The 104,168-nt window shown below is 63.7% G+C and carries 94 protein-coding genes, 1 pseudogene and 1 riboswitch; of the genes and pseudogenes, 65 read left to right on the forward strand and 30 right to left on the reverse strand.

Annotated elements, in window-relative coordinates; translation table 11 throughout:
* The first annotated feature begins 121 nt into the window (after positions 1–121).
* A complete protein-coding gene (locus BVH01_RS13480) occupies positions 122–559 on the forward strand; it encodes a hemerythrin domain-containing protein (protein ID WP_075930778.1) in 438 nt (145 codons plus the stop codon).
* Positions 560–580: 21 nt separating this feature from the next.
* Here BVH01_RS13480 and BVH01_RS13485 read toward each other — a convergent pair whose 3' ends face one another.
* The gene (locus BVH01_RS13485) at positions 581–3,400 is read right to left on the reverse strand and encodes a PAS domain-containing protein (RefSeq protein WP_256562760.1); all 2,820 of its coding nucleotides are present in this window, start codon (positions 3,398–3,400) and stop codon (positions 581–583) included.
* 194 nt (positions 3,401–3,594) lie between these two features.
* Here BVH01_RS13485 and BVH01_RS13490 point away from each other — a divergent pair, with 194 nt between their 5' ends.
* The 3 genes from BVH01_RS13490 to BVH01_RS13500 all read left to right on the forward strand — a co-directional run bounded on the left by BVH01_RS13490 (position 3,595) and on the right by BVH01_RS13500 (position 6,228).
* Positions 3,595–5,199, forward strand: a complete 1,605-nt coding sequence (locus tag BVH01_RS13490; protein ID WP_075930779.1) for a histidine kinase famiy protein — start codon at positions 3,595–3,597, stop codon at positions 5,197–5,199.
* A gap of 99 nt (positions 5,200–5,298) precedes the next feature.
* Complete coding sequence (locus tag BVH01_RS13495; protein ID WP_075930780.1) at positions 5,299–5,577, forward strand: hypothetical protein; 279 nt, start codon at positions 5,299–5,301, stop codon at positions 5,575–5,577.
* A gap of 111 nt (positions 5,578–5,688) precedes the next feature.
* A complete protein-coding gene (locus BVH01_RS13500; RefSeq protein ID WP_075930781.1) occupies positions 5,689–6,228 on the forward strand; it encodes an acyl-CoA thioesterase in 540 nt (179 codons plus the stop codon).
* A gap of 67 nt (positions 6,229–6,295) precedes the next feature.
* Here BVH01_RS13500 and BVH01_RS13505 read toward each other — a convergent pair whose 3' ends face one another.
* Positions 6,296–7,399: an NADH:flavin oxidoreductase gene (locus BVH01_RS13505; RefSeq protein ID WP_075930782.1), complete on the reverse strand. Its 1,104-nt coding sequence runs from the start codon at positions 7,397–7,399 to the stop codon at positions 6,296–6,298.
* A 311-nt stretch (positions 7,400–7,710) separates the two neighbouring features.
* Between BVH01_RS13505 and BVH01_RS13510 the strand changes: the two genes are divergently transcribed.
* The 4 genes from BVH01_RS13510 to BVH01_RS13525 all read left to right on the forward strand — a co-directional run bounded on the left by BVH01_RS13510 (position 7,711) and on the right by BVH01_RS13525 (position 11,015).
* On the forward strand, positions 7,711–8,268 hold the full coding sequence (locus BVH01_RS13510) for a TetR/AcrR family transcriptional regulator (protein ID WP_075930783.1): 558 nt from the start codon (positions 7,711–7,713) through the stop codon (positions 8,266–8,268).
* A 45-nt stretch (positions 8,269–8,313) separates the two neighbouring features.
* Positions 8,314–8,763, forward strand: coding sequence for a MaoC family dehydratase (locus BVH01_RS13515; RefSeq protein WP_075930784.1), 450 nt, complete (start codon positions 8,314–8,316; stop codon positions 8,761–8,763).
* Between the two features lie 174 nt (positions 8,764–8,937).
* Positions 8,938–9,924 (forward strand): hypothetical protein, encoded by a 987-nt coding sequence (locus tag BVH01_RS13520; RefSeq protein WP_075930785.1) that lies wholly within the window; start codon positions 8,938–8,940, stop codon positions 9,922–9,924.
* Positions 9,921–11,015 carry a hypothetical protein gene (locus tag BVH01_RS13525; RefSeq protein ID WP_075930786.1) on the forward strand — a complete coding sequence of 365 codons (1,095 nt, stop codon included), beginning with the start codon at positions 9,921–9,923 and terminating at the stop codon, positions 11,013–11,015. Before BVH01_RS13520 ends, BVH01_RS13525 begins: the two co-directional genes overlap by 4 nt.
* 238 nt (positions 11,016–11,253) lie before the next feature.
* On the opposite strand, the gene BVH01_RS13530 is transcribed toward BVH01_RS13525, so the two are convergent.
* Positions 11,254–11,472, reverse strand: a complete 219-nt coding sequence (locus tag BVH01_RS13530; protein WP_139315684.1) for a hypothetical protein — start codon at positions 11,470–11,472, stop codon at positions 11,254–11,256.
* Between the two features lie 315 nt (positions 11,473–11,787).
* Here BVH01_RS13530 and BVH01_RS13535 point away from each other — a divergent pair, with 315 nt between their 5' ends.
* Positions 11,788–13,368 carry a YdgA family protein gene (locus tag BVH01_RS13535; protein ID WP_075930788.1) on the forward strand — a complete coding sequence of 527 codons (1,581 nt, stop codon included), beginning with the start codon at positions 11,788–11,790 and terminating at the stop codon, positions 13,366–13,368.
* Positions 13,369–13,432: 64 nt separating this feature from the next.
* Here BVH01_RS13535 and BVH01_RS13540 read toward each other — a convergent pair whose 3' ends face one another.
* The gene (locus BVH01_RS13540) at positions 13,433–15,613 is read right to left on the reverse strand and encodes a TonB-dependent siderophore receptor (RefSeq protein ID WP_075930789.1); all 2,181 of its coding nucleotides are present in this window, start codon (positions 15,611–15,613) and stop codon (positions 13,433–13,435) included.
* Between the two features lie 158 nt (positions 15,614–15,771).
* On the opposite strand from BVH01_RS13540, the gene BVH01_RS13545 reads away from it, so the two are divergent.
* The gene (locus BVH01_RS13545) at positions 15,772–16,248 is read left to right on the forward strand and encodes a GNAT family N-acetyltransferase (RefSeq protein ID WP_075931034.1); all 477 of its coding nucleotides are present in this window, start codon (positions 15,772–15,774) and stop codon (positions 16,246–16,248) included.
* On the opposite strand, the gene BVH01_RS13550 is transcribed toward BVH01_RS13545, so the two are convergent.
* Complete coding sequence (locus BVH01_RS13550) at positions 16,245–17,504, reverse strand: MFS transporter (protein ID WP_075930790.1); 1,260 nt, start codon at positions 17,502–17,504, stop codon at positions 16,245–16,247. The two genes, BVH01_RS13545 and BVH01_RS13550, sit on opposite strands and share 4 nt — an antisense overlap.
* A 243-nt stretch (positions 17,505–17,747) precedes the next feature.
* Between BVH01_RS13550 and BVH01_RS13555 the strand changes: the two genes are divergently transcribed.
* Positions 17,748–18,101: a hypothetical protein gene (locus BVH01_RS13555; RefSeq protein WP_075930791.1), complete on the forward strand. Its 354-nt coding sequence runs from the start codon at positions 17,748–17,750 to the stop codon at positions 18,099–18,101.
* 156 nt (positions 18,102–18,257) lie between these two features.
* A complete protein-coding gene (locus BVH01_RS13560; RefSeq protein WP_075930792.1) occupies positions 18,258–19,805 on the forward strand; it encodes a diguanylate cyclase in 1,548 nt (515 codons plus the stop codon).
* A 1-nt stretch (position 19,806) separates the two neighbouring features.
* On the opposite strand, the gene BVH01_RS13565 is transcribed toward BVH01_RS13560, so the two are convergent.
* Positions 19,807–20,709, reverse strand: a complete 903-nt coding sequence (locus tag BVH01_RS13565; protein WP_075930793.1) for a LysR family transcriptional regulator — start codon at positions 20,707–20,709, stop codon at positions 19,807–19,809.
* A gap of 93 nt (positions 20,710–20,802) precedes the next feature.
* On the opposite strand from BVH01_RS13565, the gene BVH01_RS13570 reads away from it, so the two are divergent.
* The 4 genes from BVH01_RS13570 (at position 20,803) to BVH01_RS13585 (ending at position 25,261) form a co-directional block, all read left to right on the forward strand.
* Positions 20,803–21,579: an SDR family NAD(P)-dependent oxidoreductase gene (locus BVH01_RS13570; RefSeq protein WP_075930794.1), complete on the forward strand. Its 777-nt coding sequence runs from the start codon at positions 20,803–20,805 to the stop codon at positions 21,577–21,579.
* A 59-nt stretch (positions 21,580–21,638) separates the two neighbouring features.
* Positions 21,639–22,394 (forward strand): SDR family NAD(P)-dependent oxidoreductase, encoded by a 756-nt coding sequence (locus BVH01_RS13575; RefSeq protein ID WP_075930795.1) that lies wholly within the window; start codon positions 21,639–21,641, stop codon positions 22,392–22,394.
* 41 nt (positions 22,395–22,435) lie between these two features.
* Positions 22,436–23,827 (forward strand): aspartate aminotransferase family protein, encoded by a 1,392-nt coding sequence (locus BVH01_RS13580; RefSeq protein WP_075930796.1) that lies wholly within the window; start codon positions 22,436–22,438, stop codon positions 23,825–23,827.
* A gap of 66 nt (positions 23,828–23,893) precedes the next feature.
* Positions 23,894–25,261 (forward strand): glutamine synthetase family protein, encoded by a 1,368-nt coding sequence (locus BVH01_RS13585; RefSeq protein ID WP_075930797.1) that lies wholly within the window; start codon positions 23,894–23,896, stop codon positions 25,259–25,261.
* 126 nt (positions 25,262–25,387) lie between these two features.
* Here BVH01_RS13585 and BVH01_RS13590 read toward each other — a convergent pair whose 3' ends face one another.
* The gene (locus tag BVH01_RS13590) at positions 25,388–25,918 is read right to left on the reverse strand and encodes a hypothetical protein (protein WP_075930798.1); all 531 of its coding nucleotides are present in this window, start codon (positions 25,916–25,918) and stop codon (positions 25,388–25,390) included.
* 196 nt (positions 25,919–26,114) lie between these two features.
* Between BVH01_RS13590 and BVH01_RS13595 the strand changes: the two genes are divergently transcribed.
* A complete protein-coding gene (locus tag BVH01_RS13595; RefSeq protein WP_139317831.1) occupies positions 26,115–26,771 on the forward strand; it encodes a hypothetical protein in 657 nt (218 codons plus the stop codon).
* A gap of 264 nt (positions 26,772–27,035) precedes the next feature.
* Here BVH01_RS13595 and BVH01_RS13600 read toward each other — a convergent pair whose 3' ends face one another.
* Positions 27,036–28,001 carry a LysR family transcriptional regulator gene (locus BVH01_RS13600; RefSeq protein ID WP_075930800.1) on the reverse strand — a complete coding sequence of 322 codons (966 nt, stop codon included), beginning with the start codon at positions 27,999–28,001 and terminating at the stop codon, positions 27,036–27,038.
* Positions 28,002–28,166: 165 nt separating this feature from the next.
* On the opposite strand from BVH01_RS13600, the gene BVH01_RS13605 reads away from it, so the two are divergent.
* The 7 genes from BVH01_RS13605 to BVH01_RS13635 all read left to right on the forward strand — a co-directional run bounded on the left by BVH01_RS13605 (position 28,167) and on the right by BVH01_RS13635 (position 34,835).
* A complete protein-coding gene (locus BVH01_RS13605; protein ID WP_075930801.1) occupies positions 28,167–29,480 on the forward strand; it encodes an MFS transporter in 1,314 nt (437 codons plus the stop codon).
* The gene (locus tag BVH01_RS13610; protein ID WP_075930802.1) at positions 29,477–30,232 is read left to right on the forward strand and encodes a class II aldolase/adducin family protein; all 756 of its coding nucleotides are present in this window, start codon (positions 29,477–29,479) and stop codon (positions 30,230–30,232) included. The genes BVH01_RS13605 and BVH01_RS13610 overlap by 4 nt, the downstream gene beginning before the upstream one ends.
* Positions 30,216–31,169, forward strand: a complete 954-nt coding sequence (locus tag BVH01_RS13615) for a glyoxylate/hydroxypyruvate reductase A (RefSeq protein WP_075930803.1) — start codon at positions 30,216–30,218, stop codon at positions 31,167–31,169. The genes BVH01_RS13610 and BVH01_RS13615 overlap by 17 nt, the downstream gene beginning before the upstream one ends.
* Positions 31,170–31,228: 59 nt before the next feature.
* Positions 31,229–32,245, forward strand: a complete 1,017-nt coding sequence (locus tag BVH01_RS13620) for a histone deacetylase family protein (RefSeq protein WP_075930804.1) — start codon at positions 31,229–31,231, stop codon at positions 32,243–32,245.
* Positions 32,246–32,438: 193 nt separating this feature from the next.
* Entirely contained in the window at positions 32,439–32,867 is a 429-nt protein-coding gene (locus tag BVH01_RS13625; RefSeq protein ID WP_013790323.1) for a DUF2231 domain-containing protein, read from the forward strand.
* The gene (locus tag BVH01_RS13630; RefSeq protein WP_075930805.1) at positions 32,864–34,156 is read left to right on the forward strand and encodes a sorbosone dehydrogenase family protein; all 1,293 of its coding nucleotides are present in this window, start codon (positions 32,864–32,866) and stop codon (positions 34,154–34,156) included. The genes BVH01_RS13625 and BVH01_RS13630 overlap by 4 nt, the downstream gene beginning before the upstream one ends.
* Before the next feature lie 196 nt (positions 34,157–34,352).
* Positions 34,353–34,835, forward strand: a complete 483-nt coding sequence (locus BVH01_RS13635) for an OsmC family protein (protein ID WP_075930806.1) — start codon at positions 34,353–34,355, stop codon at positions 34,833–34,835.
* 38 nt (positions 34,836–34,873) lie between these two features.
* Here BVH01_RS13635 and BVH01_RS13640 read toward each other — a convergent pair whose 3' ends face one another.
* Both BVH01_RS13640 and BVH01_RS13645 read right to left on the reverse strand, forming a co-directional pair.
* The gene (locus BVH01_RS13640; protein WP_083659469.1) at positions 34,874–35,113 is read right to left on the reverse strand and encodes an Atu4866 domain-containing protein; all 240 of its coding nucleotides are present in this window, start codon (positions 35,111–35,113) and stop codon (positions 34,874–34,876) included.
* Between the two features lie 125 nt (positions 35,114–35,238).
* A complete protein-coding gene (locus BVH01_RS13645; protein ID WP_075930808.1) occupies positions 35,239–35,748 on the reverse strand; it encodes a nuclear transport factor 2 family protein in 510 nt (169 codons plus the stop codon).
* A gap of 289 nt (positions 35,749–36,037) precedes the next feature.
* Between BVH01_RS13645 and BVH01_RS13650 the strand changes: the two genes are divergently transcribed.
* The 3 genes from BVH01_RS13650 to BVH01_RS13660 all read left to right on the forward strand — a co-directional run bounded on the left by BVH01_RS13650 (position 36,038) and on the right by BVH01_RS13660 (position 38,531).
* On the forward strand, positions 36,038–36,961 hold the full coding sequence (locus BVH01_RS13650; RefSeq protein ID WP_075930809.1) for an AraC family transcriptional regulator: 924 nt from the start codon (positions 36,038–36,040) through the stop codon (positions 36,959–36,961).
* A 207-nt stretch (positions 36,962–37,168) separates the two neighbouring features.
* Positions 37,169–38,173, forward strand: a complete 1,005-nt coding sequence (locus BVH01_RS13655; RefSeq protein WP_075930810.1) for a TerC family protein — start codon at positions 37,169–37,171, stop codon at positions 38,171–38,173.
* A 46-nt stretch (positions 38,174–38,219) separates the two neighbouring features.
* Positions 38,220–38,531, forward strand: a complete 312-nt coding sequence (locus BVH01_RS13660; RefSeq protein ID WP_075930811.1) for a hypothetical protein — start codon at positions 38,220–38,222, stop codon at positions 38,529–38,531.
* A gap of 40 nt (positions 38,532–38,571) precedes the next feature.
* Here the strand turns inward: BVH01_RS13660 and BVH01_RS13665 are convergent, their stop codons facing one another.
* Together BVH01_RS13665 and BVH01_RS13670 are read right to left on the reverse strand one after the other, a co-directional pair.
* Positions 38,572–39,018: a GNAT family N-acetyltransferase gene (locus BVH01_RS13665; protein WP_075930812.1), complete on the reverse strand. Its 447-nt coding sequence runs from the start codon at positions 39,016–39,018 to the stop codon at positions 38,572–38,574.
* Between the two features lie 14 nt (positions 39,019–39,032).
* Entirely contained in the window at positions 39,033–39,935 is a 903-nt protein-coding gene (locus BVH01_RS13670) for an NUDIX domain-containing protein (RefSeq protein WP_075930813.1), read from the reverse strand.
* Between the two features lie 121 nt (positions 39,936–40,056).
* On the opposite strand from BVH01_RS13670, the gene BVH01_RS13675 reads away from it, so the two are divergent.
* Entirely contained in the window at positions 40,057–41,082 is a 1,026-nt protein-coding gene (locus BVH01_RS13675) for a GlxA family transcriptional regulator (RefSeq protein ID WP_075930814.1), read from the forward strand.
* Between the two features lie 25 nt (positions 41,083–41,107).
* On the opposite strand, the gene BVH01_RS13680 is transcribed toward BVH01_RS13675, so the two are convergent.
* Positions 41,108–42,022, reverse strand: a complete 915-nt coding sequence (locus BVH01_RS13680) for a LysR family transcriptional regulator (RefSeq protein ID WP_075930815.1) — start codon at positions 42,020–42,022, stop codon at positions 41,108–41,110.
* A gap of 92 nt (positions 42,023–42,114) precedes the next feature.
* Between BVH01_RS13680 and BVH01_RS13685 the strand changes: the two genes are divergently transcribed.
* The 6 genes from BVH01_RS13685 to aroQ all read left to right on the forward strand — a co-directional run bounded on the left by BVH01_RS13685 (position 42,115) and on the right by aroQ (position 46,621).
* Positions 42,115–43,065, forward strand: a complete 951-nt coding sequence (locus BVH01_RS13685; protein ID WP_075930816.1) for a ketopantoate reductase family protein — start codon at positions 42,115–42,117, stop codon at positions 43,063–43,065.
* Entirely contained in the window at positions 43,062–43,463 is a 402-nt protein-coding gene (locus BVH01_RS13690) for a VOC family protein (RefSeq protein WP_075930817.1), read from the forward strand. The genes BVH01_RS13685 and BVH01_RS13690 overlap by 4 nt, the downstream gene beginning before the upstream one ends.
* A complete protein-coding gene (locus tag BVH01_RS13695; RefSeq protein ID WP_075930818.1) occupies positions 43,460–43,918 on the forward strand; it encodes a MaoC family dehydratase in 459 nt (152 codons plus the stop codon). Before BVH01_RS13690 ends, BVH01_RS13695 begins: the two co-directional genes overlap by 4 nt.
* Positions 43,915–45,147 carry a CaiB/BaiF CoA-transferase family protein gene (locus tag BVH01_RS13700; RefSeq protein ID WP_075930819.1) on the forward strand — a complete coding sequence of 411 codons (1,233 nt, stop codon included), beginning with the start codon at positions 43,915–43,917 and terminating at the stop codon, positions 45,145–45,147. Before BVH01_RS13695 ends, BVH01_RS13700 begins: the two co-directional genes overlap by 4 nt.
* Positions 45,144–45,962, forward strand: coding sequence for a shikimate dehydrogenase (gene aroE, locus BVH01_RS13705; RefSeq protein ID WP_075930820.1), 819 nt, complete (start codon positions 45,144–45,146; stop codon positions 45,960–45,962). Before BVH01_RS13700 ends, aroE begins: the two co-directional genes overlap by 4 nt.
* Positions 45,963–46,168: 206 nt before the next feature.
* Positions 46,169–46,621, forward strand: coding sequence for a type II 3-dehydroquinate dehydratase (gene aroQ / locus BVH01_RS13710; RefSeq protein ID WP_218189107.1), 453 nt, complete (start codon positions 46,169–46,171; stop codon positions 46,619–46,621).
* A gap of 268 nt (positions 46,622–46,889) precedes the next feature.
* Here aroQ and BVH01_RS13715 read toward each other — a convergent pair whose 3' ends face one another.
* The gene (locus tag BVH01_RS13715) at positions 46,890–47,813 is read right to left on the reverse strand and encodes a LysR family transcriptional regulator (RefSeq protein WP_075930822.1); all 924 of its coding nucleotides are present in this window, start codon (positions 47,811–47,813) and stop codon (positions 46,890–46,892) included.
* A 104-nt stretch (positions 47,814–47,917) separates the two neighbouring features.
* Here BVH01_RS13715 and BVH01_RS13720 point away from each other — a divergent pair, with 104 nt between their 5' ends.
* Complete coding sequence (locus tag BVH01_RS13720) at positions 47,918–49,108, forward strand: aspartate aminotransferase family protein (protein ID WP_075930823.1); 1,191 nt, start codon at positions 47,918–47,920, stop codon at positions 49,106–49,108.
* A gap of 5 nt (positions 49,109–49,113) precedes the next feature.
* Here BVH01_RS13720 and BVH01_RS13725 read toward each other — a convergent pair whose 3' ends face one another.
* Positions 49,114–49,860 (reverse strand): sulfite exporter TauE/SafE family protein, encoded by a 747-nt coding sequence (locus BVH01_RS13725; protein ID WP_075930824.1) that lies wholly within the window; start codon positions 49,858–49,860, stop codon positions 49,114–49,116.
* Positions 49,861–49,968: 108 nt separating this feature from the next.
* Here BVH01_RS13725 and BVH01_RS13730 point away from each other — a divergent pair, with 108 nt between their 5' ends.
* The 3 genes from BVH01_RS13730 (at position 49,969) to BVH01_RS13740 (ending at position 54,500) form a co-directional block, all read left to right on the forward strand.
* Entirely contained in the window at positions 49,969–50,871 is a 903-nt protein-coding gene (locus BVH01_RS13730) for a LysR family transcriptional regulator (protein ID WP_075930825.1), read from the forward strand.
* A 274-nt stretch (positions 50,872–51,145) separates the two neighbouring features.
* A complete protein-coding gene (aspT, locus tag BVH01_RS13735) occupies positions 51,146–52,843 on the forward strand; it encodes an aspartate-alanine antiporter (protein WP_075930826.1) in 1,698 nt (565 codons plus the stop codon).
* 16 nt (positions 52,844–52,859) lie between these two features.
* A complete protein-coding gene (locus BVH01_RS13740) occupies positions 52,860–54,500 on the forward strand; it encodes a bifunctional aspartate transaminase/aspartate 4-decarboxylase (RefSeq protein WP_075930827.1) in 1,641 nt (546 codons plus the stop codon).
* 259 nt (positions 54,501–54,759) lie between these two features.
* On the opposite strand, the pseudogene BVH01_RS13745 reads toward BVH01_RS13740, so the two are convergent.
* A pseudogene (locus BVH01_RS13745) lies at positions 54,760–54,927 on the reverse strand (MFS transporter); the annotation flags it as partial.
* A 149-nt stretch (positions 54,928–55,076) separates the two neighbouring features.
* Between BVH01_RS13745 and BVH01_RS13750 the strand changes: the two are divergent.
* From BVH01_RS13750 to BVH01_RS13805, 12 genes are all read left to right on the forward strand, one after another.
* Positions 55,077–55,166: a potassium-transporting ATPase subunit F gene (locus BVH01_RS13750; protein ID WP_070885670.1), complete on the forward strand. Its 90-nt coding sequence runs from the start codon at positions 55,077–55,079 to the stop codon at positions 55,164–55,166.
* 5 nt (positions 55,167–55,171) lie between these two features.
* Positions 55,172–56,866 (forward strand): potassium-transporting ATPase subunit KdpA, encoded by a 1,695-nt coding sequence (kdpA, locus tag BVH01_RS13755; protein ID WP_075930829.1) that lies wholly within the window; start codon positions 55,172–55,174, stop codon positions 56,864–56,866.
* 12 nt (positions 56,867–56,878) lie between these two features.
* A complete protein-coding gene (gene kdpB / locus BVH01_RS13760) occupies positions 56,879–58,924 on the forward strand; it encodes a potassium-transporting ATPase subunit KdpB (RefSeq protein WP_075930830.1) in 2,046 nt (681 codons plus the stop codon).
* Between the two features lie 4 nt (positions 58,925–58,928).
* On the forward strand, positions 58,929–59,525 hold the full coding sequence (gene kdpC, locus BVH01_RS13765) for a potassium-transporting ATPase subunit KdpC (protein ID WP_256562761.1): 597 nt from the start codon (positions 58,929–58,931) through the stop codon (positions 59,523–59,525).
* Positions 59,522–62,167, forward strand: a complete 2,646-nt coding sequence (locus BVH01_RS13770) for a sensor histidine kinase KdpD (RefSeq protein WP_075930831.1) — start codon at positions 59,522–59,524, stop codon at positions 62,165–62,167. Before kdpC ends, BVH01_RS13770 begins: the two co-directional genes overlap by 4 nt.
* Positions 62,160–62,855: a response regulator transcription factor gene (locus BVH01_RS13775; protein WP_075930832.1), complete on the forward strand. Its 696-nt coding sequence runs from the start codon at positions 62,160–62,162 to the stop codon at positions 62,853–62,855. Before BVH01_RS13770 ends, BVH01_RS13775 begins: the two co-directional genes overlap by 8 nt.
* The gene (locus BVH01_RS13780) at positions 62,856–63,464 is read left to right on the forward strand and encodes a recombinase family protein (protein ID WP_083659470.1); all 609 of its coding nucleotides are present in this window, start codon (positions 62,856–62,858) and stop codon (positions 63,462–63,464) included.
* Positions 63,465–63,673: 209 nt separating this feature from the next.
* Positions 63,674–63,835 (forward strand): DUF1348 family protein, encoded by a 162-nt coding sequence (locus tag BVH01_RS13785; RefSeq protein ID WP_083652062.1) that lies wholly within the window; start codon positions 63,674–63,676, stop codon positions 63,833–63,835.
* 156 nt (positions 63,836–63,991) lie between these two features.
* Positions 63,992–64,197: riboswitch (cobalamin riboswitch) on the forward strand.
* Between the two features lie 107 nt (positions 64,198–64,304).
* Complete coding sequence (locus tag BVH01_RS13790) at positions 64,305–66,443, forward strand: TonB-dependent siderophore receptor (RefSeq protein ID WP_075930833.1); 2,139 nt, start codon at positions 64,305–64,307, stop codon at positions 66,441–66,443.
* A 45-nt stretch (positions 66,444–66,488) separates the two neighbouring features.
* Positions 66,489–67,274, forward strand: a complete 786-nt coding sequence (locus BVH01_RS13795; RefSeq protein WP_075930834.1) for an ABC transporter ATP-binding protein — start codon at positions 66,489–66,491, stop codon at positions 67,272–67,274.
* Positions 67,271–68,239: an ABC transporter substrate-binding protein gene (locus tag BVH01_RS13800; RefSeq protein WP_139317832.1), complete on the forward strand. Its 969-nt coding sequence runs from the start codon at positions 67,271–67,273 to the stop codon at positions 68,237–68,239. Before BVH01_RS13795 ends, BVH01_RS13800 begins: the two co-directional genes overlap by 4 nt.
* Positions 68,239–69,261: an iron ABC transporter permease gene (locus BVH01_RS13805; protein ID WP_075930836.1), complete on the forward strand. Its 1,023-nt coding sequence runs from the start codon at positions 68,239–68,241 to the stop codon at positions 69,259–69,261. The genes BVH01_RS13800 and BVH01_RS13805 overlap by 1 nt, the downstream gene beginning before the upstream one ends.
* A 125-nt stretch (positions 69,262–69,386) precedes the next feature.
* Here BVH01_RS13805 and BVH01_RS13810 read toward each other — a convergent pair whose 3' ends face one another.
* Complete coding sequence (locus BVH01_RS13810; RefSeq protein ID WP_075930837.1) at positions 69,387–71,447, reverse strand: TonB-dependent receptor; 2,061 nt, start codon at positions 71,445–71,447, stop codon at positions 69,387–69,389.
* Positions 71,448–71,932: 485 nt separating this feature from the next.
* On the opposite strand from BVH01_RS13810, the gene BVH01_RS13815 reads away from it, so the two are divergent.
* The gene (locus BVH01_RS13815) at positions 71,933–72,586 is read left to right on the forward strand and encodes a TetR family transcriptional regulator (protein WP_075930838.1); all 654 of its coding nucleotides are present in this window, start codon (positions 71,933–71,935) and stop codon (positions 72,584–72,586) included.
* Between the two features lie 15 nt (positions 72,587–72,601).
* On the opposite strand, the gene BVH01_RS13820 is transcribed toward BVH01_RS13815, so the two are convergent.
* The 4 genes from BVH01_RS13820 to BVH01_RS13835 form a co-directional block, all read right to left on the reverse strand.
* Positions 72,602–76,147 (reverse strand): molybdopterin cofactor-binding domain-containing protein, encoded by a 3,546-nt coding sequence (locus BVH01_RS13820; protein WP_075930839.1) that lies wholly within the window; start codon positions 76,145–76,147, stop codon positions 72,602–72,604.
* Positions 76,138–76,632, reverse strand: a complete 495-nt coding sequence (locus BVH01_RS13825; RefSeq protein ID WP_075930840.1) for a (2Fe-2S)-binding protein — start codon at positions 76,630–76,632, stop codon at positions 76,138–76,140. Before BVH01_RS13825 ends, BVH01_RS13820 begins: the two co-directional genes overlap by 10 nt.
* Positions 76,633–76,963: 331 nt before the next feature.
* The gene (locus BVH01_RS13830) at positions 76,964–77,413 is read right to left on the reverse strand and encodes a MarR family winged helix-turn-helix transcriptional regulator (protein ID WP_075930841.1); all 450 of its coding nucleotides are present in this window, start codon (positions 77,411–77,413) and stop codon (positions 76,964–76,966) included.
* Between the two features lie 116 nt (positions 77,414–77,529).
* The gene (locus BVH01_RS13835) at positions 77,530–78,582 is read right to left on the reverse strand and encodes a 2,5-dihydroxypyridine 5,6-dioxygenase (RefSeq protein WP_075930842.1); all 1,053 of its coding nucleotides are present in this window, start codon (positions 78,580–78,582) and stop codon (positions 77,530–77,532) included.
* A 317-nt stretch (positions 78,583–78,899) separates the two neighbouring features.
* Here BVH01_RS13835 and BVH01_RS13840 point away from each other — a divergent pair, with 317 nt between their 5' ends.
* The 6 genes from BVH01_RS13840 (at position 78,900) to BVH01_RS13865 (ending at position 85,147) form a co-directional block, all read left to right on the forward strand.
* Positions 78,900–80,048, forward strand: coding sequence for an FAD-dependent monooxygenase (locus BVH01_RS13840; protein ID WP_075930843.1), 1,149 nt, complete (start codon positions 78,900–78,902; stop codon positions 80,046–80,048).
* Positions 80,045–80,866 (forward strand): alpha/beta fold hydrolase, encoded by an 822-nt coding sequence (locus tag BVH01_RS13845; protein ID WP_075930844.1) that lies wholly within the window; start codon positions 80,045–80,047, stop codon positions 80,864–80,866. The genes BVH01_RS13840 and BVH01_RS13845 overlap by 4 nt, the downstream gene beginning before the upstream one ends.
* A complete protein-coding gene (locus BVH01_RS13850) occupies positions 80,863–81,615 on the forward strand; it encodes an Asp/Glu racemase (RefSeq protein WP_075930845.1) in 753 nt (250 codons plus the stop codon). Before BVH01_RS13845 ends, BVH01_RS13850 begins: the two co-directional genes overlap by 4 nt.
* Positions 81,616–81,625: 10 nt before the next feature.
* Positions 81,626–82,264 carry an N-carbamoylsarcosine amidohydrolase gene (locus BVH01_RS13855; protein ID WP_075930846.1) on the forward strand — a complete coding sequence of 213 codons (639 nt, stop codon included), beginning with the start codon at positions 81,626–81,628 and terminating at the stop codon, positions 82,262–82,264.
* A 173-nt stretch (positions 82,265–82,437) separates the two neighbouring features.
* Entirely contained in the window at positions 82,438–83,754 is a 1,317-nt protein-coding gene (locus tag BVH01_RS13860; RefSeq protein ID WP_075930847.1) for an MFS transporter, read from the forward strand.
* A gap of 127 nt (positions 83,755–83,881) precedes the next feature.
* Positions 83,882–85,147 (forward strand): OprD family porin, encoded by a 1,266-nt coding sequence (locus tag BVH01_RS13865; RefSeq protein ID WP_075930848.1) that lies wholly within the window; start codon positions 83,882–83,884, stop codon positions 85,145–85,147.
* Between the two features lie 164 nt (positions 85,148–85,311).
* Here the strand turns inward: BVH01_RS13865 and BVH01_RS13870 are convergent, their stop codons facing one another.
* The 3 genes from BVH01_RS13870 to BVH01_RS13880 form a co-directional block, all read right to left on the reverse strand.
* Positions 85,312–87,375 (reverse strand): TonB-dependent receptor, encoded by a 2,064-nt coding sequence (locus BVH01_RS13870; RefSeq protein WP_218189100.1) that lies wholly within the window; start codon positions 87,373–87,375, stop codon positions 85,312–85,314.
* Between the two features lie 262 nt (positions 87,376–87,637).
* Complete coding sequence (gene nhaA / locus BVH01_RS13875; protein WP_083659471.1) at positions 87,638–88,537, reverse strand: Na+/H+ antiporter NhaA; 900 nt, start codon at positions 88,535–88,537, stop codon at positions 87,638–87,640.
* A gap of 319 nt (positions 88,538–88,856) precedes the next feature.
* Entirely contained in the window at positions 88,857–89,285 is a 429-nt protein-coding gene (locus tag BVH01_RS13880; protein ID WP_083659472.1) for a hypothetical protein, read from the reverse strand.
* A 275-nt stretch (positions 89,286–89,560) separates the two neighbouring features.
* Here BVH01_RS13880 and mntP point away from each other — a divergent pair, with 275 nt between their 5' ends.
* Together mntP and BVH01_RS13890 are read left to right on the forward strand one after the other, a co-directional pair.
* The gene (mntP, locus tag BVH01_RS13885) at positions 89,561–90,127 is read left to right on the forward strand and encodes a manganese efflux pump MntP (protein ID WP_075930849.1); all 567 of its coding nucleotides are present in this window, start codon (positions 89,561–89,563) and stop codon (positions 90,125–90,127) included.
* Between the two features lie 3 nt (positions 90,128–90,130).
* Positions 90,131–91,033, forward strand: a complete 903-nt coding sequence (locus BVH01_RS13890; RefSeq protein WP_371915595.1) for a hypothetical protein — start codon at positions 90,131–90,133, stop codon at positions 91,031–91,033.
* Positions 91,034–91,059: 26 nt separating this feature from the next.
* Here BVH01_RS13890 and BVH01_RS13895 read toward each other — a convergent pair whose 3' ends face one another.
* Complete coding sequence (locus tag BVH01_RS13895; RefSeq protein WP_075930850.1) at positions 91,060–91,494, reverse strand: GNAT family N-acetyltransferase; 435 nt, start codon at positions 91,492–91,494, stop codon at positions 91,060–91,062.
* Positions 91,495–91,754: 260 nt separating this feature from the next.
* Here BVH01_RS13895 and BVH01_RS13900 point away from each other — a divergent pair, with 260 nt between their 5' ends.
* Positions 91,755–94,340 (forward strand): ATP-binding protein, encoded by a 2,586-nt coding sequence (locus BVH01_RS13900; protein ID WP_256562762.1) that lies wholly within the window; start codon positions 91,755–91,757, stop codon positions 94,338–94,340.
* Between the two features lie 37 nt (positions 94,341–94,377).
* On the opposite strand, the gene BVH01_RS13905 is transcribed toward BVH01_RS13900, so the two are convergent.
* A complete protein-coding gene (locus BVH01_RS13905; protein WP_371915596.1) occupies positions 94,378–95,481 on the reverse strand; it encodes an AbrB family transcriptional regulator in 1,104 nt (367 codons plus the stop codon).
* 104 nt (positions 95,482–95,585) lie between these two features.
* Here BVH01_RS13905 and BVH01_RS13910 point away from each other — a divergent pair, with 104 nt between their 5' ends.
* The 3 genes from BVH01_RS13910 to BVH01_RS13920 all read left to right on the forward strand — a co-directional run bounded on the left by BVH01_RS13910 (position 95,586) and on the right by BVH01_RS13920 (position 97,723).
* Entirely contained in the window at positions 95,586–96,488 is a 903-nt protein-coding gene (locus tag BVH01_RS13910) for a LysR family transcriptional regulator (RefSeq protein ID WP_075931041.1), read from the forward strand.
* Positions 96,489–96,618: 130 nt separating this feature from the next.
* Positions 96,619–97,185, forward strand: coding sequence for a TetR/AcrR family transcriptional regulator (locus BVH01_RS13915; protein ID WP_075930852.1), 567 nt, complete (start codon positions 96,619–96,621; stop codon positions 97,183–97,185).
* 61 nt (positions 97,186–97,246) lie between these two features.
* Positions 97,247–97,723 carry a nuclear transport factor 2 family protein gene (locus BVH01_RS13920; RefSeq protein WP_075930853.1) on the forward strand — a complete coding sequence of 159 codons (477 nt, stop codon included), beginning with the start codon at positions 97,247–97,249 and terminating at the stop codon, positions 97,721–97,723.
* Between the two features lie 130 nt (positions 97,724–97,853).
* On the opposite strand, the gene BVH01_RS13925 is transcribed toward BVH01_RS13920, so the two are convergent.
* Together BVH01_RS13925 and BVH01_RS13930 are read right to left on the reverse strand one after the other, a co-directional pair.
* On the reverse strand, positions 97,854–98,558 hold the full coding sequence (locus BVH01_RS13925; protein ID WP_075930854.1) for an SDR family oxidoreductase: 705 nt from the start codon (positions 98,556–98,558) through the stop codon (positions 97,854–97,856).
* 100 nt (positions 98,559–98,658) lie between these two features.
* Positions 98,659–99,552 (reverse strand): LysR substrate-binding domain-containing protein, encoded by an 894-nt coding sequence (locus BVH01_RS13930; RefSeq protein WP_075930855.1) that lies wholly within the window; start codon positions 99,550–99,552, stop codon positions 98,659–98,661.
* A gap of 159 nt (positions 99,553–99,711) precedes the next feature.
* Between BVH01_RS13930 and BVH01_RS13935 the strand changes: the two genes are divergently transcribed.
* Complete coding sequence (locus BVH01_RS13935; RefSeq protein WP_075930856.1) at positions 99,712–100,617, forward strand: DMT family transporter; 906 nt, start codon at positions 99,712–99,714, stop codon at positions 100,615–100,617.
* Positions 100,618–100,818: 201 nt separating this feature from the next.
* Here the strand turns inward: BVH01_RS13935 and BVH01_RS13940 are convergent, their stop codons facing one another.
* Together BVH01_RS13940 and BVH01_RS13945 are read right to left on the reverse strand one after the other, a co-directional pair.
* A complete protein-coding gene (locus tag BVH01_RS13940) occupies positions 100,819–101,292 on the reverse strand; it encodes a DMT family transporter (protein ID WP_075930857.1) in 474 nt (157 codons plus the stop codon).
* Positions 101,293–101,302: 10 nt separating this feature from the next.
* Complete coding sequence (locus BVH01_RS13945; RefSeq protein ID WP_075930858.1) at positions 101,303–102,703, reverse strand: amidohydrolase family protein; 1,401 nt, start codon at positions 102,701–102,703, stop codon at positions 101,303–101,305.
* Positions 102,704–102,846: 143 nt separating this feature from the next.
* On the opposite strand from BVH01_RS13945, the gene BVH01_RS13950 reads away from it, so the two are divergent.
* Positions 102,847–103,746: a LysR family transcriptional regulator gene (locus BVH01_RS13950; protein WP_075930859.1), complete on the forward strand. Its 900-nt coding sequence runs from the start codon at positions 102,847–102,849 to the stop codon at positions 103,744–103,746.
* The last annotated feature ends 422 nt before the right edge of the window (positions 103,747–104,168 follow it).

Below are 104,168 nucleotides of genomic sequence, written 5' to 3' on the forward strand. Positions count from 1 at the left end.
CAGACCCTAGCTGCCGGAAGTCCTGCGCTTGAAAGTGTGAACCCGCTTTTCACCCCTTCGGTCACAACCTGCAGATGGCCCCGAAAGGCCGCGAACAGTCGTTAGCCGATGAGGTGATTGCATGCAGATATTCCAAGCGTTGCGTGAGAGCCATGACCGTCAGCGGGCGATGGCCGAGGCGTTGCTCGCCACCACGGGCGATTCCCCCGAGCGGGCCCAGCGTTACAGTGAGCTGAAGGACGAATTGCTGGCCCATGCCCGGGCCGAGGAGCGGTTCTTCTATTCGCCACTTATGAAGCACGACGCGGGCGTGGACCTGTCTCGCCATGGCGTGGCCGAGCACCATGAGATGGACGAGTTGCTGGAAACCCTGGAAGACACTGACCCGTCCAGCCCATCGTGGATCGCCACGGCGCGCAAGCTCAAGGACAAGATCTTCCATCACCTGGAGGACGAAGAGCACACCTTTTTCCAGCAGGCCGGCAAGATGCTCACCGACCAGCAGAAGACCACCCTGGCCAACCAGTATGTGAAAGATTACGAGCAGGCGCTGGACTGACCGGCGTTTGCCCCGGGCTCGTCACTCGGCGAGCAGTTCACGCACCCGCGAGGCCAGCGCGTCGAGGCTGAACGGCTTGGTCAGTACGGTGATGCCGGGTGCCAGTTGCCCGTCGGTCAGCAGCGAATTCTCTGCATAACCGGTGATCAACAGCACCGGCATGGCCGGCCTGACCAGCCTTCCGGCGTCGGCCATCTGCCGGCCGTTCATGCCGCCGGGCAGGCCGACGTCACTTATCAGCAGGTCGATGACGGCGTCCGAGTGCAGCAGGCTGATGCCCGCTGCGCTGTCGCTGGCCTCGATGACCTTCAGGCCCAGCTCTTCCAGCACGTCCGTCACCAGCAGGCGAATGGTCGGCTCGTCATCGACCACCAGTACGGTCTTGCCTTGCCGCTCCGTCACGGGCTCGAGTGCGGCCATGGTGTCCGGCTCGGCCTCGCTTTGTGGGTTGCCGCTGTGGCGGGGCAGGTACAGAGTCACTACCGTGCCTTCGCCGACCACCGAGACGATGCGCATCTGCCCGCCGGATTGCTTGGCGAACCCATAGGCCATGGAAAGCCCCAGGCCGGTGCCTTCGCCGATCGGCTTGGTGGTGAAGAAGGGCTCCACCGCCCGGGCGACTACCTGCGGCGGCATGCCCACGCCTTCGTCGCTGACCGCCAGGCTCAGGTACGGCCCCTCGGGCAGGTTGAGCGCTGCGGCTTGGGGCGCGTCGATGTGCAGATTGCGGGTGGTGCTCTTGATCACGCCGCCGCTCGGCATGGCGTCCCGGGCGTTGATGCACAGGTTGAGCAGGGTGTTCTCCAACTGCGAGGCATCCACCAGTGCCGTCCACAGGTCGGCCTGCAGATCGCTTTCCAGGCGGATGCCCGGGCCGACAGTGCGCTGGATCATTTCCAACATGCCGGCGATCAGCGCGTTGGCGTCGGTGGGCTTGGGCAGCAGCGTCTGCCTGCGCGAAAAGGCCAGCAGGCGGTGGGTCAGGGCGGCGGCGCGGCGGGTGGCGGTTTCCGCGGCGCCCATGTACCGCCCGAGCTCGTGGAAGCGGCCCTGTTCGATACGCAGGTGCATCAGCTCCAATGCGCCGGAAATGCCCGCCAGCAAGTTGTTGAAGTCGTGGGCCAGGCCGCCGGTCAACTGGCCGATGGCTTCCATTTTCTGCGACTGGCGCAGCGACTCCTCGGCCATGTGCTGGGCGGTGACGTCGCGGCCGACGAAATGGAAGATTCGCCCTGATGGATCCGGCGCGGCGGTCCACATGAACGAGCGTGTCTCGCCGCTGTTGCTGCGCAAACGGCTGGTGAAGCCGCTAACCTTTTCGCCCTTGCCCAGGCGCTCCATGAGGTCGAGTACGTCGGCCCAGTCGTCCTCGACCACCACGTCGAGAAAAGGGATGCTCAGAAGCTTTTCCGCGTCCCAACCGAGCAACTGGGTCCAGGCCGGGTTGATGGTCTTGAAATAGCCGTCTAGTCCCGCCGAGCCCATCAGGTCATTGGTGCTTTCCCACAAGCGGTCGCGCTCGGCGGTGCGCTTGCGCAGTTCGGCGCGGTTGAGCTTCTCGCGGGTGATGTCGCGTGCCGAGCAGTAGGTCTTGCGGCCATCGGGCACGGCCACCCAGGACAACCAGCGCCATTCGCCGTTGCGGCAGCGGAAGCGATGTTCCAGACCCAACGCCGGCTCGCCGGCCTCCTTGAACTTGCGCCACACGTTTTGCGTGCCGGCCTGATCCTTGGGGTGGACGAATTCGAGGAAGTGCACGCTGGCCAGCTCTTCCTCGGACCAGCCCAAGGTGACCTGCCATGCCGGGTTAGTGGCTTCGAAGTAGCCGTCGTGGTTGAGCACGCCGAGCAGGTCGGGAGTGATCTGCCACGTACGGCCGCGTTCGAAGGTCTGGGCGATGACCTTCTGCTCCAGCTCGGCATTGAGCGCCATGACCCGGGCGATGGCCCGGTCACGTTCGCCTTCGATGGCGCGCCGCTCTTCGACGTTGATCAGCACGCCGGGAAAGCTCAGGCCCGTGCCATCGGCTGCCAATTCGACGCGGCCGTTGGCTTCCAGCCAGTAATAACGGCCATCGGCGCGGCGCACGCGGTACTGATGAGCGTAGGGGCCACCGCGGGCGATGGCCTGGCTGATCGCTTCGTGCAGGCTGTCGATGTCGTCGGGGTGAACCGTGGCGACCACCTGCTGCAGGCTTAGGCCGCTGCGGCCCATCGCCGGGTCGAGGCCGAAGCTGCGGGCGAACGCTTCGTCGACGGTGAATCGGTTGGTAGGCAAATCCCAGAACCAGGTGCCGATGATCGCTCCGGCGGCCAGCGCCAGTTGCACCCGTTCGGCGTTGGCAACGGCTGGCTGTTCGATGGTGACCACCTGAGTGGTTTCGATGGCCACGTTCAAAAAGCCGGCCACGGCTCCGCTCGCGTCGGTCAGTGGGCTGTAGGAAAAGGTCCAGTAGGTATCTTCGGGGTAGCCGTTGCGGTAGAGCACCAGCGGCATGTTCTCGTCATGCACGGGTTCTCCGCGAAGCACTCGTTCCACCAATGGACCAAGAGTCGGCCACACCTGGGCCCAGGCCGTCTCGATAGGCTGACCCAGTGCGCCAGGGTGCTGCTCGCCGAGAAGCGCTGCGTAGCAATCGTTGTAGAGAAAGGTTCGCTCGCGACCCCAGACTGCGCACATCGCAAAGCTGCTGTTGCGCATGATCGCGCAGGTTGTGCGCAGCTCGGTTGGCCAGTTGTGCTGAGCGCCCAGCGGAGTGGCGGCCCAATCGAAATCGTCGAAGATGTAAGGCACGGTGCGAACCTTGCGCTGGTAATGCGAGTCAGGCTGCAAGTGTGCCATTGGTAGGCACGCGGTAAACAGCAGCATCTGCGCTGATTTTCAGCGATTGACGATAATTCTGGCAGTGAAGCGGCGAGGTGTTGGGAAAGGCTTGTACAGCACGTATTCGATGTAGAACTTCTTGCCGGCCCGCCGCTCGAACTCAGGACAGGGGCGCTACATCCGGCCTCGCCAGCAGCGTGATAGGTAAGCCGATGCCGACAGGTGGCAAGCAGGACTTCCGGGTTGATAACGCCTCTTCAGGCGACATTTCCGGCTCGGGCAAGAACATCTTCTTCGCAGCGGTGGAAACCACCCGCATGCCGATGATCGTCACCGACCCCAATCGGCCCGACAACCCGATCATCTTCGCCAACCACGCCTTTCTGGAGATGACCGGATACGACGTGGAGGACATCGTCGGCCAGAACTGCCGATTCCTGCAGGGCCCGGAAACCGATCGCTCGGTGGTGACCCAGGTACGCGAGGCCATCCATGCGCGCCGGGAAATCTCGGTGGAATTGATCAACTACCGCAAGGACGGCTCCACGTTCTGGAATGCGCTGTTCATCTCGCCGGTCTACAACGATGCCGGCGAGCTGATCTACTTCTTTGCCTCGCAGCTGGACATCAGCCGCCGTCGCGATGCCGAGGAGGGCCTGCGCCAGGCGCAGAAGATGGAAGCGCTGGGCCAGCTGACCGGCGGCATCGCTCACGATTTCAACAACCTGCTGCAGGTGATGATCGGCTATCTGGAAGTGCTCGAGCGCTCGGCCAGCAAGCCCGAATACGATCAGGATCGTATCCTGCGTTGCGTCAACAACGCCCGCAACGCCGCCGACCGCGCTGCCACGCTGACCCAGCAACTGCTGGCGTTCTCGCGCAAGCAGAAGCTCGAAGGCCGGGTGCTCAACCTCAACGGCCTGATCAGCGGCTTTCAGGAGCTCGGCGAACGTACCCTGGGGCATGCCAATCTGCGCCTGACCCTCGACAGGACCCTGTGGAATTGCCGCATCGACCCGACCCAGGCCGAGGTGGCGTTCCTCAATATCCTGATCAACGCCCGCGACGCGCTGGAAGGGCGCGAGCAGCCCGTGGTGCATATCGAAACCAAGAACGTGACGGTCGAAGAACTGGGCAGCATGTCCTACGACGGGCTGATGCCCGGGCGTTACGTCAGCGTGGCGATCACCGACAACGGCATGGGTATGTCCGACAGCGTGAGCAGCCGGGTGATGGACCCGTTCTTTACCACCAAGGATGAAGGCAAGGGCTCCGGGCTCGGCCTGTCGATGGTCTATGGCTTCGTCAAGCAATCCGGTGGCACCGTGCGCATCTACTCCGAGGAGGGCGTGGGCACCACATTGCGCCTGTACTTCCCGGCCGACGACAGCCAGGTGATCCACAGCCCGGCCAAGGAACGCACCAACGAGCGCAACGGCACCGAGCGCGTACTGGTGGTCGAGGACCGCCCTGACGTGGCCGACCTTGCCCGCATGGTGCTGGAGGACTACGGATACGTCGCCGACATCGCCCTCAATGCGCGCGAAGCGCTGCTGCGTTTGGACGTGGCCGACTACGACCTGCTGTTCACCGATCTGATCATGCCCGGCGGCATGAACGGCGTGATGCTGGCGCGCGAAGCGCGGCGTCGCAAGCCGGGCCTCAAGGTGTTGCTGACCACCGGCTATGCGGAGAACTCGCTGGAACGCACCGATGCCGGCGGCAGCGAGTACGACGTGATCTCCAAGCCGTACGTGCCAAACGAGCTGGCGCGCAAGGTACGCCAGGTGATCGACGGGCCCACCGGCGTGGGTTGAAGCAGGGTAGCCGCAGGCGCCGCAATGGCGCGCTGCGGCGCCGGACGAGTGGTCGCAAGACTATACGAACTGTTCTGCATGTATCCGCCTCACACAGGTATGGACAAATACATCAGCAGATTCAAGACGGAAACCGGCTGCCAGCTCGAACTTGAACGATGCCCTACCGGCATCTGCTTCAAGGCGATGTCCGCCGACGGGCAATGCCTAGGCCAACGGCACTTGAGTACGTCGCAACTGGGCAACGGCGCCCTCGTGCAAGCGGTGATGCTGGACTTCATTGCCCAGGTCAAGCGCTTGCAGGAACTCGACGGCATAACCGCTTCGATACCAACCGATCATTTCATTCAGGATGCCGACTCCGCTCCCAACCGCTGACTTCGGTTGCGGCATGCACAAATCCCCTCGCAAACGGCTGTTTCGCAGCTACCGTGCCTGAAGACGCGCTGTATAAAGTGGAGCCCTTTCGCTGGTACAGGCCGTCGCCCCATGAATCTCTGGTTTCGTCTTTTCCTGATGCTGTTGCGCCGGCCCTGGCGCAAACCCATTTCGGCGTTCGATACCACCGTGGTGCGCATGCGCGTTTGGCCGCTGGATCTCGACCTGAATCGTCACGTCACCAACGGTCGCTACTTCACCCTCGCCGATATCGGGCGCATGGACTACGTGCTGCGCAGCGGCGCGTTCCGGGTGGCGCTGCGCCAGCGCGCGCTGCCCATCGTCGGTGACGTATGGGGCAAGTTTCGCCGAGAGTTGCGGTTGTTCGAGCGCTTCGAAATCCACACCCGCATGCTGGGTTGGGACGACAAGTGGAGCTTCATGGAGCACCGCTTCGTCAAGGATGGCCGAGTGGCTGGCGTGGTGATCATGCGCGGCCTGTTTCGCGGCCGGCACGGCAACGTCCCGCCGGCCGACTTCGCCGTCGAGCTCGGCCTGCCAGAGCAATCGCCAGCGCTGGCGGACTGGCTCAGTGAATGGTCTGTCAGTTGCGACGGGTTGAGCGCCCAGCTGCGGGGTGAGGAACAATAGGGGCGGGCGATTGCGTCAGGTGAGAAAACGCGGGCCGCCTGGCCCGTGTTTTTTTGCAGCCTGGCCGTCAGGCCAGCGTCGCGAGGTCGGCGGCGTTGAAGCCTGGCAGCGGCTCGCCATTGCGCACCTTGTTGGCCCAGCCGGCATCGGAAATCAGCACGCGGCCTACGGCAATCAGGTCGAACTCCTCACGCTCCATGCGCAGGTGCAGGTTGTCCAGCACCGCAGCGCCGGAGCCCTTGCCGCCGAAGGCGCCGAAGAAGTCGCCGTCGAGCCCCACCGAGCCGACGCTGATGGTCGCCGCACCGGTGAGCTTCTTCGCCCAACCGGCGAAGTTCAGGCCCTCGGCGCCGTCCAGTTCCGGAAACTCCGGTTCCCAGAAACGTCGCTGCGAGCAGTGCAGTACATCCACGCCGGCCTCGACCAGCGGTGCCAGCCATTCGCTCATCTGTTCCGGCGTAGTGGCCAGGCGCGCGGCGTAGTCCTGCTGCTTCCACTGGCTGACACGCAGGATCAGCGGGAAGTCCTCGCCCACTGCGGCTCGTACCGCGCGAACCGCCTCGGCGGCGAAGCGCGAGCGCTCGGCGATCGTGGCACCGCCAAAGGCGTCGGTGCGGGTGTTGGTACCGGGCCAGAAGAACTGGTCGATCAGGTAACCGTGGGCGCCGTGCAGCTCCACGGTATCGAAGCCAAGGCGCTTGGCATCGGCAGCGGCCTTGGCGAAGGCGGCCACCGTGTCGGCGATGTCTTCCAGGCTCATTTCCGTGCCGCGCGGATCATTCGGCCCCACCAGCCCGCTTGGGCTCTCTACCGGTGCTTCAGGCTCCCAGCCGCCCTGGCCACGGGTCGAGCCGGTGTGCCAGATCTGCGGCCCGATAAGCCCGCCAGCGGCATGCACGGCCTTCGCTACTTCACCCCAGCCGGCCAGCGCCGCGTCGCCGTGGAAGAAGGGGATGCCCGGCATGTTGCGCGAGGCCGGGCGGTCGATCACCGTGCCCTCGGTGAGAATCAGGCCGACACCGCCTTCGGCGCGGCGGCGGTAGTACTCGGCATGTGCCTCGGCTGGAATACCTTTTGGCGCCATGGCGCGGGTCATCGGCGCCATGACGATACGGTTGGGGAGTGCCAGGCTTTTCAGCTTGAAAGGGCTGAACAGAACGTCATCGGACATGGAGACCTCATCTCGTTTGAATGGCCGCTGCGCTCAGCGGCTTGCTGCTTGCAAATAAAGTAAGGCTGGACTGGCGCGCGAGGCCGGCCGCAATCGACAGCGAAGCGCCGCCATATGCCCATGACCTTTATCGTGTTGCAAGCGTCGGCGCGCCGCTGATACGTACGCCATTCATGGCGCGAATACCGAGACAGGTTGCCGTCGATGATTAAGATTATGTTCATAATCTTTTTTGTCAATTCTTTTTGATTATGATCGACATCTATGTATAGTGAAGTCACTGAATCGAGCATCAATGCAGAGGCGGCGATATGCGCGTGAGCAAAGCCCAGGCCCAGGCGAACCGGGCGTTGATCGTGGAAACGGCATCGCAGCTGTTCCGTGAGCGGGGTTTCGACGGCGTGGGCGTAGCGGAGCTGATGGCTGCTGCTGGCTTTACCCATGGCGGCTTCTACAAGCACTTCGCTTCCAAGGCGGACCTGATGGCGGAGTCCGCGGCCTGCGGCATCGCGCAAACCCTGGAGCGCAGCCAGGAGCTGAATGCGCAGCGGTTCTTCGATCTCTATCTGACGCGCAAGCACCGCGATACCCGCGACCACGGCTGCACGCTTTCCGCCCTTGGCGGCGATGCGGCGCGCCAGCCCGAAGCGCTGAAGACCATCTTCGCCGACGCCATCGAGGCCCTGCTCACCAGCTTGGCGCGCAATGGCGAGCAGGAAGCGGACGAACAGCAGCGGGCCAGGCTCATTGGCCAGCTCTCCCAGGCCGTCGGCGCCATCGTGCTGTCACGCGCCTGCCCGGATGACTCGCCCCTGGCCGATGAAATCCTCAGCGCCTGCCGCGCGCCGCAGCCCGACGGTACACGCTGACACGCCGTTCACCGATGCGCATTCGCCACGTACAGGGAGACCGCCATGACCCTTCACTACCTCGATGACCTCACCCCCGGGCAGCGTTTCACCGGCGCCACCCGGGCGCGCGTCGACGAAGACGCCATCAAGGCTTTTGCCCGTGAGTTCGACCCGCAGCCTTTTCATCTCGATAACGAAGCAGCGCGACAGTCGCTGTTCGGCTCGCTGGCGGCCAGTGGCTGGCACACTGCGGCACTGACCATGCGCTTGCTGGTGGACTGCGAGCCGAAGCTGGCCGGCGGCATCATCGGCGCCGGTTTCGACGAACTGCGCTGGCCGCTGCCGGTGCGGCCCGGCGACGAGCTACGGGTCGAGCTCGAGGTGCTGGAGGTGCGGCCGTCCAGGAGCAAACCTACCCAGGGCCTGGTCAAGCTACGCACCACCACCCTGAATCAGCACGATCAGGTCGTACAGGTTTCCGTGGGCAATCTGGTGGTGCAGCGGCGTAGTTGAGCGACATACCTGACTCGCTGGCGTTCCAATGCACTGCCAGCGAGGCAGGCTGCTGGCACTGTTCGGATAGTTGCTGAAGCACGCTGATCGAGCCAAATCTCTCTCCAGGCAGTATGATGGCGTATAGCTATGTCGTGCCGCAGCATAGGACGCTTCGTACCGCCGGGAGAGGGCATGGATTCGCTGAGCAAACCGCAACTCAAGGAGCTGGTGCGACGGGTGATCGTCGCCCAGGGTAATGCCTTCATCAAGGAGCTGCTGCGCAGCACCACGGCCAGAATCGGCGCGACCAAGGAGGACTTCGCTGCCAACCTGGATGCCGCCATCGATGCCGACGAGCTGACCCAGGAAAAGCTCGAAGCCTGGCTGGCGGAAGTCGAGGGTTGGGGCGACCAGCACCTTTATCTGATCGCGCCGCCCGAGGTGGATGGGGCGCGGCTGGCCGCCGGTATCGCCGCGAGCCCTCATGCCGAAGCGCTCGGCGCCAGCGCCAGCCTGGATTTCCCGGAGGCCCTGACGCTCACCCATATCGCGTTGTCCGACACTAGCCTGTCGCTGCTCTGGCATCAGGGCAAGGCCGGCTGGAATCGCTTCAAACCCAAAGATTTCACCCTTGAAGAAGGGCTGGAGCACTACCGCTTCGACGCCTACCGGCAGCGCCTGGATCGCAGCGTGGTGCGCTTCGAATGGCGCTTTGCCGATTCTTACTGCCTGGTACTGATTCACCGCAACCCCGAGATCGATCACAAGGCGGTCTTTCAGGACATCCGCCGCACGCTGGCCACCATCGGTTGCCCGGACGCCCCGGCGAAACCCATTCCCCTCGACCAGGCCGTCAAGGTGGCGGCGAGCAAGGGCAAGGGCGTGCATTCGACCCGCTTCGAACTCGATGGCGGCTATGTGGAGATGGCCTCGACCCTGGCCGACGGCGGCATCGACGCCGTGGAACCGGTGCGTGTGGTGCTGCAGGCGGTGGACACCGGCCAGTTCGACCGTGCCCAGGGCATGCTGCATTTCGCCGCCGAAGAACACGGCACCAGCCGGCGCATCGCCGTGCAGGTCTATGGCCGTGAAGCGCGGCTGCGCATCTGGGCGCAGTGCAAGCGTGAAGACGTGCTGCGCATCGTCGAGCTGCTCTGGGCGTATAACAGCGCGCCATGAATAGTGCACGGCCAGACCGCTGGCAGGCGGAAATCGACCGGCGGCTGGGTCAGGGCGTCGAGCTGGAGTTCACCCAGGCGCAGTTCGCCCAGGCGGTCGAGGCGTCGCCCGACGACAGCGGGTTACAGGCATTTCTCGATGGCCTGGCCAGCGCCCAGGCCGCCGAGCGCCGCGATGCCTATCGTTGCCCCATGGCGGGGTGCGCGCGTTTGTTGCCGGCAGGCGTGGCCAATACGGTCTGCCCGTTCTGCCAAGCCGACTTTCAGCAGCAGGGCGTCGAGCCCGAGGTCGAACCCAGCTACCGGCTGGTGGGTGAGAGCAGCCGCGACATTCGCTGGGTGATCGTGATCCATGGCATGAACAGCCGGGCCAAATGGCAGGAAGCGTTCAGTTGGGAAATCGCCAACCGGCTCAGCTATTCGGCGCCGGTGCTGATCTACAAGTACGGCTGGGCGACCATCGACGTGTTCGCCCGCTGGCTGCATGAACGCCTTGCCAGACGCCTGGGCGAGCGCATGCGCATCGCCATCGCAGAGGCGCAAAAGAGCCGTCTGCCCGACAGGCCGGACATCATCGCCCACAGCTTTGGCACGCTGCTGCTGGCGCGGGTGCTGGAGAACCCCGAGTTCGCCGACCTGAAGTTCGGTCGCATCATCACCGCAGCGAGCATCGTGCGCCCGGATTTCGACTGGGATCGGCTCATCCAGCAGGGGCGGGTGGAGGCGGTGCTCAACCATGTCGGCGGTCAGGATCGCGCCGTGCCGTTCGCTCAGTACGCCATTCCCGGCGCCGGGCCGGGCGGGACGGTGGGCTACCTGGCGGCGTCGACGCTCAACGTGCGCGCCGACGGATACGGTCACTCGGGATTCTTCATCCCGGAAAACCTCGGCGTGGCCATCTCGCGGGACGGTCTCTGGCAGGGCTTTTTGACCCGCCCGCTGGCGCACTTTCGCCCGGCTGGTGCCTTCGTTGCCGAGCCGCACTGGCGACCGGCGCCGTTGCTGGCAAGGGTGTGCACGCGGACGCTGGCCTATGGGCTGTTCTGGGTGCTGGCGCCGTTCTCGTGGCTACGGCGCAAGATCGATCCTTAGAGGTTTCTCGAGGGGAAAGCCGAATACTGGGAATCGAACACGTGCAGCCGGTGCGGCCTATAGGTGAGCTCCTGTGGGAGCGGGCCATGCCTGCGAAAAAAACGCCGGCATGGGCTAGGTGTCGCCTCCCGCTCCCGCAGTTAGTTACTCAGGCAGCGATGCATGGCCTGCACGGCCCGATCCGCCCACCATTGCTGATCGCATCGGCAGACGACCAGAGCGCCACCCACCTGATCGCTCAAATCCGCGGCGCGCTCTTGATCGTCGACAGGGCGCGTTCGATGGCTTCGTGGGGAGTCGAGGGCATGGGTTGCTCGACGTAGTTGTACTTGCTGTTGTCGAGAACCAGCACCTGGGCCTTTTTAGCCAGCTTGTCGACGTCGTAGCCCAGGTCGATGCAGGCGCCCAGCATGGCCATTATGGCCTGTTCGAGCACTCGTTCACTCTGTGTAGCCATTTGCGCACCTCGGTCATGGCCTGTAGCTGGCCGGCTTGGGCACGGATGACTCCATGCCCTACTGGTGAGGTATGACTACGGACGAGGCGCAAGGATTCAGGAGAAGTTGGCGGTTGCGGCCGGCCTGCCGATGAGTGACCGGTCGGCTTCAACCCTGAGCACTGAAACCGCGATTGTGGCGAGAAAATGGAGAGCGCTCGCACAGTGCCATAACCGCCAGGATGCTAAGATGCTCGCCGCCTTTCGCAGCATGCGCACCATGCGCCAGGCCAGGAAGGCCGAACATTCCCATCATGGACATGCATTGAGCAGACGATGAACAAATTAGCAGCAGTAGCAGTAGGGCTGGTGGCGGTTGGCGCACTCAGCACGGCCGGCGCCTGGTACACCGGCACCCAGTTGCCCGGCATTCTCAACGACCTCATCGAGGAATCCAACCGCCAGGGCGCCGAAGCGCTGCTGGGCACTGGAGCCAGCTTCAAGCTGGAGTTGGTGTCGCTGGAGACCCGTCTGTTCACCAGCACCGCACGCTACAAATTCAGCTTCGATGCGCCGTCCGAAGAGGGCGAGACGCGGCATATGGAAGTGCTGCTGCTGGACAACATCGAGCACGGCCCGCTGCCGCTGTCGCGCCTGATGCGCCTGAACCTGTGGCCGGTCATGGTCGCCAGCAATTACCAGCTGGAACCCAACGAGCTGACCCAGAAGTGGTTCGATGCCGCCAAGGGCGCCGCGCCGCTCACTGGCCAGGCCAGCCTGGGTTACGACGGTGCCAGCCGTGGCTCACTGGTGCTGACGCCGCTCGATTTCGCGCCGTCGCCAACCTCTACGGTCAAGTTCTCCGGCATGACCCTGGACTTCGAGGCCAGCAAGCACGCCAAGGAAGTGCAGGTCAGCGGCACCATGGACAGCCTGTCGATCACCAGCACCGAGGACACGCCGGTACAGGCCGACCTGCATGGCCTGACCGTGACCAGCGACCAGCGCCTGGGTAGCGCCGATTTCTACGTCGGCGACAGCAGCATCAAGCTGGCCACCGCGCAGATCAAGGTCGGCGACAAGCCAGCCGTGCTGATCAAGGACATCGCCCAGGTCGGCAGCCTGCAGGAAAGCGGCAACATGCTCAACGGGCAGATCGGCTATGACCTGGGCATGGTCAGCTACGACGGCAAGGACATCGGCGGCCTGCGCACCCTGTGGGCCATCAAGAACTTCGACAGCGCGGCGCTGCAGTCGCTGTTCAAGCTCTACCAGGACAAGCTGACGCCCATCCAGAAAGCCCAGGCCCTGGGTGAAGAGGCCCCTGCGCTCGACTTTTCGGCCGACGAAGAGGCGCGCATGAAGGCCGACCTGGAGAAGCTGCTGGCCGGCAAACCACAGCTGGCGCTGGACAACTTCACCCTCACCACGCCCCATGGCCAGGCCTCGCTGCGCGTGGTGGTGGACATGGACAAGCCAGAATCCTTCGAGCTGCCGCCAGACGAGCTGGGCCGGCAACTGATCGGCCAGCTGGATGCCAAACTGTCGGTCGCCAAGGCGGTGATCGGCGATGGCGTGCGTATCCAGGCGATGGTCGAAGGCGTCACCGATGCCCAGGCCGTCGAGCAGCAGGCGGCGATGATGACCGAGATGGGCAGCGGCATGGCCCTCGGCACCGGCCTGGTGACCCTGGAAGGCGAGACCCTGCAGTCGACCCTGCATTACGCCGACAACAAGGTGACCTTCAACGGCCAGGACATGAGCGTCGACGAGTTCGTCATGCTGGTGATGTCCAAGACCGGCGGCATGGGCGGTGGCCTGGGTGATGATGCGTCGGCCTACGGCGATGATGCCCCGCAAGACATGGGCGGCTACGACGACGGCGCCGATACCCAGGCGCCTGATCAGGCTGAGTGATCCCCTCGCGTGATGGCAAAAAAGCCAGTCGAAGGACTGGCTTTTTTGTGGGTGAGGTGCGGGCTTAGAAGCTGTATTTGGCGGTCAGCATCAGATTGCGTGGCGTGCCGTAGGTGTCGCCGCCGTACTCAATCGATGTGGAAATCGACGAGTAGTACTTCTTGTCGAAGATATTGTTGGCGTTGAGCTGCAAATCGAGATTTTCGTTCACCGCATATCCTGCCATCAGATTGGTGAGGGCGTAGGCGCCCTGCTTGAGGCGGTAGCTGCTGCCATCGTCCAGCGGGATGTCGTTGTACATACGGCTCTGCCAGGACATATTGCCGCCCACGCGCAGTTTCTCCAGCGGGCCTTGGAAACGGTAGACGGTGGAAAGCTTGAACAGGTGCTCCGGCATGTCGGTGTCGAAGCGCTGTTTCTCGTTTTGCGGGTTGGCGGCATCCTTCAAGGTGTGCACGCGGGCGTAGGTATAGCCTGCTCCGAGCTGCCAGTTTTCGGTAAGGGCGCCTTGGATTTCAAGATCGATCCCCTGACTTCTTACCTCGCCGGAGGCCAGATAGCAGGCGGTCTGCGGACAGCCTATCCTGGAAGTTTCCACCGCACGGTTCTCTTGGTCGATGCGGAAAAGAGCTGCGCTGGCGTTGAGGGCGCCATCGAAGTATTCACCCTTGATGCCCACCTCGTAGTTCTTGCCCTCGATGGGCCTGACTGGTGAGCCGGTGATGTCTTTTTCGGTTTGTGGCTTGAAAATGTCGCTGTAGCTCACATAGACCGAATGGTGGTCGTCCAGGTCGTAGATCAGCCCGGCTAGACGGGTGACGTTACGAGTGACCTTGTAGTCGGCATCCGAGCGTTCCTTGTCGTCGTAGTCGTACCAGTCCAGGCGGCCGCCGAGGATCAGTTTCAGGGGGTCGGCCAGGCTCAGGCGGGTGGTCAGGTACACGCCGTCCTCGGTAGTAACCGTGCGCTTGCTGCCGGTGCGCGTGAAGTCCGGTTTTCCACCGTCTACAGGCCAGTTGGTCACATAAGGGCTGTAGCTGTGGGTATTCATGTCTGTGATGCGCTTGCTGGCGCCTACCACCATTTCATGGGTGCGCCCAAAGGCCTCGAACGGGCCACTGAAGAAACTATCCAAACCGAGCTTGTGCTCGTCGTACTTGGCCTGCCAGACGGTTCGCTCCAAGGATCTCGTTGTTTCGTCGAATCGAGATTGGTATGAGCCCGAGAACAGCGCATTCAGGTCGGAATAATTGGCATTGACCTGCAGCTTCCAGTCATTTGCCAACTGTTGACGCAGTTCGGCGAACAGCGTGTTGGTTTCCTGCTCCTTGTTTTCCCAATCTGTGCCTGGGTTGTAGGAGCGCGGCAGATCCTGGTGGCGACCGTCGAGGCCTACCAGCGAGGCACCCCAGAAATTGTTGGTCTTGTCCTTCTGATGGGAAAAGCCGACTGCCAGGGTGGTGTCGTCGCTCAGGTCCGCCTCGGTAATGGCGTAGAACAAACCGTGATCTTCCTCGGCGCCGTCGACGAAGCTATTGGCGTCGCGGTAGGAGGTCACTACCCGGCCGCGCAGGGTACCGCTTTCGTTGAGCGGACTGGAGGCGTCGACTTCGCCACGGTAATCATCCCAGCTACCCGCTGCGCCGGTGAGGGTGACGTGCTGATCGGCCAGCGGGCGCTTGCGCACCATATTGACCGCCGCCGAAGGGTTGCCTGCACCGGTGACCAGGCCGGTGGCGCCGCGCACGATTTCCACCCGGTCGAACATCGCCAGGTTCGGTTGCACGCCCACACCTACGCCGTTGTAGCCGCTGGGGATGCCGTCATACATCAGGTTGTCAATCTCGAAACCGCGGGCGTAGTAGGTCTGCCGGCCTGGGCCGCTGGAGTAGCTGAGAAACACACCCGGCGCGGCGTCGATGGCGTCATTGATGCTGGTCATGCCTTGATCATCCATACGCTGCCGCGTGATCACGGTGACCGCCTGAGGCGTTTCGCGCATGGTCATGGGCAGCTTGGTGGCGGTGGACATGGCGCCTGTGGTGTAGGAGCGCGAGCCTTCGGTGGTGCTGCCCAGCTGAGTGTTGGTAATTTCGGTGGCGCCCAGTTCCATCACGCCGACGGCACTGTCCGGCGCCTCGCTGCTCTGCTGGGCCAGGGCCGGCGCCATGGTGGCCATGCAGATGGCCAAGGCCAGGTGGTTGCGGGGCGCAGCGAAGCAGCGAGGTGGGGCGAGACGCGACATGACGGGTTCCCTGTTGAGCGAGTAGGAGGCGTTATGATTGTGAGAATCGTTATTATTATAATCTCAAGATGTGTCCGCATGACAAAGCGCGAATTCATCGACTCATCAAGGGTTTATCGATAAAGGCGGTGGGCCGCCGTGCAATGAGGGTGTTCACGATGATTGGCGAACCAGAGAACGGCGATCCGAAACCTGTGCTCAGACCCGCGCGGGTCACCGATCTACCGGCTATCTACCGGGGCGAACTGGCCTATATCCGTCAATGGGAGCCGCAGCATGAGCACGCCTGGCAAATGGCTGCCGAGCGGCATCTGGCGCTGTGGGTCGAGAACTTCGAGCGATTGACCATCGCCTGTGTCGATGACCAGCTCGTCGGCTATTCGCTATGGGCCGATGAGCTGGGGCACGCGGAGCTGTGCACCGTGCATGTCGGCGAGGCATATCGGCGGATGGGAATCGGACAGGTGCTGGTTGGAGCTTATACCGAGAGCGCCCGGCAGGCGGGCTTCGAGACGCTTAGCCTGCACGTTCGTGCCGACAACCCGGCCCGGCGGCTCTACGAGCGCGCCGGGTTCTGCCATGTCGGGGCCAACGCCCTCGGCTACCTGCGCTATGAGTTGCAGGTGGCGGGTTAGCGGCCTGCGGGGGCCGGCACCGCTGGCTTGAGCGGCCGGGTGCGGGGCAGCAGCGCGGTGGCCAGGCCCAGCAGCGGCAGGAACGACACCAGGTGGTAGACCCAGACGATGCCGTGTACGTCGGCCAGCTCGCCCAGGCCGGCTGCGCCAATGCCGCCAATACCGAACATCAGGCCGAACATCAGCCCGGACACCATACCGACGCGACCCGGCACCGCTTCCTGGGCATAAACCACCAGGGCCGCGAACGCCGAGGACATCACCAGGCCGATCATGATCGCCAGCACCGCCGTCGCCGTGGCGCCGACATAGGGCAGGGCCAGGGCGAAGGGCGCCACGCCCATGAAGGAGATCCAGATCACCGCCTTGCGGCCGATGCGGTCGCCCACCGGGCCACCCGCGAAGGTGCCGAGCGCCACCGCAGCGAGAAAGATGAACAGGTAGATCTGGCTCTGCTGAACGCTCATGGCGAAGCGTTCGATCAGGTAGAAGGTGAAGAAGTTGGTGAACGCCGCGATGTACACGAACTTGGCGAACATCAGCACGCAGATCACTGCGATGGCCTGTATCACCTGGCCGCGGTTCAGGCCAGCCGTCTGTTTGCTGGCCAGGCTTTTCAGCTTCGCCTGGCCGTGATGGACGCTCCAGAGGGTGAGGCGGCACAGCACGAAGATCGCCAGGGCGGCGGCGAGCATGAACCAGGCGATGGCATGCTGGCCGTAGGGGATGACGATGGCGGCGGCCAACAGCGGCCCCAGGGCCGAGCCCGAGTTGCCGCCGACCTGAAAGGTCGATTGCGCCGTGCCGAAGCGCCCGCCGGAGGCCATCCGCGCGATACGCGACGCCTCGGGGTGAAAGGTCGCCGAGCCTACGCCCACTACCGCCGCCGATAGCAGCAGCATCTCGTAGCTGTTGGCGAAGGCGAGCAGGGCGATGCCGATGAAGGTCATCACCATGCCGGAGGGCAGCAGGTAGGGTTTGGGGTGCTTGTCGGTGTACATGCCGATCCAGGGCTGCAGCAGCGAGGCGGTGATCTGATACACCAGACCGATCCAGCCGATCTGCGCGAAGCTCAGCGAGAACTGGGTCTTGAGCATCGGGTAAACCGCTGGCATCACCGCCTGGATCATGTCGTTGAGCAGGTGCGAGAACGCGGCGGCGCCGACGATCGGCAGCAGAAAGCCATGGGCCTGGACGGGCGAGGCGACGTCGTTGGCAGCGAGTTCGGGGGAGGCGAGATCGGTGGTGGTTTTCATACGCAAGGCTTCGAGTGGCTGCTGGGCCGGCTGGCATCCGGGTGCCGGCCTGGCCTGGTGGCGGGACAGGGCGCCAAGCTTACGGCTGCAGGCCGCGCCTGTCTCGCCTGATTCGGCAACGGGTTAAACTTCGGCGCCGCCTCATGGGTCGATTTCGGGACAGACAGCGACCAAGCGGCGAGGGCCCATGCACGATCATCACTGCACCGCGTGGGCAAATTCGGGCCGCGACGGATCCGCCAGATGAGTCGCCACGACGCGGCAACGCTGACCACCCCGGACGGCCGCTATCTGATCGTCAGGGGGCGGCTGTGGCGCCTGTCCAATCCTGCGTTGAGCGAGCCGCGGCGCCAGGAGTTGGTCAACCAACTCATGGACGCTCGGCGCCTGGTCAAGGCCGCCAAGGCGGCAGACGACGCCGCAGCGCTCGCCCATGCACGCGCCCAGGTGCAGGCGGCCAAGGTCGGCCTGGGTGAGCGCGGCCCGGTATGGTGGCGCGATGGCGCGCCGGACTACAACCGCCATCTGGTCGCCAATACGCCTTACGCCGACTGGTTCGAAACGCTGGTGCGCGAAGGCACGGCGGGCCAAACGTGATCGAGGCCGGCAATCCCAGCCCGGGGGGCTGGGCGCCGCGCTCATCTGTGCGTAGGCTGTGGGCGCCCGGCCACGCATCCACAGGCGGGGCCGTGACGACGTTCAGGGCAGCAGGGGGCGATGTGATGGCGCGGCAGCGAGCGGGAAGAACCAGACGTGCATGATTCCGGTCGGCGACAGTTCGACCTGCCTTCGGGAGCCGGCAACCCACGTGGCCTGCTGATCGCCGCGGTGATTTTCGTGTGCGGCGTGCTGTTGCTGTCGACCGCCCTGCACGTGCGCTGGGACAAGGCCCAGGCCATGGCCAAGAGCACCGAAGCCATGCAGACCCTGGCGGCGGCGCTGAACAGCCAGGCCGAATCGACCATCCGGGTCGCCGATACCGTGCTGACCGCGCTGATCTCCATGCACCGCTCCGGCGGCCATGGCGAGGCCAACATCCGTGAGCTGAACCAGGTGGCCAGAACCCAGATACGCGAGCTGGGTGAGCTGGACGGCCTGTACATGTCCGATGCCAACGGCCAGTACTTCCTGGCCACCAACGCCGAAACCCATGCGCTGAACAACGCCGATCGCGTGTACTTCCAGCATCACCGACAACGTGCGGACAGCGAGCTATACATCGGCCAGCCGGTGCGCGGCAAGACTACCGGGCAATGGGTCATCACCCTGTCCAAAGGTATCTATGAGGACGACGGCACGTTCCGTGGCGTCGCCCTGGCCACGCTCAGCGTCGAACGTTTTCGCAGCCTGTATCGCTCGCTGCCACTCGGCGAGCAGGGCATCGTGGTGCTCGCCAAGCGCGACGGCACCATCCTCGCCCGTTCCGAAAGCGATGCGCAGACCTACCTGACCAACATCTCCCAGAGCCCGATGCTCCAGGCCATCAACCAGGGCATCGACAAGGGCTCGGTGACGCTGACCGCCATCGTCGACGGCGTGCGGCGCATCTATGGCTTCGACGCCAGCCCCAAGTACCCGGTACTGGTGGCTGTGGCGATGCCGGAGCGGGAGGCGCTGGCTGCCTGGAAACGGCGTGCCTGGTCGATGTGGGGCTTTGCCCTGGCCGCCGTGCTGGGCGTCGGCATCATGGGCCTGTTGGTGCTGCGCGCCCTGGGCCGGCAGTCGGCCATGGCGGTGGAGCTGCACGCCGCGCACCAGTCCCTGGCCACCGCCAACACCACCCTGAAAACCCTGGCCACCGAAGACGGCCTCACCGGCCTGGCCAATCGCCGCCACCTCGACGGCTACCTGGCCAGCGTGTTCCAGCGCGCCGGCAGCGAGGGCACGCCGCTGGCCTTCGCGCTGGTCGATGTGGATTTCTTCAAGGGCTACAACGATGCCTACGGCCACCAGCGCGGTGACCAGGCGCTCATCGAGGTCAGCAAGGCGATGCGCGCCCGGGTGCGCCGCGAGGGCGACCTGGTGGCCCGCTATGGCGGCGAGGAAATGGCCATCGTGCTGCCGGACGTATCCGCCGAACAGGCCCTGGCCATGGCCGAGCAGGTACGTGAAGCGGTGCAGCGCCTGGGGATCGAGCATCGCCAATCCGCCTACGACCAGATCACCGTCAGCATCGGCGTGGTCGCCGGCGTGCCCGGTGAGGCGTTCAGCGACCCCGAGGCCATGGTCGCCGCCGCCGACCAGGCGCTCTACGCCGCCAAGGGCGGCGGTCGCAACCGCGTGGTGCTGGCCTCGCACTAGCTCAGGAGCGTGCCGGGCCGGCTTCCACCTGCTCGCGCAGTAGCTGCAGATAGCGACGCGCGCCGAGGCCCAGCGGGCGGCTCTTGTACCAGATCACATCGACCCACAGGCGGATCTGGCTGGCCATGTTGTCGAACTTCACCGCGGCCAGCACTCCCGAGTCGATCATTGGCTGAACCAGCGGGTGAGGCAGGTAGGCCCAGCCCATGCCGGCCTGCACCAGATCGAGGGTAGCCATGTAGCTGTCGGTCAGCCACACCCGGTGCGACAGCACGATCTGCGGTTCCGAGGCCTTGGGATCGTCACTGGCCACCACGATCTGCCGGGTATCGGCCATCTGCCCGGCGTCCAGCCGCTTGCCCTCGCTGTCGAACGGATAGCCCGGCGCCGCCACCGCGGTGAGCAACTGGCTGCCGGCCTCGGCGAAGGCTTCGCGCTCGTCGATGCCGGGGCGCTCGAACATCAGGGCCACATGCGCGCTGCCGTCATGAATCATGCGCACCGCGTCGGTCTGTGCGGCCGAGCGAATCTCGATTTCCAGGGTCGGAAACTCCCGAGCCAGGGTGGTCAGTGGCCGGCTCCAGGCGCCGGTCTGCAGCTCCGGTGCCATGGCGATCACCAAGCGGCGTTCCAGGCCCTTGTGCAGTTGCAGGGCATGGGCATCGAGCAGGTTGAGCTGGCTGGCCACCTGCCGGGCCTGGGGCTCCAGGGCTCGGGCGGCAGCCGTGGGCAGCGCCTTGCGGGTCGAGCGATCGAAAAGCGTCAGGTCGAGCTCCGCCTCCAGCTGCGACACCGCCATGTTCACCGCCGAGGGCACGCGACCCAGGGAACGAGCGGCTGCTGAAAACGAACCTTTGTCGATAACGGTGAGAAAGACCCGCAGCGTTTCGCTGGTGAAAATCATGATTGTCAGATTTCCTGATAACAGTTGTCTTTTTGTATCAGATTTATGCGCCTAGCATCCAGCCCATCGAAACCCGGTTTGTGTGAGGTGGGTATGTTCAGGGCAATGGCAGATCAGGTCGCATTGGTCAGTGGCGCCGGTAGTGAAAGTGGCATCGGCATGGCCATCGCACGTCGCCTCGGCGCGGCTGGCGTCAAGCTGATCGTTACCGCCAGCAGTGCGCGTATTGCCGAGCGGGTGGCCGAGCTGCGCGCTGCCGGTTTCGAGGCGGAAGGCTGCGCGGTGGACCTTACCGACGAAGCGCAGACCCAGGCCTTTGCCGATTGGGCCGAGTCGTTATGGGGGCGCATCGACATCCTCGTCAACAACGCCGGCATGGCCATGCAGGGCAGCCCGGAGCCGTTCGTCGAAGTCGCCAAGATGAGCCTGGACGTCTGGAATCTGTCGCTCTCGCGCAACCTGACCACCGCCTTCCTGCTCACTCGCGCCGTGCTGCCGGGCATGCAGCGGCGCGGTTATGGCCGGGTGGTACACGTCAGTTCGGTGACCGGCACCCGTGTCGGCAATCCCGGTGAGGCCGGCTACAGCGCGGCCAAGGCCGGCATGGTCGGCCTCAACCTGTCGCTGGCGCTGGAAGTGGCGGGGCAGGGCATCACCGTGAACTCCGTCGCGCCGGGCTGGATCGCCACTGCAGCCAGCCTGCCGGAAGAAGTACGGGCCGCTGCCTACGTGCCGGTGGGGCGCGCCGGCCATCCCGAAGAAGTCGCCGCTGCGGTGGCTTTCCTGGCGTCTCCCGAAGCCAGCTACATCACCGGTGAAACGCTGGTGATCGATGGCGGTAACAGTTTGATCGAGAACAAGGCGCCCTGAGCACCAACTATCTGACTTCCCCCTCTTCTCGAGCGGCCCGCGGGCCGAGGAGCGAATCGATGCAACCCGTCGTTCTGATTACCGGTGCCCTGGGCGGTATCGGCCAGGCCATGTGCGAGCGTTTCACTGCGGGCGGCTGGACGGTGTTCGGCACCGACCTGGACGCCGACACCCTTGCTGCCCGGCAAGCCGCCGGCAAGCTGGCCGGCGCCCACGCCGCCGACATCCGTAAACCCGGCGCCTGCCGTGACGTGGTCGCCGCGCTGCTGGCCGCCACCGGTCGCCTGGACGCCCTGATCAACTGTGCCGGGGTGTGGCGCGAGGGGCCGGTGGAGACGTTCAGTGAAGAGGACTTCGACATCGTGCTGGACGTCAATCTCAAAGCCACCTTCTTCATGTGCTCGGCCAGCATCCCGGCGTTACGCGAGAGCAGGGGTGCCATCGTCAACATCTCCAGCGACGCCGGCCGCCAGGGTAACCGCAACGCCGCTGCGTACTGCGCCAGCAAGGGTGCGGTGACCCTCATGACCAAGGCCCTGGCGCTGGATCTGGCCCCCGCTGGCGTGCGCTGCAACAGCGTGTCACCGGGCGACGTGGAAACCCCGATGCTCAAGTTCCAGGCCGAGCGCTACGGCAATGGCGACCAGGACGCCTATTACCAGGATTTGCTCGCCAAGTACCCACAAGGCGCGGCGGCGCGCTTCATCCAGCCCGGTGAGGTGGCCGACCTGGCGTTCTTTCTCTGCCAGAGCGGCGCACGGTCGATCACCGGCGCGGATCTGGCCATCGACTGCGGGGTGTCGGCCGGTAACTGAGCGCTGCGTTGACCCCGACTGACAACAACAGGAGCCTTCCCATGTACCCGAGTGGCATCAACGATAAAGCCGTCGAAACCTTCGCCGCCCGTGAGCGCGAGCATTTCCTGCAACGCAACCCGAAATCCGTGGAATTGGCCAAGCGCGCCCGCAAGTCGCTGTTCGGCGGCGTGCCGATGCACTGGATGAGCGACTGGTCGATGCCCAGTTCGCTGTTCGTCAGCCGCGCCAAGGGTGCGCGCTTTCATGACGTCGACGGCCACGAGTACATCGACTTCTGCCTGGGCGACACCGGCAGCATGTTCGGCCACTCGCCCGAGCCCATCGCCCAGGCCATCGCCGAGCAGGGCGCCAACGGCCTGACCACCATGCTGCCCGGCGAGGACGCGATCATCGCCGGCGAACTGCTCGCCGAACGTTTCGGCCTGCCGTTCTGGCAGGTGGCGACCACCGCCACCGACGCCAACCGCTTCGTGATCCGCTGGGCCCGCGCCATCACCAACCGCAAGGTGCTGCTGGTGTTCGATGGCTGCTACCACGGTACCGTCGACGACGTCATGGTGCGCTGCAAGGAAGGCCGCACCGTGCACCGTGGCGGCCTGATCGGCCAGGCGCGCAACCTCGCCAAGACCAGCCGCGCCGTGCCGTTCAACGATGTCGCCGCGCTGGAGGCGGCGCTTGCCCAGGGTGACGTGGCGGCGATTCTCTGCGAGCCAGCGATGACCAATATCGGTATGGTGCTGCCCGAGCCAGGCTTCATGGACAAGGTTCGCGAGCTGAGCAAGCAGTACGGCAGCCTGCTGATCATCGACGAAACCCACACCATCTCCACCGGCCCTGGCGGCTGCACCCGTGCCTGGAACCTCAAGCCGGACTTCATCACCCTCGGTAAGCCGATCGCCGGCGGCGTGCCGTGCTCGGTGTACGGCTGCAGCCATGAAATGGCCCAGGCCATGCTCCTGGCTCAGCAGCACGCCAGCGAAACCAGCAGTGGCCACGGCCATAGCGGCATGGGCACCACGCTGTCGGCCAACGCCCTGGCCATGCGCTGCATGCGCGTGAACCTGGAGCAGGTGATGACGCCCGCGGCCTACGCTCATATGCTGCCGCTGGCCGCACGTCTGGCCGACGGCCTGCGCGTGCTGATCAGCAAGCATGGCCTGAACTGGTCAGTGACCGAACTGGGTTCGCGCTGCGAATTCCAGTTCTGCGCCACCTCGCCGAAAACCGGCGCCGAAGCCGAGGCGGCCTTCCATGACAGCTTGCAGATGGCCTTGCACCTGTATCTGATCAACCGTGGCATCCTCATCACGCCGTTTCACAACATGACCCTGTGTACGCCGCAGACCACCCCTGCCGACGTCGACACGCTGATCGCCACCCTCGATGAAGGGCTGACCGAGCTGTTGGCGATTCCCGGTGCCCGTGGTTAACGCCGTAGACCGGCGGGATCCCGATGATCGCGCCGGTGTTTCCCGCAATCCTTACGAGTACTGATCATGCAATTCGCCGACATCCAGGAAGCCCGCGATTTTCTCGCTGCCAACCCCGAGGTGCGCAGTATCGAGCTGATGCTGATCGACGCCAATGGCGTGCCGCGCGGCAAGCTGCTGCACCGTGACGAGCTGCTGGCGATCTACCAGAACGGTCGGCCGCTGCCCAGCTCGATCCTGTCCCTGACCATGCAGGGTGAAGACGTCGAAGCCACCGGCCTGGTCTGGGAGGTCGCCGACGCCGACTGCTGGACTTATCCGCTGCCCGGCAGCCTGACCCTGCAACCCTGGCGCAACACGCCCACCGGCCAGTTGCAGGTGAGTATGCACCCGACCCAGGGCCAGCCGGCTGCCCCGGCCGATCCGCGCCACGCCCTGATGCGGGTGATCGAGCGTCTCAAGGCCGATGGCTTTCACCCGGTGATGGCCGTAGAGCTGGAGTTCTACCTGCTCGACAAGCAGCGCGACGCCAGCGGTCGCCCGCAACCGGCCGTGCAGATGAACGGCGTGCGCCCCGAGGCGCCCCAGGTGTACGGCGTGTACGAGCTGGAGCAGGTGCAGCCGTTTCTCGACGACCTCTATGCGGCCTGTGAAGTGCAGGGGCTGCCGGTGCGTACGGCGATTTCCGAGTATGCGCCGGGCCAGCTCGAACTGACCCTGGAGCATCGTTTCGATGCGCTGCAGGCCGTCGACGAAGGCATTCGCTACAAGCGCCTGGTGCGCGGTGTGGCCAACAAGCATGGGCTGCAGGCCTGTTTCATGGCCAAGCCGTTCGGCGACCGTGCCGGCAGCGGCATGCACCTGCACGTCAGCCTGGCCGACGAGCAGGGCAACAACCTCTACGCCAGCGAAGACCCGCAGGGCACGCCGCTGCTGCGCCACTCCATCGGCGGCATGATGGCCACGCTGCTCGACTCCCTGGCGATCTTCTGCCCCAATGCCAACTCGTTCCGCCGCTTCCAGGCCAACAGCTACGCGCCGCTGGCCAAGAGCTGGGGCGTGAACAACCGCACCGTGTCGTTCCGCGTGCCCGGCGGCCCGGCCGTCAGCCGCCACATCGAGCACCGCATCTGCGGCGCCGATGCCAACCCCTATCTCGCAGCCGCGGCGATTCTCGCCGGTATCCACCACGGTATCCGTGAGCAGATCGACCCGGGCGCCGCCATCGTCGGCAACGGCTACGAACAGGCCACCGAGTTCCTGCCTACCGACTGGCTCACCGCGCTGCGCGCTCTGGAGCGATCGACCTGGGCGCGCGAGGCGCTGGGCGAGGAATTCCTCAAGGTGTTCCTGGCGATCAAGCAGACCGAATATCGCCAGTTCATGGCCGAGGTCGGCGAGCAGGACTGGCGCTGGTATCTGAACCATGCCTGAGTAGCCCGGGCGCGACATGATCGGCTCGCCCCTGGCTAGCCGGTCAGCTTGCTTTAACGCTGAACGGGGGCGGATGGTGTCCTCGGTGAGTGGATCGGCAAAGGCGGCAGCAGTGATCCCGCCTGGCTAGAAGCCGAGGAAAGGGCAGTTCTCGAATTCGTCGCTCGCTGAGACGTAGGGCATGGCAGCGCTGCCATCGAGCACCATATCGGCGAAGCCGTCATCGTTCATATCAGCGAAGTGCACGGCAGTCTTGGTGCTCAGTTCGCAGAAGCCCTTGCCGTTGAAGGCCAGCACGTTGAACGACTCGACGCCTCCATACCAGGCCCCTTGCTCGCTGAGGGCGTAGTGGTGCTTGTAATAGCCGTGTTTCAAGGTAGGGATCGCCTGCACCACCAGGCCCACGCATGCCAGCGCAACGACGAGCCGGTACTGGGGGATCACCGGTTTGCGCCGTGGTTCACGGCGAGCCATGCCGATCAGAAACAGCGCCAGAGCGGGCATAAGCACTAGAACCGCACCAGCGATCAGCAGTGCCAGGTAGTCCAGCTCTTCGTCTTTCAGGTAGAAAGCCGAACGGCCGTCCAGATAGAGAAAGGCGCTCGCTTGCGCGTACAGACCAACCAGCAGCAGATAGCACGCGCTCCGTTTGAACATGGCTTTCCTTGGTGGCGTCCGCTGCGTTCTTGGGTGAAGGGCGGCAGTTAACATCAGCTGGCACTATTCAAGAAGCTTTTTTGTGACCAGGTCCATTCCCGTAGCGAGCTGCGACGCATTGGCGCAGGTGAATCCAACGCCTCATATCGAGTAGCCTTGCGCTTCTGTTTTCGCTGCGGTCGGTAGGAGTCGAGCATTGAGTCACAAGAGTAAAGCGCTTCTCTGGGGCGGATTGGGCCTAAGCCTGTTGGTGCTGGTCGTCGCGTTCCGGCTGTTCTTCGTCTGGGCCACCACGTTGCCGCTGGACGCCCCGGTGCGCCTCGACCAGGGCGAAACCGTCGAGCTGCCGGTAGAGACCCGGACCCTGGAATTCGACACCCTGGCCGTGGTGTTCTCCACCGCCGAGCTGCCGCTGTTCACGGTGCGCAAGCTGTCTGGCGGGCCGATCTGGGAGAACGAGCAGTGGGTCGAGTACCCGCCGGCACCGCTGACCCTGGCCTGGAAGCTGCTCACCCCGAGTGGCGAGCTGCTGTCCGAAGGGCAGGGTTCGCTGGGCGACGAGCTGACCAGCTACGGCAGCGACCAGATCACCCGCGCCGTGGCGCGCATTCCCATGCAGCCCGGTGACTACCGCCTGCAGGTGCAGGTGCTGAACCCGGATGCTCGCTTTGGCGAAGTGGATACCCGCCTGGTTTTCGTGGCAGCCGGCAAGGGCCAGACCTGGCAGAGCGGCGTGGCTTGGTGGGGCTCGATCGTCGCCGGCGTGCTGCTGATTCCATTCGTGATCATCTGCGGCTTGCTGGCCCTGCACAACTTCATTCGCTGGCGCTACGGCGAGCCGTCGGCGGACTGAATTTCTCGCGGGCGGCCCTGGCGCCGCCCGGCTCAGAACCTGATCACGATCCTTATGTGCCTGAAGCGGCAGCTACAAGGCAGGAGCAGCCACTCAAACCAACCTGTGGGAGCCCCGACCTCGGGGCGAAAAGATTGTAGCCTGACTGCCTATCGGTGGTGCCTGAGCGAATCGTCGCGAGGTCGCGACTCCCACAGTGGATCGGATAACGTCCGCTCCCGCCACGTCGTTGCCGAAATTACCGTAAAGATCATGAGCAGGCTCTCAGAACCTGTTGCGCACGTCGGTGGCCAGTAGCGCCTGCTCGAAGCGCTCCAGAAACACCGCCTCGGCATGGGTACGCTTCTGGTCCCGGTTCCACAGCAGGTAGACGTTCACGTCGATCACCCCCTCCGCCGGAGGCAGGCGCCACACTTCGCCGGCCTGCACGTCCTTGGCGACGATATGTTCGGGCAGACAGCCGATGCCGTAGCCGGCAGCGACCAGGCGACGAATCTCGTCGAGGCTCGACGAAGAAGCGGCGATGCGCCCGGTGAAGCCCTGCTGGTCGCGAAAGATGGTCAGCGGCGACAGATTGCCGCCAATCTGGTCGCGGGTGAAACTCACGAAATTCTCGCTTTTCAGATCCGCCAGCTTCAGGTCGTTGCGCCCGAACAGGGCGTGGCGCTTGCCGCAGAAAAAGGCGTAACGCTGCTTGAGCATCACCCGCTGCTCCAGCCGCGGCTGTGGCGTGCGGCACAGGCTCAGCCCAAACGAGGCGGTTTTCTGCAGCAGCGCGCTGACCACGTCGGAGCTGCGCAGCACGTCGAATTCGAACTCCACCCGTGGGTAGTCGACGTGAAAGTTGGCCAGGAAGTCGTCGTAGAAGCTCGACTCGATGCGACTGATCATCAGGATGCGGATCTTGCCGGCGACGGTTTCTTCCGGCGCGTCGAGTGCCGGGCCCAGGCGCGACACCGTGCCGTACAGCTCGGCGGCGATCTGCATGACTTCCTCACCCGCCTTGGACAGCGTGATGCGCGGCCCGCTGCGGATCACCAGGGCGCTTTCCAGTTGCTCCTCGAGGCGCTTGAGCGCCTGGCTCACCGCCGGCTGGCTCAGGTGCAGGCGCGCAGCGGCGCGGCTGATGCTGCCTTCCTGGCCGATCACCAGAAAGGTGCGCAGCAGGTTCCAGTCCAGCCGGTCGTTGAGAAAACGGCGTGCTTCGGCATGGCGGTAGCCGGCATTCATAGGCGTTTAAGTATCCATTTTACTTATACTTGAGTATTGAAATTAGAAGCTTTGCTTAGCATAGGGTCGGGGGCATGATCTGACAATGCACCGCCAGAGTGCGACCGATCCCCACCGGGGATGTGCTTTTTCTCCTGCCTATAAAAACGAATCCGGGAGCCTGCGATGACCACCCCTACCTCCACGCCGCGTCGTGCCGCGGCGGCCGCCTTCATCGGCACCACCATCGAATTCTACGATTTCTACATCTACGCCTTCGCCGCGGCGCTGGTGCTCGGGCAGCTGTTCTTTCCCAGCGACAACGCGATGCTGAGCACCATGGCGGCGTTCGCCACCTTCGCCGTCGGCTTCATCGCCCGGCCATTCGCCGGCGTGGTGTTCGGCCACCTGGGTGATCGCCTGGGGCGCAAGAAGATGCTGTTGTTCACCATGGTGTTGATGGGCGTGGCGACCACCTGCATCGGCCTGCTGCCGACCTATGCCCAGGCCGGCATCTGGGGGCCGATCGGCCTGGTGGCGCTGCGTTTCCTGCAGGGCATCTCGGTCGGCGGCGAGTGGGGCGGGGCGGTGCTGATGGCCAGCGAACACGCGCCCAAGGGTCGCAAGGTGTTCTTCGCCTCCTTCGCCCAGCTGGGTAGCCCGGCGGGCCTGCTGCTGGCGCTGATCGCCTTTCGCGCCATCAGCGAGATGGATCAGGAGGCGCTGATGACCTGGGGCTGGCGCGTGCCGTTCCTGCTCAGCGGCGTGCTGATGCTGGTGGGCCTGGCGATTCGTTTCGGCGTGCCCGAGTCGCCGGAGTTCGCCAGGGTCAAGGAGCAGAAGCAGACCTCCAAGAGCCCGGTGAAGGACGTGCTGCGCCATAACTGGCGGCAGATCCTGTTCGCCGCAGCGGCGGTGACCATCGGTTCGGGCGGTTTTTTCTTTACCAACACCTTCATGATCACCTACGTGACCCAGTACCAGGGCATCTCCAAGTCGACCATTCTCGATTGCCTGTTCCTGGTCACCATCCTGCAGTTCCTCTCCCAGCCGTGTTCGGCACTGCTGGCCGAACGCTTCGGTGAAGGGCGCTTCCTGAAGGGGGTGGCGGCGCTGTGCATGCTGGTGCCGTACCCGATGTTCCTGCTCGTGCAGACCGGCAACCTGGTCTACATGACTGCCGGTATCGCCCTGGCCGTGTTGCTGCTGGCGGCGCTGTATTCGGCGATCGCCGGCTACATGGCCGAGGCCTTCGCCGCCCAGGTGCGCTACTCGGGCATTTCCATCGCCTATCAACTGGGCAGCGGCCTGACCGGCGGCCTCACGCCGCTGATCGGCACCTACCTGGCCGGGCAGTTCGCCGGGCAGTGGATGCCGCTGGCGCTGTTCTTCAGTGTGCTGGCCCTGATGTCGCTGGTCGGCGTGATCGGCCTGTCGCGCTTGCGCGCCGAGGAGCGCCGCAACCCCAGCCTGTCCAACCCGGAGGTCGTGACCCCATGAGCAAGCCCGAGATCATCAGCGATGCCGAATGGCAGGCGCGCTGCGAGCTGGCCGCCCTGTACCGGCTGGTCGCCTACTACCGCATGACCGATCTGATCGACACCCACATCACCCTGCGGGTGCCGGGGCCGGCGCATCACTTCCTGATCAACCGCTACGGCGTGGCGTTCGAGAAGATGCGCGCCAGCGACCTGGTGCTGATCGACCTGCAGGGCAATGTGGTGGATCGCCTGGGTGGCCAGCGGCGGGTCAACGCTGCCGGCTTCGTCATCCATTCGGCGATTCACGAAGCCCGCCCGGACATGCGCTGCATCGTGCACACCCACACCGCTGCCGGCATGGCCGTGGCCGCCCAGCGTGACGGCTTGCTGCCACTGACCCAGCATGCGCTGAAGTTCTACGGCAACCTGGCGTATCACACCTATGAAGGCATCGCCCTGTCGCTGGAAGAACGCGTGCGCCTGGTGGCGGACCTGGGCAGCCACAAGGCGATGATCCTGCGTAACCATGGCCTGCTGGCAGGCGGCCAGAGCGTGGCCCACGCCTTTCACGAGATCTATTTCCTGGAGCGTGCCTGCCAGGCGCAGATCCAGGCGATGGCGGCGGGCGTGGCGTTGAACGTTCCCAGCGAAGCGGTATGCCAGCACACCGCTGCGCAGTTCGCCCGCGACGGCATCGACGGCATTATCGACCTGGCCTGGCAGGCCGCTCTCAGCCTGATCGAGGAGCAGCGTGATGACTGGTGCCGCTGAACCCCTGCCCAGCGTGGTGCTGCTGTGCCGTGAGCGGCCGCTCGAAGACTGGCTCGCCGAGCTGTTCGCCCGCCATGCCCCCGCACTCAGGGTGCTGCGCCCCGATGAACCGGACGCCGAACGGGCCCAGGTCGCGGCCTGCTGGTACCCCGCCGAGGGCAGCCTGGGCCGCTTGCCGGGGTTGCGGCTGATCCACTCGATCGGTTCGGGCGTCGACCACCTGGAGCATGATCGCTCCAGGCCTGCCGGGCTTCCCGTGTGCCGGGTGGTCGACCCCGATCACTCGCAGGGCATGGCCGAATACGTGCACTGGGGCGTGCTGCATTTTCATCGCGGGTTCGACCAGGTGATCGAGGGGCGCGCGAGCCAGCAATGGCAGCGGCCGGTGCAGCGTGCGGCGCGGGATTATCGGGTCGGCGTGATGGGGCTGGGCGCCATCGGCACGCCAGTGGCCACGCGGCTGACCCAGGCCGGCTATGGGGTACGTGGGTGGGCGCGGACGTCGCGGGAGCTGGAGGGCATCGCCACCTTTGCCGGCGCCGACGCGTTGGCCGGCTTTCTCGATGGCCTGGACCTGCTGGTCAACCTGCTGCCGCTGACCGCCACCACGCGCGGCCTGCTCGACCGTGAACTGTTCGGGCATCTGGCCCAGGGCGCGGCGCTGATCAACTGCGGTCGCGGCGAGCATCTGGTAGAGGCCGATCTGCTCGATGCGTTGGCCAGCGGCCAGTTGCGCGGCGCCTTGCTGGACGTGTTCGCCAGCGAGCCGCTGCACCGCGACTCGCCGCTCTGGCAGACGCCTGGGGTATGGGTCACGCCGCACATGGCGTCGTCGGCGTCCGATGCCTGCATCGCCCGGCAGATCGCCGACAACCTGCAGCGCCTGCACGCCGGCCTGCCGCTGAACCATCAGGTCGATCCCGCGCTGGGTTACTGAATCGCCGACGGGCGCCGCCAGGGTGCGCGTCCCCTCTGTCACGACTACGGACAATCGCCATGAAAACCTTTTTCCACCCTCAGCAACGCCTGCATCATCCGCGCAGCTACCTGTCCCGTGGGCAGATGCGCGAGCCCCAGGAAATTCCGGCACGTATCGACCCGTTGCTGGCCATGGCCCGCCAGCTCGGCTTCGCGGTCGTCGAGCCGGCGGATCACGGCCTCGCGCCGCTGCGTGCGGTGCACAGCGACGCCTATCTGGACTACCTGCAAAGTGCCTACGCCCAGTGGCACGAGGTCGACGAGGACTGGGGCGACGAGGTGATGTCGAACATCTTCATCCGCGAGAACAATCCGTTGCGTGGCATTCTCGGCAAAACCGCGCGCTACCTGGCCGACGGCAGTTGCCCGATCGGCGAGCACACCTGGAAGGCCGCCTACTGGTCGGCCCAGGCCGCCGTCGCCGCCGCCCTGGCGGTACGCGATGGCGAGCCCCAGGCCTACGCGCTGTGTCGCCCGCCGGGCCACCATGCGCGGGCCGAGGCGGCCGGCGGCTTCTGCTTTCTCAACAATGCGGCCATCGCTGCCCAGGTGCTGCGCGCCAGTTTCGAGCGGGTCACCATCCTCGACACGGACATGCACCATGGCCAGGGCATCCAGGAAATCTTCTACGAGCGTGACGACGTGCAGTACGTCTCCATCCACGGCGATCCGACCAACTTCTACCCGGTGGTGGCCGGGTTCGACGACGAGCAGGGCGCAGGGGCCGGCAAGGGTTACAACCTGAACCTGCCGATGGCCCATGGCGCCTCCGAGGCGGACTTCTTCACCTGCCTGGGCCAGGCTGAACAGGCGATCAGCGCGTTCGCGCCGCAGGTGCTGGTGCTGTCGCTGGGCTTCGATATCTACGAGAACGACCCGCAGTCCAAGGTCGCGGTCAGTCACGCCGGTTTCGAGGAGTTGGGCCGGCGCATCCGCGCACTCGGTCTGCCGTGCGTGGTGGTGCAGGAAGGCGGGTACGACATCGCCACCCTCGACGAAAACGCCTCGCGGTTCTTCAAGGGTCTGCTGGGCTGAGCAGGCGAATTTCAGCCAGCATGAACCGGGCCGGCTGTTACTGGATCTTTCAAGATATTTCCGCCCTGAAATGGAGGTGAACTAACGTTCCGGCAGCGCAATCTTCCCCTATGCGCTGTCAGCGCGAGCCAGACGGGCCGGTGCAGGTGCGCCGGCTTCCAGCCCCGGGATCGCTGAACGATAAGGAGCCACCGTGACCGTTACCACCCACCCCGACTACCGCTACAGGCCAGGGCCGCTGCACGCGATGCTGCTGGCCGGCACCGTTCCGCTGTTTCTCGGCGCGCTGCTGAGCGATATCGCCTACTACAACAGCTTCCAGATCCAGTGGGCCAACTTCGCGGCCTGGCTGATCGCCGGCGGCTTGCTGTTCGCCGGCCTGGCGCTGCTGTTCGCCCTGGGCAACCTGATCGGCGCACAGCGCAAGGCCGGTCGCCCGGTGCTGTATTTCCTGCTGCTGCTGGTCACCTGGGTAATCGGGTTGATCAACGCCTTCGAACACGCCAAGGACGCCTGGGCGGTGATGCCTACCGGGCTGGTGCTGTCGGCCGTCGTCGCCGTGCTAGCGGTGATCACCGCCTGGCTGGGCCTGAGCAACCTGCGTTCGGGAGGTGAACGATGAAAACGGCAAGTGCACTGACCACCCTCAGCATGGCGCTGCTGCTCGGCGCCTGCGGCGGCGAAGCGGACACCACCATTGAGCGCGGCCCCAACCCGAAATTGCCCGAGCCACAACGCGGCCTGCTGCCGAGCATGAAGATCGCCGAGCCGGCGGAGTGGGGCGACCGCAAGCCCGACGTGCCGGAAGGCTTCAGCATCACGGCGATCGCCACCGACCTGAAGATCCCGCGCCAGACCCTGGTGTTGCCCAACGGCGACATCCTGGTGGCCGAGGGCCGTGGCGGCAATGCGGCCAAGCTCAAGCCCAAGGACGTGATCGCCAGCTACATCAAGGCCCAGGGCAATACCAAGGTCAAAGGCGGTAACCGCCTGACCCTGCTGCGTGATGCCGACGGTGACGGCACTTACGAAACACAGACGGTATTCGCCGAGAACCTCAATGCGCCCTACGGCCTGGCCTTTCATGAGGGCAACCTGTACGTGGCCAACCAGGATGCCGTGGTGCGCTTCGACTATCAGGACGGTCAGACCCAGGCCAACGCTGCGCCGACCAAGGTCACCGACCTGCCGAAAGAGATCAACCATCACTGGACCAAGGCGATGACCATCAGCCCCGATGGTCGCTATCTGTATGTCGGCATCGGCTCGAACAGCAACATCGGCGAGCGCGGCATGGAAGTCGAGGCCGACCGTGCGCTGGTCTGGCAGATCGATGCCGAAAGCGGCATGCACAAACCCTACGCGACCGGCCTGCGCAACCCGACCGCGCTGACCATCCAGCCGGAAACCGGGCAGTTGTGGGCGGTAGTCAACGAGCGTGACGAGCTGGGTCCGGACCTGGTGCCGGATTACCTGACCTCGGTGCAGGAGGGCAAGTTCTACGGCTGGCCTTACGCCTACTGGGGCCCGAATGCCGACACCCGCGTGCAGCCGCACAAGCCGGAAATGGTCGAAATCACCATCAAGCCGGACTACGCCCTCGGCTCCCACGTAGCGGCGCTGGGCGTCGACTTCTCCATCCCGGAGATGGGCGAGCAGTTCGCCAACGGCGTGTTCGTCGGTGAGCACGGCAGCTGGAACCGCGACAACCCGGTGGGCTACAAGGTGATCTTCGTGCCGTTCGCCGATGGCCGTCCGGCTGGCGAGCCCATCGACTTCGCCACCGGCTTCCGCGGCGAGGATGGCAAGACCCGTGGCCGCCCGGTGGGCGTAACGGTCGACCCGAAAGGCGCGCTGATCATCGCTGACGATCTGTCCAACACCATCTGGCGCGTGACGCGCAATCAGTGAGCCTGATGTCTCGGGGCGGTAAGCCGCCTCGAGATTCACTCAATCACAGCAGACGATCGAGCTGTACCGCGCTGATGCAATGTCGGTGCTAAGTCGTCCTGCCGCGTTCTCCAATCACCTCGAAATCGCCACTGCCAATGCGTTTACGCGCTACGCTCGTCTGCCTGGATCAGTCATCCATTTTCAGGAGCAGCAGATGGCGGACAAACAGCATCACTACGACGTACGCGTGGCCTGGACCGGCAACGAGGGCAGCGGCACTTCCTCCTATCGCGGTTACAGCCGTGCCCACAGCATCGAGGCCGCTGGCAAGCCCACCATCGCCGGCTCGTCCGACCCGAGCTTTCGCGGTGACCCGGCGCGCTGGAACCCCGAGGAGCTGCTGGTCGCGTCGCTTTCCGCCTGCCACAAGCTCTGGTATCTGGGCCTGTGCGCCGGTGCCGGCATCGTTGTGATCGCCTACGAGGACAACGCCCAGGGCGCCATGCTCGAACAGGCCGACGGTGCCGGGCAGTTCACCTCAGTGGTGCTGCGGCCGAAAGTGACGCTGGCCGCCGGCAGCGATCTGGAAAAGGCTCGTGCACTGCATCATCAGGCCCATGAAATGTGCTTTATCGCCCGCTCGATGAATTTCCCGGTCAGCCACGAGCCCGAGCTGCTAATCGAGACTCCGGCCTGAAAAAAGGCCGCCCCGATACAGAGGCGGCCCACGTCCCGCTAGCGGCGGCGAAAGATCATCCCGCCGTGGTGCAGCGTGTTGCGGTCGACGAACTCGCCATCGGCGGTGAAGCCGGTGTCGTCCCAGTAGTCGATATGGGTGCCGGTGATTTCATAACGACCTTGATAGGCACTTTCCCGGCTGCCGCGTGCTTCGTCGTAGCGCCCGTTGGGCAGCAGTTCGTGGCGGATCTGACCGTCGTCGGTGACCCACATGCCGACGTAGGGATGGTTGGCCATGGCGTTCTCCTGGTTGGGCGACGTTGTCGCCGTGGTGGATGAGGTAGCAAGCACCGCAGCGGGTGCCGCCAGAAGCGCGCCCATGAGCAGGGCGCGCAGGCAGGTAGCTCGGCAATTCATGGCCGTCACGCCGGATCTGGGATGCGCTGCAGCACATCGTCGTAGGCCGGCAGGTCGAGGTACGCCGATACCTCGTAGGCCTTGCCGTCGCGCATGCGAAAGATCCACGCGTAGCTGTTGCGATAGGGCTGGCCATCGCGGGCCACGCCGGTGCCGTCCCACTGGATGATCACGTGGTCGCCATCGGCCCACACCTGCTTGCTCACCGGCCGCACCGGCTCGGACAGGCGCGCCACGAAAGGCTGTACCGCCTCGGCCACGAAGGCGTCCACGCCGCGATAGACGCCGGCGCTGGGGCCCGAACCCCTGATGGTCCACACCACGTCGGGCGTCAGGATGTCGCGAAAGAAGGTGTTGCCGCCGGCTGCCCAGCGATCGAACGCTTCGCTGACGGCCTGTTTGTTGCGGGCCTCCAGATCGGCGTTGGCGTGGGCCATGCCTGGCGACAGGGCGCCGAGCAGCAGAGCACCATACAGGGCCGCGGCACGGACATTACGCAGAGATTCGATACGCATGGTTGGACTCCTCGTTTCTATTTGATCTGCCTGATCGACGCGCCTGGCCTATGCTGGCGAGGGCCATCGATTTCGTGGAACCTGCAGACGGGTTCGCCTGCCTGATCGTCTGAGCTCGGAAAGCTGCGCGGCGCAGGTAGAAGCGAGCGCCGCAGTGGCCCGAGTGCCGATCTGTCCTGACCGAGTCTGCCGCTGCGCCGGGCCGAACTCGTAGCTGGATCGTCCCGGATACTTACCTGATCATCCGCTTGAAAAACCTTGTAATACCCTGGTTATCAAAGGAGCTGCCATGGATTCGCTGCACAAGCTGGTAGAGATCATCGGTCGCCATACGCCGGGTGACGGCATTCGTTCGACGGCGATTCCCCGCGTCAGCCTGGTGCGCTCCTGCACGCCGACCGTGCCGATGCCGGTGGTCTACGAACCGACCCTTTGCCTGATCGTACAGGGGCGCAAGCGAGTGACGGCCGGCGCCACGACCTATGTCTACGATGCGGCCAATTACCTGATCGCCTCCGTGGACGTGCCGGTGATGGGCTCGGTGATCGAAGCGAGTGAGCAGGAGCCCTATCTGTGTCTGGTGGTCGACCTGGACATGACGGTGCTGAGCGACCTGGTGCTGCGCTATCCGGCGGACGACAAGGACGGTGCACCTGCTGCCGGCATCCAGCTCGGCGAAACCACGCCGGAACTGCTCGACGCCGCCGCCCGACTTGCCGGCCTGCTCGATGCGCCCGGCGACATCGCCGAGCTGGCACCGCTGACCGTGCGCGAGATCCTCTACCGCCTGCTGATCGGCAGGGGCGGCGCCATGGTGCGGCAGATGGTCAAGGCCGACAGCCGCCTGAATCAGATCGCCAAGGCCATCGTCTGGCTGCGCAATCATTACGCCGAGGCCTGCCGGATCGACGACATGGCCGATATCGCCGGCATGAGCCGCTCGACCTTCCATGCCCACTTCAAAGCCGTCACGGCGATGAGCCCGCTGGAATTTCGCACCCACTTGCGCCTCCAGGAAGCGCGCCGCCTGATGGTCGCCGAAGCGCTCGATGCGGCAGGCGCTGGTTACCGTGTCGGTTACGAAAGTCCCTCGCAGTTCAGCCGCGATTACGTGCGCCTGTTCGGCCTGCCACCGGCCAGGGATGCCAGCCGGTTGCGTGGCAGCGCCTGGGTACCGGTTCGAGAGTCGGGCGCTCTTGCAGCCCAGGCCTGATGCGAATTTCAAAGCGCATTACGGGAACTTTTTCATGAATTTCAAAGTGATTCGCCGATTTTTGGCTCGTTATAATTTGCAACGAGTCGGCTCTTGAGAAGCGCGCAGCGCCTGCTAGATTGGCGCTGCGACGCCGGGCCCCTCTGACAGCTGACCAGCTGCCATGTCGGAGTTGCAGTTTGTACAACTCTGACTTAGGAGGGGCTCATGAGCACCCTAGTACCGTTCCTCACCGCCGACTTCCTCGGCACGCCAGCCTGGTTTTGGCTGATCTTCATCACCATCGTTGTCAGTCTGCTGGTCTTCGACCTCGGGGTGCTTCACCGCGAGCATCGCGAAATCGGCGTCAAGGAAAGCCTGCTGCTGTCCGGCGGCTACATCACTGCAGGCCTGCTGTTCGGCCTGTGGGTCTGGCACATGAAAGGCGCCGCCTCCGGTATGGATTTCTATACCGGGTTTCTGATCGAGAAGTCGCTGTCCATGGACAACGTGTTCCTGATGGCGATGATCTTCAGCTTCCTGGCCATCCCGCGTAAGTACCAGCACGAGGTGCTGTTCTGGGGCATCCTCGGCGTCATCGTGCTGCGTGCCCTGATGATCGGCCTGGGTGCTGCCCTGATCGCGCAGTTCAGCTGGATCCTCTACGTGTTTGGCGCCTTCCTGCTGCTGACCGGCGTGAAGATGCTGTTCAGCAAGGTCGACGACCACCCGGACCTGTCCGAAAACAAGCTGATCAAGTTCGTCCGTCGACACATGCGGGTTACCGACCGCCTGCACGAAGGTCGCTTCTTCGTTCGTCAGCCAGATGAAAAAGGCAACGTGGTGCGCTGGGCCACGCCGCTGTTCCTGGCGCTGGTGCTGATCGAGTGTGCCGACCTGGTGTTCGCCATCGACAGTGTGCCGGCGATCTTCGCCATCACCCAGGACCCGTTCATCGTCTACACCTCGAACATCTTCGCGATCCTCGGCCTGCGCGCCCTGTACTTCGCTCTGGCCGCGATGATCCATCGCTTCGCCTACCTCAAGTACGCCTTGGCCCTGGTGCTGGTGTTCATCGGCGGCAAGATCTTCCTGGTCGGCATCATCGGCAAGACCCCGCCGGTGATTTCCCTGAGTGTGACCCTGGGCCTGCTGATCGGTGGCGTGCTGCTGTCGATGTGGAAAACCCGCAACGACCCGCCGGCCGTCGACGCCGAAAAGACCCCGCACTGACGTCAGACGCCCCGGCGACGCCGGGGCTTTTCACTGGAGATACATCATGAACCCATCACCGCTTTGCGCACTGGTGTTGACCGCCTTGATCGGCCTGACCCTGGCCGGTTGCGACATGGCCGAGGAATCGGCGCAGAAATTCACCGAAAAGGCCGAGCAGGCCGTGCAGGAAATTGCCCGCGAAGCGGTCAGCGATACGATCAATGCCTTGAACGAACAGATCGACGAGGTGCAGAAATCCACCAACGAAATGCTCGGCAAACCAGAGAAGGAAGGCACCGAGGAAAAGCCGCAGCAGCAGGAACAGCCTGAGCAGGAAAAGCCACGCACCTTCCCCAACGAAAGTGTAGAGACCTGATCGGCGCTTTGTTCAACGGGGAAGGGAGGCCCCACGGCCCTTATCGATCACGGCGCTTTTCATAGCGCACATCCCGCTCGTCCACCTCACCAACCTGCAACCAACCCTGGCGACTGTAAAAGCCGTTGGCGCGAATCGCCTCGTCACCGTCCGTCACCAGGTGAATCAGCGAATGCCGGGCGAACAACGCCTGTTCGGCGGCCTCCAGCAACCGCGTGCCGAGCCCCTTGCCCTCATGCTGCGGGCGCACGAACAGCGCGAACAGCTCACCACCGTCCATATCGACCATGGCGAAGCCCGCCGGTACACCGTCCAGCTCCGCCACCCACGCGCACGGCGATTCTTCTATCGCCTGGCGCAACGCGTCTGCCGTGACACCCAGCTCGTCGAGCTGCTGGCGCGAGAGGTGGTTGTCGGTGACGCTGGTACGGATATCGAACAGGGTGTCGATGTCGGCCACGGTGGCCTGTCGAATGGTCGTTGCCATGGTAGAAATCCTTTCTAGATGATCGATGCGCTGGGGCGGGCATCGGGGTGGTGCGTCACTGTCGCCGGAATCTCGCTCACGTCGCGGTACACGGCCACGTCGTATTGCTGCGCCAGTTCGACGAGCCGGCTCGTGTGCGGCGAAGTGGCGCCTGTGCACAGTACCGCGTCGCAGCGTTTCACGAGCAGCCGGGTATATTCATCGGCATCGTGCGCAGCGGCTGCCTGTGACATCTGACCGGGCCATATGGCGGGAACCGGTATATGGCCCGCCAGCAACAGACTCGCTGCGCAGGCCCGTGCTTGCTCATCGGCGCCGGTCAGCAGAATCATCAACGGCGAAACGGGTATCAGCTTCTTCAGGTACTGCAGCAGAATGATGGTCTTGCCGTCCATGATGCGGCCGTCGTCGACCATCGCCAGGGCCTCGGCGAAGGGCAGCTCCAGCACCTCGATATCCTCGCCTTCCTCTGCCAGGCCGCCGCCATCATTGATGCGGTCCTCGGGTTGATACTCGCCGACGAAGAAGTGCACCCGCTCGGTCACCGAGCCTGGGCTCATGAACGCGTCGAAGATCTTGCGCACCGACCTGACCCGGTAGCCGGTTTCTTCCTCGGCCTCCAGGCGAATGCGCTCTTCCGGGCTGGCGTTGTCCAGCAGCCCGGCGGCCGCTTCGATCAGGTAGCCGTGGTGCTCGTTGACGAACGCCGGGATACGAAATTGGCGGGTCAGGATCACGGTGCGCCGGGCCCGGTTGTACAGGCCGATGGTGGCACCATTGCCGCGGTCGTACACCTCGCGGGTTTGCGGCTGCCAGCTGCCGTCGCGGCGCTGCAGCTCGAAGTCGATCTTCTTCAGTACGTACCAATTGTCCGAAAGCAGGTGCTGCTTGAGGATGCGAACGTTGGGGCTGCTCACCGGCAGTGTCCTCGCGGGCCATCAGAGCGCTGCAGTGTTTCACAATCAAATGACCACCCCAAGTGCCGCGCCAGCTGCCACAATCGGCTGCACGTGATCGAGCTTGCAGGCAGGGCGCACAATGGCGGACAGACGCAGTTTCAGCGAGACGCTGCAGGGGCAGAACCTGCGCTTCGTGGCGGCGAAGAAAGATGCCTCCCGGCAGACCCGCGTGGGCTTTCTTCTGCAGGAGCACTTCTCCCTGCCGGCCTTCACCCAGGCGCTGGACGTGCTGGTCACCGCCAACCTGATCGACCGAGGGTTGTTCGCTACGCGCACCTTCAGCCTCGACGGCCAGGCGGTGACCAGTGACCTGGGCATCGTCATCTGCCCGGACGCCGAGCTGAACGGCCAGGAACTCGCCGAGCTGGATCTGCTGGTGATCTGCGCCGGCCTGCGCACGCCGCTGCGGCCCATTCCCTCTCTCAGGCAACTGCTACGGACGGCTGCCGACAAGCAGGTGGCGCTGGCCGGTTTGTGGAGCGGCGCCTGGTTCATTGGCCAGGCCGGATTGCTCGATGGCTACCGCTGCGCGATCCACCCCGAGCACCGCGCGGCACTGGCGGAGATCGCCCGGCACAGCCAGGTGACCGCGGAGAGTTTCGTGGTCGACCGTGACCGGCTGACCGCGGCCAGCCCGACCGGGGCGTTCCACATGATTCTGGAGTGGATAGGCGCGTTGCATGGCAACGATCTGGTCGAGGGCATCGTCGGCATCCTGGCGTTCGAGGAGTCGCGTTACAAACGGGTCAAACCGACCCTGCACGCGAAGATGAGCGAGCCGCTGCGTACGGTGATCAACCTGATGAGCGCCAATATCGAAGAGCCCCTGAGCACCGATCAGCTAGCTACTTATTCGGGACGCTCGCGGCGGCAGATCGAACGGCTTTTTCAGCAGCAGCTCGGCACCACGCCGGCGCGCTATTACCTGGAGCTGCGCATCACCGAAGGGCGCCGCCTGCTGCAGCACTCGGACCTGCCGGTGCTGGACGTCAGCGTGGCATGCGGCTTCGTCTCGCCGAGCCATTTCAGCAAGTGCTACACGGCCTATTTCGGCAACTCACCATCCAGGGAAATCCGCCATGGCAACGTGAAGTCGACGCGTTAGGGCGTGTCGACGGCGTTTGCGGGAATCACCTGGGCTCGGTTCCCTGAAACAACATCGAGATGGTCGTGCGCAGCCAGCGGCTGCCGGGGTCGTGGTGGTAACGGGCGTGCCAGTGTTGCTTGACCAGAAAGGTGTCGATGGGCAACGGGCAGGCGTGAACTTTCAGGCCATGGGCGGCGGCGAGCGTTTCGCCGATATGGCGCGGCAGCGTGGCGATCAGGTCGGTGCTGCCGATTACGGCGCCCAACCCGAGGAACCCCGGTAGCTCCAGCACGATCTGCCGCTCGATGGCGTTACGTGCCAGGGCGGCCTCCAGCAGCTTCTGGCCGGTGCCGGCGCTGACGAACACATGGCCCTCGGCCACGTATTTCTTGATGCTCAGTGCTGACTTGAGGCGCGGATGGGCCGGGCTGGCCAGGCAGATCCAGTCCTGCGAAAACAGCACCTGCTGATAGATACCGCCGCCCAGCCAGGGTACGAAGCCGACTGCCAGGTCGGCCTCGCCGGTTTCCAGGGCGCGTTCGGTATTGCCGTCGATACGCGCCACCTCCAGGCGGATGCCGGGCGCCTCCCTGCGCAGGTGTTCGAGAATCTTCGGCAGCAGGGTGATATGGCTGGCGTCGCTCAGGCACAGGCGAAAGCGCCGTTGGGCGCTGGCCGGATCGAAGCCGATCTCCCAGGCGGCCAGCCGGCGCAGTGATTCGAGCACTTCGCGGCACGGCGTGATCAGCGCATCGGCCTGGGGCGTGGGCGCCATGCCGGTGGGCGTGCGCACGAACAGCGGATCGCCCAGCTGCTCGCGCAGTTTGCCCAACCACAGGCTGATGGTCGGCTGGCTCTGGCCCAGCTGTTCGGCGGTACGGGTCACGCTGCGGGTGTCGTACAGCACGTCGAACAGGTGCAGCAGTTTGGGTTCGGGCAGGGCGTCGATGGCGGTCATTATTTATTTTTCTGATAGCGCTATTGATTCCATTGTATAGCTCAACAATGGGGGCGTGGTTAAGGTGAGGAAAAAAGCAGGAGCGCCTCACCTTGAAAATCTGCATCCTCGGATCCGGTGCGCTGGGCAGCACCTTTGGCGCCGCGCTTAGCGAGGCGGGCCATGAAACCTGGCTGCTCAACCGCGCCGGCGCGCACATCGATGCCATCAGGCACAGCGGCCTGACGGTGATCGAAGACGACATCGAGCGCAGCGTGCGCATCAATGCCACCTCGCGTGCCAGAGAGATCGGCCCTGTCGATTTGCTGATCGTGCTGGTCAAGTCGTTCGCCACCGCCCGCGCTATCGCTGACGCCACCGCGCTGATCGGGCCGCAGACCGTGGTGATGTCGCTGCAAAATGGTCTGGGCCACGAAGACCTGCTCGCCGAAGCGGTCGGCCGTGACAAGGTGATCGCCGGCAAGACCTACGTGGGCGGCGTGCTGCTGGCGCCGGGCCGTATCCGCTGTGGCGTGGCGGGCAAGCAGACGTTCATCGGTGAACTCGATGGCCAAGTCAGCGCGCGGGTCAGCCATATTGCCGAGGTGTTCCGCGGTGCCGGCCTGGATACCACGGTCAGCGAAAACATTCTCGGCACCATGTGGGACAAGCTCTTGGTCAACGTCTCCACTGGTGCGCTGACGGGCATCACCATGCTCACTTACGGCCAGCTCTACAGCGAGCCGCTGCTGCGCGAAACCGCCCTGGCCGCGGTGGCCGAAGCCATCGCCGTGGCACGGGCGGCGGGCGTCACCCTCAGCCTCACCGAGCCGGAGCAGGCCTGGGACCTGGCCAGCGCCGGGCTGCCGGCCTCGTTCAAGACGTCCATGCTGCAGAGCCTGGAGAAGGGCTCGATCACCGAAATCGATTTCATCAACGGCGCCGTGGTGCGGCTCGGCCAGCGCTACGGCATCGCCACGCCCGTCAACGCCACGCTGGTGGCGTGCGTGAAGGGCATCGAGCGGGCCATGGCCGACCAACAAAAAGAGGAAACCAAGCGATGAGTATTCCCAAAGCCTATCTGGAGCACGTGGCCTTCTGGGTCAGTGATATCCATTGGTACATCGAGTTTTTCCACGACGTGTTCGGCATGACCATGCGCGAAGTGCACGGCACTCTCGAAGAGCCAACCCAATACTGGACCCTCGGCGGCATGCAGTTCATCAGCCAGCCCGGCTTCGCCGGTCCGGAAGGACGCATGGGCCACCTGGGCATGATGTGCGCAGACATGGAAGCGGCGCTGGCCGCTGCCCGGCGTTTCGAGGGTGTGACCGAGATGCCCCAGGGCCGCAACTGGCTGCGCCTGCCCGATGGCCTGGCGGTGGAGTTCATCCAGGCCTCGCCGGCCAGTGCGGTGGCCGAAGCCCTGGCGGTGAATGCGCGTGTGGAGGTGTCGGCATGAGCGTCGTCGAAAAATACTGGGACGATGCCCAAGAGGGCGACGAAGCCATCACTCCCAGCTACACGGTGACCAAGGAACGCATCCTGGCTTACGCCGACCTGACCGGCGACCACACACCGGTGCACGTTGATGAGGAATACGCCAAGGCCAGCCATTTCGGTGGCCTGGTCGCTCACGGCCTGATGGGCCTCTCCATCGCCGATGGCCTGAAGACCCAGTGCGATTACCGCTTCCTGCCCGGCATGTCGCTGGGCTGGACCTGGGATTTCCTGCTGCCTATCCGCGTCGGCGACGTGCTGCACGTGAAGATGCGCGTCGGCTCCATGCGTGCCAGCGAGAGCAAGCCGGGCTGGGGCATCGTGGTGCTGCCGTCGGAATTGATCAACCAGAAAGGCGAGGTGGTGCAGCGCGGTGAACACCGCCTGATGGTGCCGCGCCGGGAGGCCAGCGTATGAGTCAGCCACTACCGCTCAAAGGCATCCGCGTCATCGATTACAGCCATTTTCTCGCCGGCCCCTATGTCGGGCGTTGCCTGGCGGCACTGGGCGCCGAGGTGATCAAGGTCGAGCGGCCTGGCAGCGGCGACGCTGGCCGGCAACACGCCTTCATCCTCGACGACCAGCAGAGCGGCTACTTCCTGCAGCTCAACATGGGCAAGCAGGGCGTCAGCGTGAACATGAAGGACCCGCGTGGCAAAGCCTTCATGCACAAGCTCTGCGACAGCGCCGACGTGTTCATCGAGAATTACCGTCCCGGCGCGCTGGACAAACTCGGCCTGGGTTACAAGGAGCTCTCCGAGCGTAACCCGAAGCTGGTGTATTGCTCGATTTCCGCCTACGGCCACACCGGCCCGGATGCCCACCGCGCCGGCTTCGGGCTGATCGCCGAGGCCAAGAGCGGCATCATGCAGATGGTCGGCACGCCGGGTGAAGCGCCGCCGCTGCTGCGTATTTCCCTGGGCGACATGTACACCGGCATCCACGCCGTGGCGGCCATCAACGCCGCCCTGCTGGGGCGTGTGAACAGCGGCAAGGGCCAGCACATCGACATGGCGCTGTACGACACCCTGGTGTCGATGCACGAGTATGCAGTGCAGTGCTACACCCTGTCAGGCGGTGAAATCCTGCCGCAGCAAACCGGCCATGACATGCCGACCTCGACGCTCTACGGGGTATTCCGCGCCGCCGATGGCGATCTGGTGATCGCCGCCCAGGTCGACGATTCGTGGAAGCGTTTCGCCGCCTTGGTCGAGACCGACGCTGGCGTTGCCGGGTTCAGCGGCGACACGCGCTTCCACACGCTCAATGGGCGCAACGAGCACCGAGAGGAAATCCTCGCCGTCGTGCGTCGCTGGGTGGGCGCCAATCCGGTGGCCCGTCTGCTGTCGCTGCTCGACGAGGTGGACGTGCCGAGCGCCAAGGTGCAGCGCATCGACGAAGTGGTCAACGACCCGCAGATCCAGGCCCGCGGCATGCTCATCGAGCAGCAGCATCCACGCTACGGCACCCTGAAGTTGCCGAACCTGCCGTTCCGTTTTTCCGACTGCGACACCACGGTCACCCGCGTCGCGCCGGACCTGGGCGAGCACAACGCCGAGGTCGCCGCGCAACTGGGCTTCAGCCTCGATGAAATCGCCCAGCTACAGGCAGAAGGCGTGCTGTACAGCCATGGAGCAAAAGCATGACAGACCAATACGCCGTGATCGGTAACCCCATCGGTCACACCAAGTCCCCACTGATTCACGGGCTGTTCGCGGAGAGTTGCGGGCAGCGGATCGAGTACACCGCCATCGAAGGTTCGACCACCGACTTCGCCGCTGACGTGGCGCGTTTTCAGGCCCGGGGCGGGCGCGGCATGAACATCACTGCGCCGTTCAAGCTACAGGCCTTCGAACTGGCCACCCAGCCCAGCGAGCGAGCGCGTCTGGCGCGGGCCGCCAACGCCTTCAAGTTCGAGGGCGATGCGCTGCTGGCCGAGAACTTCGATGGTGTCGGCCTGTTGCGCGATATCGAGCATAACCTCGGCCAGCCGCTGGCCGGGCGCCGGGTGCTGCTGCTCGGTGCTGGTGGGGCAGTGCGCGGCGCCTTGCTGCCGTTCCTGGCGGCCGGTCCTTCGCGCCTGGTGCTGGCCAACCGTGACATGGCCAAGGCACGGGTGCTGGAGAGCGAAGTCAGTGACCCGCGCCTACAGCTGAGCACCTACGACGAGCTGGCCGAGGAGTCGTTCGACCTGGTCATCAACGCCACTTCGGCCAGCCTCACCGGCGAGCTGCCGCCCGTGCCGGAATCGGTGTTCGCCAACGCGGCACTGGCCTATGAGCTGGCCTACGGCAAGGGGCTGACGCCGTTTCTGCAGGTGGCCAAAAAGGCCGGCGTAAGCACCCTGGCGGACGGCGTCGGCATGCTCGTCGAGCAGGCGGCCGAAGCCTTCGAGTGGTGGCGCGGCGTGCGCCCTGAAACCGGGCCGGTAATCCAACGACTCACCGTGCCACTGGTATAGAAACCTGTTCGAAGTCTGCTGCGCGTCGGCAGTGCGGCGTTAAAAACAGGCTGGATTGCCAGCCCAAACTAGGCGTTCCCGCCAGACTGCTCATTTACAGCTCGTAAAGTCGGGCGCGACTGCGACCGGTCCTCGCCTGTTTTTGCGGGGCCGCCTAGGCCTTGCATTGCTCTAGCTCGCGATACTTTGAACAGGCTCTAAAGGAACTGACGATGAACGTACTCATGCTGCATGGCATCAACCACAACATGTTCGGCAAGCGCGATCCGCTGCAGTACGGCACCATCACCCTGGCCGAAATCGATGCACGCCTGGGCGAGCTGGCCGCAACCCTCGGTGTGCAAATCGAGAGCTTCCAGAGCAACTACGAAGGCGCCATGTGCGAGCGTATCCACCAGGCCTTCCTGGAGGGCACGGACGCCGTGCTGATCAACGCCGGCGCCTGGACCCACTACAGCTATGGCATCCGCGACGCGTTGGCGATCCTCACCGTGCCGGTGGTTGAAATCCACATGTCCAACATCCATGCCCGTGAGGCCTTCCGCCACCACTCGGTGTTCGCCGAAGTGGTGCGCGGGCAGATCAGCGGCTTTGGCGTGGACAGCTACCTGCTGGGCTTACGCACCGCGGTGACGGCAGCACGCGGCGAACAGGCTTGAGCGAACTGGCCGCTCAGAACCTGTTCACGATCTTTTTAGGCGACATTAAAGAGGCTGCTACAAGGCAGAAGCGGCCACTCCAACCAACCTGTGGGAGCCCCGACCTCGGGGCGAAACGATTGCAGCCTGACTGCCTATCGGCGGTGCCTGACTCATTCGCCGCGAGGTCGCGGCTCCCACAATGGATCGGATAACGGCCGCTCCCGCCACTTAGCTGCCAAAATCGTGAACGATTATGAACAGGTTCTCAGGGACGAGCGGCGATGCTTCATTGCGTCGACGGTATCTGCTGGCCCCAGCGCGCCAGCGCAAAATCGACGAAGCTGCGCAACTTGGGCAGCTGATAGCGATCAGGCGAGTAGATCAGGTGCATCGGTCTGCTAGGCAATTGGTGGTCGGGTAGCAGCGCTACCAGCCGGCCTTCACGCAGATCCTGTTCGGCATAGGCATCGGGCAGCATGACGATGCCGCCGCCTACCGTGGCGCTTCTGTACAGCGCTGCCGAGCTGTTCATCACCATGGTGCCGCTTATCTCCACGGTGGTTTCACCGTCCGGCCCCATCAGCCGCCAGTGTTTGTCCACGCCACTCCAGTCGTCGCCGGCGGGGTAGGCGAAGGTCAGGCAATTGTGCGCTTGCAGGTCTTGCGGCCTCAGGGGTACGCCACGGCGCTTCAGGTACTCCGGCGAGGCGCAGAGGGTCATGGTGTAGTCCTGCAGGGGGCGTGCGATCAGGCGGGCGTTGTCCTGCATGTTGCCCATGCGGATAGCGGCGTCGAAGCCGCTGTCGAGCAGGTCCACCCGCAGGTTGCTGAGCACCAGGTCCAGCTTGATCTTGGGAAACTGCTGCGAGAATTCGCACAGCGCGGGGGCCAGCACTTCCGAGCCGAAAGTCAGCGGCGCAGTGATGCGCAAGGTGCCTGCGGGCTCGTCCTGGGCCTGTTCGGCCAGGCGTTCGGAGGCGGCCACCAGCCCCAGCACTTCCAGGCAGCGCTCGTAATAGGCCGTACCGAACTCCGTCAGGCGCTGACGGCGGGTGGTGCGCTTGAGCAGGCTCATGCCCAGACGCTGCTCCAGAGCCCGCAGGTGGTTGCCGACCATGGTGGTGGAGATCGAGCATGCCTGAGCAGCGGCGGTCATGCTGCCGGTTTCCACGACCTTCACGTACACCGACATTGCCTGGAACAAGTCCATTATCAAGCCCTGGTTGAAGATGATTGAAGGATTACGGTGTTTATCCAGTTTGGGTGGCTAACGATACTGCAAAAACCACCTGATGACCTCTGGAGCGTTACGTCATGACCACCGACTGCCTGATGTCCACCTACAAGCCCCTGGCGCTGAGTTTTGTCCGTGGCCTGGGCGCGCGACTCTGGGATCAGGCCGGGCGAGAGTATCTGGACGCAGTGGCTGGCGTTGCGGTGACCAACGTCGGCCACTCCCATCCCTTGCTGGTCGCCGCCATCAGTGAGCAAGCGGGCCTGCTGCTGCATACCTCCAATCTGTACAGCATCGATTGGCAGCACCGGTTGGCGCAAAAGCTCACTCGCCTGTGCGGCCTGGACCGGACGTTTTTCAACAACTCCGGGGCGGAAGCCAATGAGACGGCCCTCAAGCTGGCGCGCTTGCATGGCTGGCGCAAAGGTATCGAACAGCCGCTTGTGGTGGTGATGGAAAACGCCTTCCACGGGCGCACGCTGGGGACCTTGGCTGCCAGCGATGGCCCTGCCGTGCGGTTGGCGTACGGCACCTTGCCGGGAGATTTCGTCAAGGCGCCATTCGGCGACCTGCCTGCTTTCGAGCGCATCTGTGCACAGCATGGCCATCGCATCGCAGCCGTACTGGTCGAACCGGTACAGGGCGAGAGCGGCGTGCAGGTGGCGCCATCGGGGTACCTGAAAGCGCTGCGCGAGCATTGCACGCGGCGCCACTGGTTGCTGATGCTCGATGAAATCCAGACCGGCATGGGCCGCACCGGGCAATGGTTCGCCTTTCAGCATGAAGGCATCGTGCCCGACGTCATCACCCTGGCAAAAGGTCTGGGCAATGGCGTGCCCATCGGTGCCTGCCTGGCAAAAGCCAGCGTTGCCGACCTGTTCACGCCCGGCAGCCATGGCAGCACCTTTGGTGGCAACCCGCTGGCCTGTCGCGCAGCCTGTACCGTGGTGGACATCATCGAGCAGCAAGGTTTGGTAGAGAACGCGCGTGAACAGGGGCTGCACTTGCTCGAACGGCTGCGCGAGGTGCTGAGCGGGCATCCGGCGGTGGTGGCCGTGCGGGGCCTGGGCCTGATGATCGGCATCGAGCTACGCAAGCCGATCCCCGACCTGGTGGCGCTGGCCGCTCGTAATCACGGCTTGCTGATCAACGTGACACGAGGCCAGACCATCCGGCTTTTGCCACCCTTGATCGTCAGCACTGCAGATATCGAGGCGATCGTGCAGGGCATCGCCGACACCCTGAATGGCGCTGAAGACGCTCGCGAATGAGCGCCTCAGAACAACGGCCGCGCGGCCAGCTCGACGCCAAGCAGGATCAGGAACGCCATGAAGCACTGCCGAAAGCGCACGGGGCTGATCCGTGCGCGCAGCCGCTGGCCCAGCCACATGCCGAGCAACGCCGGGACGATGGCCGCGGCTGAGGTGCCGAGCTGGCTGACCTGAAAGGCGCCGTGCCAGTAGAGCCCGATGGCGAGCGCCAGGGTAGACACGCTGAAGGACAGGCCCAGCGCCTGCACCAGCTCGTCGCGGCTCAGGTTCAGCGAACCGAGGTAGGGCACTGCCGGCATCACGAATACGCCGGTCGCGCCGGTCACCACCCCCGTTGCCAAGCCCACTACTGGCGATAACCAGCGCTCCAGCTGCGCCGCCACACGCAAGGCCGGTGCGAGCAGTGCGTAGAGCGCGTAGGCGATCAGCGCGATGCCCAGCCAGAACCCCGACCACAGCGGGTTCGCCACCACCAGCAAGGTCGAAGCGGCCAGCGTGCCGAGCACGATGCACAGCATCATCGGCCACAGCCGGCGCAGCAGTGGCGCCAGTGCAGGGCCGCTGAACAGCTGCCAGAGGTTGGTCACAAAAGACGGCACAATCAGGATCGCCGCTGCTGCCGCAGGCGCCATCAGCGTGCCCAGCAGCCCCATGGCCACGGTCGGCAAGCCCATGCCGGTGACGCCCTTGACCATTCCCGCTGCCAGGAAGGTACCGATCAGCAATAGCAGGTAGAGCGTGGCGTCGTACATGGGCAAGGCTCGATTGAGTGGTCGGTGCGATTGAAGCTGCCCGGGGGGCTCGGCACAATGCGGAAAACTCAGTGCAGCCTTCGGCAAAACCAGAGGCAGAGAGGCCCTATGCGACTCGACCTGGCAGACCTTCAGCTGTTTCTGTGCATCGCCGATGCCGGCAGCATTACCGCGGGCGCGCAGCGGGCGAACCTCGCGCTGGCCTCTGCCAGCGAACGTTTGCGCAAGATGGAAAGTAGCGTCGGAGTGACCCTGCTGGAGCGCCGCCCCCGCGGCGTGACCACCACCGAGGCCGGCGAGGCGCTAGCCCATCACGCGCGGCTGATACTGCGCCAGCAGGACACCTTGAAGGGTGAGCTGCAGGACTACGCAGCCGGCGCCAGAGGCACTCTGCACCTGTACGCCAATACCGCAGCGCTGACGGTGTTCCTGCCCAACCGGCTGGCGCCGTGGCTGGCCGAGCGGCCGCGCCTGCGCATCGAACTCAAGGAGCGCACCAGTGTGGATATCGTGCGCATCGTGGCCAGCGGCCTGGCCGAGGCGGGCATCGTGTCCAGTGCCGTCAGTGCCGAAGGCCTGCACCTGCACCTGCAGCCGGTGGCCAGGGACCATCTGGTACTGGTCGCCGCGCCCCATCACGCGCTGGCCGACCGCCGCAGCCTGGCGTTCGCCGAGGTGCTCGGCGAAGCGTTCGTGGGGCTGGCCCAGGGTAGTGCGTTGCAGGATCACATCAACGAGCACGCGCGGGTGGCCGGTCGGCCACTGGATGTGCGCATTCGCATGAACAGCTTCGAGGCGCTTTGCCAGATGGTCGCCCATGGCATCGGCCTCGGCATCCTGCCGCTAGGTATCGCCCAGTTGCACAGGCGCCGCTATGGCCTCAAAGTGATCGCCCTGGACGACGCCTGGGCCCAGCGCGAACTGTGCCTGTGCTTCAGGGACTGGAGCGAGTTGTCGATGCCGATGCGCAGTCTGCTCGCCCATTTGGGCAGCGTGCCTGCCACGAGGTGAAGCCCCACCAAAGCCTGACCGTCTGACGCTGATGAGGGATTTTGACAGGCTATTAGCGCTGTGCTTGAGTCATTAAGCTCATGGGATGAACGCGCTGCGTCACGCGCCCGGTCACTCACACCTGAACGTGCAGTGAGCGATTCGCTCACCACTCTTCGCATGCTGTGACGAATGTTGTATCGCTGTGGCGCCCGGGATCTGGCCACGCGGATATTCCTGCATTGCTGCGCACCTACGTTTCAACGCGTATGGATTGCTCACCAAAGGTAGCTCCATGGAATATCTGCAACAGGTTCTGAACCAGTCACCCGAACTCGCGCTGTTTCTATCCCTGGCCGTTGGTTATTGGCTTGGCGGCATACAGTTCGGCAAGTTTCAACTGGGTGGCGTGGCCGGGTCGCTGCTTGCTGCCGTTGTCATCAGTCAGGTTGGCGTGAGCATCGACAACGGTATCAAGGCGGTGCTGTTCGCGCTGTTTATATACGCGGTGGGGTTCGAGAGCGGGCCGCAGTTCTTTCGCTCACTGGGGCGCCATTCACTGCGCGAAATCGTGCTGGCCGCATTGATGGCGCTTAGCGGCCTGGCAACGGTGGTGATCGCTGCCAAACTCCTGGATCTGGATAAAGGGCTGGCCGCCGGGATCGCGGCCGGTTCCATGACCCAGTCGGCGATCATTGGAACCGCCAGTGCGGCCATCGCCAAACTGGATCTGCCTCTCGAGCAGATTCAGGCACTTCAGGGCAACGTCGCCGTTGGCTACGCGGTGACCTACATCTTCGGTTCGTTCGGCGCGATCATCATGTGCGTCAACGTGTTGCCCTGGTTCATGAAGCGCACCATCCGCGACGATGCGGTCAAGGCCGAAGCCGAGTTACTGGCGGGCGCCCACCTGTACGGGCCTGGCGAACAGCCAGCGATAGCGGCGCTGGTAGGCCGCATATACCGCGTGGAGCAGGCTGCGGGACAAACCGTGGAGCAGGTCGAGGCGCTCCGGCGAGGAAGTGACCAGACGACCCTGACCGTCGAGCGTATCAAACGCGGCGGCGCGTTGATCGGCGTGACCCCTGACACGCGGCTCGAAATGGGTGATGTGGTGCTGGTGGTAGGGCGACGCGCTGGAGTCGTGGCGATAGCCGGACAGCTGGGCACCGAGCTGCAGTCTTACTCAGACATGGATGTGACTGTTGTCCAGCGTGAGTTGAGCATCGACAACCCAGCCTTCTTCAATCGCACCGTGGCGCACATCCGCCAGGAGGCTAACCAGTCGTTGCGCCATGGCGTTTACGTCGTCGAGGTAAAGCGTGGCGGGCGCCCGCTGACGTTGCAGGCCGACACCGTGATCACCTCCGGCGATCTGGTCACACTTTACGGTACCCCGGATGATATTCAGCGGGTGGCCAAGCAGGTTGGCTCGGTCATCGTCCCCAGCGACAAGACCGACTTCGTATTCCATGGGTTCGGGTTGGCTGTGGGGCTGCTCATCGGCATGCTGGTGATACGCCTTGGTACGGTACCGCTGACGCTGGGCAGCGGCGGTGGCGCGTTGATCGCCGGGCTGGCCTTCGGCTGGTATCGCAGCCGCCACATGACCCGAGGCAACATGCCGACGGCGGCCTCGACGCTGCTGCGTGATCTGGGGCTGGCCGGGTTCGTGGCGGTGGTGGGTCTGCAGTCGGGGCGTCAAGCGGTAGAAACCATCGCCTCGCAAGGCGTCTCCATTTTCCTGGTTGGAGTGGTGGTGTGCATCGTCCCCATTATCGTCGCCATGCTCGTGGGGCGCTATGTGCTGCGCTACGACAACCTGGCGCTTTTCGCTGGTGCTCTTAGCGGCGCACGCAGCGCCAATCCTGCCTTTGGTGAAGTGCTCGACAAGGCCGGCAATTCGATACCGACGGTTCCCTTCGCGGTCACGTACGCCCTGGCCAACGTGTTTCTCACGTTGCTCGGGCCACTGGTCGTCGCATTCGCATAGCTGCACAGAGGATCTCATGAGCAACGAACCCACCCAGAACGAAGATTACGCCCAGTACGCCAAATTGAGCCCATTCGAACTCAAGGACGAGCTGATAAAGCTGGCCTCGGGTAATGAGAACCGGCTGATGCTCAATGCCGGGCGCGGCAACCCCAACTTCCTGGCGACGCTGCCGCGACGCGCCTTTTTCCGCCTTGGGTTGTTCGCCACCAACGAAGCGGAGCTGTCGTATTCCTACATGCCGCATGGCGTGGGTGGGCTGCCGCAAATCGATGGCATCGAGGCGCGCTTCGAGCGTTACACCGCCGAGCACCGTGATCAGCCTGGAGTGCTGTTCCTTGCCAAAAGCCTCAGCTACGTACGCGACCAGCTCGGCCTGTCGGCGTCGGCGTTCCTCCATGAGATGGTCGAGGGCATCCTGGGCGTCAACTATCCGGTTCCGCCGCGGATGCTAAGGGTTTCCGAGCAGATAGTGCGTGAGTACATCGTCAAGGAAATGATCGGTGGTTTCATTCCCGCCGGCTCCGTGGATCTGTTCGCCGTGGAGGGCGGCACGGCAGCCATGACCTACATTTTCCACTCGCTTCAGCAAAACGGCCTGCTCAAGCGCGGCGACAAAGTGGCGATCGGCATGCCGGCCTTCACGCCCTATATCGAGATTCCCGAACTCGAGGAGTTCGGCCTGGAGCAGGTGCACATCGACGCCGATCCCCATGCCAGCTGGCAGTATCCAGACGCCGAGCTCGACAAACTGAAGGACCCGCAGGTCAAGATCTTCTTCTGCATCAACCCAAGCAATCCGGCGTCGGTGAAGATGGACGAGCGCAGCCTGGAAACCGTCGCGCGCATCGTCGCCGAGTCTCGCCCGGATTTGTTCATCCTGACGGACGACGTTTACGGCACCTTTGCCGACGATTTTCGTTCGTTGTTCGCCATCTGTCCGCGCAACACCATGCTGGTCTATTCCTTCTCCAAGTACTTCGGCGCGACCGGCTGGCGCCTGGGGGTAATCGCAACGCACAAGGACAGCGTTTTCGACCAGGCACTGGAGGCGTTGCCCGACGAGACAAAAGCCTCCCTGAGCCGGCGATACGGCACGCTGTTGCCCGATGTCGAGCGCCTCAAGTTCATCGACCGTATCGTTGCCGACAGCCGCACCGTGGCACTCAACCACACGGCCGGCCTGTCGACCCCTCAGCAGGTGCAGATGGTGCTGTTTTCCCTCTTCGCGTTGATGGATGAAAGCGATGGCTACAAGACCGAGTTGAAAAAACTGGTGCGCCGCCGTGAGGCCGCGCTGTATCGGGAGCTGGGAGTTGCCCCGGCGCGTGACCAGAATGCGGTCGAGTACTACACGTTGCTCGACCTCGAAGACCTGGCCCGCAAGATCCATGGCGATGACTTCGCCGCTTGGGTGAAAGCCAAATTCAGCAGTGGAGACCTGCTGTTCCGAATCGCCAAGGAAACCGGAATCGTGCTGTTGCCGGGCAAGGGCTTTGGCACCCGGCAACCGGCCGCGCGCGTGTCACTCGCCAACCTCAACGAATACCAGTACGCCAGTATCGGTCGCGCGCTCAGAGCCATGGCCGATCAGTATCATGAAACCTACAGGGGCGCCGAAAAAGGTACGCAGGAGCCCTCGCAGACGACTACCTGAGGCGAATAGCGCCTCAGCCGTGTCTGGGGCTGGCTCGCTCCGGGGGGCGCCTTGTCGTACCGACTGATCTGCTCGGTGCCGATGGCCAGGCTGTCGAAACGCTGGCAATCGGCCTCCAGCCTGCCTCCCAGGTGCCAGGGCGCCCGCGAACCCGCGAAGATGAACCTCCACATCCCCGGCTATCGGGCGCTCGGCGTGGCGCATAACGCTATCCATACGATGTAAAAATTCTGACGACCGCACCACGCGACCGTGTCCGTCAGCGCGTCACTTCGCCAGTGGCGCGGTTCGCGCCGGCGTTGTCTTCGGGCTTGAGGCCCTTGAGTTCGAAGCGCTTGATCTCGCCGACGATCACCAGATAGCTGAACGCCGCGACGAAGACATTGGCGCCGATGAACACCAGGGCCAGCTTGAACGAGCCGGTGGCGACCGTCCATGGCGCCCCTCGAGGCCGCAGCAAGCCCTAGAAAAATACGGTTTTTTTACGCGCCTGCGGTTTTTTCAGAATCGATAATTTACAGCCATCCCAACGAGACTTTTCGCACCACGGGATCCCCCGTATCCGAGGAGTGAAAGATGAACGTTCTCGATGGGCTATCGCTGCTTCTGGTTGCCGGCCTCTTCGTCTACCTGCTGCATGCGCTGCTCCAGGCAGGCCGGGAGTGAATGCCATGACGCTACAGGACCTGATTCTGCTGGTCGCCTTCTTCGCGTTGTTGCTGATACCCGCGCCACTGCTGGGCAAATTCATCTACAAGGCGATGGAAGGGCAACGCACCTGGCTGCAGCCGATCCTCGAGCCGGTCGAGCACTGCATCTACCGCTGTGCCGGCATCAAGCCGGGCCAGGGCCAGAGCTGGAAACAGTACGCCGGTGCGGTGCTGGTGTTCTCGGCACTGAGCCTGCTGGTGCTCTTCGCGCTGCTGATCGGCCAGGGCCTGCTGCCCCTGAACCCGCAGGGCCTGCCGGGCGTCGAGTGGACGCTGGCCTTCAACACCGCTGCCAGTTTCGTCGGCAACACCAACTGGCAGGCCTACAGCGGCGAAGCCACCCTGAGCTACCTGAGCCAGATGGCCGGCCTGACCGTGCAGAACTTCGTCAGCCCGGCAGTCGGCCTGGCGATACTCGCCGCACTGGCCCGTGGGATCAGCGCACGCTCTTCGCACAGCCTGGGCAATTTCTGGGTCGACCTTACCCGCGCGACGCTCTATGCGCTGTTGCCGCTGAGCATCCTGCTGGCGCTGTTCCTGGTCTGGCAGGGCGTGCCGCAGACCTTCGATGCCTACGTCAACGCCACCACGCTGCAGGGCCAGGAGCAGAGCATTCCGCTCGGCCCGGCCGCCAGCCAGATCGCCATCAAGCAGCTGGGCACCAACGGCGGGGGCTTCTTCGGCGTCAACTCGGCGCACCCGTTCGAGAACCCGACGGTGTGGAGCAATCTGTTTCAGGTGGTCTCGATTCTGCTGATACCCGCTGCGCTGCTGTTCACCTTCGGCCATTACGTCAAGGACATGCGCCAGAGCCGCGCCTTGCTGGCCTGCATGCTGATCCTGTTCGTGGCCGGCCTGGGCGTCGCGCTCTACGCCGAATACCAGCCCAATCCGGCGCTCGCCGGCCTGCCGGTGGAGCAGGCGGGGTCGCTGGAGGGTAAGGAGAGCCGCTTCGGCGTTGCCGCCTCGATTCTCTGGGCGGTGACCACCACGGCGGCCTCCAATGGCTCGGTCAATGCCATGCACGACAGCCTCAGCCCGCTGGCCGGCATGGTCGCCCTGTTCAACATGATGCTCAGCGAAGTGATCTTCGGCGGTGTCGGCGCCGGCCTCTACGGCATGATGCTGTTCGTGCTGATCGCCGTGTTCCTGGCCGGCCTGATGATCGGCCGCACGCCGGAATACCTGGGCAAGAAGCTCGATGCCCGCGAGGTGCGCCTGCTGGTCGCCACGCTGATCGTGATGCCCGTGGGCGTGCTGGTGTTCTGCGCCCTGGCGGTCGGCATGGCCGGGCCGGCGGCATCCATCAGCAACCCCGGGCCACATGGGTTCAGCCAGGCGCTGTACGCCTACACCTCGGCCACGGCCAACAACGGTTCGGCGTTCGGTGGTTTCAGCGCCAACACGGCCTTTCACAACCTGCTGCTGGGCTTCGCCATCCTGCTGGGGCGCTTCGGCTACATCCTGCCGATCCTGGCGATCGCCGGCAGCCTGGCGGCCAAGAAGCAGGCCCCGCTCGGGCCGAACAGCTTCCCCACCCACGGCCCGCTTTTCGTGACCCTTCTGACCCTGACCATCCTGCTGGTCGGCGGCCTCACCTTTTTACCCGCCCTGGCGCTCGGCCCGATTGCCGACCACCTCGGCGCGGCCCTGTAAGGCGGAGCGAACATGAACATGCATACTCAGGCGCCCATACGCGCTGCTGCTGCCACCACGGTCCGTGCGCTGTGGCGCCCGGCCTTGAAACAAGCCTTCGTCAAGCTCGACCCACGCCAGTTGACGCGCTCACCGGTGATGCTCACCGTGGAGCTGACGGCGCTGGTCACCACCATCCTGTGCGTCATCCCCAGTGACGCCGTGAGCACCGGCTTCACCCTGCAGATCGCCCTGTGGCTATGGTTCACCGTGCTGTTCGCCAACTTCGCCGAAGCCCTCGCCGAAGGCCGCGGCAAGGCCCGGGCGGACAGCCTCAAGTCCGGCAGCGAAGGCCTCACCGCCCGCTACCTGACGGTACACGGCTACTTCGAGCACGTGCCGGCCTCGCGGCTGCGCAAGGGCGATGTGGTGCGCGTCGATGCCGGCGAGCTGATCCCCGGTGACGGCGAGGTGATCGAAGGAGTCGCGGCGGTCAACGAGGCGGCCATCACCGGTGAGTCGGCACCGGTGATCCGCGAGTCCGGCGGTGATCGCTCGGCAGTCACCGGCAACACTCAGGTGGTCTCCGACAGCCTGATGATCCGCATCACCGCCAACCCCGGCGAGTCGACCCTGGACCGCATGATCGCCCTGGTCGAAGGCGCCAAGCGGCAGAAGACGCCCAACGAGATCGCGCTGGACATCCTGCTCATCGGCATGACGCTGATCTTCCTGCTGGTGGTGGCGACCCTGCAGCCATTCGCCCGCTACGCTGGCGGCGACCTGCCGCTGGTGTACCTCGCCGCCCTGTTGGTGACGCTGATTCCCACCACCATCGGCGGCCTGCTGTCGGCCATCGGCATCGCCGGGATGGATCGCCTGGTGCGCCTCAACGTGATCGCCAAGTCCGGTCGTGCGGTGGAAGCGGCGGGGGACGTGCACACCCTGCTGCTCGACAAGACCGGCACCATCACCTTTGGCAACCGCCGCTGCAGCGCATTGTTCAAGGCGCCGGGCGTCACCACGCCGGAGCTTGCCCACGCCGCGCTGCTGGCATCGCTCGCCGACGACACCCCGGAAGGCAAGTCGATCGTCGAGTACCTGCGCGCCCTGCAGCCCATCGACGAGCCGCGCCGCGAGAGCCTGGAGGTGGTGCCCTTCAGCGCGCAGACCCGGCTGTCCGGCGTCAACTGGCAGGGCGTGCAGTACCGCAAGGGCGCCGTGGATTCGGTGCTGAACTGGCTCGGCCTGACGCGAGGCGAGATGCCCGAGGTGCTGGCACGGGAGGTCCAGCAGATCGCGCAAAGCGGCGGCACCCCGCTGCTGGTCGCAACCGATGGCTGCCTGCTCGGCGCCATTCACCTGAAGGACGTGATCAAGCCCGGCATCCGTGAGCGTTTCTCGGAGTTGCGCCGCATGGGCATCCGTACCGTGATGGTCACCGGTGACAACCCGCTGACCGCTGCGGCGATCGCGGCCGAGGCCGGCGTCGATGACGTCATCGCCGAGGCGACGCCAGAGAAGAAGCTGCAGCGCATTCGCAGCGAGCAGGCCGACGGCAAGCTGGTGGCCATGTGTGGCGACGGCGCCAACGACGCCCCTGCGCTGGCACAGGCCGACGTGGGCCTGGCGATGAACGACGGCACCCAGGCCGCCCGCGAGGCCGCCAACCTGGTGGACCTGGATTCGGACCCGACCAAGCTGCTCGACGTGGTACAGGTCGGCAAGGAGCTGCTGGTCACCCGTGGCGCGCTGACCACCTTCTCGATCGCCAACGACGTCGCCAAGTACTTCGCGATCCTGCCGGCGCTGTTCGCCGGTATCTACCCGCAGCTCGGTGCGCTGAACCTGATGCAGCTGCACAGCCCGCAGAGCGCGATTCTCTCGGCCATCGTGTTCAACGCGCTGATCATCGTCGCGCTCATTCCCCTGGCCCTGCGTGGTGTGCGCGTGCAGGCCGCCGATGCGGCGAGCCTGCTGCGCCGCAACCTGCTGATCTACGGCCTCGGCGGCATCGTCGCGCCGTTCGTTGGCATCAAGTTGATCGACCTGGCGATGGTCGCCCTGGGATTGGTGTGAGGACATGAACATGAACGCTATCGAGCAACCCGGCAACTGGCTCGCTCACCTGCGCCCGGCCATCGCCACCCTGGCGCTGATGACGCTGATCACCGGCGCGGCCTACCCGCTGTTCGTCACCGTGGTGGCGCAGAGCGTCTTCCCGGCGCAAGCCAATGGCAGCCTGATGCAAGACCCGAGCGGTGCCGTGCGCGGCAGCTGGCTGATCGCGCAGAAGTTCGCGGGCGACCAGTGGTTTCACTCGCGCCCCTCCGCCGGCGACTTCGCCACGGTCGCCAGCTCGGCGAGCAACCTGTCGTTCTCCAACCCGGCGCTGGCCGAGCGGGTTTCCCAGGATGCCGCTGCCCTGAGCGCCAGTGTACAGGCGCCGGCGCCCCTGGCCCTGGTGACCACCTCGGGCAGCGGGCTCGACCCGGACCTGCCGGTGGCCGCCGTGCTCTACCAGCTACCCCGTGTGGCGGCGGCGCGGGGCATCGACCCGCAGGCCCTGCGCGAGCGGGTGCAAGCCCTGGAGCAGCGCCCGGTCATCGGCCCGGCGGTGGTCAACGTCCTGGCCCTCAACGCATCGCTCGCTGACCTGGCAGGGGATCGGTCGCGATGAACAGCACCCAGCGAGCAGATGCCCTGCTGGCTGACCTGCCACGGGGCGACCGTGGCAGGCTGAAGATCTTTCTGGGCGCCGCGCCGGGCGTTGGCAAGACCTACGCGATGCTGCAGGCCGCGCGCCGCCAGCAGGAGCTGGGCGTCGACGTGCGCTGCGGGATCGTCGAGACCCACGGGCGCAGCGAAACCGCGGCGCTGACGGTAGGCCTGCGGCAGCAGGAGCCGCGCGCCGTGCCCTACCGCGGCATGACCCTGGCCGAACTCGACCTCGACGCTCTGCTGGCCGCGCGGCCCGCCCTGGCCCTGGTCGACGAGCTGGCCCACAGCAACGCCCCGGGCAGCCGGCACACCAAGCGCTGGCAGGATGTGCAGGAGCTCCTGGCGGCGGGGATCGACGTCTACTCGACCATCAACGTGCAGCACCTGGAAAGCCTCAATGATCAGGTGCATGGCATCACCGGCATCCGGGTTCGCGAAACCGTGCCGGACTGGGTGATCCAGGAGGCCGACGAGATCCTGCTCATCGACTTGCCGCCGCGTGACCTGCTCGACCGCCTGCGCGAGGGCAAGGTCTACGTGCCGGAGCAGGCGCGGGCGGCCATCGATGCATTCTTCAGCCAGACCAACCTCACCGCGCTGCGCGAGCTGGCGATGCAGACCGCCGCCGCCCGGGTGGATGCCGATCTCGACCGCCGCGCGCTGCAGCACGGCGAAGCCCTGCCGGCGGTGCGTGGCCGGCTGCTGGTGGGCATCCAGGGCGACGAGTGCGCCCAGGCGCTGGTGCGCCATGCCAGCCGCGTGGCGCAGCGGCGTCACCTGCCGTGGACGGTGGTGCACGTCGACGCCGGCAACCCCGTCGACGACCGCTGGCGCCAGCGCCTGCAGGCGGCCTGCCAACTGGCCGAGCGCCTCGGCGGCGAAGTGGTCACATTGCGCGGCGAGCCGGCCAGAAGCCTGATCGAACATGCCCATGACCGACGCGCCAGCTCGATCCTGATCGCCCGCGGTGAACCGCGCGTGTTCTGGCGCAGGAATCTGGCCGCGCGCCTGCTCGCCCTGGGTGCCGGGTTGGAAATCAGCGTGCTCGACATCGCCTCGAAGACCCGCGACGCCCGACCCCACACGCCAGCGCTACTGGCCTGGAAACCCTATGCGCTGGCCGCTCTGGTCAGCGTCGCGGCGACCTTGGTGGCCATGGGGCTGACGCACTTTCTGGAACTGCCGAACGTCGCCCTGGTGTTCCTCTCCGCCGTGCTGGTGGTGGCGGTGCGCAGCAGCATCGGCCCGGCGCTGACCTGCGCGGTACTGTCGTTCGTCGCCTACAACTGGTTCTTCATCGAGCCCCTGTACTCGCTGACGATCGACCGCCATCAGGACGTACTGTCGCTGTTCTTCTTCCTGTTCATGGCCGCGCTCACCGGCAACCTGGCCTCGCACCAGCGCCGCCAGCTACAGAGCCTGCGCGAAACCCAGGGCTCGACGGTGGCGCTGCTGGAGCTGTCGCGCAGCCTGGCCAAGGCGACGGATCGCCAGGCGGTGATCAACGCGGCGGTCACGCATCTGCAAGAGCGCATGGCCATGGATTTCCTGATCATCGGCCGCGGCGAGCACCAGCAATGGCTCACCGAAGCCGGCGTGCAGGCCGAGCTGGGCGAGCGCGACGAAGCGGCCGCCGACTGGGCCTGGCGCCACATGGAACCCGCCGGCCTGGGCACCGATACCCTGCCGGATTGCGCCTGGTGGTGGTTTCCGCTGACCGATGAAGACGGCCCGCTCGCCGTGCTTGGCGCTCGCCCGCGCGGGGCCGGTGCCATCACGGCTGCGCAGCGCCGCGTGCTCACTGCGCTCACCCAGCCCATCGCCCAGTCGCTGGCGCGTGCGCGACTGGCCGAAAATCTGGAAGCGGCTCGCCTGCACGGCGAAACCGAGCAACTGCGCAGCGCTTTGCTGGCCTCGGTCTCCCACGACCTGCGCACGCCGCTGACCGCCATGCGCGGCTCGATCGACAGCCTGCTCAGCCTGGGGAGCGTGATTCCGCCTGCCGAGCGCATCGAGCTGCTGGAAGGTACCCGCGACGAGGCCGAGCGGCTCGACCGCTACATCCAGAACCTGCTCGACATGACCCGTCTGGGGCACGGCGGCATGAAGCTCTCCCGGGACTGGGTGGCGCCCGGCGATATCGTCAGCAGTGCGGTCAATCGTCTGCGCCACGTGCTGAGCGACCTGCAACTCAGCGTCAAGGTGCCGCCCGGACTGCCGCTGCTGCACGTGCATGCAGCGCTCATCGAACAGGCGCTGGTCAACGTGCTGGAAAACGCCGCGCGCTTTTCGCCCGAGGGCGGTCGGGTGACGGTCAGCGTCGCCCATGACGAGCGCGAGCTGGTGTTTCGCGTGACCGACCAGGGGCCGGGCATTCCGGCGGCCGAGCGCGAGCAGATCTTCGACATGTTCTACACCGCGGCGCGTGGCGACCGGGGCGGCAAGGGCACCGGGCTGGGCTTGGCCATCTGCCGGGGCATGCTCGGTGCCCACGGTGGCCGTGTCGAGGTCGCGGACGGCGATGATCGGCGCGGCACTGCCCTGTCGCTGCACCTGCCGCTGGCCCGCCATGCCGAGATGCCGGGAGGCGCCGATGAATGAGTCGCCGCGCATCCTGGTGATCGACGACGAGAAGCAGATTCGCAAGCTGCTGCGCATCAGCCTCGCCACCCAGTCGTTCACCGTGCTGGAGGCCGCCACGGGCGCCAAGGGCCTGACGCTGGCGGCGATCCAGTCGCCGCACCTGATCATTCTCGACCTGGGCCTGCCGGACATGGACGGCAGCGAGGTACTGCGCGAGCTGCGTGCCTGGTCGGCGGTGCCGGTGCTGGTGCTGTCGGTGCGCAACAGCCAGGAGGAAAAGGTGCGCCTGCTGGACCTGGGTGCCAACGACTACGTCACCAAGCCCTTCGGCATCCAGGAGTTCATGGCCCGCGCACGGGCGCTGCTGCGCGCCTCGTCGGACGAGTTGGTGCTGCAGCCGGCCATCCGCTCGGGGCAGCTGTACGTCGACCTGTCCCAGCGCCTGGTCACCCTGCGCGGCGTGGCGATCAGCCTGAGCAGGAAGGAGTACGGCGTGCTGGAGATTCTCGCCCGCAATCACGGCCGCATCGTCACCGCCGAACAGTTGATTCGCCTGGTCTGGGGGCCCAGTCATCTGGGCGACAGCCGCAGCCTGCGCACGGTGGTCGGCCGGTTGCGCCAGAAGTTCGGGGATGACCCGGGCGCTTCACGGGTCATCCAGACCATCGTGGGCGTCGGTTACCGCTTGATCGATGAGGAGTACTGAGTGCCGCACACACCCACCAACGGCCCGCTGACAGTAGCTGGGCGCATCATCGGCTATGCCCGTCCCAGCCGCGACGAGACCGATGCGCAGGTGCAGATCCAGGCGCTGCAAGCGGCTGGTTGTCGCCAGCTGTACGTGGAACAGGGCCAGGACGTCTGGCGCAGCCGACCGGAGCTGGCGCGCCTGCTCGGCGATATCCAGGCGGGCGACACGCTGATGGTCACCCGGCTCGATCGCCTGGCGCGCAGCACCCGCGACCTGCTGGAGATCGCCGAGCACATTCACTTCACCAGCGCCCGACTGGCCAGCCTCGCCGAGCCCTGGGTCAACGGCAATGCAGCGGGCCAGCCGGTACTGGCGGTGTTCGCCGGCATCGTCGCCTTCGAGCGCTCGCTGATCGTCGAACGCACCAGCCTCGGCCGCGAAGCCGCCAAGGCGCGGGGCGTGCAATTCGGCGCCAAGCCATGCCTGTCCGACGAGCAGATCGCGCTGGCCAACCAGATGATCGGGCAGGGCAGCTCCGTCAGCGAAGCTGCCAGCAAGCTGGGCGTGCACCGCTCGACGCTGTACCGGGCGTTGGGGCGGGTGAAGCAGCCGGCGCGGGAGTGATGCTGCCTTTTCTCGACTGATAGGCGTGGCCATTATTCAGTCGGTGCCGCTTTCGTCCGGTTAGCCTGCCACCATCGCTCAGAATAAGTACGCCGTCATGGGTAAGTACCCGACAGGTGCTTGGGCTTGCCTGAGGCTCGCAATGGCTTTCGACTCATCCGAGCTATTCAGTGAAGACCACCTGAGAAACGCTTGATCAACAACAGAGTATCTACGGCAACGAAAACTGGGCGTTCGAGGCCGATGGCCCGGTGCACCGCCGTATCGCTTGCAGCAACGACATGCCCATCAAGGAAAGCGAGCGCAAGTTTCACTGGCCACTCGGCCGTCGCCCGGATGATCCCCCGGGCCTGACCGAGCTGGGTTTGTAACCGTCGGCGACTTGCCGCGGTCGGCCTACAGGCCTCTCATCCTGGGGAGGGAGGAAAGACGGCTGATGACTTGTGGGCCTTGTGAGGCCCATGTGCTCGCGCTCCTACTCGAGCGAGCCAGCGATCCTGCTGGACATTCAAGTCTGATCAATGATCAGATGCGCGCCTGTTTCAGGTGTCCCATGCCGCCGTGCATGGGGTGAAACGGGAAGCCGGTTCGTCACTTCGGTGATCAGTCCGGCGCTGCCCCCGCAACGGTATGCGAGCGAAGCGTTCGATACACCACTGTGCTCCGGCATGGGAAGGTGAATGCTTCATGACCCTCGCGAGCCCGGAGACCGGCCTGTAACTTCGTTTGGCAAACCCGCGGTGGGCGGGCGCAGGCCGGTTTCCGCGGGCTAGTTGCGCCTGCGATTCCCTATGCGTTGTTCCCTCCGGGATTTTCTCATTCCTGTTCGAGTGGAACGATATGTCCCGTAATTCCCTGTTCAATGCCCTCTCGGGCAACTCACTTCGCGCGTGCTTGGCACCCTGCGTATTGCTGACCTTTTCGGTGCATGCCGCTGACGATGACGGTGCGCTAGCACTGCCTTCCACGGCCATCACAGGCGCTGCCGAACCTGAAGCACAGCCCGATCTGCATACGCCGACGACGTCTGGATCACGTTTGGGGCTGACCGCCCTGGAAACACCGGCAAGTGTCACCAGCATCGGTGCCGAGCAGGTTCTTCAGCGCAACAATGCCACCGTGCAAGATGCGGTGACTCGCTCGCCAGGCATCACCTTCATCGGTACGCCTGGTAACGGCGGCACAGCACTGTCGGCACGCGGCTTCGCCGGCCATGCGTCGACCATGCAGTTGTTCGACGGCAATCGACTGTACGTAGGCGCTGGTACGGTGACCTTTCCGGTGGACACTTGGTCGGTCGAGCGCATCGACATCCTGCGCGGGCCTGCCTCGGTGCTCTACGGCGAAGGGGCCACTGGTGCGGTGATCAATGTCGTGCCGAAGAAGCCATTCGAGGGCGATGTGCGCAACCGTGTGCGCCTGGGCTACGGCTCGGATGATCGGCGCCAGGCCGCGCTGGACAGCGGCGGCTCGTTGAGCGACAGCGTCAGCTATCGCTTCAACCTCAATCAGCAAGCCAGCAATGGCTGGGTGGACCGTGGCGACTCGACGAGCACGGCGATCAGTGCCGCGCTGCGCTGGGACGCCACCGACGATCTGAGCTTTACGCTGAGCCATGACTACGGTGATCAGGAGCCGATGCGGTACTTCGCAACCCCTCTGGTCAATGGACGATTGCGCGAGAGCCTGCGCGACAACAATTACAACGTCGAGGATTCGACCATTCGCTATAACGATCAGTCGACGCGGCTGGTCACCGACTGGACGATCAGTGAAAACCTGACGGCGAGCAATCAGCTGTATTTTCTGAAGACTCAGCGGCGTTGGCGCAACGCAGAGACCTACACGTGGCAACCCGGTGATGTGATCGAGCGAAGTGACTTCATCAGCATCAAACACACCCAGGAACAGATTGGCGACCGTCAGACGTTCACCCTGCAGCATTCACTGTTTGGTCTCGACAGCCGCACGGTGCTAGGCGGTGACTACAACTCCATCCGTTTCGTGCGCAAGCATGACTTCGGCAATAGCTTGAGCGACAGCGTGCCACTCGGTCAGTCAGGCGGTGGCAACTACATCAGCGATGATCCCTACCGCTCTCGCGAGGCCAATCAGGCGCGTCAATTCTCACTGTTCGCCGAGAACCGCACTCAACTCACCGAGCAACTGGCGCTCATTACCGGAGTACGCCGTGACCAGGTCCACCTGGATCGAAATGACCTGCTTGCCGGCACCCGTAGCGACCGCAGCCTGACCGGCAACAACTGGCGTGCCGGCCTCGTGTTCGCGGTAACCGATGACCTGTCACTCTACGGTCAGTACGCCACCAGCACTGAAGGTGTAGGCAACTTGCTGACCCTTAGCGCAGGACAGCAGCAATGGGACCTGAGTACGGCAAAGCAGACCGAGGTGGGCATCAAACAGCAATTTCTCGAGGGTAATGGCGAGTGGACGCTCGCCGCTTATCACATCGTGAAGAAAAAATTGCTCAGCGCTGACCCGCTCAATCCCGGGATTCAGCAACAGGTAGGTCAGCAGTCCGCCGACGGGATCGAAGCGACCCTCGAGCTGCGTTTGCTTTACGACATGCAGGTATCTGCCAATGCTTCATGGGTACGCGCCGAGTATGACGAGTTCGTCAGCGGTGGCAGGGACTTCTCTGGCAATCAGCCACTCAACGTGCCGCGTCGTTCTGCCAACCTGTGGCTCAGCAAGGACTTCGCCGAGCGTTTCAGCATCGGTGCCGGTGCACGCTATGTGGACAGCCGCTACGGCGACAATGCCAATACCGTCCGCGTACCGAGCTACACCGTAGTCGATGCCAACTTCGACTGGCATGTCCAGCCTGACCTGACTCTGGGCATACAGCTGAACAACCTGTTCGACCGCCAGTACGCCATCACCGCCGGCAACGATGGTCGGCAGTGGTACCTGGGCGAGCCGCGTTCCTTCTTCGTCACCGCAGATTATCGCTTCTAGCCAGCGCTGCACCGGTTCATCACCGGTGCAGCCCGGAGCACGACCATGTCGACATTGAACATCGAGGGATTGTCTTGGGCGCTCGACACGCGCAGCCGCGAGCCGCGCTGGCTGCTGCGTGATATCGGCCTGCACGTGGGGGAGGGAGAGTTCGTCGGGCTCATCGGTCCCAACGGCAGTGGCAAGACGAGTTTGTTGCGCTGTGCTTATCGGTCGACGCAACCGGCTTGCGGCCATCTGCAACTCGATGGGGAGGATCTGTGGCGGCGCTCGCCACGCTGGTCGGCACAGCGCATAGCCGTCGTGCTGCAAGAGTTTCCCCAGGAATTCGGCCTGACAGCAGGTGACATCGCCGCCATGGGACGCACGCCACACAAGGCGCTGCTGGACGGCGATAGCCGCGAAGACGCAACGCTGGTGGCCGAGGCGCTGCGTCAGGTTGGGCTTGGGGGCCGGGCGGATCATGCCTTTGCCAGGCTCTCGGGTGGCGAAAAGCAGCGAGTGCTACTGGCGCGTGCGCTGGTTCAGCAACCCGGGTTGCTGATTTTGGACGAGCCCACCAATCACCTGGACCCGCGTTATCAGTTGGAGTTGCTGCAACATCTGCGCCGCCTGAGGCTGAGTACGCTGGCCAGCTTTCATGACCTGAATCTCGCCGCGGCCTTCTGCGACCGCCTGTACGTGATCGATCAGGGCCGACTGGTGACCAGCGGCGCTCCGTCAGCGGTGCTGACGGGCGAGTTGCTGCACGAGGTCTTTGGGGTGAGGGCCTTGGTCGACAGCCATCCCCTGCACGCTTACCCGCGAATAACCTGGATAACCCAGCCATGATCAAGTACGTACTGGTCGGCGGCCTGCTGACCCTGAACGCTCTCGCTGCCGGCGCCGTGGATTATCCGGTCACGGTGCGAAGCTGTGATCGGCAGGTGACCTTCGACCGGCCACCCCAGCGTGTGGTGGTCCATGACATCAGCCTCGCCAGCATGCTGCTGAGTCTTGGGCTGCGTGATCGGATCGTCGGCTATACCGGCTTTGGTGACAGCAAGCCCCGCGAGCCCTGGGTGCTCGAGGAACTGGCGAATGTGCCGCAGTTGGCCAGCCGGTATCCATCCCTCGAAACGCTCCTCGATGCCAATGCGGATCTGTTCTTCGCCGGCTGGAGTTACGGCATGCGCGTCGGCGGGCCGGTAACGCCTGCGACGTTGCAACCGTTCGGGATTCCCGTTTACGAACTGAGCGAATCGTGCTCGCGGATCATGGCGCAGCGGCGCGCGAGCCTGGACGACATGTACCGTGACCTGCTCAACCTGGGCGAAATCTTCTCCGTGCAGGCCGAGGCCGAAGATGTGGTGGCGAAGCTGCGTGCGCGGATCGAATCGGTGAGCGACAGCGTTAGCCAGACGAGCGAAAAGCCTCGGGTATTTCTTTACGACAGCGGCGAAGACCGGCCGACCACCTCCGGACGGCTAGGCATGCCCCAGGCGCTCATGGATGCCGCCGGCGGCCATAACATCATGGATGACGTGGCAGCCAGCTGGACCCAGGTGAACTGGGAAAGCGTGGTCGAGCGCGACCCTGAGGTAATCGTGATCGTCGACTATGGTCCACGCACCTGGCAGCAGAAGCGCGACTTCCTGCTCCAGCAGCCAGCGTTGCAGGACGTGCGTGCCATCAGGGAGCAGCGCTTTATCGTGCTGACCTATCTGGAAGCCACACCTTCCGTGCAGAACGCGCTGGCTATCGAAAAGCTGGCGGCGGGGCTTCATCCGCAACTTGTCCAGGATGGGCCGCGGTAGTGCCTGTTCGTAGCGCTGCAGCCTATCGCCGGCTGATTTTGGGCCTGCTGGCTTGCCTGCTGTTTTCCTGCGTTACGGCGTTGGCTTTCGGCCCGGCAGCGGTACCGATCGGCAATGTCTGGGGGATTCTCGGTAAGCAACTTGGCTTCGCCGATCCCGGTCAATGGAGCCGCAGCCAGGAACAGATCGTCTGGATGATTCGCGCACCACGGGTTCTGCTGGGGGCGCTGGTCGGCGCCGGTCTGGCTCTGGTAGGTACTGCGCTGCAGGCGGTGACCCGAAACCCGCTTGCAGATCCCCATTTGCTGGGTGTGAGCTCCGGTGCGGCGTTGGGTGCGGTGCTGGTCGTGATGTACCTGGGCGAATTCATCGGTGTTTTCAGTTTGCCACTGGCAGCCTTTATCGGTGCAGCCGGCAGCATGTTGTTGGTGCTCGCCGTCGCACGACGTAGTGGTCGGCTGGAAAGCGATCGATTGGTGTTAGCCGGAGTCGCGGTGTCTTTCGTGCTGATGGCGTTGGTCAACCTGCTGCTTTATACAGGCGATCATCATGCTGCCGCTTCAGTGGTTTTCTGGATGCTGGGTGGGCTGGGGGCTGCACGCTGGGACGTGATCTGGCTACCTGGAGTCTGCGTAGTGCTTGGCCTCGCCGCACTGCTGGTCATGGCCAGGGGGCTGAATGCCTTGATGAGCGGTGAGCAGACCGCCATTAGCCTGGGTTTCAGTGGCAAACACCTGCGCCTGCAGGCCTTCGTTTGCACCTCGTTGCTGACAGGAGTGCTGGTGTCGCTCTCCGGAGCCATCGGTTTCGTGGGCTTGATGGTGCCGCATATGGCCCGCGCGTTGGTAGGTGCCGAACACCGCCGGCTGTTGCCGGTCTCTGCGCTGCTCGGCGCCTTGTTTCTGATCTGGGTCGATGTGGCCGCGAGAACGCTGATCGCGCCGGAAGATCTGCCTATCGGTATCGCGACGGCAGCACTAGGCGGCTTGTTCTTTATGCTGATGCTAAAGCGCAGTGAGTAAATCTGTGGCTTGGGCTTCTCACGGGATGGCGTCGCCAAGCCAAGGCTCGGAGCTTGAGCGATGCAGGTGGCAGGCAAATGGAAGAGCCAGGGTTGACCCTGGCTCGCTTGTGCCACAACAGGGTTTCAAAGCTTCACGTTGAGCGAGACGTAAGCTGCGCGTCCGGCGGCTGGCGAGAACATTGCCTGGTCATCACCACCCCAGAAAAAGTTGTCGTACCAGACGTATTCATACTGGCGGTCGGTCAGGTTCTTGACCTGCAAGTCGATACTCGTCGCGGCGCTCACGCGATAACTGACATTGGCGTCTAGCAGCGCAAAACCACCGTACTTGCCGGCCTCGTTGGTCGTCTCGATGTAGTAATTACCTTGAGCGCGGGCCTGCATACCGAAGCGCCAGTCATCGTCGAGGCGATAGTCGAATCCAAGGTTGCTGATGTAGCGGGGCGTGGAGAATACCTCTTTGCCTGCCAGCGACTCGCCATCGGCATTGAATGCCTTGATCACCTTGGCCTGCTGAATGGCGTGCGAACCCCAGACGGTCCAGTGGTCATCGAGTTGTGCGGTGAATTGCATATCGATGCCCCGGCGGCGTGTTTCTCCCAGCCCTTCGGTCGTGCCGGTGGCTGGCATGTTCGACACTTCGTCAGTGGCGTCCTGTTGCCATACCGCGACGCGTGCCTGCGTGCCGGTGAAGGGGCGGAATTTCACACCCACCTCTTTACCCGTATTGATGGAGGGAGAGTACGAGAAGGCGCCATTGATCAAATAGGCTGGGCTGGTGCTTCCTGTGAGGATCTGAAAGGTGCGGCCCCAATTCGCATAGATGTCGATGTCCGGGTTGACGCTGTAGACCACGCTGAGTTTAGGCTGCTCGATCCAGCCATAGTCCTGCAACGAGCCTTTCGCCACCGAGTTGCCATCGAAGGCCTTGGTATGGCCACTGAACTTGTCTACGCGCATGGCGGGGATGATTTTCAGCGCATCGGTCGGCTGCACGACTGCCTGAACGTATCCCCCCAGATTGCGCAGCGTGTAGTGATCGTCATTCTGGATGCGCGCTGGCGCAGCGTTGAAATCGGTTGGCACGTTATACGTGAAGCGTTTGCGCTCATAGGCATTGTCCTGTTCTTCGTAGTTGATACCGCCATCGAGCGTGACCACATCGTTGCTGCGCCAGGTCAGATTGCTTAGCACGCCTCGCTGCTGTTCGTCCCAGAAGCGCCGCTGGCGAGGCGCATTACCAGGCCGATAACTGGTGAAGGTAATCGAGCGGTCATCGTTGTAGCTGTTGTAGTAGAGCTTGTTGCTAAGAACCATGTCCTCATCGAGCTGCCAGTCCATATGCAGACTCAGATGCTTCATGTCACGGTCACTACGGTCGTTGGCATTCTTGGCCGGCGAATCGGTACGACTGGCGCGCAGCTCGTCTCGGGTGAGGTAGCCACCTTCGTCTGCCTGGTGATGGTAGAGCCGGGCGATGGTGCCGATGCGAAACGTCTGCTGGTCATTACTGATGAACCATTTGCCACCCAACGAATACTTGTTGGAGTTGCTGTGGTCACGTGAGCCATCGGAGTCCTGTTTGGCCAGCAGGTAGTTCTGTGCGAAGTTGCCTTCTTCGTGGCCGATGGCCAGCTGCACTTCACGGGTGTTGAAGCTGCCATAGGTCAGACGGCTATCGGTGTAGTTACCACCCTGGCGGGTGGCATAGTTGATGTTCCCGCCAATGTTATGCAAGCCGTAGCGTGGGTCGTTGGTGCCACGCACGACCTCGATGTACTCGATATCGAGGGGAAAGATCATGTCGATGAAGCGCTGATTACCGCTGTTGACGTTACTTGGAATGCCATCGATCAGCACTTTGATCGCGTTGATGTAGCCTTCGCCATTGAAGGCACGAAAAGTCGCCTTTCCGGATTCGGCGCCTTGGCCGGTTTCGGTCAGCTGGATGCCGGGCATCTGTCCCAGTAACTGCCAGCTGTTCATCACGTTCTTGTCCTCTACCTGATCACCGCCCATGACGTCGACGGAGGTAAGGATATTTTCGGTACGCAACTGCGTACTTTCCTTTTGCGAGATGCGCACCTCGCCCAGGGTAATCGTGGAGTTGCCTGATTGATTGGCATAGAGATCGGGGGTAACCAGCGCAGTCAGAACGGCGAGGGAGACCGAGGCGTTTTTCATGAAAGCTCCTGAAGGCTCGAATGGGGCGGGTTGCGGCCTGTGAAGTGATGGCGAGCGCGTGGCGTGAATCTTTGTTCACTCGCCAACTCGGCTACCGGCATTGAACGGGCCGCTTTATATCCTCAATTTGTTATAACGTAACAATAATTTGGTAAGTAATTTATACGCGTGCCAGCAGGGACGCTGGGGTTAGTGTGAAGTGGGTGACGATCTCCGCTGCCTTGGTGGGCTCCTGAGCATGGCGTTGCCCCGCCATGTGCCGCGCTTGGCCAGGGCGTGAGCGTTCCTGGCGAAATCGGCAACCCGTTCGGTCATCGCCTTTTCACGTGGGTCGGCGCGTTGTCACGTTCCGACAGCGGCATGGGGCCATTGCCTGGAAACTGGTCGTGCAGCAACGGCCAGCAGGCTTTTGACGGTGCTAGGCAATTGGTATCGAGCCTTCGATGCTCCATACTTCGGCAACGTCTCTGTCAGTGGAATTCATCATGCAAAAGCCTGGGCCTGGTACCCGAGCTGCTCAGGCAGACCGCACGCGCACGGCGATTCTCAAGGCAGCGGTCAAGGTGTTCAGTCGCCAGGGCTACGCTGGGGCGCGTACCGAGCAGATCGCCAGCCAGGCGCAGTGCAACGAGCGGATGATCTATTACTACTTCGGCAGCAAGGACGAACTGTTCGTCAGCGTGCTGGAGCATATCTACGCCCAGTTCAACCGCGCCGAGGCGCGCCAGCGCTTCGATCTGGCGCAGCCCCGGCAGGCGATCCGCGATCTGGTCGGCTTCACCTGGAATTACTACCTCAAGCACCCCGAGTTCATCACCATCCTGGGTACGGAAAACCTGTTGCAGGGCGTGCATGCGCGCAAGTCGAGCAACCTGCGGGCGTTGTCCGGGACGGCGGTGGGGATGCTCGAACCGATCGTCAGGGCGGGGCAGGAACAGGGACTGTTTCGTGAGGACATCGACATCCGCCACGTGTATCTGATGATCGCCTCGCTCTGCTACTTCTATAACTCGAACCTGCACACCCTGAGCTGCTTTCTCGACGACGCGCTGGCCTCGCCGAGCGAAAAGCACAACTGGCTGGGCTTCATTTCCGACCTGGTGCTGCGCGGGCTGGCGAGAGGGGGCGAGGGCGCCTAGACTGCGCCCGCTTCGTCAGTGGCTGCCCGGGTTGGCGCGCACATGGGCGACCTTTTCCGGCAGGTTCTTCCAGGCCGGTTGCTCGCCGGCGAAACGCTGGCGCAGGTAACCTGCCAGATCCGCCACCTGGCGGTCGCTGAGGCTGTCCTTGAAGGCCGGCATGTAGCCCAGATCAGGCGTTGCCGGTTTGTCGATGCCATGCAGGATGACCTGAAGCAGGTTGTCCGCAACGGCGCTATGCACGTTCGTGTTGACCGCCATCGATGGGCTGACGCCGAACAGTTGGGGCCCGTTGCCGTCGCTGTGACACGCCTGGCAGGCCCCTTCGAAGATGCGCTGGCCACGACTCAGCGAAAGCGTGTCGACGCCGGCGGCAGCCACATTCGTGGTAGCTGGGGCCGTGCCGGCATCCAGTGACACCAGGTAGTGAGCGATGGCGTCCACATCGCTTTTGGGCAGCATTGCCAGCTCGCTGACCACCGGCCCCATGGGCCCGGCGGCCACACCGTGTCGGCTGGAGAAACCGCTGCTCAGGTACTCGCTCAGCTCGGCCTCGGTCCAGGGCACGCCGTTGCTGCTCAGGGCATTCAGGGCCGGCGCCTCCCAGCCGTCGACCACGCCGCCGGCCAGGAAGGCTTTGCCGGTTTTCTCCGCCCCCAGCAGGTTGCGCGGCGAGTGGCAGGCAGCGCAGTGGCCCAGGCCGTTGACCAAGTAGGCGCCGCGGTTCCATTGCTCGGTACGGCGGGTGTCGGCCTGGTATTCGCCGCGGCCGAGAAACAGCGTATTCCAGCCGGCCATCAGCGGGCGGATGTTGAACGGGAAGCTCATCTGATTGGCGGGAGCTGCCTGCTTCACTGGCGCCTGCGACATCAGGTAGGCATAGAGCGCCTGCATATCGGGATCGCTGATGGTGCGAAAGGCCGTGTAGGGGAACGCCGGGTAGAGATGACGACCGTCGCGGCTGATACCCTCGCGCATCGCCCGTTCGAAGGCGCCAAACGACCAGGTGCCGATACCGGTTTCCCGGTCCGGGGTGATGTTGGTGCTGTACAGCGTGCCGAACGGCGTATCCATCGCCAGGCCACCGGCATTGGTGGCGCCATCCGCTGCCGTGTGGCAAACGGCGCAATCTCCAGCCGCTGCCAGCAAGCGGCCACGCTCCAGCGTGGCGGCGGACCAGGTGCCTGACGCCGCGGGCGCCACCGGGGCGATTTCGGCGCGCCAGGGCATGGCGGTGGCGAGCAGCCCCAGTGCGGTGCCGACCACGCCAGCTAGGCCGCCCAGCCACCATTTGCTGCGCTTTTTGCCGGTTGCCGTGGTGGGTGCCTCTTTATCCGGTGAGTGGCCATTGAGAGCCGCTCTTACCCGTTCGGCGGTGATCGGCAGTTCGCGAAAGCGCAGGCCGGTGGCGTCATAGATCGCGTTGGCGATGGCCGCGGCGCTGGGCACCGAGGCCGACTCGCCACTGCCCATGGGCGGCTCGCTCTGGCGCGGCATCATCATCACGTCGATGGCCGGCACCTCCGGGAAGGTGAGGATCGGGTAGGTGCCCCATTCGCTGCTGGCGACCCTGGACTCCTCGAACTGCACCTGCTCCTTGAGTACCCGGCTGGTGGATTGCACCACGTTGCCGTGGATCTGGTGGCGCACCCCGTCGGGGTTGATCATCATGCCGGCGTCGTGGCCGATCACCACGCGGGTCACCGCCACTTCGCCGGTGCGTTTGTCCACCGCCACGTCGGCGACCCAGGCCGCCCAGGCCGCGCCGAAGCCGGGAAACTTGCTGTGGATGTAACGCGCGTAGGCGAAGCCGCGGCCGCGCAACACGTCGCCCTCGGCCGGTGTCTGCTGTGGCTGGGTGTGGGGTTGCCAGTCGGCGCGCTTGGCCGTGGCTTCGATCAGGTCGCGGGCTCTGGGGTCCTCAAGGTGCTGCAAACGGTACTGAACGGGGTCGACGCCGGCGGCGAAAGCCAGCTCGTCGATATAGGACTCGTGGGCGAAGCTGTTGGGCAGCGCCGAGACCCCGCGCATCCACGAGGCGCGCACCAGCGGCGCCATGTCGTTGATGGTCACGCGCATGTGCTCGTAGTCGTAGGGCGGTATCGAGGTGCGGTCGCCCATTTCGAACATCATCGGCAGCGGCTCGACCCGGCCGGTCAGCAACAGGGCCAGGGTGGGCGCGCCGTTGGACGGGTAGCTGGTCTGGAAATCATAGGCGCTGATGCTGCCATCGGCGTTCAGGCCGCCGTCCACTTCCATCAGTTGCGCGGTGCCCTTGGGCTCCCACACGTGTTCCTGTTCGCGGGTCAGCTGCACGCGCACGGGTCTGCCCACGGCGCGCGACAGCAGCAGTGCATCGGCGCACACATCGTCGGCACAGTTGCGGCCATAGCAGCCCGAGGCCTCCATGCGGATGATCTCGATACGGCGCTCGTCGCATTCCAGCAGCCAGGCCAGATCGGCGCGCAGCAGGTGCGGGTTCTGCGTGCCGGACCAGACCCTTGAATGTTGCTCGCCGTAATCGGCCAGGGCGCAGGAAGGACCGATCGACGCGTGCAACTGGTAGGGCCACAGGTAGGTGCGGGTAAGACGCTGGTCGGCATCCTTCAGGGCCTGCTCGACGTCGCCCTTGTCCAGCACGGTGCGGGCGATGCGCGGGTTGTCGCGGATGGCCTGGGCTACATCACGCAGGTCAGGCAGCTTCTGCTGCCAGGGTTTCCACTCGATGCGCAGTTGCTGGGCGGCGCGTATGGCTTGCTCCTCGCGCTCGGCGACTACGCCGACGAAGTCGCGGATCACCACCACGGCAACGATGCCGGGAAGCTCGGCGATGGAGCTTTCATCCACTGCGAGCAAGCTGTTGCCGACGAAGTCGCCACTGTCGTAACCGGCGTAGGGCGGGCGGATGACGCGACCGTGGAGCATGCCGGGCAGGCGCATGTCATGCACGTAGGTGAGCTCGCCGGTGGCCTTGGCCGGGATATCCACCCGCGCCGCGCCCTGGCCGACCAGGCGGTATTCGCTGGCGGGTTTGAGCGGTGCGTCGCCGCTGATTTGCAGGCGAACATGCCCGCCCGTGATCAGCTCACCGAAAGCCAGCTGGCGGCCATCGGGATGGCTGAACATGCCGTCCTCGAGGGTCAGCTGTTCGCCTGGCGTCTGCCAGCGCTCGCTAGCCAGTTGCAGCAGGTGGCGACGGGCTTCGGCAGCGGCATTGCGCAAGGGCACGGCACTGATCTGGATGGTCGCACTGGCGATGGTGGCGCCCTGATTGGGCGCGCGCTCGGTATCGCCCAGCACCATTTCGACCTGGTCCAGCTGCAGGTAAAGCTCTTCGGCGACGATCTGCGCCAGGGAGGTGCGAATCCCCGTTCCCAGATCCACGTGCCCGTTGAAGGCATACACCTTGCCGGCCCCGGTGATGGCCAGGAACAGACCCAGCTCCTTGGGCTTGAGTGTGGCGCTCTGGCCCTTGGGCATGGGCCCGGAGGGTGGCTGGATGGTGTCGACGACCAGCAATACGTCGGGATGGGCCAGCCATTGCTCGAGGGTCAGCTGCATGGGGTGTCTCCGTGCGGGGCGGCCGGGCGGCCGGCGGCGCGCAGGGCGGCGCGCATGATTTCGACGTGGGTGCCGCAGCGGCACAGGTTGGCCGACAGCTCACGGCGCAGTTGTTCGTCGCTGGGGTTGGGGTCGCGCAGCAGCAGGGCCTTGATGGTCATGATCATGCCGTTGAGGCAGTAACCGCATTGCGCTGCCTGTTCGGTGATGAAGGCTTGCTGCACCGGATCGGGGCATTGCCGACTGCCGAGGCCCTCCAGGGTAGTCACGCTGCGGCCTACCGCGCCGCCGACGGGAAATACGCAGGAGCGGGTGGCGCGGCCATCGACGATTACCGTGCAGGCGCCACATTCGCCAAGGCCACAGCCGTATTTGGGGCCATTGAGGGCCAGGTCGTTGCGCAGGATATAGAGCAGCGGCGTCTGCGGCTCAGCGTCGAGCTGCACCGTCTGTCCGTTCACCTGCAGGGTTAGGGTCTTTTCCATGGGGCGCCTTTTCTGCCTGATTCCCAGCGTTACCGCAGTACCCAGGAAATAGGCGTTTTGTTCGTTAAGTGCTTACTTCATGAAAAGCGCTTTTTGCTACGCAAGGAATGGGCCAGGCGAGTAGTTTGGATAAATTGGGGGAGGGCGCAGCTCTTTTGGTCGCAGCCCTGAGAGATTGGTGCGCAGTGGCTGCAGGATAGAGTGGCGGGCCCGCTTTATGGGAGTACGCCATGCCCATGAATCGCGGGTATGGGCAGGGTGTGCCCGCCCGCTCCCACGGCAAGATGGTGGTCGAACGTCTGCGGCTTGCTTGAGGGGAACAGCCGGCTGATTACTCGCCGCTTTCGTTCATCTTGCGCAGCAGGTAGAGGATGGCGATGCGCTCGCCCGGGTTTAGGCTGCCCATGGTCAGCTCGCTGATCTGCTGGGCGCAGGGGATCATCTCGGCGAGCAGCGCACTACCGGCGGTGGTGAGTTCGACGATGACTTTGCGCTTGTCGCTGGGGTCTGGCGACAGGGCGACCAGGTCGCGGGCCTTGAGGCGATCGACGATACCGCGGATGGTGGCCTGGTCGACCGCCGTGGCCTTGATCAGCTCAGCTTGGGAGCTGGGGCCATGGTCGCGCAGGGCGCACAGGGTAACGAACTGGATGGAGGTGAGTTGGGCGTCGCAGGCGTTCTGCTGGAAGATCGCGGTATGGCGCTGGTAAGCCTTGCGCAGCAAGTGGCCGATCTGTTCGGTGACCTGATAGGTGTTGGCGGACGAATCGTCGATCGACATGGGAAAGCTTCGCTGACAGGCGCTGGGCGCCGATTATAACCGCGCAAGCCGGCGAGGTGTTCGCTGTGCCGGCTTGCGGGCATTGGGGCGGCTGCTGATGCTGCGCTGCGGCGTTGTCAGTTGGCCTTCGACTCCGGCGGGTAGACCACGTCGCCGGCCAGCACCACGGCTTGGTCATCGAGATGGATATCGCAGCCGCGCAGCGGGATATCCAGGTGGCACGGCGTCTTGCGGGTGCCACCGACCTCGGTGTTCGGCCCGGTGGAGAACAGGAAATTGCCGTAGAAGGCGCGGGCGTCCATACACATGCCGTCGTTGCGGTCGTGCAGGCCCATGGCGGTCCACTGGGCGCGCGGCTGCAGGCCCCAGCCGATGTGGGAAATGCCGTAGACCTCGGGGTCCTTGAAGTACTTCAGGTAGTCGCGCAGGTACTCGGCCTCGAAGCCGCCGTGGATACCGGTGATGAAGCCCTTGTCGATCTCCAGGGTGATGCGCTCGCGGCAGTAGTTCTTGAACGGCAGCACGATGTCACCGACATCCAGCACCAGGGTGCCCTGGGCGGTTTCTTCGTTGGGCCAGCTGAACAGAAAGCCGCTGGGCCAGTGATCCCAGCGGCCCGGCTCGTCGGCGAAGCCGTATTCGGTCACCGCCGGGTACTGCCCCAGCTCGGCATGGAAGTCGCTGCCCGCTGCCGAGCGTACGTGAATGCGGCGTGCCTGCTTGAGCAGCGCTTCGCTGGCCAGCACGCGGCGCTTGTCGTCTTCGGTCGGCAGCATGCGCGCCAGCACTTCGGGCGGCTCCACGGCCAGCAGGATGCGGGTGCCGGTCTTGAGGATCTGCTCCTGCTCGGGCGAGTGCAGCAGCATCATGGTATCGACGACCAGGTCGGCGGCTTCCAGCGCACGCTGCGCGGCCAGGTTGCCGGTCAGGGCGGTGTCGCCGCAGTAGGCCGTCATGTCGTTACCCATGGCCCGCGGGTGATTGAAGGACGGCAGCTCCACGGCATACACCTTGGCTTTCAGGCGCTGCGCGGCGTCCATCGCCGCACGCACGGTGCGCGGGTTCGAATAATGGCTCTTGAGAATGGCCACGCTCTGGGTTTCGTCGACCCGCGAGAGGGTCAGCACCTGTTCGAACATCTGGGTCAGTTCACTATCGCTTACCGGCATGGCAGGTCTCCTGGTCGCTCTGCTTCGGCTGTGCACCACGGTGAGTCGTGCTGCTGGATGTTGGTGCGTTTTTATAGAGTGTTCGCTCTATTGGTTTAAATAAAACCTCATGCAGAGCCGATTGGCAATCTTTCTGTTTTAGCGTTACCAATCTACACAAATGCCGTTTTATGTGGCTTTTAAGTGTTTTTAGATCTTTTAAAGACCCTCGAATATTTTTGAAGAAAGCCTCTTCACTTTATAAAAATATAGTGCATACACTGTAATCGTCTTGCGGGCATCGTCCCGCTTCGTAGCCAAGAAGAGGAGAGATGCCCATGGGCGCTCAGCAGAAAATCGCCATCGTCGGTGCCGGTCTCGGCGGGGCAGCGGCCGCCACCTTGCTGCAGCAGGCTGGCTTCGAGGTGACCGTTTACGAACAGTCGCCGGAGTTCTCGCGTCTGGGAGCCGGTATCCATGTCGGCCCGAACGTGATGAAGATCTTCCGACGCATGGGGCTGGAGCAGCCGCTGGAGCAGATGGGCTCGCACCCGGATTTCTGGCACAGCCGCGACGGCATCAGCGGCGATTACCTGTCGCGCATCCCCCTGGGTGAGTTCGCGCGCCGCGAGTACGGCGCGGCCTACGTCACCGTGCACCGCGGCGACATGCACGACTTGCAGATCAACAGCATCGCGCCGGGTACGCTGCAGTTCGGCAAGAAGCTGGAGACCATCGTCGACGAGGGCAACCAGGTGCGCCTGACCTTCACCGACGGCAGCCAGGCCACGGCGGACATCGTGATCGGCGCTGACGGCATTCACTCGAAGATTCGCGAAGAGTTACTGGGCGTCGAAGCGCCGATCTACAGCGGCTGGGTCGCGCACCGGGCGCTGATTCGCGGCGAGAACCTGGTACGCCATGCCGATGTGTTCGAGCCCTGCGTGAAGTGGTGGACCGATGACCGCCACATGATGGTCTATCACACCACCGCCAAGCGTGATGAGTACTACTTCGTCACTGGCGTGCCCCACGAAGCCTGGGATTTTCAGGGTAACTACGTGGACAGCAGCCAGGAAGAAATGCTGGCGGCGTTCGAGGGTTATCACCCCACGGTGCAGAAGCTGATCCGCTCCACCGAGGACATCACCAAGTGGCCACTGCGCAATCGCAATCCCTTGCCGCTGTGGAGCCGTGGCCGGCTGGTACTGCTGGGCGACGCCTGCCACCCGATGAAGCCGCACATGGCCCAGGGCGCCGGCATGGCCATCGAAGATGCGGCAATGCTCACCCGCTGCCTGCAGGAAACCGGGCTGACCGACTACCGCACCGCGTTCGAACTCTACGAGGCCAACCGCAAGGAGCGTGCGTCGCGGGTGCAGGCGGTTTCCAACGCCAACACCTTCCTGCGCACCCAGGAAGACCCGGCCTGGGTCTACGGGTATGACGTCTATGCCCAGCCGCTGAAGAGCGGGGTAGCGGCATGAGCACGCTGATTGGCGGCGGCAACGTGCAGGCCAACGGCATTCGCCAGCACTACCTGCGCTATGGCGGCAAGGGGCCGGTGCTGTTGCTGGTGCCGGGCATCACCAGCCCGGCGATCACCTGGGGCTTCGTCGGCGAAGTGCTGGGCCACCAGTTCGACACCTACATTCTCGATGTGCGCGGTCGTGGCTTGTCCGCAACCGGGCCGCAGCTGGCCTATGACACCGACACCTGCGCCGCGGACATCATCGCCTTCGCGGCCGCCCTGGACTTCGACCGTTACAGCCTGCTCGGCCACTCGATGGGCGCGCGCTTCGCCATTCGCGCCGCAGCGATGGGCGCCGACGGATTGGAGCGCCTAGTGCTGATCGACCCGCCCGTGTCCGGGCCGGGGCGCCGTGACTATCCGAGCAAGCTGCCCTGGTACGTCGACTCCATTCGCCAGGCGGAGCAAGGCATGGACGGTGAGGCGATGAAAGCCTTCTGCCCGAGCTGGACGCCCGAGCAACTGCAGTTGCGCGCCGAATGGCTGCACACCTGCTACGAGCCGGCCATCGTGCAGGCCTTCGAAGAGTTTCACAGCGTGGATATCCATCAGCACCTGCCCGCCGTGCAGCAGCCAGCGTTGCTGATGGTGGCCGGCCGTGGCGGGGTGATCGAGGCGGTCGACGAGGCCGAGATGCGCGAACTCAAGCCGGACCTGCAAATCGTGCGCGTCAGCGATGCCGGCCACATGATTCCCTGGGACGACCTGGGCGGCTTCTTCGCCGCCTTCGGCGATTTTCTCGGCCAACCCATTCACCACGAGGTGCTGCCATGAACAGGCTCTATCGCATCGGCCAGATCGTGCCGAGCTCCAACACCACCATGGAAACCGAGATCCCGGCGATGCTCACCGCTCGCCAGGCCATCCGCCCGGAGCGCTTCACCTTTCACTCGGCGCGCATGCGCATGAAGCAAGTGAAGAAGGAAGAGCTGGCGGCCATGGATGCCGAGTCCGACCGCTGCGCGCTGGAGCTGTCCGACGCCAAGGTCGACGTGCTCGGCTATGCCTGCCTGGTGGCGATCATGGCCATGGGTTTGGGCTACCATCGCCAGTCCGAAAAACGCCTGCGCCAGGTGACCGCCGACAACGACGCCAACTCGCCGGTGATCACCAGTGCCGGTGCCCTGGTCGAGGCGCTGAAGGTGATGAGGGCCAAGCGCATCGCCATCGTCGCGCCTTACATGAAGCCGCTCACCGAGCTGGTGGTCGATTACATCCGCGAGGAAGGTTTCGAGGTGGTCGACTGGCGGGCCCTGGAGATTCCCGACAACCTGCAGGTCGCGCGCCATGACCCGGCCAACCTGCCGGACATCGTTGCCGGCATGAACCTGGAAGGCGTCGATGTGGTGGTGCTGTCGGCGTGCGTGCAGATGCAGTCGTTGCCGGCGGTGGCCAAGGTCGAGGCGCTGACCGGCAAGCCGGTGGTCACGGCGGCCATCGCCACCACCTATTGCATGCTCAAGGCTCTGGACCTGGAGCCGATCGTGCCGGGCGCTGGCGCGCTGTTGTCAGGCGCCTACTGAGGAGACGACCATGAGCGCGCAGAGCCTTAGCGACAACTATCAGGGCGTCTGGGGGCAGCGTATCGGCTTCGGTGCGCGACCGGCCCTGTTGATGATCGACTTCATGCAGGGCTACACCACGCCAGGCGCGCCGCTGTATGCGCCGGGTGTGGTCAGCGCCGTGGAGCAGTCGGTGGCGTTGCTGGATGCGGCGCGCCGGCTGGGTGTCCTGCTGGTGCATAGCAACATCCGCTACCACGCCGCCGATTGTGCTGACGGTGGCATGTGGGTGCGCAAGGCGCCGGTGATGAAGGACATGGTCGACGGCAACCCGCTGGCCGAGTTCTGCGCAGCGGTCGCGCCGCTGCCGGGGGAGCAGGTGGTGACCAAGCAGTACGCCAGCGTGTTCTTCGCTACCAGCCTGGCTGCACAGTTGCATGCCCAGGGTGTCGATACCCTGATCCTGGCGGGCTGTTCGACCAGTGGCTGCATTCGGGCGAGCGCCGTGGACGGCGTGCAGCATGGCTTTCGCACCATCGTCGTGCGCGAGTGCGTCGGCGATCGCCACCAGGCGCCCCACGAGGCCAATCTGTTCGACATCGACAGCAAGTATGGCGATGTCGTCAGCCTGGAGGAAACACTCGACTATCTGCAGCGGCTCGCCCGCTGATTCACCATAAGGAGCTGGCGGTACGCTGCCTGTTCCATTGATCGCCCCACCGAGGGCGGTCGCCATGCATGCATGGCACTGACGCTGCCTTGGGAAGTCGCCGTTGCGACGCTCAACGCGTCGACGACTGCTGGCTTCAACAAAAATCACAAGTCACCGCCAGGAGACACGCAATGCCTTACGTACCCGCTACCAGCACCGCCATGGGCAGTGCTGCCGACAGCTCGAACGAGCTGTACCGCAAAGTGACCTGGAAGCTCATTCCGTTTCTGTGCTTCTGCTACCTCGCCGCTTATCTGGACCGCATCAACGTCGGCTTCGCCAAGCTGCAGATGCTCAGCGACCTGCAATTCAGCGAGGCGGCCTATGGCCTGGGCGCCGGATTGTTCTTCGTCGGTTACATCCTCTTCGAGGTGCCCAGCAATCTGGTGCTGGAGAAGGTCGGCGCCAAGGTGTGGATCGCCCGCATCATGATCACCTGGGGGCTGCTGTCGGCCTGCACCATGTTCGTCACCACCACCACCGAGTTCTACATCATCCGCTTCCTGCTCGGTGCGGCGGAGGCCGGCTTCCTGCCGGGTGTGCTGTACTACCTGACCACCTGGTACCCGACCTACCGACGCGGGCGCATCATCGCCTTGTTCATGATCGGCCTGCCACTGTCCAGCGTGATCGGCGGGCCGATTTCCGGCTGGATCATGAACCACTTCGACCAGGTCAACGGCCTGCGTGGCTGGCAGTGGCTGTTCCTGCTCGAGGCGATTCCCAGCGTGCTGCTCGGCATCCTCACCTTCTGGGCACTGCCCAATCACTTCAACCAGGCGAAGTGGCTCAGTTCCGAGGAGAAGGCGCAATTGGCCAATGACCTGGCAGCCGACGACGCAGAAGGCAAAGACAGCAAGCACAGCTTTCGCGACGGCTTCTTCAACCTCAAGGTGTGGATGCTGGGCGGCATCGACTTTTCCATCCTGCTCAGCGCTTACGCCATGGGCTTCTGGATGCCGACCTTCATCCGCAACACCGGGGTGACCGACACCTTTCACATCGGCCTGCTGACCGCCATTCCCAGCCTGGCGGCGCTGGCCGGCATGCTGCTGATCGGCGCCAGCTCGGACCGCCATCGCGAGCGACGCTGGCACATCATCGTGCCCTTCATCGTCGGTGCCGCCGCCATGGCCAGCAGCACGCTGTTCAGCCATAACCTGGTGATGACCGTGACGCTGTTCGCCATCGCTTCGGCAGCCATCATTGGCGCCGTGCCGGTGTTCTTCAGCCTGCCGGCGACCTTCCTCAAGGGCACGGCAGCGGCGACCGGCTTCGCCCTGGCCTGCTCGGTGGCCAACATCGCCGGCCTGGTGAGCAACTCGCTGATGGGCCTGGTTACTGATCTGACCGGCACCAGCCACGCGGCGCTGTGGTTCTTCGCCGGTTGCCTGATCCTCAGTTGCCTGCTGGTGATCGCCCTGCCAGCCAAGCTGGTCAACCGCTAGCGGGAAACTCCTCCTGGCGCTGCCAGGGCGTGAATCCTCACGCTCTGGCCTTTACACCTTTCATTCTTTCGTTCGCCACGCTCATTGCTGGCGGGGCGCGTTCGTGCCCGTGTTTTGGGGAATCGACATGATCTATCTGCGTCGTATGTTCGGCAGCTGCCTGGCAGCTGGTTTGAGTTTTTCTGCCCAGGCCGAGGAGGGCGGCTTCATCGAGGGTTCTCACGCCGACCTGCAACTGCGTAATTACTTCTTCAGCCGCGACTACTCCGGCATCGTGGGCAGCAACCCGCAGTCCCGCACCCAAGAGTGGGCGCAAGGCTTCATCTTCGATTTTCGCTCCGGCTACACCCAGGGGCCGCTGGGCTTCGGGGTCGATGTGCTGGGCCTGTACGGCATCAAGCTCGACAGCGGCCGCGGCCATACCAGCAGCGGCCTACTGCCGGTGCACGATGGCCGCGCGGCCGACGAATATGGGCGCATGGGCGCGGCGCTCAAGGTGAAGCTGTCGAACACCGAGCTGAAGGTCGGCGAGTTGCGGCCGAACCTGCCGGTGCTGGTGCACAGCGATTTGCGTCTGCTGCCGCCGACCTATCAGGGCGCCGCCCTGGTTTCCAATGAAATTCCGGGCCTGACCCTGCAGGCCGGGCAGATGCGCTCCACCAGCCTGCGCGACTCCACCGATCGCCAGGATCTGTACGGGCTGATCAACGATCCCATCAATCCGGCGCGCATCGCCCGCTTCACCAGCGACCGGTTCAACTACCTGGGCGCCGATTACGCCTTCAATGACAAGCGCACCAGCGTCGGTATCTGGCAGGCCCAACTTGAGGATGTCTATGCCCAGCGCTTCTACAGTCTCAAGCATGCCGAGCCCCTGGGCGACTGGACCCTGGGCGCGAATGTCGGCTACTTCGACACCCGCGACGAGGGGCGCAGTATCGCCGGCAAGCTGGATAACCAGTCGACCTATGCGCTGCTGTCGGCCAAGCACGGCGGGCATACCTTCTACATCGGCCATCAGCGTATCGACGGCGACGACGGCTTCATCCAGGTGGGCGCCAATACCAACCCCATGGGCAACACCTTGCCCACCTACGAGTTTTCCGCGCCTGGCGAGCGTTCCTGGCAGGTTCGCCACGACTACGACTTCGCCGCACTCGGCATCCCTGGCCTGACCAGCACACTGCGCTATGTGACAGGCGACAGCGTGGACACTGGCCGCGGCTTCGAAGGCAAGGACTGGGAGCGCGACCTGGATCTGGCCTACGTGGTGCAAAGTGGCGTGCTCAAGGGCGTGGGCCTGCGTTGGCGCAACGTCACCGCGCGCTCCAACTACCGCACCGACATAGACGAGAACCGGCTGATCGTCAGCTATACGCTGAGCCTCTTCTAGCCGGCCACTTCTGCCGGGGCAACCTGGCAGAAGCGACATCAGGTGCTATCGCGACACCGCGAGGTCGGGGTGCCTGCATATCAGTTTGATGTTCGCAGGTGACGGGCTGCCGACCTGCCGCCGGCGATCGGATCGCTGGACGGCAGGCCCAGGTCAGCGCCGGCTCAGAAGAAGTACCTGACCGACGCGCCCAGTGTCGTGGACGGCTGCGGCACCGTGACCAGTCCTCTGGTAGTGCCGTAGGCGACTTCGCTGCCGTAGCGGTGCGGCTGGAAGATGCCGTACACGCTGAATTGGTAGTCGCTGTAGTCGTAGGAGGCGCGCAGGTCGTAGCGGGTGTAGACCGGCATCTCCCGTTGCTCGGATCCCACGTAATAAGGAACGCCCGAGAGGTGGTACGCATCGGCGTTGAGCGTCAGCTGGCCGGCCATGAAGTTGTCGCGGTATTGCACGCCCGCCTTGTAGGTGTGCTCGGGCACTACCAGGCGATCGCCGGTGCCGGCAGGCGGATTGTCGATCACTGCATCGAGAATGCGCCCATAGCTCGCGTAGGTGCTGATGGTGGAAGTTGCCTGGTAGTTGAGGCTGGTTTCGATGCCCTTGCGCGTGGTGTCGCTGACTTGCTCGAAGACGCCTGGCGAGGTCTGCAATGTCTCGCTGTCGTTCTCGATGTAGTAGAACTCGGTGGTGCTGGACAGGTGCTGCGTCGGGCGCACGGTGAAGCCGATATCGTAGGACGTGACCTTGCTCGGGCGCACGCTGCCGTTGATCCGACCGCCTGTCTCGCTCGATGGCAAGGCGCCGCTGCTGCCTGAGCTGATGTACTCGGCGGCTGGCGAGCGAAAGCCCTGGGCAGCATTGGTGAACACTTCGAACCGTTCGGTTGGCGCCCACACCAGGCCGAGTTTCGGCGTGGTGACCGAGCTGTGATAACCCGTGTCGGCGTCGCGGAATTTCAGGTTCTCGATATCGTAGTCGAAGCGGTCGTAGCGAATACCGGCCAGTACCTTGAGCGAGTCGACGGGCTTGTACTGACCCTGGGCGAACACGCCGTAGGTGATCAGGTCCTGGTCGAAGTCGAAATAGAAATTCGGCGTCGGTTCGAAATTGCGGTATTGCTGGCGATAGGCATCGCCCTTGTCGCGGCGCACGTCGGCCCCGACCATCAATGAGGCGGTCTCCTCGTGCACGAAGTTATAGGCCAGGCGGCCGCCATAAATGTCGCGGTCATCCCTGCCGTAGTTGTGGGTGTTGGCACCATTGGAAATACCGCGCACACGTTTAAAGTCCTCGAAGTAGGCGGTGTAGTACAGGCCTTCTTCTCCGTCGGCAGGCGCACGGTTGAACACGTAAGTGTTGCGGTTGGCGTTGCCGAAGCCGTACAGGTTGTCGGTATCGCGACGGCTGATCGTGCCGGCTTTCAGGGCGGGCAGGTTCAGATAACCATCATTCTTGAAATCCGATTGATAGTGACTGAAGCGCGCCGAGTACTTGGCATCGCCGAAGACCTTGGAGAGCTTCCAGAAATAGTTGTCGCGGTTGGTCTCGGCCGCCTTGCGGTAGCCATTGGTCTTGTAGATATCCGCGACGAACAGCGACTGGAAACCTTCGTGTTCGCCACCCAGCACCAGGTTTGATCGCCGGCCATCGAAGCTCGCCACTTCCAGGCCGATGCTGTTGGCGACATCGCCGCCGTCGAGCGTTTCGATGTTCACCGCACCGGCGCGATTCTGGTCGCCGTACAGCGCCGATATCGGCCCCTTGATCACATCGACGCGCTTGATCATCTGCGGCGTCAGCCACTCGAGAAACACCGGGCCATGACCCGCACCGCCCTGGCTCGATGGGATGTTCTGTGGCACACCGTCGACGTACACCGCCACGTCGGCGCCGTGCGTGCCATTGGTGGTGAACCCGCGCATGCGGAAGCCGTTGCCCGTGTCACCCTGGTCGATATTGTTGGCGACGACACCGGGTACGCGGCGATAGATGTTGGAGATGTCACGGTCGACGTTCAGCGTGCGAATTTCCTCATCCGTGATGGTCGTCACCGCGGCAGGCAGGCTGTCCGGCGCGTTGCTCACCTTGCTCCTCGTCAGCGGCTTGATCTGGCCCGGTGTGCTGCCTTCGCCGACTACCTCGATCGCTTCCAGCTCCGTGACGTTTTCAGCCTCGGCAGCGCAAAGCGCGGTACACGAGACCAGGCAGGTCAGCGCTGCGCCTCTCAAAACCCAATCCTTTCGGTGATTCGCGGATCCGTACATAAAGCAGACATTCCCCAGGTGTAAGATAAACATTAAGTAAACGTTATATCATAACGCTATTGATGAGCTAACGAGTCTTTGGAGAATCCGTCTATTTGGTCAGCCGCTTGTTAGGGAGGGATGTGGCTGGCGAATCACCTGCGCACCGAAGCAACGCGATCTACCGAGCTGGTGTGCGCAGCAATCTGTGAAGAGGCCCGTCACTGACGGGCCTCTTGAGGCTGGCTCACAGGCGCTGTACGTCGCCGTCCTGATGGATTTCATCTCGTTGCTGCTGCTCTTGCTGCAACTGATCCTGCGCTTTCGGTGCGAAGCGCAGAATCAGGCACGCCACGATGGCCGAAAGCAGCGAACCGAGCAGGATGCCGATCTTCGATTCTTCGACCGACGCCGGGTCGCCCGGAAAGGCCAGGCCGCTGATGAACAGGCTCATGGTGAAGCCGATGCCGCAGAGCATCGACACCGCGTAGATCTGCAGCCAGGTGCAGCCGCGCGGTTTCGCCGCCAGCCCGGATTTCACCGCCAGCAGTACGCCGCCGAAAACCCCGAGCTGCTTGCCGAGGAACAGGCCGGCGGCGATGCCCAGCGGCAACGGCGCCAGAACATCCGTCAGCGACAGACCGGCGAAGGAAACCCCGGCGTTGGCGAAGCCGAAGGCCGGCACGATGAGAAAGCCCACCCAGGGTGCGATCCCGTGTTCCAGGCGGTGCAGCGGCGACTCGTCCGCATCCGGCTCGCCCGGTGAGGGAATGTAGGGGATGAGAAATGCACCCACGACCCCGGCAATGGTCGCGTGTACGCCAGAGAGCAGCGTGAGATACCACAGCAGCGCCAGGCCGATCAGGTAGGGCCAGAGCGCCATCACGCGCTTGCGGTTGAGCACCAGCAACACGCCGATCACCAGTGCGGCGGCCAGCAACGCGACGACGTTGATCGACGAGGTGTAGAAGATCGCGATGATGGCCACGGCGCCCATGTCGTCGATGATCGCCACCGACACCAGCATCAGCTTGAGCGACAGCGGCGCATGCCGGCCCAGCAAGGCCAGCGCGCCCACGGCGAAGGCGATATCGGTGGCAACCAGGGCAGTATGATGGCGGCCGTTTGGAACGAACTGCAGCTGCATAGTGAGACAAGATGCACCGTTCTTTCTCCGCCATGCCTGACAACCGTTACCTCGTGTTCATTGAAAAGCCGCTTTGCATCCATGGCGCCAAGAAGCTTCTCCAGGGGGACGTTGAGGTTTCCCATGTCCCCTGGTACTGCCAGCAGGGGGTGGCGGTTTTTGTCCATCGCCAGGCCTAGAACTCGGACGAGTTCGTTCGGGCAAATACCGTACTTGAGTGTGTGGTGCAGCATGACTTGCGTCGGTTGATCCTGGTCCTTGAGGAGGCGAGGTGTTGGACAGACTCGCTGGGCCGGATAACCTGTTTTTCAGGTGCGATTCAGCCCTTTGATTCCCAGCCATTGACGATGCCGTCGTCAATGGTGATACGCAATCCGTACCGGTTCTTACCTTGAGGACGGTATTTCCATACTTCACGCATCTTGGTTTTCAGATATTTCTGATCAATAGCGCTGGGGCCGCCAATCGAGTCGATGACTTGCGCCTGCGTCATGCCATCCCAGATTTTCCCACTGAATATCGACTGCACCGTCGCCTCGTCGCCGTAGCGACTGCGCAAGTACTTCAATCGGTTTGCGCGCTTACTATATCGATACAGTAGATAAAGGGCGGCAGATGAAGCCGTTGCGCCGAGCAACATTGGCCAAGCGCCTGCTTCAGATACTTTCTGAAAAATGAACAGGGGAATGCCAATGAACAGCGCAAGCCCAATGAGGGCCTGTTGATCTTTTGCTCTGATTTTTGCCATAACCACTTCCTGGCTGTGTGATGGCTAGAGATTAGTAGCCGCTGCAGCAAGAGTCACCGCGATAAGACTTTCTACAGGCTATGACTTTGAGTATAGTTGCCGCCCTTGTTGGGGAGTAGCCTGCTCGCGACCTCGGTCGTAGAGCGTTTGTGTCAACATTTTCGGCAACATGCCGTGGCACGAACACCTGCCGGTTGGCGAGACCAACGATACATCCACACCTAAAGCCGGGCGTGTGGACGTGTCGTTGACTCATAGCCCGGCTGGTAGTGACCGTGAATCCCATCTCTCTCCTGTTCCTCGCTTTGGCGATGTCGACCGATGCATTCGCAGCGGCGATTGGCAAAGGCGCGAGTCTTCACAAACCGCGCTTTTCAGAAGCCTTGCGCACGGGCCTCATCTTTGGCGTCATCGAGGCCATCACGCCCATCATCGGCTGGTTCATCGGCCAGGCTGCCGTCAGCTTCGCGGAGCAATGGGATCATTGGATCGCCTTCACACTGCTCGTGCTGCTTGGCGTCCATATGATCTACAACGGCTTGCAAGAGGACGAAGAGGAGCCGGAACGCTCGGGCCAGCACTCTTTCTGGATTCTGGCGGTTACGGCATTCGCGACCAGCATCGATGCCCTCGCCGTTGGCGTGGGGCTGGCATTCGTCGAGGTGAACATTCTGTTGGCGGCAGCTGCGATCGGTATCGCCACCGCGGTGATGGTGACCATTGGCGTGATGCTCGGGCGGGTGTTGGGTACCGTCGTTGGCAAGCGTGCCGAGATCGCGGGCGGCGTCGTGTTGATGCTGGTTGGCGCCGGCATTCTCTTCGAACACCTGTCGGCAGCGTGATTGATGAGCGAAATGATGCGTGGACACAGCGAGCCTGGCGCCAGGGCTCGCGCAATACGTTCCGGGCTTTGTGGCGTTGCGTTACTGGTCGCAGTTGCCCTGGCGTTTTTTGCCTGGCAGAACTTCTTCCCGGTACAGGCTTCGGACGGTTGGCGTTACAGCGTGGCCTATGAACGGCTGCCCAAGGTGGCGTCGTTGATTCCTCAGGAGGATGGGGCGCTGATCCTGTCGCAAGAACTCGATCATGGCCAAGGGAGCATCCTGCGTATCGCCCCTGATGGTAGCCAGGCAATCATGGTGGCCAACCTTTCCAAGCCCGACGGCATGATACCGGCCCGTGGCGGCTGGGTTTACAGCCAGGAAGTCGAAGGCGCGGTGGTGCGCTACTTCAAGGATGGCGTATCCACAGATCTCTTCAAGGGCCAGAAAGTGCAGGGCTTGTGGGACGACGGCGAGTATCTCTATGCCATAGAGGACCGCAAGGGAGATGGGCGGTTGTTACGTTACCGATGGAATGACGGAGCCCTTGAGACGGTTCGCGATCATCTCGACGAGGCAGAGTCCGTCACGCGCTGTGGTGATGGAAGGATGCTCTACACGGAAAAGGAGAGGGGCGTGGTGCGTCAGTTGAGTGACGATGGCGCAGATCCCGTTGTGCTGGCCGGCCTCAACCAACCCACTTACCTGATGTGCGATGAGCGTGGACTGTGGATAAGCGAAGACACCACGCATCGTGCACGTCTCTTGTTGCTCGACTCCCATGCCCGGCTGCAAACCATCCTGTCTTTCCTCAAGGCACCACAGATGCTCACCCGTACACCGCAAGGGACCTACCTGCTTGCCGAGGGTGGCCGAGATCGAATCCTGGAAATAACGCCTCCCGTCAGTGACGGAGGTCATCCCTAAGGCGGTGCGTCTGCCACAGCGCTCGCTCAGGCGTTCCGGTTCCCCGAGCGGATGAACGAGTATCGGTCGATATCGGTTCGCAGTTGCCAGCCCTGCCGTTGCCAGTAGCGGGCCGCTGCCTCGTTGGTCTTGAGAACGTCCAGGTGGCATTTCTCTATGCCGAGTGTTTCGAGGCATGCGAGGCAGCGCTCCACCAGCGCATTGGCGATGCCCTGGCGCCGATACTGCGGGAGCACCAGCAGATGCTGCAGATACCCGCGGCGTCCGTCGTGGCCGCACATCACGCAACCGCACAAGGCGCCGTCGATCTGCGCCACGAAGCTCATCTCGGGGTTGCGTTCCAGGTACCGCGAAGTCGCTTCACGCGAGTCGGCGTCGCGCAGGGAGATGCCTGGGGTCATGCGCATCAGTTCGATGACTGCGTCGTAATCGTCCAGGGTCATTACACGAATGCTGAACATTGGTACCTCGCTGTATAGGGTTGCGGCCTGGCCGGTCAGGCGTACTCCATCGTCTGCTCGAGGCCGCTTACTGTCCGTCGCCCATTATCGCCCCACTGATGCTTCATGGTTGCCTTTCTGAGACACTGAAAACCGACCATACTGAGACGAGAAGGTCGCGCCAAAACACCTCTTTCCTCACCCCCCAACTTGAACGAGACTGCGGACCAAGATTTTGCAGCCGTCGGGAGATCCATTTGCTTACCGTTCCGATGGATCTGATGGCTGATGACTGCCTCGCTCATGTGCTCGATGCCAGTGAGCGCCTGGCCAGAGCCACCTCGGTCGACGAGGTCGTCGCCATATTGCGTGACACGGCGCGTGCCAGCGTTGGCGCGGAGGGTGTGGCGATCATCGTCGAAAGCCAGGGGCGCTGCTCCTACGTGGCAGAGGATGCCGCCGCTCCGCTTTGGCAGGGCCAGAGCTTCCCATCCGAGCAGTGCATTTCCGGTTGGTCGATACTCAATCAGCAGACCGCGGCGATCCGCGACGTTCGGCTTGACCCACGCGTTCCCCAGGAAGCCTACGCGACCACCTTCGTGCGCAGCCTGGTCATGGTGCCCATCGGCCGGCCGGTGCCGAGCGCGGCGCTTGGTGCCTACTGGTCCGATGTTCGCGATCACCACCCCGATACGATCGAGCGCCTGGAAAGCCTGGCGCGTCTGGCGACCATCGCCATCGAGAATGCGCGACTGATCCAGGCGCGCAACCGCGAGGTGGCCATCGGCGCGGCGCAGAAACGCATTCTCGAACTGGCGGTAGAGGAAACGCCGCTGAACGTCACGCTGGATGCCATCGTGCGCGAAGTGGACGGGCTCTCGGTGTCTGGCTTCATGGGCAGCATCCTGCTTCTCGATGAAAGTGGGGAGCTCCTGGAGCATTGCGCAGGGCCATCTCTGCCCTGCATATACAAGGATGCCGTCAAAGGCATTGGCATTGCCCCGAGCGCGGTCACGGCGGTGGCCGACATCAGCAACGACCCGAGCTGGGCCGAACTGCGGAATCTGGCCGTGGAGCAGGGGCTGCAGATCTGCTGTTCGATCCCCATCCGTTCGGCGCAAGCCGCCTTGCTCGGCGCGTTCGTGCTGTATCACCCGGAGCGCCGCGAGCCACTGCAGGCTGATATCGAGATCATCGATTTCGCGGTGCATACCGTCGGATTGCTCGTGCACCGCACCCGCGCGGACTCGGCGATTCGAATCAGCGAGGCGCGGTTGCGCCTGGCGGTCGACCATGCCGATGTGGGGTTTTGGGATGTGGATTTCGTGCACAACAAGCTCATCTGGCCGGTGCAGACCAAGACGATGTTCGGCATCTCGGCTCATGTAGATGTCACCTTGCAGGACTTCTACGACGGCCTGCACCCCGAGGACCGTGACGCGACGATCACCGCCTTCACGGCCGCCGCCGACCCCGAGCGGCGAGCGCTCTATGAGGTCGACTATCGCACCATCGGCCGCGAGGACGGCATCGTGCGCTGGGTCGCGGCCAAGGGCCGGGGCGTGTTCGACGCTGCCGGCAAATGCTTGCGCGTGACCGGCACGGCCATCGACATCACCCCGCGCAAGGTGGCCGAGGAGGAGTTGCGCGAGCTCAACGAGACCCTCGAACGGCGTGTTGCCGAGGCCATCGCCGAGCGTGAGGAAGTGCAGAAGGCGCTGCGCCAGAGCCAGAAGATGGAGGCCATGGGGCAGCTTACCGGTGGCGTCGCCCACGACTTCAATAACCTGCTCACGCCCATCGTCGGCACCCTCGACATGCTTCAGCGCCGCGGCGTGGGCGGCGAGCGCGAGCAACGGCTGATATCCGGTGCCATGCAATCGGCCGAGCGTGCCAAAACGTTGGTGCAGCGGCTGCTGGCCTTCGCGCGTCGCCAACCGCTGCAGACGGAGCCGGTCGACTTGGCCAAACTGGTGGTGGACATGGGCGACCTGCTGGCCAGCACCACTGGCCCGCAGATCAAGGTGATCGTCGATGCGCCGGAGCATCTGCCCGCAGCCATCGCCGATCAGAATCAGCTCGAAATGGCGCTGCTCAACCTCTCGGTGAACGCCCGTGACGCCATGCTCGAGGGCGGGACGATCCGTATCTCGGTCAGCCTGGAGGCGGTCGATGAAGGCCACCGTTGCAAACTTCCGGCTGACCACTATCTGTGCCTGTGCGTCGCCGATACCGGTACCGGCATGGACGCGGCGACGCTGGCCCGCGCGGTGGAACCGTTCTTTTCCACCAAGGGCGTGGGCAAGGGCACTGGCCTTGGCTTGTCGATGGTGCATGGGCTGGCCTCGCAACTGAACGGCGCGCTGACCATCCAGAGCGCGCCGGGGCTCGGCACCAGTGTCGAGTTGTGGTTGCCGCGCAGCCTCGCCGAGCCAGTGGCGGCGCTGCGCATCGTCGAGGCTTGCGAGCCGCGACCGGCCCGCGGCACGGCGCTGTTGGTCGATGACGAAGACTTGGTGCGCGCCAGCACTTGCTACATGCTGGCCGAGCTGGGTTACCGGGTGATCGAGGCCGGCTGCGGCGAGGAGGCCATGCAGCGGGTGGCCAGCGGCGAGCCCTTCGATCTGCTGGTTACCGACCACCTGATGCCGGGCATCAATGGCACCGACCTGGCCCGCCTGGTGCGTGCCTCACGGCCTGGCATCGGCATTCTGCTGGTGTCCGGCTACGCGGAGCGCGAGGGACTTGACCCGGAGCTACCACGGCTCACCAAGCCGTTTCGCAAGAGCGAACTGGCGGCCAGTCTGGCTCAGCTTCGCGGCGAATCCTGGGACGAGGCGCCCGAGGCCGAAGCCGCGGCGCCGTAGGCCAACTGACCGTAGACTAGGTGATGAACCGTGCCTGTCAGGCCGGGTTGTCCCGTTCTTCCGGCCTTGCCACGGCGGGTGTCGTCAGGCGGATGATCTGCCTGGCGAAGAAGGCCCCGGTGAGAATCACGCCGAACAATCTCAGCGTCTGCATGGCCAGCACCAGGCCGGTGTCGGAATTGGTTTCCACCGCGATGATCGCCATCGCATCGAGCCCGCCCGGGCTGGTCGCCAGGTACATCGACAGGAAGTCGGTCCCGGTCAGCGAGGCGAGCAGCCCGGCGAGCCCGGCGCAGAGCATGATCAGTACAAGGGCGCCGATGATCATCGATGGCAGGCGCCGCCAGACGTAGCTCAGGGTTTCGCGATCGAAGCGCAAGCCGATGTAGCAGCCGATGGCCCCGTAGCCGAAGGCCAGCAGCTCGCTGGGCAGGGTGATGGTCAGAAGGCCGGCCAACTGCAGTGTGGCGCCGAGCAGCAGGGGCACCAGCAGCGCCCCCGCGGGGAGAAACGCACCGGCTACAATGCCGGTCAGAATCACGCCGATACCCAGCGCCAAGCTCCCATGGCTCGCTACTGGCGCGCTGGCGATGGCCTGGCTCACCCCGGTCGTCGCGCCCAGCAGGTGGCTGACCAGAGCGCCTACCATCACCACGCACACCACTCGTACGTACTGCATGGTGGCCACCAGACGCGAGTCGGCGCCGTAATCCTCGGCCATGGCAACCATCGCCGATGCCGCGCCGGGCGCGGTTCCCCAGGCGGCGGTATTGCCGGGGATGCCACCGAACCGCACGGTACCCAGGCCGACCAGTGCGCTCAGGCAGACCGTCAGCATCGTCGCCAGCAGCATGATGTGCCAGGAGGTCGCCAGTGACATCAACACCGACCAGGTCATGGTGTGGGCGACCAGCAGCCCAACGCAGCCCTGGCCGAACCGGAAGACGTTCTTGTGCAGGCGCAGCCCCGCACCGCAAACGCCGAACACGATGGCCACCAGCATTGGCCCCAGAAACAGGCCGGCCGGCACCTCGACGGCATGCAGGGCTTGCCCGGCAACCGCGGCGCTGAGGATCAAGGCCAGCCAGCGCAGTGCCTGGGCGGGCCGTGACAGAGGGGAGTGGGGCGCTTGCATTGGCATCCTGAACGTCACGCGCGTGAGCGCTTTGATGCAAATTATCGACAGCCTGATTCATTACGTCTATTTTCTAATTTTTGATTAACGATAACTTTTGTGAATGAATGATGGATCTGCGCGACCTCAGCTATTTCGAAACCATCGCTGAAATCGGCCACCTGGGTCGGGCCGCCGACAAGCTGAATCGCAGCCAGCCCGCCTTGACCAAGAGCATCCAGCGCCTCGAGGAGTCGCTCGGCGCGCGGCTGTTCCAGCGTGATGGTCGGGGCATCAAGCTGACCGAGGTGGGCGAGCTGCTGCTGATCAGAAGCAAACAGCTGCAGATGAGCGTTTCCGAGACCCAGCGCGAGGTGCGCGATCTCGCCAACGGCCTGATCGGCAACGTGCGCCTGGGTTGCGCGGCCAGCATGGCCGAATACCTGCTGCCGCAGTTGGCTGCGTCATTGCTGGAGCGGGCACCGGAGGTGCGGCTCAGCCTGTCGATCGCCCAGGACGACGTGTTGAAAGGCTCGCTGAGATCCGGGCAATTGGACGCGATCATCAGCCCGCTGCATGCCGAGGATCCGCAGTTCGTCACCTATCCGATCCTGCAGGACGAAGCGGTGGTGGTGGCCAGCGTCGATCATCCGATTTTCGCCGCGCCCTACGGCCTTGCCGACCTGACCCGCTACCGCTGGATATTGCCGTCGCCGGCCGTTTCTTCTCGGCGTTGGGTGGACAACGTGTTCGCCGCGCACAAGTTGGCCGCGCCTGTGGTGCAGATCGAGACCAACACCATATCCATGCTCCCCAGGCTGATCGCCCGTACCAACCTGCTGAGCTTTCTGGCCAGGGAGACGCTGCAGTTCAGCCAGGGCATGAACCGGCTGCGGGAAGTGCAACTGGCAGAAACCACCATGCAGCGAACCGTCGCGGTAACGGTCCGAGCAGAGGGCTATCTGCCGTCCGCGGCGGCCACCTTGGTCTCGATGCTGCGTGAGAATGGCCGTCAGTTCTTCAGTGGCGACTGATTGTCGGCAGAGCATTCAAGCAAGATTGCCGACCTCTTTTTCATGGTGACTACCCGGCGTTTTTCGCGATTCGGAAAAGGTTTTTCAGCGCATGCTTGACGAGGGAGAACGATCGTTCTACCTTGGGATCATGAACAAGACGACCGATACCCGCGAAAAGATTCTGGCCACCGCCGAGCAGCTCATCTATCAGAACGGTATCCATGCCACCGGCATGGACCTTCTGGTGAGAACTTCAGGCGTCGCCCGGAAAAGTATTTATCGCTACTTCGTAACCAAGGACGAAGTGGCCGAAGCCGCGCTGAAAGCGCGCGATATCCGCTGGATGTACTGGTTCAGAACCGAGTGCGACAAGGCGGATACGCCCCAGGCGCGCATCCTGAGCATGTTCACCGTGCTCAAGGGCTGGTTCGAATCCGAGGGTTTCTGCGGGTGCGCGTTCATCAACACGGCAGGGGAGGTGGGCGACCCCGAGGACCCCATCCGTCAGCTCGCCAAACTGCACAAACAGAAGTTGCTGGATTACACGCTCGAGTTGACCGAGCAACTGGATATCGAGCAACCGCAGGCATTGGCCAGGCAGTTGCTGGTATTGATCGAGGGCGCAATCACCATGGCACGTGTGATGGGCGATTACAGCGCCGCCGACAGCGCAAGGGACGTTGCGCAGCTGTTGTTAAAACAGGCCTCGCCCTGACGGCCTGAGCTTCAGAGACGCTACCCCAACCGATCTGTCCACGTTGCCTGGAGGCACTACCATGTCCGATGCCCAAACTCGCCCGCCACTTCCTCCGTTCACCCGTGAAACCGCGATCGAGAAAGTACGACTCGCCGAAGATGGCTGGAACAGCCGCGATGCGGAAAAAGTCTCGCTCGCCTACACGCTGGACACCAAATGGCGTAACCGCGCCGAGTTCGCGACCAACCGCGAAGAAGCCAAGGGCTTTCTCATCCGCAAATGGAAGAAGGAGCTGGACTATCGCCTGATCAAGGAGCTCTGGGCCTTCACCGACAACCGCATCGCCGTGCGCTACGCCTACGAATGGCACGACGATTCGGGTAACTGGTTCCGCTCCTACGGCAACGAAAACTGGGAGTTCGAAGCCGATGGCCTGATGCACCGCCGCTTCGCCTGCATCAACGACATGCCCATCAAGGAAAGCGAACGCAAGTTCCATTGGCCGCTGGGTCGTCGCCCGGATGATCACCCAGGCCTGACCGAGCTGGGCTTGTAAGCGTCGGCTTGTCGGATAGAAAACGCCCCCGACGGCAGTGCTGGTTGGGGGCTTTCTCATGGTTGTTGAAACAATGGAGCCGTAACTCGCTCCAGCACGGCGCGTTGCCGGAGCAGGCAGCCTGCCAGGCTCAGACGCCGCGCGTGACTCCGCCATCGACCCTGATGTTCTGGCCCGTGATGTAAGCCGCGCCGGTGCTTGCCAGAAACGCGACGGTGGCCGCTACCTCATCGCTGGTGCCATAGCGTTGCAGCGGCACGCCCTGGCGGCGCTCTTCGGTGGCTGGAAGGCTGTCGATCCAGCCGGGCAACACGTTGTTGATGCGAATGTTGTCCTTGGCATAGGTGTCGGCAAATACCTTGCTGAACGAGGCGAGGCCTGCGCGGAACACAGCCGAAGTCGGGAACAGGTCGCTGGGCTCGAACGTCCATGCGGAGGAAATGTTGATGATCACTCCGTCCTGCTGTTTCTGCATGATCGGCGTGACCAGGCGCGCCGGGCGCACGGCATTCAGAAAGTAGGTTTCCATGCCTTGCTGCCAGTCTTCATCGGTAAGCTCCAGGATGGGCTTGCGCGGGCCGTGGCCTGCACTGTTCACCAGCACATCGATGCGGCCCCATTTGGCGACCACGGCATCGACCAGGCGCTGAAGATCCTCGACTGACTGGTTGCTTCCCGTCACACCGATACCACCCAACGCGTTGGCCAGGGCTTCGCCTTTACCAGACGACGATAGAATAGCGACCTTGAAACCGTCCGCCGCCAGGCGCTTCGCGACCGTGGCGCCCATGCCACTGCCAGCGGCAGTGATGATCGCAACTTTTTCTTCAGGCATGCTGCCTCCCAGAGGATGAAACTGCGGTGATGCAGATAACGCCACACTAGCAGCCGCCCGGTATGTGAGGGAGGTAGCCCGGCTTCGCCTAGCCAGTAGATTAGCTATCGGTCCCCTGGCGTTTGAGCCATCCTTTGACAACATCTAGGTGCGATGCTTCCGATGCCTTGCGCGGCCACACGAGATAGAACGCTTTGTTGAGGCATAGGCGCTGCGCGAACACCTGCACCAGCCTGCCGGCGGCAATGTCATCCTTCACGAATGCATAGGTGGCGAGGGTTATCCCTTGCCCGCCTATGGCGGCCTCGATAGCCAGTGAGGTCTGGTTGAAGTGCAGGTTTCTGGCCGACGGTAACGGGTGTTCCTGAAAAACCATGGCCGTGAACTCTGGCCAGAAGTTATGTGCATCATGCAGTGCGACAAAGCCCTGCAAGGCTTCGAAGGAGTCTGGGTGGCCCTTGTCCTCGAGCAGCCTTGGACTCGCCACCGCCACGATCTGCTGCTCCATCAGCAGCTCGGCATTCAGCCCCGGGCCAAATGGCGGTTGGCCGTAACGCACGGCGATATCGACGCCATCGGTCTGGAAGTGAGAAAGGCGCTCGGTGGCCAGTAATCGCAGATCGATATCCGGATTGGTCTCTGCGAAGTTGCCGAGCCTCGGTATCAACCATTTGGAGGCGAACGTGGGCGTAACGCTCACCGTGAGTTGCGACGACTCCGGGCGCAACAGGCGTGTCGCCTCGTCGATCATCGTCAACGCTCTGCGCACGCTCTCGCTGTAGCTCCTGCCGGCATCGGTCAGCCCCAGGCCGCGTGGTAGCCGCTCGAACAAGCGAATCTCCAGGCTCGCCTCCAACCCACGGATCTGTTGCGCGACTGCGGCCTGGGTCACGCCCAGCTCTTCGGCGGCGATACGGAAATTCAGGTGACGCGCCACCACTTCGAGTACGCGCAATGCGTTGAGCGATGGCAAGCCGGGAAAGCCTGTCTGCATGGTGATGGATTTTCTATTGGCTGTGAAAAGCCTCTCTGTCTCTCTGCAGAGCGCATGGGATTGTTAGGCTTTGCAGCCTGTAGCGCCCAGGCTACGCCTGCTGTCAGGCAATGGGAAGCCGCCGCCAGTAGTAAATCCATCTCCAGAGTCGGAGCTGCCATGAACAAGTCTGCCATCGCCGTGTGCGCTTTCCTGGGCGTGATCTGGGGCAGCAATTTCATTTTCGTCAAAATGGCTGCGGCGTTCATTTCACCGTTGCAGATCACTTTGCTGCGCGTGCTGTTCGGGTTCATCCCGGTGCTGATCTATGCCGTCTTCACCGGCGCGATGCGTCGTGAACACTGCAAACATGCCCACCACTTTCTGGTCATGTCATTGCTGGCCACCGCGCTCTACTACTTCGCCTTCGCCGAAGGGACGGCCTTACTCGATAGCAGCATCGCCGGCATGCTGGGTGGTGCGATTCCCTTGTTCACCTTTCTCTGCGCCTGGCTCTTTCTCCGCAGTGAACGGCTGACCCGGCTGAAGACACTCGGCATCGGCCTCGGTTTTCTCGGCATCATCGTGGTCGCCAAGCCCTGGTCGGCACAGGGTGGTATCGATCCTAAGGGCGTCATCTACATGATTCTCGGCTCATTGAGCGTGGGTTGCTCATTCGTCTACGCCAAGCGCTTCATCAGCCCTTTGGGGCTGCCACCCGTTGCGCTCGTCACCTACCAGATCGGCATCGCGCTTGGCTTGCTGACAATCGTCACGCCCCTGCACGGCATTGGCGCCGTGTTCGATGACACCCGGGCCTGGGTAGGACTGGTCTTCGGGCTCGGCTTGCTGGGAACCGGAGCGGCCTATCTTGCCTACTACTTCATCGTCGATGCCGTGGGGGCACTGGCAGCGTCTGCCGTGACCTATATTCCGCCAGTGGTCGCCCTGCTGATCGGCTTCTGGCTTGGCGAACCGGTAACGGCGAGCGCCTGGTTCGCCATCGCGATTATTTTGGCAGGTGTTGCGCTGGTGCAGCTGTCGGGCAACAAGCGGTCAGATCGGCCTGCTGCTAAAGGCATCTGATGCCTGGAGCTCTGGCGGTAGGGGTAAAGCCGCTACGGTCAGCGCCTTTCACCAGGATGGTCAAACCCATGGCGCTTATCCCAAGCGTCTGCTGTTGGGCTGGATACGGTTGCTTGCGGCAGGCTGCTATCGGCCAGGAACGAACCTTCGGCATCGCAATCCCCATCCGCACCTCAGCACTCACAAATTGGGCCAGTGACGCTAGCCGGAGAAAAGCGCTGACCACCGATCGCCGAACAGTGCGATGACCAGACCCGCGAGCATCACCATCGCCCCGATCAACTTGATGGGAGACACCGGCCTTTCCAATGCCCCCATCAAGCCGAAATGATCGATAACCAGTGACGAAATGATCTGCCCGGCGATAGCGAGGCCGAGCAGGGCTGACAGACCGATCTTCGGCGCAAGCACCACATAACTGAGCAGCGCAGCGGCACCCAGCAAACCGCCCAGCAGGCTCCACAAGGGCTGGGCAGGGATAGCCGCCAGTGAGGCCACTATCGCCCCTCGCATTAATGAGAAGATGCCCAGGCATACTGCGCCGGCAGTGAAAGAGAACAGCGCCGCCGCCACGGAATCCCCACCCACACCTTTAGCGAGTTGGCCATTGAGTGTGGTCTGCAGGGTGATACCGATCCCCGCGGCGATGGCCATCAGGTAGTAGGCTGCGTTCATCTCACGCCCCTTACTTGGCTGACTCGAGCGGCAGGAATGTCTCGGCAAACATATCCGGCTGATAGCCTGCAGCAGCAAACAGATGCTCACGGGACTCGTCGATCGCCGCACGCAGCCTTTCGCTGTCCACGCCCAGCACTTTTCCGCCGCGTTTGACGATACGCCCGCCAATCATGACCGTGTCGACATTGCTGCGCTCGGCTGCATGTACCACGGTGCCGAAGGCGTTGCCTGACGGGTAAAGGTTGAGGTCCTGCGCGTTGATAAGGATCAGATCCGCCTGTTTGCCGGGAACCAGGCTGCCGACTTTGTCCTGTAAGCCGGCACAGACGGCGCCGTCGACAGTCGCGGCTTTGAGCAGGCCGTGGGCGGGCAGGGTCACTAGTGGACTATGGTCTTCACCGCAGCAGCGCTGCTGGTGCATGCCCATGACGCGTTGCAGGTAGAACGCCACCCGCATCTCCATGAACATGTCGCCGCTGTAGGAGGTTTCATTATCGACGCTCAGCCCCGGGCTGATGCCGTGACGCTGGGCCGACTGCATGGCGAACATTCCATCTTCAATGCCGTAGTGAGCATCTGAGCGTGGGCATACGTTGACTCTCACTCCAGCCTCGCGAAGGATCTTCCAGCCGGCGTCCGGCAGTGCGGTGCAGTGGTTGAAGATGTTGTCGGAGCGCAGCAGGCCTTCGCGATACAAACCTTCCAACTTAGCAGCCATGTCTCCGCCAAAAAACTCGGTGATGATCGGCAGCCCCAGGCGTCGGGCCTCAGCCCACAGCTCAGGTTCCAGCTGCGCCATCACCGCCAGAGAGAGCAGCGGGTTGTCACCGTTCTTGATGTATTTTTCCTGCAGGCGCGCCAGGTTGCCCGGCCAGTGGGCTTTGTCCCACTCACCCGCAACCGGCGCCCCCGAGGCGTGTACGGCGCGTATACCAGCGTCAAGCAGCGCCTCGACCGCAGCGTCGGAGTGAGCGCCGGTGCGGCTGTTGTGCGAGTTGTCCACCAGGGTCGTGATACCGGCATCGATGCAGCCCAATGCACTCAACAGGTTGCCGATATACATATCCGCCGGACGATAGTATTTGGCGAACGAGAAGTGCGTGGCGTTGCAGTAGTCTTCCAGGGTGGCGGCATTCGGATTGATTCGACGCAGTTGTCCTTCCCAGGAGTGACGGTGCGTATCGACCATGCCCGGCATGGCGATCATGCCGGATGCCTCGATCACAACAGCGTCGCCGGCTTCGAGATTTTCGCCGATGGCCGTTATGGTGCTGCCTTCGATGAGGATATCGCCACGCGCCAGATTGCCGACGTCCCCGTCCATGCTCAGCACTGTGGCGCCGCGGATAAGTGTGCGGGCGGCCGGAGCGGCCGGGGCCTGCACGATGCTGCGGTTGTAGTCCGCCATATCAGTACACCTCTTCAAATTTCGTTGGAAGCAATGTACGCAAGACAGTACTGCGGGAAAAAGATGGTTAAACTGTTTTAATTATTCAGTATTGGCGAATAATAACGCTTTTCCCGATCACTGGTTTGAGGTTGCCAGCCGCCATGGACCGTATTCAAGCGATGCAGGTTTTCGTCCGTGTGGCTGAGGCAGGAAGCTTCATCCAGGCGGCGCAGACGCTCTCTTTACCGGCCTCGACGGTCACCAGCAGCGTTAAAAATCTTGAGAAATACTTGCAAGTGCGCCTGCTCAACCGAACAACACGGCGGGTCAGCCTTACGCCGGAAGGCGCACAATATTTGGCGCAATGCCGGGAAATATTGGAGCTGATCGAACACACGGAGACCAGCCTGACGGATTCCGTAAAACGGCCGCAGGGGCGTTTGCGTGTCGATATGCCGGGCGGCATTGCCCACTTCATTGTCATGCCGAATCTGTACGACTTTTACCGGCGCTACCCGGATATCTACCTGATGATAGGTGTGAATGATCGACAGGTTGATCTGGTTCAGGAGGGCGTCGATTGCGTGGTTCGTACCGGCGAGCTCCATGATTCGACGCTCGTTGCGCGCCCACTCGGCCGGTTTCGCTGGGTGACCTGTGCGTCTGCCGCCTATCTCGAAGAGAACGGTACTCCGCAAACACCACAGGATTTGTCTCACCATCGTGCCATCCATTACTTCTCGAGCCGCACACGGCGAACGGGCGAAATGCGCTTCGCCCGTGGCACTGAAAAGATCTCGGTCCCGGTAAGCGGGACTGCAGCCGTCAACGAGACGGGGCTGTACATCAAAATGTGCCTTGAAGGCTTTGGGCTAGTGCAGCTTGCCGAGAACGTGGTCAGCGAGCATCTGCGAGAAGGGCGGCTGGTCGAAGTGCTTGCTGACTGGCAACCGGCTTCGGTTCCCGTACACCTGCTATATCCGCATCAACGGTTTCTTTCGCCAGCCGTGAGCGCATTCGCTGACTGGATCGCCGGGCTTATCCGAGATGAAAATCGGTAAGTTGCTAGCAGGGGAAAACGATCTGACTTTTGATGCTAGTTCGTCTAAATCTCCTCGGCTTCGCCGATGCTTCCAATCCCATTGTCTAGCCGTTGTAAACGTGCGCTGCTAGCCGCAAGTGTACGCCGTTGAAGGGCTACTTCCGGGCAGAAGGACGCTGATGGTCAATCAATAAGAAAGCAGCTCTGAGAGCTCGAAAGATATTTCAGACGGTGCCATTTTTTGAGACTGCTCACGTCAAGCGGGCTGTCTCTAAGAACCTGTTCACGATCTTTTTTGGGCAGCACAAAGAGAGCGCTACAAGGCAAAAGCGGCCGCACAAACCAACCTGTGGGAGCCCCGAGCTCGGGGCGAAACGATTGCAGCCTGACAGCCTATCGGCGGTGCCTGACTAATTCGCCGCGAGGTCGCGGCTCCCACAA

The sequence above is a fragment of the Pseudomonas sp. PA1(2017) genome, from assembly GCF_001945375.1.
Taxonomy (GTDB): domain Bacteria; phylum Pseudomonadota; class Gammaproteobacteria; order Pseudomonadales; family Pseudomonadaceae; genus Aquipseudomonas.

What these genes read in the sequence shown, in the direction of transcription:
- BVH01_RS13905 (WP_371915596.1), bottom strand. Translation starts at nt 95,481, where the DNA reads ATGCCAATGCAAGCGCCCCACTCCCCTCTGTCACGGCCCGCCCAGGCA.
- BVH01_RS13820 (WP_075930839.1), bottom strand. Translation starts at nt 76,147, where the DNA reads ATGCAGCTGACCCTCGAGCAATGGCTGGCCCATCCCGACGTATTGCTG.
- BVH01_RS13520 (WP_075930785.1), top strand. Translation starts at nt 8,938, where the DNA reads ATGGATTCGCTGAGCAAACCGCAACTCAAGGAGCTGGTGCGACGGGTG.
- BVH01_RS13665 (WP_075930812.1), bottom strand. Translation starts at nt 39,018, where the DNA reads ATGGCAACGACCATTCGACAGGCCACCGTGGCCGACATCGACACCCTG.
- BVH01_RS13640 (WP_083659469.1), bottom strand. Translation starts at nt 35,113, where the DNA reads ATGGCCAACCATCCCTACGTCGGCATGTGGGTCACCGACGACGGTCAG.
- BVH01_RS13645 (WP_075930808.1), bottom strand. Translation starts at nt 35,748, where the DNA reads ATGCGTATCGAATCTCTGCGTAATGTCCGTGCCGCGGCCCTGTATGGT.
- BVH01_RS13500 (WP_075930781.1), top strand. Translation starts at nt 5,689, where the DNA reads ATGAATCTCTGGTTTCGTCTTTTCCTGATGCTGTTGCGCCGGCCCTGG.
- BVH01_RS13750 (WP_070885670.1), top strand. Translation starts at nt 55,077, where the DNA reads ATGAACGTTCTCGATGGGCTATCGCTGCTTCTGGTTGCCGGCCTCTTC.
- BVH01_RS13935 (WP_075930856.1), top strand. Translation starts at nt 99,712, where the DNA reads ATGAACAAGTCTGCCATCGCCGTGTGCGCTTTCCTGGGCGTGATCTGG.
- BVH01_RS13815 (WP_075930838.1), top strand. Translation starts at nt 71,933, where the DNA reads ATGCAAAAGCCTGGGCCTGGTACCCGAGCTGCTCAGGCAGACCGCACG.
- BVH01_RS13600 (WP_075930800.1), bottom strand. Translation starts at nt 28,001, where the DNA reads ATGAATGCCGGCTACCGCCATGCCGAAGCACGCCGTTTTCTCAACGAC.
- BVH01_RS13675 (WP_075930814.1), top strand. Translation starts at nt 40,057, where the DNA reads ATGGCGGACAGACGCAGTTTCAGCGAGACGCTGCAGGGGCAGAACCTG.
- BVH01_RS13860 (WP_075930847.1), top strand. Translation starts at nt 82,438, where the DNA reads ATGCCTTACGTACCCGCTACCAGCACCGCCATGGGCAGTGCTGCCGAC.
- BVH01_RS13900 (WP_256562762.1), top strand. Translation starts at nt 91,755, where the DNA reads ATGGCTGATGACTGCCTCGCTCATGTGCTCGATGCCAGTGAGCGCCTG.
- BVH01_RS13485 (WP_256562760.1), bottom strand. Translation starts at nt 3,400, where the DNA reads ATGGCACACTTGCAGCCTGACTCGCATTACCAGCGCAAGGTTCGCACC.
- aspT (WP_075930826.1), top strand. Translation starts at nt 51,146, where the DNA reads ATGGAATATCTGCAACAGGTTCTGAACCAGTCACCCGAACTCGCGCTG.
- BVH01_RS13480 (WP_075930778.1), top strand. Translation starts at nt 122, where the DNA reads ATGCAGATATTCCAAGCGTTGCGTGAGAGCCATGACCGTCAGCGGGCG.
- BVH01_RS13845 (WP_075930844.1), top strand. Translation starts at nt 80,045, where the DNA reads ATGAGCACGCTGATTGGCGGCGGCAACGTGCAGGCCAACGGCATTCGC.
- BVH01_RS13825 (WP_075930840.1), bottom strand. Translation starts at nt 76,632, where the DNA reads ATGGAAAAGACCCTAACCCTGCAGGTGAACGGACAGACGGTGCAGCTC.
- kdpB (WP_075930830.1), top strand. Translation starts at nt 56,879, where the DNA reads ATGAACATGCATACTCAGGCGCCCATACGCGCTGCTGCTGCCACCACG.
- BVH01_RS13700 (WP_075930819.1), top strand. Translation starts at nt 43,915, where the DNA reads ATGAGTCAGCCACTACCGCTCAAAGGCATCCGCGTCATCGATTACAGC.
- BVH01_RS13650 (WP_075930809.1), top strand. Translation starts at nt 36,038, where the DNA reads ATGGATTCGCTGCACAAGCTGGTAGAGATCATCGGTCGCCATACGCCG.
- BVH01_RS13580 (WP_075930796.1), top strand. Translation starts at nt 22,436, where the DNA reads ATGTACCCGAGTGGCATCAACGATAAAGCCGTCGAAACCTTCGCCGCC.
- BVH01_RS13880 (WP_083659472.1), bottom strand. Translation starts at nt 89,285, where the DNA reads ATGGCAAAAATCAGAGCAAAAGATCAACAGGCCCTCATTGGGCTTGCG.
- BVH01_RS13605 (WP_075930801.1), top strand. Translation starts at nt 28,167, where the DNA reads ATGACCACCCCTACCTCCACGCCGCGTCGTGCCGCGGCGGCCGCCTTC.
- BVH01_RS13515 (WP_075930784.1), top strand. Translation starts at nt 8,314, where the DNA reads ATGACCCTTCACTACCTCGATGACCTCACCCCCGGGCAGCGTTTCACC.
- BVH01_RS13925 (WP_075930854.1), bottom strand. Translation starts at nt 98,558, where the DNA reads ATGCCTGAAGAAAAAGTTGCGATCATCACTGCCGCTGGCAGTGGCATG.
- BVH01_RS13895 (WP_075930850.1), bottom strand. Translation starts at nt 91,494, where the DNA reads ATGTTCAGCATTCGTGTAATGACCCTGGACGATTACGACGCAGTCATC.
- BVH01_RS13635 (WP_075930806.1), top strand. Translation starts at nt 34,353, where the DNA reads ATGGCGGACAAACAGCATCACTACGACGTACGCGTGGCCTGGACCGGC.
- BVH01_RS13945 (WP_075930858.1), bottom strand. Translation starts at nt 102,703, where the DNA reads ATGGCGGACTACAACCGCAGCATCGTGCAGGCCCCGGCCGCTCCGGCC.
- BVH01_RS13800 (WP_139317832.1), top strand. Translation starts at nt 67,271, where the DNA reads ATGATCAAGTACGTACTGGTCGGCGGCCTGCTGACCCTGAACGCTCTC.
- BVH01_RS13795 (WP_075930834.1), top strand. Translation starts at nt 66,489, where the DNA reads ATGTCGACATTGAACATCGAGGGATTGTCTTGGGCGCTCGACACGCGC.
- BVH01_RS13830 (WP_075930841.1), bottom strand. Translation starts at nt 77,413, where the DNA reads ATGTCGATCGACGATTCGTCCGCCAACACCTATCAGGTCACCGAACAG.
- BVH01_RS13525 (WP_075930786.1), top strand. Translation starts at nt 9,921, where the DNA reads ATGAATAGTGCACGGCCAGACCGCTGGCAGGCGGAAATCGACCGGCGG.
- BVH01_RS13680 (WP_075930815.1), bottom strand. Translation starts at nt 42,022, where the DNA reads ATGACCGCCATCGACGCCCTGCCCGAACCCAAACTGCTGCACCTGTTC.
- BVH01_RS13695 (WP_075930818.1), top strand. Translation starts at nt 43,460, where the DNA reads ATGAGCGTCGTCGAAAAATACTGGGACGATGCCCAAGAGGGCGACGAA.
- aroE (WP_075930820.1), top strand. Translation starts at nt 45,144, where the DNA reads ATGACAGACCAATACGCCGTGATCGGTAACCCCATCGGTCACACCAAG.
- BVH01_RS13730 (WP_075930825.1), top strand. Translation starts at nt 49,969, where the DNA reads ATGCGACTCGACCTGGCAGACCTTCAGCTGTTTCTGTGCATCGCCGAT.
- BVH01_RS13610 (WP_075930802.1), top strand. Translation starts at nt 29,477, where the DNA reads ATGAGCAAGCCCGAGATCATCAGCGATGCCGAATGGCAGGCGCGCTGC.
- BVH01_RS13850 (WP_075930845.1), top strand. Translation starts at nt 80,863, where the DNA reads ATGAACAGGCTCTATCGCATCGGCCAGATCGTGCCGAGCTCCAACACC.
- kdpA (WP_075930829.1), top strand. Translation starts at nt 55,172, where the DNA reads ATGACGCTACAGGACCTGATTCTGCTGGTCGCCTTCTTCGCGTTGTTG.
- BVH01_RS13620 (WP_075930804.1), top strand. Translation starts at nt 31,229, where the DNA reads ATGAAAACCTTTTTCCACCCTCAGCAACGCCTGCATCATCCGCGCAGC.
- BVH01_RS13550 (WP_075930790.1), bottom strand. Translation starts at nt 17,504, where the DNA reads ATGAAAACCACCACCGATCTCGCCTCCCCCGAACTCGCTGCCAACGAC.
- BVH01_RS13910 (WP_075931041.1), top strand. Translation starts at nt 95,586, where the DNA reads ATGGATCTGCGCGACCTCAGCTATTTCGAAACCATCGCTGAAATCGGC.
- BVH01_RS13690 (WP_075930817.1), top strand. Translation starts at nt 43,062, where the DNA reads ATGAGTATTCCCAAAGCCTATCTGGAGCACGTGGCCTTCTGGGTCAGT.
- BVH01_RS13740 (WP_075930827.1), top strand. Translation starts at nt 52,860, where the DNA reads ATGAGCAACGAACCCACCCAGAACGAAGATTACGCCCAGTACGCCAAA.
- BVH01_RS13590 (WP_075930798.1), bottom strand. Translation starts at nt 25,918, where the DNA reads ATGTTCAAACGGAGCGCGTGCTATCTGCTGCTGGTTGGTCTGTACGCG.
- BVH01_RS13840 (WP_075930843.1), top strand. Translation starts at nt 78,900, where the DNA reads ATGGGCGCTCAGCAGAAAATCGCCATCGTCGGTGCCGGTCTCGGCGGG.
- BVH01_RS13575 (WP_075930795.1), top strand. Translation starts at nt 21,639, where the DNA reads ATGCAACCCGTCGTTCTGATTACCGGTGCCCTGGGCGGTATCGGCCAG.
- kdpC (WP_256562761.1), top strand. Translation starts at nt 58,929, where the DNA reads ATGAACATGAACGCTATCGAGCAACCCGGCAACTGGCTCGCTCACCTG.
- BVH01_RS13770 (WP_075930831.1), top strand. Translation starts at nt 59,522, where the DNA reads ATGAACAGCACCCAGCGAGCAGATGCCCTGCTGGCTGACCTGCCACGG.
- BVH01_RS13720 (WP_075930823.1), top strand. Translation starts at nt 47,918, where the DNA reads ATGACCACCGACTGCCTGATGTCCACCTACAAGCCCCTGGCGCTGAGT.
- BVH01_RS13715 (WP_075930822.1), bottom strand. Translation starts at nt 47,813, where the DNA reads ATGGACTTGTTCCAGGCAATGTCGGTGTACGTGAAGGTCGTGGAAACC.
- BVH01_RS13865 (WP_075930848.1), top strand. Translation starts at nt 83,882, where the DNA reads ATGATCTATCTGCGTCGTATGTTCGGCAGCTGCCTGGCAGCTGGTTTG.
- BVH01_RS13890 (WP_371915595.1), top strand. Translation starts at nt 90,131, where the DNA reads ATGAGCGAAATGATGCGTGGACACAGCGAGCCTGGCGCCAGGGCTCGC.
- BVH01_RS13950 (WP_075930859.1), top strand. Translation starts at nt 102,847, where the DNA reads ATGGACCGTATTCAAGCGATGCAGGTTTTCGTCCGTGTGGCTGAGGCA.
- BVH01_RS13555 (WP_075930791.1), top strand. Translation starts at nt 17,748, where the DNA reads ATGAGTCGCCACGACGCGGCAACGCTGACCACCCCGGACGGCCGCTAT.
- BVH01_RS13920 (WP_075930853.1), top strand. Translation starts at nt 97,247, where the DNA reads ATGTCCGATGCCCAAACTCGCCCGCCACTTCCTCCGTTCACCCGTGAA.
- BVH01_RS13540 (WP_075930789.1), bottom strand. Translation starts at nt 15,613, where the DNA reads ATGTCGCGTCTCGCCCCACCTCGCTGCTTCGCTGCGCCCCGCAACCAC.
- BVH01_RS13940 (WP_075930857.1), bottom strand. Translation starts at nt 101,292, where the DNA reads ATGAACGCAGCCTACTACCTGATGGCCATCGCCGCGGGGATCGGTATC.
- BVH01_RS13505 (WP_075930782.1), bottom strand. Translation starts at nt 7,399, where the DNA reads ATGTCCGATGACGTTCTGTTCAGCCCTTTCAAGCTGAAAAGCCTGGCA.
- BVH01_RS13725 (WP_075930824.1), bottom strand. Translation starts at nt 49,860, where the DNA reads ATGTACGACGCCACGCTCTACCTGCTATTGCTGATCGGTACCTTCCTG.
- BVH01_RS13490 (WP_075930779.1), top strand. Translation starts at nt 3,595, where the DNA reads ATGCCGACAGGTGGCAAGCAGGACTTCCGGGTTGATAACGCCTCTTCA.
- BVH01_RS13535 (WP_075930788.1), top strand. Translation starts at nt 11,788, where the DNA reads ATGAACAAATTAGCAGCAGTAGCAGTAGGGCTGGTGGCGGTTGGCGCA.
- BVH01_RS13630 (WP_075930805.1), top strand. Translation starts at nt 32,864, where the DNA reads ATGAAAACGGCAAGTGCACTGACCACCCTCAGCATGGCGCTGCTGCTC.
- BVH01_RS13545 (WP_075931034.1), top strand. Translation starts at nt 15,772, where the DNA reads ATGATTGGCGAACCAGAGAACGGCGATCCGAAACCTGTGCTCAGACCC.
- BVH01_RS13615 (WP_075930803.1), top strand. Translation starts at nt 30,216, where the DNA reads ATGACTGGTGCCGCTGAACCCCTGCCCAGCGTGGTGCTGCTGTGCCGT.
- BVH01_RS13835 (WP_075930842.1), bottom strand. Translation starts at nt 78,582, where the DNA reads ATGCCGGTAAGCGATAGTGAACTGACCCAGATGTTCGAACAGGTGCTG.
- BVH01_RS13530 (WP_139315684.1), bottom strand. Translation starts at nt 11,472, where the DNA reads ATGGCTACACAGAGTGAACGAGTGCTCGAACAGGCCATAATGGCCATG.
- BVH01_RS13775 (WP_075930832.1), top strand. Translation starts at nt 62,160, where the DNA reads ATGAATGAGTCGCCGCGCATCCTGGTGATCGACGACGAGAAGCAGATT.
- BVH01_RS13510 (WP_075930783.1), top strand. Translation starts at nt 7,711, where the DNA reads ATGCGCGTGAGCAAAGCCCAGGCCCAGGCGAACCGGGCGTTGATCGTG.
- BVH01_RS13915 (WP_075930852.1), top strand. Translation starts at nt 96,619, where the DNA reads ATGAACAAGACGACCGATACCCGCGAAAAGATTCTGGCCACCGCCGAG.
- BVH01_RS13855 (WP_075930846.1), top strand. Translation starts at nt 81,626, where the DNA reads ATGAGCGCGCAGAGCCTTAGCGACAACTATCAGGGCGTCTGGGGGCAG.
- BVH01_RS13585 (WP_075930797.1), top strand. Translation starts at nt 23,894, where the DNA reads ATGCAATTCGCCGACATCCAGGAAGCCCGCGATTTTCTCGCTGCCAAC.
- BVH01_RS13655 (WP_075930810.1), top strand. Translation starts at nt 37,169, where the DNA reads ATGAGCACCCTAGTACCGTTCCTCACCGCCGACTTCCTCGGCACGCCA.
- BVH01_RS13790 (WP_075930833.1), top strand. Translation starts at nt 64,305, where the DNA reads ATGTCCCGTAATTCCCTGTTCAATGCCCTCTCGGGCAACTCACTTCGC.
- BVH01_RS13930 (WP_075930855.1), bottom strand. Translation starts at nt 99,552, where the DNA reads ATGCAGACAGGCTTTCCCGGCTTGCCATCGCTCAACGCATTGCGCGTA.
- BVH01_RS13570 (WP_075930794.1), top strand. Translation starts at nt 20,803, where the DNA reads ATGTTCAGGGCAATGGCAGATCAGGTCGCATTGGTCAGTGGCGCCGGT.
- BVH01_RS13565 (WP_075930793.1), bottom strand. Translation starts at nt 20,709, where the DNA reads ATGATTTTCACCAGCGAAACGCTGCGGGTCTTTCTCACCGTTATCGAC.
- BVH01_RS13810 (WP_075930837.1), bottom strand. Translation starts at nt 71,447, where the DNA reads ATGAAAAACGCCTCGGTCTCCCTCGCCGTTCTGACTGCGCTGGTTACC.
- BVH01_RS13495 (WP_075930780.1), top strand. Translation starts at nt 5,299, where the DNA reads ATGGACAAATACATCAGCAGATTCAAGACGGAAACCGGCTGCCAGCTC.
- BVH01_RS13660 (WP_075930811.1), top strand. Translation starts at nt 38,220, where the DNA reads ATGAACCCATCACCGCTTTGCGCACTGGTGTTGACCGCCTTGATCGGC.
- nhaA (WP_083659471.1), bottom strand. Translation starts at nt 88,537, where the DNA reads ATGCAGCTGCAGTTCGTTCCAAACGGCCGCCATCATACTGCCCTGGTT.